Origin of the sequence: Paenibacillus sp. FSL F4-0087 (assembly GCF_038020215.1) — a bacterium.
Classification (GTDB): domain Bacteria; phylum Bacillota; class Bacilli; order Paenibacillales; family Paenibacillaceae; genus Paenibacillus; species Paenibacillus taichungensis.
The window spans coordinates 6,170,850-6,286,192 of sequence record NZ_JBBODJ010000001.1 but is presented as its reverse complement, the minus strand read 5'-3'; the positions used below and the strand labels follow the sequence as shown (position 1 = coordinate 6,286,192).

Here is a 115,343-nt window from a genome sequence, read left to right as displayed (position 1 = left end):
CATGGCGGGCGAAAGAAGAGGCATTATTCGTCTCGCAAAAGGGGAAACGATTGTCGATACGCAGTATTCAGCTTATATCAACCGAAACTTTTGAACGCTTTCAGCAGGAATCAGCATCCAATCAGCGTGTGAACTACTCCAGTCATAAACTGCGTCACTCATTTGCGACCATGATGCTTAGACGCGGAGCAGATCTGCGAACGGTTCAGGAGCTGCTGGGTCACTCCTCCATTCAAACCACCACAGTGTACACCCACGTAACCAGCCGCGAGAAGGAAGAAGCGATGGCCTTGCTGGATGTCAAACTTCCTGCGTTTGCGGCTGATATGTAAGAGAGAAGCTTCGTTTATATAATAGAAGAAAGTAATGATAGAGAAGCCTGTCTACGTGACAGGTTTTTTTGTGATTTTATGGTAGAGGAGTATTAATACATTTAATGGAAATATGAGAGGTGATCAAAAACAATAAAATAATTAAGCAGTATATGTATACAGAATAATTATTATGTTAACTTAAATTTGAAATCAATGTACACTTTTCTTTTCCATATGAAATAGGGTGATATACTAGCCAGAGATTGACCTTCAATTGAAACTTAACGATATACAATAGTGTAAGCTATGCTAGCTCATTTTGCAGGCAACTATTAATACTTATTTATATTAAGACCAAAGGACCACTCGCATCCTCATAACGAAGATACAGGTGATCCTTTAGTTATACAATCTTAACGATATTGCTCATGATAAAATAACGTGATTAGTCAAACGTCTGATTTGGATTTACTCCAGTCCGGCAATCTGTTCCTTCAATTTGTTGGCAGAGGCTTGGAAAGCGACTTTCTCTGTCTCATTCAAAGGAAGTGGAAGAATCTCGCGCACACCGTTGCGATCAACTACACATGGAACACCCAGATATACATCGGATACGCCATTGTAATCTTCCAGCAATGTGGAAACGTTCAGTACGGAGCCTTCATTGCCCAGAATGGCAGCCACAATACGGTCTAAAGCGAGCGCAATTGCATAGGAAGTGGCTCCTTTGGCATTAATAATCTCATAAGCCGCATTTTTGGTCCGATCAAAGATATCCTGTTGTGTTTCTTCATCCAGATCCAGATTCGTTCCAGCAACGTTGGCGAGGCTCCACACCGGTACTTCGGAATCGCCATGCTCCCCGATAATATGAGCGTGAATACTGCGTGGATCAATTCCTTTGTTTTTACCAATAAGGTAACGGAAACGTGCGCTGTCCAGCAACGTACCAGAACCAATCACGCGCGAAGCGGGCCAACCGCTTTGTTTCCAAGAAGTATAGGACAAAATATCTACAGGATTCGTTGCAATCAAAAGAATACCATGGGAATTAACTTCAGTAATACGTTCAATGATCTCTTTGAAAATGCTTGCATTTTTCTTCAGCAAATCAATGCGAGTCTCTCCTGGTTTTTGGGAAGCACCCGCAGTAATAATAATGATGTCTGCGTCTTTGCAGTCGGAATAATCGCCTGCCCATACTTTAACGCCCCCAGTAAATGGGAGACCGTGATTCATATCCAGCATTTCGCCGGTAGCCTTATCATGATTCACATCCACAAATACCAACTCGGACGAACGCTGTCTTAACATCAGCGTGTATCCCGTTGTTGTTCCCACCGCACCCATGCCTACAATAACGACACGACTTGGTTTGAGCGCTGCACTGTTTACCATTTTCATATCCTCTCCTTTTTGGGGTATACTTCCATCCATATTAAGGGATAAGCGTTCGAAAAGCGAGCCATGTCTATAAACTTTTTCACATTTCATGTCTTTTTGCAGAAGATTTCGTCGATAACCTGGTTTATGTTTTAAAGAAGAAACAGATGCAGCAAAAAGATCGCTGTCTGCTTCCAGAGAGTGGAGATGAACCTTTTCGACATCGTTTGTGGTAGAATAGGAGCAGTGGATTCAGATGAATCGTAAAAACAACATGAATGGACAGGCATGCGCGCCTGCTTATTGGATGAGAGAGGTGGAAACCACTTGCGTTCGCAATGGATCAAAATCGCGCAGACAGCATTGCTGTCTATCAGTATAGCTGCTCTGCTGGCGGCTTGCACCGATTCGGGAGAGACCCCGGTGGCAGAACCGCCGCAGGAGCAAGAAGATAACGGGAATATGGGCCAGACTTTAACCGTTGTCCCCCCCGCAAACAGTACACAAGCCGCGGATACAGCCAAATATCAAATTCAGACCCGTTTAACCGATTTTCAGCTGCTTAACGGTAACGGTGGATTAGCATGGGGAGTGACGCGGAACGCCCTGCGTTTGTATTATACTCAGGATCAGGGAAGTACCTGGACCAACATCTCACCTTCGGAAAATGTTCAGTTTCCGGCTAATCCGCAATATGGACAAAGCATTTATTTTGTAGATAGTACACATGGATGGATTGTTCGTGAAGGAATGGGCGGAACAGATACGATGGTGCTGCGCACGAACAACGGAGGAGCTAGCTGGAGCCTGTCCTCTTTGTCCAAAACGGATAAGGTGACGGCCATCACATTTGTTTCTCCTGAAAAAGGCTGGATACTGACAACAGTGGATACTTCCATTGGCAAGCAAGACAAGAAACTGTATCTTACCGAAGATGGCGGTATTACCTGGAATCAGATGACCTCCAGTGATGAGGACAGCAAACCAGCATCTGCAGAGATCCCCACACGGGGTTATTCAACTGGGATGACGTTCTCGGACTCGAATCACGGGTTCTTGACCGCTCTAGAATTCGGTACGCCGAAATTGTACGTTACAACGGACGGGGGCCAGCATTGGAAGGCGGGTCCGTCATTCTTTGACCGAAACAAGTTTAACGGGTGTGGTAATTTTAACATCAGCTCGCCACAATTTTTTGGACGGGAAGCTAAAACAGCTTGGATGTCATTATCCTGTTCTCAGGGGGAGAGCACCAAATTCAACGGATTTTTCACAACCAATGGTGGAGAGAGTTGGCAGTTATCAACGTTTAGTCTGAATAAACAAACCGGAATCAATCGCGGTCTGACTCCCACATTTCTGAATTCTTTGGAAGGCTGGGTCATGCAGAAAGGCAAGACTTATTACACCAAAGATGCCGGCAAGACTTGGAAAGCACTTCCTACAAGTGAAGTATTGGAAAACATTCTTAAAGAGTACCCTGAGATCGTCAAGCTCCAAATGGTTTCTTCAAAACTAGGCTGGATTTTGGTCGAAAATACAGATGCCAAAAGATCACTGTTGCTGCAAACCGTAGACGGTGGTGTGCGTTGGAAAGTACTATAATTGTGGTTGAATAGAACGTGTTTAGAAGAGGAACCTCCGGGTTTCTTTTCATTTTAATTACTTTGTGAATTAAATCACAATAAATCCCTTCAAATGATGTTATATTGAATTCAAGAAGAGATGGGAGTGATGAACATGAGAACGAATGAACAAGCTCAATTCACGCAGGCGGACGAGTTAACCAGATATATGCTCCAATTATGCTACACATGTGATGATGCCAACCGTTGCACTACTGAAGAAGAAGTCAAAGCTTGCATGGCGAAGTACGCAAAGGCAGATGAGCCTGAGCAGACGGATGGTGAAGAAGTAACACGCGGATATATGGATCTGATGTACGCTTAAAGTGTAGAAAACAAAAAAGGCGCTGACAGCTTAACGCTATCAGCGTTTTTTGATTGTGTTTTAGTACCCCTAATGAGCTAACCTACCATGTCAGTAGCCTTTCTTTGTTGGAAATAGATTAATAATAGTTGTTTTGTCCATACCTCCATCTAAATACACACGTACATTAAACTATGTTTATAGGGAGATGTCTTGATTGAGTTGTCCAGATGAGAAAATGGTCCCCAAGGCCTTACAGGGGATCCAAGGAATACTAGGTGTAGAGGGCATTCCAGGACCACTAGGTCCAGCGGGAGCAGTAGGCCCTCAAGGCGAAGCAGGACCATTCGGGCCGATAGGCGTCTGGAGTAACGGGAGTAGAGCTGGCGTAGCAGGTCCAACGGATCCGACTGGTGTTACTGGCGCTACAAGCGCAGTCGGAGGTTTTTCCCTTCGACATATTGGATTTGGATCCGAATAACAAGTTCCGTGTTAACGTGCATATATATTACAGGAGACGGGTCAAGACTCCGGCTGTCCTAGGTTTGATGAACGGAGGGGAGAGACATGGGCATTGAATCATCCTGGATGTTTGATTTTTTTGGAACCGTCTTTCCGGTAGTATTTGTCCTGATTATAGGTATTGTTCTTCTGTCGGTAGGGAAAGAAGTGTGGAGATGGGGGCGTAATAACTCAGAGCCTCTGCTTACTGTACCTTCACGTATTACCAGCAGGAGAATGCAGATGAGTCAGTCGCACTCCGAACCAGGAAGTACAGCCCGTACGCTTTATTACATCACTTTTGAAGTGGAGAGCGGGGATCGTCTCGAATTCAAAGTGAATGGTGATGAGTACGGTTTGTGCGCCGAGGGAGATGAAGGTCGACTCTCTTTCAAGGGAACGCGTTATGTAGGCTTTGAACGCTACAATCGTTTGTATTCAGAGCGTGTACGCGGATAAACCGGCTGGCTTGCGCCATAGTGGCGTAAGCTTTTTTTAATTTCTTTTATGGACAAGCGTTTCTTAATGGGGCTAACGGGTTTCTATATAAGAAGAGACTTTATTCAATTTATGGTCCATATTCGGTGAGTTGATGTAGACTTATATGATGAATGGACCATCCCAATAGAGGAGGAAATGATGATGTCATTTACAGATCAAGTCGTGGTTGTGACGGGAGCAGCCAAAGGAATCGGTCGAAGTGTAGCTGAGGCCTATGCGGTTGCAGGGGCTAAAGTCGTACTTGCAGACTATGAGGAAGCGGAAGGGGCTGCTGCGGCTGCTTCGATTCGCAATGAAGGCGGAGAAGCCATCTTTGTCCAATGCGATGTACGTCAAGAGAAGGATATAACGAACCTCATTCAAACGACAATGGAAGAATTCAAACAAATTGATGTGCTCATAAACAATGCAGGTGTCTCCAGATGGAAATCTCCCTATGAGCTAACGCTGGAAGAGTGGGACGATATACTCAATACCAATGTGCGAAGTTGCTTTCTCGCAAGCCGGGAAGCGGCCAAACATATGAAGCACAACGAAAATGGTGGAGCGATTGTAAACATGGCCTCAACACGTGCGTTTATGTCAGAGCCAGAAACAGAGGCCTATGCTGCATCCAAGGGAGCTATCGTGGCGTTGACACATGCGATGGCGGTCTCCTTGGGTAAGGACAAAATTCGGGTCAATTGTATCAGTCCGGGATGGATTGAGACAGGCAATGTTGAAAAATTGAAGCCAGAGGACCATGAACAGCACCCAGCAGGACGTGTAGGTGTTCCTTCGGATATCTCCCGTGCTTGTTTGTATTTGTCCGATCCGAGCAATACCTTTGTCACAGGGACCAACCTGATTATTGATGGGGGCATGACCCGAAAAATGATATATGAGGACTAGTACCGGGATTTCTCCGGTCAATTGTAAACTTTTGAAAACATAGCAGAAATAAGCCCAAGTTAAGCACTTGGGCTTATTTGTTTTTGGTAACTCGGTTGCTATAATAAATGTGATTTTACCACAGTACAGGAATGGAGGGAGAATATGTTCGGGAACTCATCCCGGAAAGTGTTTTGGCTATTACTGCTGATTGGAGGGATTATAATGACAGGCTTTGAATCTACTGCTGAAGCTGACGCAGATATACGAGCAGCCTGGGTATGGCAGGCCAAGTCTGTCAGTGATGGAGGAAATGAGCTGCTGGACAATGCGGCTAAACATAAGATTAACAGACTTTATGTGAATGTGGATATGAATCTGTCAGAAGAGGTCTATCATACGTTTATATCCAAAGCCAGCAAGGCAGGAATCGCAGTTGAAGCACTTGGCGGAGATCCTTCATGGGCAGTGAGTGGTCGTGAAGGTCCAATGCTCAAACTGGCGTCCTGGGTGAGCAATTATAACCTGGCTGCAAAGCCGGAAGAGCGTTTTGACGCCATTCATCTGGATATCAAACCGTATGTATTGCCACAGTGGAATGAAGATGCGAAGCCGCTCGTCCAGTCCTGGGTTGTCAATATGAAGCTCTTGCTGGAACAGGTGAAACAGAATGGGGCGGTTGAAGTGAATGTCGACTTGCCTTTTTGGCTGGATTCATACACGGTGACAGGTAGCAGAACTACTGACGATGCGGATAACGAGTCGTTGTCACACTGGTTTATCGGACAATTTGATCATATTACACTGCTCGCTTACCGTGACAGCGCGCAAGGAAACAATGGAATTATACGTTTGGTAGAACAAGAAATGATATGGGCTGACGCCAGAAGTGGTTCGATTACCGTTGGCGTAAATACCAAGCCGATGCCTGGGGAAGAGTTCACGACTTTTGCTGGCAAAGGTACGGCGCAATTGGAGAGTGTCTTAAGTGAAGTGGCATCTGCATTCACAGATCATGCTTCCTATGCAGGTTCGGCTGTGCATGACATCGTGTACTGGGGGCAGCTGGAGCCAGGGGAAGTACCATTACCAGAGAATCCATCCAATCAACCTGAAATCCGAGGAACCTATATCTGGCAGGCTTCTCAGGTTACGAATGACGGTGGAGATCACATTCTGGAGTTCGCCAAAGCGCAAAACATTAATTGGTTATACGTCCGGCTTGATTTGGATCAACCGTACTCCAGTTATCGCAGTTTTGTGAAACGTGCTCAGGCTCAAGGTATTGAGGTTCATGCGATGGGCGGTCATCCAATTTGGGGTAAAAAGGAAAATCGGCCACGGATACAGCGCTTGATCGATTACGTGAAAAATTATAATGCCGAATCCGAACCGGATGAACGTTTTAAGGGAATCCATCTGGATATTGAACCGTACACCTTACCTGAATGGGAAAATGATCGGGATACGCTGCTGACCGAATGGGCTGCCAATATTGCTTATTTCCATGAAGAGACGAAAAAGGACAGTGATCTGGAAACGAGTGCCGATCTGGCTGTTTGGCTCGATACGTTCCCGTTACCGGGAAGAGACATGACTGTCAGTGAATACATGATCTCAACACTGGACCACATATCTCTAATGGCATTCCGCAACATTGCTGAAGGCTCCAATGGAATTGCCGACGTCGTCAGTCAGGAAATGAAAATCGCGGATCGTTTGGGTAAACCACTCCTGATCTCGGTGGAGATGAAAGAGAATTTTGAAGGTAAACATATTTCATTTTATGATAAGGGAGCAGCGGAGATGGAACGCCAGCTGGCACTGCTTCCAGATCTGTTAAGTGAGTATAAAGCCTACAAAGGCAATATCGTCCATGCTTACGATTACTGGATTCAAGCCAAGCCCTGAATAGGCAGGTTATATAGGAAATGTTATGTCTCGGGACTTCACTTAGGGTGAGGTTCCGGTTTTTTTTTATGGTAAAAAAATAAAATCGTGTCACCGAATGGGCATCTGCACAATACGATATACGGTGATGAAGAGGTTCAACAAGGGAGGAAACAGGATATGGCTGTTATTAAAGCCAACTCGGAAGACGTCAAGCTGCTCGCTAGACTGATGAGAGCGGAGGCTGAAGGTGACGGCGAACAAGGCATGCTGCTTGTAGGTAATGTGGGTGTAAACCGGGTGCTCGGCGATTGCTTGGATTTCGGTGATATTCGGGACATTAATCGAATGGTGTTTCAGAATCCGGGTGGCTTCGAGTCTACGCAAAAAGGGTACTTCTACCAACGGGCAAGATCATCGGAAATACGCTTGGCACAGCGTGTCATTAACGGCGAACGCTTCTGGCCAGCCAGCAACTCCCTGTGGTTTTTCCGTCCGGTGGGGGAATGTCCGCCAACCTGGTATAACCAGCAAAATACAGGCCGTTTCAAGGCGCATTGTTTCTTCAGTCCGACAGGCGAAGACTGTCCAACCGTATATTAAATTTTGGGAGGAATCATTATGATTAACCAGCCGTATCAACCGACACAAGTTATGGGCCAACAGGCCAATTCGCAAGTCCAAGGAACATCATATAAAATTGGTAACGGTATGCCAATGATGTCCCCAACACCAGGCATGGTTTCACCTAGTTCCACAAGCGTACCTCCGCTCGTATCAAGTGGTGCTCCAATGACACCTACGGGTGGAGTGGTAACCACTACTGCGCCACAGTTTGAACAATCCTACATCGAAAATATTTTACGGCTTAATCTGGGCAAATGTGGAACATTCTACATGACATACGAAGGTAACAAAGAATGGAATGCCCGCATTTTCCAAGGTATTCTGGAAGCCGCTGGTCGTGACCATATCATCATCAGTGACCCGAACACTGGAAAACGGATCATTCTTCTGATGGTCAATTTCGACTATGCTACATTCGATGAGCCGTTGTTGTATCAATATCCAGGTGTGATCGGGAACTATCCGCAACAACCAAGCAGACGCTAATCCTTACAGAAAAAAGAACATAATATAATACGGCCATACAGAGCTGTCTCGATTGCGGATGTTATTCCGCAAACGGGGCAGCTTTTCCTATATGATGATATAGAGCATAATCAAATAAAAACTTAACATAAACAGAAGTAACTTTTTTCTCAAATAAGGGCACTTAAAGATAAATACATCAAGCAGCAAGCGCACAGGAAGGAGCGAAACATATTGAAGACATGGATCGATGGAGCACTCCAGGGGCAAGCCGAGGCTTATGAGCAGTTGGTGACGCAATTTAGCGGGATGGCACTGGCTGTCGCTTATCAAAAATTAGGGGATACGTTCCTGGCCGAAGATGTGGTACAAGAGGCATTCACGGAGGCCTTTGCGAATTTGTCCAAACTGGACAACCCTGATGCTTTTCCCGGGTGGTTCAAAGTCATCGTGGAGAGACAGTGTTACCGTCTAATGAGGCGTAAGCAGCATGGCACCGTCCCGGTCCTGGAGATTGAGGATGTAATTCAGGAAGAGAATCAGGCTCATAATCCTGAAGAACAGGCTTTGAAAGGAGAGGTGCATCGCCTCCTGCGAGATTCGATTTCCAATTTGCCAACTTCCATGCAGCTTGCTGTTGAACTGTTTTATTTTCAGGGCTACTCGCTCAAGGAAATGTCGGAATTTCTCGGGGTTAATGTTCCGGCTCTGAAGAAACGGTTGTATGATGCCAGATCGAGGCTCAGACGTTCATTGCCTGTGGCGGATGTGATTTCAGTATTTAGTGATCTATACGAAGGAGGAAAAGGAATGCTTCACATTATGAATGGTGACCATGCGGCAGATCGATTAAGACAAAGCGGGATTCAAGGTGAAATTTTGGTCTGGCGAGAGCTTTATACATTTGGACCGATAACAAAAAATATGAGGAATGAGAAGGAGCGAAGTGAACGTGCACAATATTTGGAGCATCACTTGGGTATTCCACAGACAGAATATTTAAAAATCAAGCAACTTGAGCAGACACTTAAGTCATTCCATCAGCACGAAGAGATCGTCCTGTGGTTTGAGTATGACCTCTATGATCAGGCAATGCTATCGTATTTGCTGCACTATTTCAGGGAACAGGACCTGAAGAATACAAAGCTGAATCTGTTATGCATCGATAACTATCCAGACATAGAACATTTTCGGGGACTTGGGCAACTCACACCCTCACAGATTGGACATTTATCAGGTACCTGGCACGTGATGGGGGCGGAGGAAATCCAGGCTGGCAGCGAGTTTTGGGCAGCGTATGCATCATCTGACATTCAGGATCACAAGGACTACTTGCTAAAAAATACATCGGTGCTCCCTTTTGCACATGCTGCATTCAAGGCCCACCTGTCCCGTCTGCCTTCTGTATCGAACGGACTGGGCATAATTGAGCAATCGACACTGGAGGCTATAAGAGAGGGCGTGAATAGTCCTTATCCATTGTTCAAGCATGTTGGAGACCAATTGCATATCTTGGGAATGGGTGATCTGGAGTACTGGGCTCATCTGAAGAGAATGACAGAGGAACCACATGCTTTACTTCAATTAAGCGGTGTACAAGCTTTTCCTAACTTCCAGCAGCATCATGATGAATTTCGTCACGCTGTCTTGTCTTTGACCGAACTCGGTATTCAGGTGCTGAATGGAGAAGTAGACTGGGCACTATTAAGACATGATACTTCTTATACTTCCTGGATTGGTGGTCTTCAGATAGGTGAAGAGGAAGACAAACTGTGGCGCTGGGATACCGTTAATGGGAACGTAGTGATCCTATAGAGAATGCGATGGCATCAGAAATAAAATAAAAGCAGTAGAAGCAGTAGAGGGGTAATTGCTTAGCTAACGTGCCAGCTAATCCTCATCATCCATAAAATCATGAAAAAAGAGTATCCCGCCATGCCTGAGCATGAGCTAGGATACTCTTTTGTTAGTTCAACCTTTATTCTACTTGGCCGCATCCAACTTCAATGCAGTTACCATCTTACGGAACACATCCGTATTATCGAGATAGCCGGAGAACAGGTGGGACCCTGGTCCTGAGGCGTTGATTGGTACATCGTCGAATGTGTGGACTTCCTGGCCTTCATCATGAGGCAGGTTACCCGTGTAGTGAACACCGTCCGGGTCTTTGTCCGGGTTAGCGATATACCATGCCTTGTCTTTGACGTTAGGGTCCAGGATGGTAGGACTGATTGGCACCGGATTAGCGAGATAATCCTCATTGTTATCCGGCATATTGCCCCAGCCAACAGCGATCTTCCACTCGGAATCCGGATTGTCCGGGAATCCATCTCCGTTTGCATCCACATACGTCGGGAACTTGGAATCAGCATATGTGCCGATCAATTCACGGAGTTCGTCACCCGATTTACCTTTGGCGGCTTCCGTGTTATACGTTCCGTTTAGAGTAAGGGAATGACCGTGGTCGGATGTGACGATAACGAGCGTATCAGGGTGTTTCTTCGCATATTCCTTAACCTGACCAACCGTTTGATCGAATTCAATTGCATCCCATACGGAGCGTTCAAAATCCATCGTGTGAGCCTGTTTATCAATCGATGCACCTTCGACCATCAGGAAAAATCCGTTTTTGTTCTGTTCCAGCACTTGAAGGGCTGTGTCAGTCATTTCCATCAACGTTGGCTGATCAGTATCCTTGCCCACAATTTCTGCATTGTTAGGCTGAGTATACTCCCGGTCATAATATACGTTCATGTTGCCTTTGCGGAATAATCCAAGCAATGATTTGGTAGAGGCAGACTTGTCCAGATTTGTTGCATCTGTCACGTAGGTATATCCTTCTTTTTTGAACTCCTCCACAATATTACGTCCATCTTTGCGTTTTCCGCCGTCAGCTGCTGGAAGGAACCACTCCAGACCACCGCCAAGAATAACATCCGGTCGATTGGCTTCATTCAGATACATGCTCGCAATCGCTTCTTGCTCCCCGCGCTTACGTGTATGTACAGCCATTGCAGCAGGTGTCGCATCTGTCACATCCGCAGTCGTTACAAGGCCGGTAGCCATGCCACGTGTCCGCTTCACCAGCTCAACGATGTTTTCCACCTTCGGATCGTCAAAAGGGTCTGGTGTATTGTCCGGGTAGACACCCTCGGCATTGACGGCCGTTTTGTGACCAGTTGCATAAGCGGAAGCACTATTGGCTGAATCGGTGACGATCGAATCCATGCCAGAGGTGGTGACCATGCCCATGGCATCCATTTGTTCCATCTCCAGCCAACCCTTGAATTTGCCTTCGTTAATACCCTTGGATACAACACGAGCGGCGGTGCGAATATTGGCACTCATGCCATCGCCAATCATTAGAACGACATTTTTGGCTTGCTCACCGTTTGTCAGTGTCGCCGTGTCTTTGGAAGGATCGAACACTTGGTATACGACTCGTGAATATGTACGCTTGCCTGTAGCCGTCGTCTCGGCGGTTACCACAATGGAATCACTCTCTTTGAAGGCAACATCCCGTATGGTGTATTCTGTGCTCAGTTCGGAGCTGCTTGTCCACGTTCCGGACTTGCCGAAGTATTTGTCCGGTGACAAGCCATTAACCTGGATTTTAATGTCTTGCGATTTTAACTTGGCACCGTTCAATTCAACTCGGAAATCGAGCTTCTGGCCTGCCAGAATCTGAGCGCGGTCAATAGGTAAAATGGTAAATGCGGCCGGGGCCGTCTGTTGCTGGGCAGATACGGGTTCAGCATTGACCTGCCAAGGCACTGCTGTAATTGCAACAGCCGCGCTAAGTAGTAGAGCATTCCATTTCATAGCATGATGGCTTTTCATGAACATACCTCCGAGATCAATTTGTTGTTCTATTTGGAAGTATATAGCTGAATGATTAACTGAGCGTAAGAGAAAAGTTAAACCGTAAGCAAGAAGATGCATATATTTGTTAGTAAAACGTAAAAAAAACTGCGCATTCGGTACATTTGTTAACGAAATAGCCCGTATGCATCATTTCGTTGTCATAGGACACGGATTGACTGTGTAGTGTAGAATTATATAATAAAAGAAGCATATCCTTGTTATTCGACAGAAGAAGGTGGAGGTGAATGCATTGGGAAGTTGAAACTGCATATGAGCGGCAGAATGGCAAATATCCTACATTTTCGAAGGAGGTGGACCTATTTGCCGAGGAATGACGGCGAATAGGAAGATAATTTGAGTGACCCCTTACCGAGTATATTAAATTTATTTTTAATTGCTTTGCTTGTATTGATGAATGGTTTCTTTGTCTCGGCAGAATTCGCGATGGTCAAAGTTCGTGGCAGCCGGATTGAAGCTTTAGTGGAAACAGGTAATAAAAATGCGATTTATGCTTCCAATATTGTACGCAACCTGGATGCTTATCTGTCTGCGTGCCAATTGGGCATAACGCTTGCTTCACTTGGACTCGGTTGGCTAGGAGAGCCAGCGATTGCTCACCTGTTAGAGCCCATGTTTACTGCATTTGGAATGGGCCCGGTATACGTACACGGTATTTCCATTGCCATTGCTTTTGTTATTATTACGATTTTGCATATTGTACTCGGGGAACTTGCTCCCAAGACGATGGCTATCCGCAAATCAGAGACGATTACGTTATGGTCTGCGGCGCTGCTTACGTTCTTTTACAAATTAATGTATCCCTTTATATGGGCATTGAATGGTATGGCGAACAGCCTGCTGAGAGTGTTTCGCATGGCACCGGCCTCGGAGCATGACTCAGCGCATAGTGAAGATGAAATACGCATTCTGATGAAAGAAAGCAATAAGAGCGGTTTAATTGATAATACTGAATTGGCGCTTGTTGATAATATATTTGATTTTACGGCAACAACCGCCCGTGAAATTATGATTCCGCGGACGGAAATGATCTGCCTGAATGCCAATCAGTCCATGCTGGAAAATCTGGAAATTGCCAGTGAGAGCATGCGTACCCGTTATCCGGTTTATAACGGTGACAAAGACCATATTATCGGTTTTATTCACATTAAAGACCTGATGCGATCTCAGCTTACAGATACCATCTCGGTAATTCGGCCGATTCTCGCAGTACCCGATTCCACTCCGATCAGTGACCTGCTCAAGCGGATGCAGCGTAGCAAGACACAGATTGCCATCCTGATTGATGAGTACGGAGGAACCTCCGGCCTTGTAACGCTTGAAGACATCATGGAAGAGATCGTGGGCGAGATTCAAGATGAATTTGACCAGGAGCGTCCGGTGATTGAGAAAGTGGATGAGATGGAATACTCTATTGACGGGCTCATGCTGATTGAAGAGGTTAGTGAGCGCTTTGGCCTGGATATGGACCGGGCAGATTATGATACGATTGGCGGCTGGTTATACTCCAGAGTAGAGACCATCCCACCCGAAGTAGGGCAGTCGGTAGAGTATGATGGATATGTCTTTGTCATTCAAGAGACCGAACATAAGCGGATTTCGCGTGTGAATGTGATTAAGCTGGATCTGATGGTTGAAGGCGAAGGCGCTTAATCCAAAGTATTATTTTGGAGACAGGAGATTCCAGTCTATAGAGAGGCCGTACGGTGGATTATTCCATTGTGCGGCTTTTTGTTTACCCTATAATCGTAGCATGCACGGCTGCAAACAGGGTATAATGGAACGACTTTGCAAGATAGGAGAGGTTGAGATTGAGCTATCGCATTGAGGTTGGATTTACGCCTGTATCTGAATTCATGGCCAGTCTGCATACATATATTTGCCGGAAATCGCATAAAAAGATTGATTTATCCATAGCCTGGGCGCAAGAAACAGAAGGGCAGCTAACACCTGAGCTTGCTGCTGTCTTACAAAATATGAACGTGGATGATGATTGGAAATGGATGTATCTGCTTGTCTGTTTGCAAGTGGAAGCTGAGGAGCCAGAGGATTTTATTGAATGGTTTAGCCAACGAACAGTGCCTGATCTTCATGACATTTTTAGTCGGTACAGTTTCCCTTATACGGATGATATCGCTGCTTTCCAGACCAAGATGACCTATGTCTTAACCGGCTGGAATGAGCAATATTTTCGTTTGCTTGATCCCGCCATCTTGCAGCATCTGCGCCAGGAGGTTCTGAACCGCAAGGAACAGTTAAATCAATCTCCCCAGAAAGAGGTACTCGACGATGCGACCAACGGGTTGATGTTCCGGGACATGAAGGGGATGGATAGACTACTGCTTGTGCCACAATTTCATTTTCAACCGCTAAATGTCATCCTGCATTTTGGGGATACTCTGCTGTGCCATTATTCCTCCAGATTGTATATGGGAGATCACGAATATATTCCGACCCATCATTTGCGTGTGATTCGCAGTTTGGGAGAGAAGAACCGACTGAAAATCATGCGTTTTCTGCATCAGGGACCACGTTCGTTCATAGAAATTGTTCGTCACTTGAAGCTCTCCAAAGGAATTACTCATGACCATCTTTCCAAGCTTCGTGGAGCAGGGTTGGTCTATGCGCATTTTGAAGGAGAGAGCCTGGTTGAGTATTCACTTCGTCTTCATGCACTGGAGCAAATTTTACCGAATGTCATGAATTATTTGGAGCAATAACGTTTATCAAAATGTGGTTTTTAGAAAAAAAGTATTCCTCTGATACAGCCGTATGTTTGTTGTGGCCGAACTGAAATTTATTCAGTAAATCCGCGCAAAACATACGGCTATTTTATCGCTTTAAAGTGGATATTAATGGGTTTAATATAAATATTTTTTTGTGGTTCTCTATTTACAGAACCAAATGCGGTTCTTATAATAGGGCTTATCGAACTTATACCTTACTAATTTCATAGGAATTATATATATTCTGGATTATTTCGGGAATTAGGAATGGCTGAGCGAGAAAAATATGGATCATTTATGAATTGGGGAGGATTTTATGAGAGTGAAAGGTTTATCCGTGGCATCGTTAATCATCAGTAGTGCGATTGTGTTATCGGCATGTGCTGGAGGTGGGGGAGCAGAGACCACTACTGCTGGAAGCGGGACAACAAATTCGGGCACACAAGCGACTCCGGTTTCAGCAGCACTGGATGCACCCTTTCAGGCAACGGACCTGAATCAATTACCTGAGACGGCAAAAAAACGAACGGATACGGTGATTGTGGGACTTACGGATCCCAGTGGGGCTTTCACACCGTACTTCCATCAGAGTGGATATGATGGCAACGTTGCTTCATTGCTATTTGCTTCACTTGTGACCGTAGATGAGAAAGGATTGCCTGTTCCTGATCTCGCTGAAAGCTGGGATGTGTCAGACGATCAGCGTACATACACGTTTCATCTGAGAAAAGATTCCAAGTTCAGTGACGGCTCCGCGCTCACCGCAGATGATATTGCTTTTACATGGACCATTCTGCATGACAAGTCGTATGACGGTGGATTCGATATTTTCTCCACCAAGGTGAAAGGCGGTAAAGCGTATACCGAAGGAAAGGCAGATCACATCGAGGGTATTAAGGTCATTGATCCGTTAACGATCTCGGTCACGCTGGAACAGCCCAACGCAACTGCTCTGCTTACATTGGGCTCAGAGGTGTTATCCAAAGCCTACTACGGCAAAGACTATCAATTCGGCAAGCTTGAATACATTAAAAATCTTCATGCAACACCTGTAGGCAATGGTCCTTATAAACTCGAAAAGTTCATTCCGGGTCAGGAAGTTCGATTCGTTGCCAACGAATTCTACTACAAGGGCAAACCGAAAACCGAGCACTTCATATATAAAACATCGGAAGGAGACACCTGGCAGTTTATTGAGACCGGAGAGATCGACTTCACTTCGTTCACGGCTACCCAGGAGAATATCGATAAGCTGAAAAATATCCCATACCTTAACCTTCTACCTTACACACCAAGTACATACGGATATTTACAGCTTAATCTGGAGCATGAACAGCTTCAGGAAAAAGAAGTACGGCAAGCCATCACCTATGGCCTGGATCGTCAGTCCATCTATGTGGACGCCAACCAAGGGGCAGGGGCTGTTGCCAACATCCCGACTTCACCTATTTCCTGGTCATATACGGAAGAAGGTATTAATCCATATGCCTATGATCCGGACAAAGCCAATCAATTGCTGGACGACGCAGGTTGGGTGCCTGGAGCGGATGGCATCCGTGAGAAAAACGGGAAGAAGTTGTCCCTGCATTTCCTCGGAACGAAGAGTCCAGCCACGGATATCTTCATTGCGGTGGCCAAAGAAAACTTTGAAGCGATTGGCGTGCAGTTCCAGCCGGAAGTCTTCGCTGATTTCAACTCGCTTGTTTCCAAAGTGGAGGGCGGCGATTACGATGTAGCTTCCTTCTCTACACCGATGTTAACGGATCCTTCGGACGGTGTACTGCAATTTGTGGATGGTGAGCTGAAGGGCTACGACAATCCCAAAGTGAAAGAGCTGTACAACAAAGGTCTGGCTACGACAGACATTGAGGAACGCAAGGCAGTATACAAAGAGTTGTATCAGTTGCTCAACGATGAGCTGCCTGTCATTTTCACCAGTTACAAAAAAACAGTCTACGCCTATAACGGTCGGATCGATGGACTCTCTGTCAGTCCATACCGCGGGATTGCAACCAGCTTGCCGGAATGGTCTCTGAAATAAGCGGTGGTATGAATCAAGAAACATCAATACCGAAATAAACAAAACGTCCCTTGTGTTTGCGATGTCGCAGATGCAGGGGACGCATTGATAAGGAGCCTGATATGAGCACTTACATTGTGAAACGGATGACATATATGGTTCTTATTTTGCTGGCCGCTTCCGTTCTGATCTTCAGTTTGTATGCACTTACCCCTGGCGACTACATCTCCAGCAACATTAAGCTGAGTCCTGAGCGCAAGGCCGAACTGCGAGAATTATATGGACTGGACAAGCCCGTTATCGAACGGTATCTCATCTGGATGAAAAATGCTGTACACGGGGACTTCGGATATTCATTGGCACAACAAAAGCCAGTGCTCTCGCTGTTCAACGAATATATCTGGAATTCATTCCTGTTAGCTGCAGTGACTACATTCCTGACCTGGTTTATCGCGGTTATTATCGGTGTGATCGCTGCCTATAAGCAGTACTCGTGGTTCGATACCTTCGTGATGATAGGCATATTTGCAGCCATGTCCGTGCCATCTTTCTTTATCGGATTGTTTTTGATCAAACTGCTGGCGGTTGACCTAAAATGGTTGCCTCCAGGCGGCATGATGACTACAGGAAGTAATGCTACCGGTCTGGCCTATGTCAAAGAGGTGATTCAACACATGACCTTGCCTGTAATTGTTATGACCCTTCTCGGGGTAGGCTCACTTACCCGTTACTTCCGAAGCAACATGATTGATGTGATCAAGCAGGATTATATTCGCACAGCACGAGCCAAAGGTTTAAAAGAAAGCAAAGTGTTATACACCCATGCCTTGCGCAATGCTCTGTTGCCTGCGATAACACTAATTGGATTCGAGCTGCCGTCCTTATTCGGTGGTTCACTTATTATTGAGAAAATATTCAGCTGGCCTGGTATCGGCCAGTTATATATGCAGTCATTTTCGCTACGGGATTATCCGCTGCTGATGGGCTTTACCATGTTTATCGCCATTCTGACCGTCATTGGAACGCTGCTGTCTGATGTGCTCTATCACATCGCAGATCCGCGTGTCCGTTTGCAATAAGGGGGCTTTGAACATGACAATCTCTTCATCGTCTGTAACGAGAAATGCCGCAGAAGCTGCCTTACCTTCAAAGGTTCCGGCCAAGTCTTCTTTATGGAAATTGTCGATCCGAAGACTGCTCAAGAACAAACTTGCTGTTGGCGGATTCATCGTGGTTTTGTTGATGTTTGTTGCTTGTTTCATTGGACCGCTGTTCTCACCATATACCGATAACAAGATCAATATGACAGCGATGAAACAAGGTCCCGGCATTCATCACTGGCTTGGTACGGATGCGCTTGGTAGGGATGTGCTTACCCGTGTGCTGATGGCTGGTCGTATCTCGCTCACTGTTGGTTTGGCTTCCATGGTTCTATCCGTATTTATCGGCTCCTTGCTTGGAGCCATCGCCGGATATTATCGTGGCATTGTTGATCAGGTCATTATGCGGATTGCCGACTTGCTGCTTACGATCCCGGGATTGCCGCTGCTGTTCATTTTCGGCGCGTTGTTATCGGATTGGAAGGTTCCTCCGGATTCCAGAATGTATATCGTCATGTTGATGCTCAGCTTTGTCAACTGGCCCGGTATGGCCCGAATGGTACGGGGACAGATGTTAAGCTTGCGAGAACGTGAGTTCATGCAGGCTGCTATTGTTCTTGGCTTGCGTGACCGTCGCAAACTGTTTCACCATCTTCTGCCCAATATCGTTCCGCTTCTCATCGTCATGGCGACTCTGAATATCGGAGGGTCCATTCTCAGCGAATCGGTACTTAGCTTTTTTGGACTGGGTGTCATGCCCCCAACGCCTACATGGGGCAATATGATCGATGCAGCCAACAACATGATTGATTTTCAACAGCATCCGTGGTTATGGATTCCGCCAGGGCTGTCCATTTTCGTGACCGTTATTGCGATTAACATTTTTGGTGATGGTCTTCGAGACGTATTAGATCCCAAACAGAAGAGAAGGTGAGCACGCCTCATGCAAAATATGATTGAAATTGAACAACTTGAAACTCATTTTTACTCAGAAGAAGGAAATGTCAAAGCCGTGGACGGCGTAAGCCTGAATGTACGTGAAGGGGAGACGGTGTGCATCGTTGGTGAATCAGGCTGTGGAAAAAGTGTAACCGCCATGTCGATTATGGGTTTGATCGAGGAACCGGCAGGTAAGGTGGTTGGCGGTGCAATCCGGTTTGGTGGACGGGATCTGCTCCGTGAAAGTAAATCCTCACTGCGCGCCATCCGGGGCAATGACATCTCCATGATTTTTCAGGAACCGATGTCCTCTCTGAATCCCGTGCTGAAGATCGGTGAGCAATTAATGGAGCCATTGATTGTACACTTGAAAATGAGTAAAAAGCAGGCTCATGCCAGAGCGGTTGAGCTGATAGCCGAAGTTGGCATTTCACGTCCCGAACAGATTGCAAACAGCTATCCGCATGAGCTGAGTGGAGGTATGCTGCAGCGTATTATGATTGCCATTGCCATCTCATGTAACCCGAAACTGTTAATCGCGGATGAACCAACCACTGCACTGGATGTGACCATTCAAGCGCAGATATTGGATATGTTACAACACATCAAGTCCCAATCAGGAACCTCCATTCTGATGATTACGCATGACCTTGGCGTTGTAGCCGAAATGGCGGATTATGTCGTTGTAATGTATGCAGGCAAAGTGGTGGAAGAGGGGGAAGTGGTGCAATTATTTGAAACTCCCAAACATCCATATACCCAAGGATTACTACGCTCCAAGCCAATTATCAATCAACGGCAGGATGAATTGTATTCGATACCCGGACATGTACCTGATCCACTGTCCTTAAAAGATTCCTGTCATTTTGCTGATCGTTGTGAGCACTGTATGTCGATATGCACCAAGCAAATGCCGACGCTGAAGCAGCTTGGACCCGGACAGAAGGCTGCATGCTTTCTGTATGAGGAGGCATTGAGTCATGTCTGAACCTCTATTGGAAATTGAACATCTCAAAACCTATTTTCCAGTTCGCAAAGGCTTATTGAATCGTACAGTAGCCCATGTGAAAGCGGTCGATGATATCAGCATCACGATCCATGAAGGCGAGACGTTTGGATTAGTGGGTGAATCCGGAAGTGGCAAGAGCACCGTTGGAAGAACGATCGTGCGCTTAACGGAAAAAACGGAAGGACAGATTCGTTTTCAAGGTGTTGACTTGCATCAGTTATCAATGCAGGAAGTGCGGAAGATCCGTCCGCAGCTTCAACTTATTTTCCAGGACCCCTACAGTTCACTGAACCCGCGCATTCGCATTGGTGATGCGATCGGGGAGGCTGTATTGGATCACGGGTTGGCTACCGCAAGCGAGGTTCGTGATCTCGTCAAGGAGGTACTCGGAGCCTGCGGATTGTCATCTTATCATATTGATCGTTTTCCCCATGAGTTCTCTGGTGGACAGCGACAACGGATTGGGATTGCGCGAGCTTTGATCTTAAATCCGAAACTGATTATCGCAGATGAACCGGTATCAGCACTGGACGTGTCTATTCAGGCTCAAATTATCAACCTGTTCAGACGGCTTCAGCAAGAGCGTGGCCTTGCTTACTTGTTTATTTCGCATGATCTGAGTGTGGTGGAACATCTGTGTGACCGTATTGGAGTGATGTATCTGGGCTCCATGGTCGAGACGGCCTCCAGAGATGAGTTATTCGGCAATCCACTGCATCCGTATACGAAAGCCCTGCTATCAGCTGTACCTGTGCCGATTCCCAAATTGAAACGGGAACGAATTGTGCTTAAAGGGGATATCCCCAGTCCGGTGAATCCGCCAACTGGATGCAAGTTTCATACGCGTTGTCCATGGGCAGAAGATATCTGCAAGCAGCAAATTCCAGCGTATCGGAACGTTGGAGCGGATCATTTTGTAGCCTGTCATTTGGTCTGAAGCATGTGAGAGTAATTTCATATCAACGGTATCTTATGGATACGTAATGGAATTATTTAGGTTTCATCCATTCTGTATGTGTTCATTCGAAGAAGTATCAAAGTACCAAAAGACGCTGCCGACATGTAAGTCGGAGCGTCTTTTATTTTTTTGAAACCTTCTAACCACTACATCCGTTTAATATTTACACAAAATCAAATTTGGAAAATGAAGGGTGGATACATATGCGGAAATTAAGAATAACGTCCATGCTGAAAGTCATGATTGTTGCAGCACTAACGGCACCCATAATTCTTGCGCTACCAACCGAAGAGGTTGCTGTTGCCAGTCCAAGTATCCAGCCTCACGCGCTTACTCCACCGCCACCGCCTTTGGAACCAAGTATTCATGCACTGACTTCCCCAAAATATATTTATCAGGCAGAGGGGACGGTTATACCTGGAGGGGGGCTGACTGCGGTTGTAAATACAACAACAACGACCTTCTCGGAAATGAAATCGCTGCAAGTCGATTATCGACTTGAACGCTGGACGGGATCGGCCTGGATTCTCTATCAATCCGGTTCCAAGAAGAAAACCCAAACGCAGACCCTGAATGCCCAATCGAGCTGGACCGTGATAACCGGCTATTACTATCGAGTCGTCAGTCTTCACACGGCCGATGATGGGGTCAAGCCTGAGACGACAACACATATTTCAAGCAATGTATTATTTTAATTTACTTGCGAGTACTACCTGGAAATTTTTGTCCCTGCAGGTCGTTGGCAATGGCAGTCATCTCTTCTTCCGAGACGGTTCCGAATAAGCTCATATTGACAGAACCCATCATCCATTGAAAGGTATTATAGGGGGGACCGAGGTACATAAATGCATCGCTGCCATCAGCCAATTTGACGATACTTGTTTCGCGAAGCATGGGCCCCTCAATGACCTGACCAGGCGAAACATAGGCATAATCAAACTGAATGACTTCTTCTTCACCATTTTTGCCTTCGCCGCTATAACGAACCCTCATTCGTTGAGATTCGTAATAATCTTCCGGATTGACGGGATTGAGGGTATCCAGCATGAGCTCAAATTTGATCTTTGTAAACCGCTCGGGAATCGCTTTTGATAACAAAAAATCACCCATAAATCCCGAGCGTGCTATTTCCTTGGTTACAACAATAGGTTCAAGTAAATGTGATGTCTCATAGAAGGGGAGAATAATATCTTCATCCTCTTCTGGTTCGTCTCCAGAATAGAATTTGGGAGCTTCATTAACTCCTCGTTCAGGAGGTGGAGGGGTCTTAGCTGTCGACGGATCAGCGCCAAAATGAGTAGTGCGATCCTCAATAACAATGGATTTCATCCCATTGCCCCATTCCTTGATCGATTGTACAAAAGGGGAGACGGCTTGCGTCCCGGTAGGCATACTGAAGATGACGGCGCCGATGGTCACGGACGCAGCCACAATAACAGATAAACGTATGGTGCGCATTCTTTTCTTGCGTGCGCCAACCCGGGAAATTTCCTTTTGAACTCGGAGCCAGGATTGACGCATAGGTTCGGTGTTGGAAGCAGGGGTGGCAGATGCAGCCTGATGGAAGGCTTCGTCAAAAGCCATATCAAACGCGGCATCGAAAAAATCGTCTTCCAGCTCTGAATCGAATGAATCAATATGCTTATCGGATTTGCCTTTGCTCAATACTTCCACCCCATTCCTTATGTAATTTCTTTTTGATACTTCCGCGGGCTCTGAACAAACGTTGCTTCACAATTTCTTCGGATGTATCAAGCAGATCGGCCATTTCCCGATAGGAAAGACCCTCTTTCCAGCGTAGCTCCACAAGTACACGGTATTCCGGCTTAAGCTGTTCCAGATAGAATTCGATGGATTCCTGCATCATTTGAGTCTCCACCGTGCTCTCCACGGAAGCGGCCGTCTGATTAATTGTCTCCATATCTATAAAAACACTATCCGTATCAAGTTGGTTACGGTTATTTTTATTTTTTCTCAGATAATTAATGGCGGTATTCCGTGTGACAACCTTCAGCCATGCTTTCAGTTTGACTTCGTTGTCGAAGAGAGGTTTGTTTTTAATGATTTTAATAAAAGCTTCCTGAATGATATCTTCTGCTGCTGCACGTTCTTTGATGATGTAAACGATGAGACCATGTACCATATTATAGTATTCGTAGTACACTTCTTCTTGAAGCTGCGGGCCCAAATTATGGAAATCTGAGGCTAAGAGTAATTGGAGCCGATTGGCCATGATGTTCTCCTTTCTGGTGAACAATCCACAAACATTGGTATCATTTCATTTTACAACATTATATGGAAGCGATACAATGGGAGGTTAGTCTGACAGAAGCAGAAAAAGTATAGCCGAAATAGAAAGAGGCCGCCTCACTAACCACTAAATCATGGTCAGTAGGGCAGCCTCTATGAGTTACTTAATAATCGCAGAATAACAGGTACAAATGGCTTAGAAAGCCCAGTCACCGTTCAGGAAGATGGCTTCACGCTCACCATTCGCTGTCACGCCATAAATATTCGTTTCCGGCGATCCCATCATGAAGTCTACGTGAGTAATGCTGGAGTTCATGCCGCGAGCTGCAAGCTCCTCGGTTGACAAGGTTTTGCCACCATCGATATTGAAGGCATAGGAACTACCGATAGCGAGGTGACATGAAGCATTCTCATCATATAGCGTTGTGTAATAGAGAATACCACTTTCCGAGATTGGAGAATGGAAGGGCACCAAAGCGACTTCACCGAGATAATGGGAACCTTCATCCATATTGATGAGTCTTTCTAGTGTATCTTGACCTTCTTCGGCGTGGAAATCAATGATGCGTCCTTTTTCAAACGTAAGAGAGAAGCGATCAATGATACTTCCGCCATAACTGAGTGGTTTGGTGCTGGACACTTTACCGTTCACCCCAAATTTGGCTGGTGCTGTGAATACTTCCTCTGTCGGGATGTTGGCCACAAAACGAGTGCCTTGTTCATTAATGCTGCCCGCTTGCGCCCAAATGTGCCCTTCAGGAAGATCAACGGTAAGGTCGGTTCCCGGTGAGACAAAATGCAGAGTTTTATATTTTTTGCTGTTCAGGGCAACTGCTTTGTGCTCCAAACGCTCAATATGCTGCTCCCAAGCCGCTACAGGATCTTCCAGATCAGCTCTTACAGCAGCAAAAATGGCTTCCCAGAGCTGTTTCATCTGCTCAGCAGGGGGAAGGTCAGGGAATACTTTGGCGGCCCAATCCGGCGAAGGACAGGCTACTCCTGTCCAGCTCATTTTGTCTGCCTGCTGATACTGACGATATTTGGACATCGCCTGACCGTATGTACGCTGATGAGTGGAGATGCGTTCTGGATCGATGCCTTTTAGCAGGTCCGGGCTGGATGACAATACGGTTAAGAACGCAGCATTGTTCGCTGCCAGCTCCTCAAGCTCAGCGGCATGCCATTTCGGTGCATCTTGGAAGGAGTCCTCAGGGGCCATTTCAAACCGCAGTCGATTGACAGTTTCGTCTCCATATTTGATGATAACTTTCTTTGCCCCGGCCTCGTAGCCTTTGCGCACCAACAAACGCACGAATTCAGCTGTATCAATCATCGCGCTGATAACGAAGATTTGTCCGGGCTGAACGTTGGCTCCAACTTTTACAGCCAGTTCAGCATAACGATCCAGTTTTTGTTCAAAACTCAACATATCAAGTTCCTCCATATCATAAATGCCCCGCATACGCAGGAAAAGAGAGGAGTGACCCTCTCTCTTATTTACACTATTTTAAATTAGAAAGCCCAGTTGCCTTGAAGGAAGATTGGCTCTTCACTACCTTCAGAAGTAACACCGTGAATGTTCATTTCTCCTGATCCAATCATGAAATCCACATGAGTGAGACTGGAGTTCATGCCATGGCTGATCAATTCCTCTTTGGACATCGTTTTGCCGCCTTCCAGACAGAAGGCATAGGCGTTCCCGATAGCCAAATGGTTGGATGCATTTTCATCAAAGAGGGTGTTGTAGAACAAAATATTCGTGTCTGAAATCGGCGATTGATGTGGAACGAGAGCTACTTCACCCAGATAATGTGCGCCTTCATCCATTTCAATCAAGCTTTTCAATGAATCGAGTCCTTGTTCGGCAGTATAATCGACAATTCGGCCATTTTCGAAAGTGATGGAGAAGCCGTCGATCAGGTTGCCGCCATAACTCAGTGGCTTGGTGCTGTGAACTGTTCCGTTAACTCCAGTTTTCAGTGGAGCAGTGAACACTTCCTCTGTAGGCATATTAGCTACGAAGACATGTCCCTGCTCATTGATGCTGCCACCGGATACCCACAGATGTCCTTCAGGAAGCTCAATTGTCAGGTCTGTGCCAGGTGCAGTATAGTGAAGCTTTTTGTATTTTTTCTCGTTAAGCAGATCTGCACGGGAGTCGAGATTCAGCAAATGTGTTTTCCATTCTGCGACAGCATCCTGCTCACCGATACGAACGGTTTTGAAGATGACATCCCATAATTTATCAATTTGCTGCTGTGCCGGAAGATCAGGGAATACTTTGGCTGCCCATTCAGGGGAAGGAACGGCCACAATGGACCAGCTGAATTTGTCTGCCATCTGATAGGAACGATATTTCTCCATCGCTTTACCACGAACTTTCTGACTAGTCACGATGCGTTCTTGAGGAACGCCTGCAAGCAGATCCGGATTTTCTGCAATAACATGCAGAATGGCGGCACCTTCTTCTACGAGTTCAGTCATTTCTCCTGCAAACCATTTTGGTTCAATAGAGAAGGATTCTTCTGGTGCGAGATCATAATGAAGACGTGTAATAACCTCATCGCTCCAGTTTACTTTGACCAGCTTGGCACCTGTGCCATAAGCAGCTTTGACGATTAGGCGTACAAAATGTGCTGCCGAGATTGGTGCGTTCACGACGAGAGTCTGCCCAGGATGGACATTAACACCGACTTTGACAGCCAGTTCGGCATATTGTTGTAAATTCGTTTCAAAATTGTTCATGCTATTTTTTCCTCCTGTTTGGTATAATGTCGTAGCTGTTTGTTATTATAGTCCTCATTACAGGTATGTAAGGAGTCAGTATGGTTCCCTCATTGAATAAGGTATACGTTGCTACGATATATATTGTACAATTAACCAATAATAATTACCAAACTAGGTTTACCATAAATTGTGGAGACCTGCAACTGAAGAGAGATTAAAGGAGAGAACGATTGTGAATATTGAGATTATTCGTGCAGAGATGCGTCGTGAAGATGAGAAGAATTATGTAGGTAATACGGTTTTTCGTGCAGAAGGCGAAAAGTCAGTTTATGAGATTACGTTTATGAGCAAGAACGGCAAGGATTGGGACTATAGTCTGCATTTCACTGAACAATCCGGTGATGAAGATGAATTGTTGCGTATGGACGAGCTGCTGGAAAACGATGACGATATGTACAATCAGCTGCTTGATGCGGCACTGGACGCTTTCCCGGCATAATAGGACCGAGAGGTTCTTGTTCTAATATGGAATGTAGCTGATTATACTAGACGGTGTATGCCTGAAACAGGGCGTCCACCGTCTATTTTATTGGGAATAAGGAATAGTTACTCCAGAAAAGGGAAGTCTATGACAGATGAATGGAACCAGAGAGACAATCCGCCTGAATGGGAGGTAACCGTGAATGGCATCTGACAATCTGATTACAGCAGGAATGACGGGACTTGAAGAAGTCGCGCACGATATCCTCAGTCTGCGTACACTGTTCGTTAATGTTGTGTTCATCGGGGAGCCAGGAAGCAGGAACTGGGTGCTCGTGGACACTGGAATGGCGAGTTTCACTGATCAGATTCTTCATGTTGCAACTGAACGCTTTCCTGGTCCACCGTCCGCGATTATTTTGACACATGGTCATTTTGATCACGTCGGGACCGTCATCGAACTGGAACAATTCTGGGGCGTCCCGGTGTACGCACACCCGCTGGAACTGCCTTATTTGACAGGTGTGAAGGATTATCCTCCGGCCGACCCTACTGTTGGTGGCGGTTTGATGGCACGGCTGTCATTTGCTTACCCTAATGAAGCTATTAATCTGGATGATCGGATATTCAGTCTGCCGGATGATCATTCCATCCCAGGTGTTTCTGGCTGGGAATGGTTGCATACACCAGGTCATACACCGGGCCATGTGTCGCTATTTCGAAAAGAAGACCGTACACTGATTGCGGGAGACGCGATCGTCACCGTGAAACAGGAATCGCTCTGGAGTGTGCTGCTTCAGGACAAACAGTTGCACGGTCCACCCGCGTATTTCACGACGGATTGGCAAGCAGCTCATCGATCAGTTCAGCATATTCGTCGACTGGAGCCCATAGTTGCTGTTACCGGGCACGGACATTCCTTAACCGGAGAAATGCTGAGAGATTCGCTGGAGCGACTCGATCTTGATTTTGAACAGACCACCGTTCCGGATCACGGCAAATATGTGGATTAATAGATCAGATGCCAAACATGGGTATTCCATTGAAATCTGGAATGATTCCATTACGGCAGCATAAGGGGATGGAGACAGCCACGGAGCATCGTAGCTGTCTTTTTTGTCGTTCCATCATGAATTTGTTCTCTATCATAGATTGGTATTTTGTGCCCGGTCATGATATAGTCGAGCCGTATAATATAACCTTAGTATGCAGGAGGTACATATAACGATGACACAGCAAAATGCAGCTTTCGAAGAACAATTTGGAGGTATACCAGCCGTCTGGCTTCGTTTTAATCAATTCGAAGCGGCAGTTATTCCAAGTGTGGGTGCCAACCTGGTCGCTTTCCGTGATACAGAGCAGGGATTCCGTTATTTGCGGGAGCCAGACCAGGAACAGATGGATGAATTTATGGCTGCACCTGCCGTATACGGTATTCCTATTCTTTCCCCACCAAATCGCTATGAGGATGGTCGCTTCCCCTGGAATGGTGAAGTTTATCAACTACCTATAAACGAACCAGCTACAGGCAACCACCTGCATGGATTCCTGCATGATGCCGAGTGGAAGGTTGATGGGTACGGTTCTGACGAGTTGGAGAGTTATGTTGTGCTCAGTCAGGAAGTGAAGGAAGGTCATGAGTTCTACAAATACCTGCCGTTCACCTTCACAGTGACGCTCCGTTACTCGCTAAGTAGTCTGGGACTTCAGCAGCAATTGAATGTTCGGAATAACGGGAAGGAACGTATGCCGAACCTGTTCGCATTCCATACAGCCATTAGCGTACCTTTTGCACCGGAAAGCCAGGCATCCGATTACACCGCCAAAATAACGATTGGTCAGCGTCGTGAATTGAATGAACGTTCTTTACCTACAGGACAATTTCAACCGCTTACACCAGAGGAAGAGCAATTAAAGGAAGAGGGCGTTAGTCCGTTTTTTGCAGCCATGGACAACCACTACACGGCTGAACCACAGAACGGTCGCAACTATATGGAGCTTACTGATCATCGTACCGGTGACAAGCTGGTATATGATGTAGGGACTTCGTACAAGCACTGGATGATCTGGAATAACAATATGGCTGGCGGATTCTTCTGTCCTGAGCCACAGATGAACCTCGTTAACGCCCCGAATGTACAAGGCATTCCTGCTGAAGAGATCGGTCTGATTGGTCTTGAGCCGGGCGAATTATTCGAGCAAACCAGCCGTCTATATCCGATCAAAGCGCAAAAATAAATACTCAAGCACTTTGCTTCACGCTTACATTTTTGTCGAAAAGGTGAAAATTGCACAGGCAATCATGTATAATATGACAAGATACACAAGCTTTGCTCATAAAAAGCATTTTGCATAAATCCCAAAAATGACTTTGGAATCAACAGATGTAAGATGCTGTGAAGAAAAGAATGTATACGTATTTTTTTAGAGACCCAAACCATCTTTTTGGAGGAGGAAAAGCAAGTGGAATACCGCATTGAGAAAGATACGTTAGGTGAAATGAAAGTACCAGCCGACAGGCTGTGGGGAGCTCAAACGCAACGCAGTAAGGAAAACTTTCCGATTGGTCGCGAGCATATGCCGATGGAAGTCGTGCGTGCTCTTGCCATTTTGAAAAAAAGCGCTGCAGCTAGTAACCATAAATTAGGTAAATTGTCCGCTGCCAAATCGGATGCGATCGCTTATGCCGCTGATGAAATTATTGCAGGTCGGATTGATGATCATTTTCCTCTCGTGGTATGGCAGACGGGTAGCGGAACACAGTCCAACATGAACGTAAACGAAGTCATTGCCAATCTGGGTAACCAGTTGCTTGAACAAAAGGGCAAGGAGGAACGTCTGCATCCGAATGATGATGTAAACATGTCCCAAAGCTCTAATGATACATTCCCAACGGCTCTGCATGTTGCAGGGGTACTTGCTGTTGAAGATCAACTCTTGCCGGCAATCGCGGTGCTGAAATCCACTTTTGCAGACAAATCGGAACAATTCAAAGATATTATCAAAATTGGACGTACTCATCTTCAGGATGCAACGCCAATTACACTCGGTCAGGAGATCAGCGGCTGGGAAGCGATGCTCGATAAGAGTGAACGTATGATCCGCGATAGTGTGAATTATATGAAAGAACTCGCAATTGGTGGTACAGCTGTGGGAACCGGAATTAATGCACATCCTGACTTTGGTGATTATACAGCCAAGGAAATTGGCAAGCATACCGGCAAGGATTTTGTATCCGCACCTAACAAATTCCACGCACTTACAAGTCATGATGAAGTGGTCTATGCTCACGGTGCAGTTAAAGCGCTTGCAGCTGACTTGATGAAAATTGCCAATGATGTTCGCTGGCTGGCTAGTGGCCCACGCAGCGGTCTGGGAGAGATTCGTATTCCGGAGAACGAACCGGGCAGTTCCATTATGCCAGGTAAAGTGAATCCAACTCAGAGCGAGGCGATGACCATGGTGGTTACGCAAGTCATGGGGAACGATGCTGCGATTGGCTTCGCGGCAAGTCAGGGTAACTTCGAGTTGAATGTGTTCAAACCGGTTATTATCTATAACTTCCTGCAATCTGTCCAGCTCCTTGCTGATTCCATTGTTGCATTCAATGATAAATGTGCGGTGGGTATTGAGCCTAACCTCGGCCAGATTGAACACAATTTGAATAACTCGCTTATGTTGGTTACCGCTCTTAATCCGCATATCGGATATGAGAATGCAGCCAAAATTGCCAAGCTTGCGCATAAGGAAGGACTGTCTCTGAAAGAAGCAACATTGCAGACAGGTCTGCTTACGGAAGAGCAATTCGATCAGTATGTTGATCCAGCGAAAATGATTGCCCCGAAAGCTTAATCAGTCATTATCATGCGAACTTCATTCCAATAAACAAGCGACCTGCATACGCAGGTCGTTTTTTAACTCGTGCGGTTCTTGAACTAATGCTTGTCAGTATATACGTATACATATAAACTACATATGCGACTGTTTTTTTAATTGATCGGAATTGTTTATTTCATTGGAGGTTTCTGCGTTGTCGAAAAAGAGAAGATTTACGATACGCTCCAAAATTCTATTGGGCTATCTAGTGGTTGTGTTGTTATTTGGTGCCGTTTTGCTGGTGTTATCTGCCCAAATTGATGCATCGCAGAAGGAAATCGATTTTATCAGCCACCACGACCTGGAAGTGCATAACCTGACCAATGCAATTGAGAAAAATGTTCTGAATATGGAAACAGGACAGCGGGGATTCATGATCACCGGGGAAGAAAGTTATTTGGAGCCATACAACCAAGCGCTAACCCAGTGGAACTCCAATTATGCCGAACTGTATGAGCTGGTTAGTGATAACCCATCCCAGCAGATGACTCTGGAAACCATCAAAACACATATTGTCCGCTGGATTGATGTTGCCGGATCAGCCTCGGTGGCCCTAAAGAGACAAGGAGATCAGGATAAAGTCATTGAATTTTTCCATTCCGATCCAGGGAAAGGCGAAATTGATCTGTTAAGATCCGAGTTCGAGAACTTCCGCAATACAGAGTTGCGACTGACGGAAAGCCGGGTGACCGAGCTCGCAGCACGAAGCTCCACATTGCTTACCATTATGTATACCTTATGGGCTGCCGTTGCCGGACTATCTGTTGCTGCAGCGCTCGTCATTTCGGGCAATATCGTCAAGACCCTGCGTGAAGTCAAACATACCATCAGCGACATATCTCAAGGCGGCAATCTCACACAGCGTATTATTGTCCGTACACAAGATGAGGTCGGTGATTTAGGTAAAGAGACGAACTTATTGCTGGATACGGTACAGGAACAGAATCGACTTAAAGATCAGGTTGCCAGCATAGCTACACTCTTGCAGAACCCTGCAAGTTTGGAGGGACTGTCACGGTTGTTCCTAAACCAAGTCGCGATCCTGCTAGAAGCCCCTTATGGCGTGTTATATGCGATGAAAGAGAACCGTCTCATTCGTGTAGCTGCGTATGCGGCAGATGGAGAGAAAGAGCGTTCCCTCGGTAAAGTATCCGTTGCACCGGGTGAGGGATTAGTCGGTCAGAGTGCGATTGAGAAGCGAGTTTTGCAGATGAACGACTTGCCTCAAAATTATATTCGCATCTCATCGGGACTTGGTGATGCGTCAGCTGCATCACTCACGGTAGCCCCGGTGGTATTTGAAGGTAAAACGATAGCTGTAATCGAACTGGCCTCTATGAAGCAGATCGAACCAAAGGAAACAAAGTTGCTAACCGAACTGATCGAAATCTTCGGCGTCTCGCTTCATTCCACCGTAACACGCATGGAATTACAGCATTTGTATGATGAATCACAGGTGTTGAATGAAGAATTGCAGACACAATCGGAGAAACTGCAGGCACAGACCGAAGAGATGGTGTCCCAGACGGAAGAATTACATATGCAGACAGAGGAACTGCACATGTTGAACGAGCGTCTGGAAATGCAGAAAAATGCGGCTGAGACCTCTGCTAGCGAACTTGCAGAAGTAGCCGATCAGTTAAGGACAAGCTCTGGTTATAAGTCTGAGTTCCTGGCGAATATGTCCCATGAACTGCGTACCCCGCTGAACAGTATGCTAATTCTGTCCGAGATTTTGGCTGAGAACAAACATCAGCACTTAAATAGTGAAGAACAGAAATATGCTTCGGTGATCCATGCATCAGGTAAGGACCTGTTGAATCTGATTAACGACATTCTCGACCTTTCCAAAGTGGAGGCTGGGGAGATGGAAGTGGATTTGGATGATGTCTATCTTGGAACCCTGCCGGAAGCGATGAATCAATATTTCCTGAAAACGGCTGAGCAAAAAGGAATAGATTTCCGGATTCAGCTTCAAAGCCCTCTGCCGGAAACGATTGTTTCCGACGAGATGCGGTTACACCAGATTTTACGGAATTTGCTATCCAATGCATTTAAGTTCACCAATGAAGGGGAAGTAGCCTTAACCATCTCCAGAGTGAGTCTGTCCAATCCTGAAACGAACGGAGCAGAGACGGATGTCATAGCCTTCTCGGTTAGTGATACCGGGATTGGCATTGCGGACAACAAACTGCTGCAGATCTTTGATGCCTTCAAACAGGCAGATGGAGCCACCGCCCGAAAATACGGTGGGACTGGACTGGGACTGTCGATCTCTCAATCTCTTGCCAATCTGTTGGGAGGATCAATCTCGGCAACTAGTCGCGAAGGACAAGGAAGTGTCTTTACTTTATTCCTCCCACTTAGAAGGGAAGAGCCTGAGGTTATGCAAAACTCCAGATTGTTCTTGAACGAGGTAGCCGTGACTGCTCCTGAAACAAACAAATCTTCAGGCGAGAATTCAACAAACGTCGAGATGTTATTGACGCCACTTGAAGAATCATTATTGAATGGCCGCCAGGTTCTTGTTGTCGATGATGATATTCGAAATGTGTATGCCTTGGCAAATGCCCTTGAGCAGTATGACATGAAGGTGATTACAGCTCAGAATGGCTACGAGTGTCTGGAGATGTTAGAGAGCGGAGAAGCGAACCCGGATATTATCTTGATGGATATCATGATGCCAGAGTTGGATGGATATGAAACCACTCGCCAAATCCGTGAGAGATTGAATCTCAAGAAGCTCCCTATTGTTGCTTTGACTGCCAAAGCCATGAAAGAAGATCGTGATAAATGTATTGCGGCAGGAGCCTCAGATTATATTAGCAAACCGCTCAATATGAAAGAGGTACTGTCCCGGATGAAATTGTGGCTGAGTCACGAAACATTGGGAATCTGATCCTTTCCGTTTGTAATTCAACATGTATCAACTCGAAAATAAAACCTATGCCAGTTGCGGAACGATTGCTGCAATTGTGTCATGGGTTTTATTTTTTTCTCATGTAAGCTATTTAAAAGAAAATGATGTTATAATACTTAACAACATTCAAGGGTTATTTCAATAAAATGGTTAAAATTAAGTATTACACCTTTATTCAGGTCCGGATGAAGGACATAGACCGCTTTATGCGTTATATATATGGGAGGTAATGTCCATGCAGCTTACGGTTAAAGAGGCTTTACAGGTGTACCCGTTGTCTGAGGCCAGATTGGTTGCAGGTGGGGAAGGGACTTCACGGATAATGAAATCCGTTAACGTCATGGACGCTCCAGATATAGCGGATTGGATCAAATCCGGAGAATTGCTTTTCACAACCGCATTTATTATGAAAGACAGCGAGACCGATGCACTTCGTTTGATGCGCCGCCTGAACGAACGTGGTTGTGCCGGATTAGGCATTAAATTGGGCCGTTTCTGGCAGGCCATTCCGCAAGGAATTATCGAGGAAGCAGATCGACTGCGATTACCGCTGCTGGAACTGCCGTTCCAGTTTACATTTTCCGACCAAATGAATGCGTTATTCAGGGCTGAACATGAACGCAGCAATCGTTTACTGCACGAGGTGGTGCAGAAACAGAAAAAATTGATGCACTTTGCATTGCAACAGCAACAGCATCGTAATGTATTTGCCGAACTGGCTACCGTGTTGAATTATCCGCTTGCGGTTATTGGTTCCCGTGGCCATGTACTGTATGGCAGCGAAGGCATTGCGGCAGATGCAGTAGTGCAGGGTTGGCCTTGGAAGTCCGTCATGCACCGAGTGAAATGGAATCAGGCAAGCTGCCACCGGGTACCAATCAAGCAGAATGATGAAGAATACGGATTTTTGCTCGTCTTTACAGACTCGGCGCTGTCACTTAGAGCGGAGGAAGAATTGTTTCAGCAGGCTGCGGATGTCCTGGCATTCTATATGGATATGACCTATCGTGAACACATTAACCCCACCGTTCAGGATGAGATGCGTACGCTGTTAACTCAATATCTAGATAACAAAATGACGGTAGATGAACTCACCAAGCTCAGCGAAAATAAAGGGGTTCATTTGTTCCAGGGGACCTATCAATGTGTGTTGATCACACTGGAACCGTCTGTTTTTGCAGAAGGAAAACTGCTGAAACAGATCCACCGCGAGTTGCAGTACAACCCACTTATGCAATTCACAGCCTCACAGCATTTTCAGATTGAAGATGGCATACTATCCATCTATACCTGTCCAACAGGGCGGGATTATGGAGAGGAATTATCAGCATTCCTGCTGAATCGGTTCAGTGATGTTCTTGCAGCACAGGAAGCCAAGGGAGCATCTGCACCGCGGTTTTGGATCAGCAAAATGAAGCATGAACCGAAGTCGCTGCGCGAGGCCTATCAGGAATGTCTGGATACCCGTCAACTGGCTCGCCGATTCGGTATGAAAGATCGGGCTCTCCAGTTCGAGATGCTGGAATTCGCCTATGTATTCCAACATGTTCCGGATAACATCATGGAGAATTATTGCAATAAAGTACTTGAGCCTTTACTGGCGAGGGACGGCGATCCCAATCAGGTACTAATGAATACGTTGGAATCTTTTATCGAGAATGATGGACTTATTAACGAAGCTGCGAAGCAGCTGTTTGTGCATCGGAACACCGTTACCTATCGAATGGAGAAAGTCGGAAGTTTGCTGCAAATGGACTTTAAGAAGACTAATGATCTGCTAAAACTAAAGCTGGTGTTCACCTTCCGCAAGTTTGTGCGGGATAAAACCTCGGCAAGACCTCATTCGCATAATCATTAATCCGACGGCAGGTCCATTTAATAAGTAGGTAATGATCTTAACCCTTATTCCGAACAAGTGTTGTGCAGCATGACAATGAAGCAGCTATGTCAGGTAAAACCGTATTTCCTTTGAGGAAGTGCGGTTTTTTTGCGCTTTTCATTACATTTGAACAATCAATTCCCGTGCACTACTAACAAATCACATAACTGATGTTATGTTATATTACAAAATTGCGTAAATATTGTTGTCGCAGTACGATGAGGCACTTAAAATGAAGAACAACATTCCACAGAAGACCGGAGGTTCTAACATGGGCGATTTCATTAAACTCGTTAACAGCTGGTCTATCACACAGTTCGTGCATACGTTTGGCGGACTATTCGAAGAATCACCTTGGGTGGCGGAGCGTTCTTGGCCTTCACGACCATTCGACTCTTTTGAACACATGATGAATGTGATGAAAAACGTAGTTCAGACATCCGATGAAAGGGTCAAGTTGCAGTTGCTTTGCAATCACCCGGATCTCGGTGCACGAATCAGCATGAGCAGCAATTCCGTTCAGGAACAGGCTGGTGCAGGGCTTAATTCACTTTCGGCGGAGCAATATAACGAGCTTAGTAAATTAAATAAAGAATATACAATCCAATTCGGCTTTCCTTTTATATTGGCCGTGAAAGGTCATACAGCTCAGTCCATCTTGGAGTCCATGCGGAACCGCAATAGGAGAGGAAGAGAGGAAGAATTCCAGACCGCCCTGAAGGAAGTGTTCAAGATCGCTTCTATTCGATTGGAGCAGTGGCTGGTACAGGTTGGTCATGAAGATGAATTTGGATGTAAGCCATCCGAAGTAAAGCAGCGGACCATGTATTATGGCAAAGGTGATGTATGGATGTACCGCTCATACGCCAAACCGTTGACGGGTATTCAGGCCATACCGGAATCTCCATTTACCGGACGCAATAATATCCTGTTCGGATTAAATATTAAAGTAGCCGTGCAAGGCGACGAATTTCTGCCTTCTTTTATCGAAGGAGATAATTCTCTCGTCGTTGCAACGGATTCAATGAAGAATTTCATCCTGAAACATGCTGCGGATTACTACGGAGCTACGGTGGAAGGTTTTCTCGCTTACGTCAGTCGACGTTTTCTGGAGACATATCCGCAGATGACCAAAGTGCAAATGACGGCAGATCAGATTCCTTTTGAAGATGTGCTTGTTCGCAGAGAAGGAAGCCTTCGTGCAAGTGAGCTGGTATTCCGTTATTCCCAGAATGATCGGGCGACAGCTGCACTTGAAGCGCAGCGAAAAGGAAATCAGGTTGAACTGAGCAATCATTTCAGTGGTGTCGCAGATATCAGGCTGATTAAGGTCAAAGGCAGTGAATTTGCCGGTTTCGTCAAGGATGAGTACACGACCTTACCTGAGACATGGGATCGTCCACTGTTCATTTTCCTGAATATCAATTGGCGTTACGAAGACCCGAGAGATGGCATGGATGATCAGCGCGGACGTTATGTAGCGGCGGAGCAGGTAAGAGATGTAGCTGCTGCCGTATTCCATGCGTGTCGTTCGGCATCCATTCAGCATCTGATTTATCAGATTGGACTTAGGCTCTTGCGTCGATTTGGACAGCTTAGTGAGGTTTCATTCGAATCCAACAATCGGACATGGGAAACGGTGCTGGAGGAAGTAAAAGAAGGAGAAGGTAAAGTATTTACCGAGGCCAGACCTGCTTATGGGTTTCAGGGCTTCTCAATGACAAGGGATGATCTAGAGGATGACCATTGGGGCTCAAAGAAAGAAAGGGAGGCATGATGTCGGTGGCTGGTGGACGGATTACTACGCATGTGCTGGATACTTCCAAGGGCGTTCCGGCCGCAGGTGTGCGGATTGAACTTTTTGTATTGCATAGGGATGGCGAGAAGGAAAACAAAATGAAAGTTGCTGAATCGGTGACTAATAGCGATGGGCGTTTGGTTACACCGTTGCTTGAAGGAGGGAAGCTTGAGCAAGCGGTCTACGAGCTTCAGTTCAACGTTGAGGGTTATTACGCACAGCGATCTCTTGAAGAATTGGGGCAGGCATTATGGACGGTTGTACCGATTCGGTTTGCCGTTTCCGATGCTGCAAGTCACTACCACATTCCTTTGTTGATTGCGCCAGGAGGTTACAGTACATACCGGGGAAGCTGAAATATACGAATCCGGTTCTGATCAGGGGAGGGTCATCCATATGACAAGATTAGACACGATCATCCGGGGGGCCTGGGTTGTATTGAGAGATAGCGTGGAAGAGCTGGATATTGGGATTACTGGTGAAAAAATATCAGCTTTGTCCTCACACCTGGTGGGTGATGAAGATACTGAAATAATAGAAGCAATTGGCCTCACAGTGATGCCGGGGGCTGTGGACATTCATGTTCACTTTAATGAACCTGGACTCGCGAGCTGGGAGGGTTTCAAATCGGGATCCGCATCACTGGCTGCTGGTGGAATTACGACGTACGTTGATATGCCGCTTAATGGTGTCCCCCCAACGATAAGACCGGAGGCTTGGGAGTCGAAAATGAAAGCAGCCGACGGTCAATCCTATGTTGATTATGCGTTCTGGGGAGGACTTGTTCCCGGCAATCGGGGTGAGCTTGCACCTTTGGCTGATATGGGGGCGGCGGGATTCAAGGCATTTATGTCCGAACCTGGCGGAGAAGGGGAAGACATCTTCGCCAGAGCGGATGACGATTCACTTTTGAATGGCATGTACGAGATCGCAAAACTAAACCGCGTGCTGGCGCTTCATGCCGAAGACGAGACGATGGTTGCTGAACTGGGGGCCAGAAGTATTGCAGATGGACGAATTGGCCCGATGGATTACGTGCAATCTCGCCCAGCAGAAGCAGAGGTTCAGGCGGTGTCACGAGCACTGCAATATGGGGAGCAAACCGGATGTGCACTGCATTTTGTTCATATCAGTACACGGGAAGCGCTTGATCTGATTGCAGAGGCAAAACAGCGCGGGTTGGATGTAACTTCTGAAACATGTCCCCATTACCTGACTCTGACAGAGGAGGATGTTGTCCGGTTGGGAGCTGTAGCGAAGTGTGCGCCACCTTTGCGAAGTATGGCTGAGCAAAATCGGTTATGGGATGCGCTGGGAGCAGGTCTGATTGATGTTATCGCATCCGACCACTCACCCTGTCCGCCATCGATGAAACAATCTGATAATTTCTTTGAAATCTGGGGTGGCATCTCGGGTGCGCAAAGCACGCTGCTGCTCATGTTGGAGGAAGGACATCTTCAGCGAAATGTAGCCCTTCCGCTGCTCGGAAAAGTTCTGGCTCTGCAACCTGCGAGAAGACTTGGGTTGGAGAGTAAAGGTGAGATAGCCATCGGTAAGGATGCGGATCTGGTACTAATTGATTGGGAGAAGAGTGCAACCTTAAATACGGATGATCTGCACTACACACATAAACAGAGTCCTTATGTGGGACGCACGTTTTCCTCCAGCATTGTAGATGTGTTCTGCCGGGGCACACGAGTATACAGTTCAAAAACAGGATTATCGGATGAACCTTTAGGACGGTTTATCCGTGCTAACTCATCTGTTCCGGTTGGTGTTGAAGGAACGGAGGAGGTGTCATGAACGACTTTGAAGGACACACATCGTCTGGAATGAAACGTCCCACCCAGACTTTGCCGCAATTGGAGCAGGTGGAGATGAAAGGCATGCTTGAATGGTTATCCGCCTATGGCGCTGATGCCCAGGGTGGTGTGACACGTCTATTGTACGACCAAGCATGGTGTGAGGCACAGCATGCGCTTGCGGCAAAAATGCAGGAGAAAGGGTTGGCTCCTGAATTCGATCAATCGGGCAACCTGTATGGAACTCTGCACGGTAGAGGTATGGGTTCGGAAGTGAGAAAAGGAATGGAAGAGGCACCGATTGTTACGGGGTCCCATATCGATACTGTGGTGCATGGTGGAAAGTATGACGGCGCATATGGCGTAGTTGCGGGAGTGCTCGCGCTAGAGTATCTGCAAAAAAATTTTGGGGTACCCAAACGAACGCTTCAAGTCGTGTCCTTATGTGAGGAAGAAGGTAGTCGATTCCCCTTCGCTTATTGGGGATCACGGAGTATAACGGGGGTAAGCGGGCTGGAAGAAGTTCAACATTTGAAGGATCAGGAAGGCATTACCTTTGCACAGGCAATACATGATGCAGGCTTTGGACCAGATAGTAGCTATAGAACGGCTTCACTCACATACGGTGCGTTTATAGAACTTCATATCGAGCAAGGCCAGGTCCTTGAACGATTGGGCCATTCGATCGGTATTGTATCGGATATTGTAGGCCAGAAACGCTTTAGCATTACAGTAAGTGGCGTAGCTAATCATGCCGGAACTACACCGATGGCCTGGCGCAAGGATGCACTTGCAGGTGCAGCCGAAATGATTACAGCCGTAAGAAACATTGCGCTTGAAGCGGGAGAACCACTTGTAGCCACAGTGGGACGAATAACAGCCGATCCGGGTGTGGGTAACGTCGTTGCATCCCGGGCCGTATTCTCGCTCGATATCCGGCATATCAGGCAAGAGAGCATTGATCGATGCTGGCACAATATGCTACAGGAATTTAGCAGAATCGCAGCCGAGCAACAGCTCGGACTGAACTGGGAGGAGCACTTGTCTGTCACACCTATTCCGATGAACGAACAGATTACGTCAGACATTCGTGATATTTGTGAAGTGGAGCAATTATCCTATATGCACTTGCCAAGCGGCGCAGGACATGATTCGCAGATCTTTCAGCCGGCTTGTCCTACAGCGATGATCTTTGTACCAAGCCAAGATGGCATTAGCCATAATCCCCTTGAATATACAGCTGAAGAGGACCTGATGAAAGGTTTCCGGGTTCTGGTTCAGTTACTCTATAAATACGGTTACGGGAGTTGAGTGAAGATGTCCAACTATAAAGAATTGTCCCCGTCCTTGCGGACGATCATGACACCGGGGCCAGTTGAAGTCGACCCAAGAGTTCTGAGGGCATTATCCTTCCCGATCCTGGGGCAGTTTGATCCGGAGTTCACTTCCCTGATGAATGAGACGATGGCCATGCTGCGTGAACTATACATGACAGACAATGAGTGGTGTTATCCGGTAGATGGTACATCCCGCTCAGGGATTGAAGCCGTGCTGGTCAGTCTGATTCAGCCAGGGGACAAGGTGCTCATCCCCATCTATGGACGTTTCGGACATCTATTGGTTGAAATTTCGGAGCGATGTGGTGCCGAGGTTATCTTTTTTGAAACAGAGTGGGGAACGGTATTTGATCCCGAAGAGGTAATCAAGGCGATCCATGCACATAAGCCGAGTTTGGTTGCGATGGTTCACGGTGAGACATCAACCGGGCAAATGCAGCCTCTCGCCGAGATTGGCAAAGCCTGTCGTGAACTGGATATTTTACTTGTGGTTGATGCGGTTGCCACAATTGGCGGAACACCTGTCGAGACAGATGCCTGGCATCTGGATGCAGTCATGGGAGGAACGCAGAAGTGTTTGTCCGTTCCATCCGGGATGGCGCCATTAACGTATAACAGCCGTGTGGAGAAGAAACTGATGAGCCGCAAAACCGTCGAACGAGGGCTCCGGGATGCAACAAGTGCTCGGGCTGAAGGGCGCACGATTGCCAGTAATTATTTTGACCTGAGCCAACTGCAGGACTACTGGAGCTCGGCACGGTTGAACCATCATACGGAGGCCACTTCGATGCTCTACGGTCTTCACGAAGGACTGCGAATTTTGCTTCAGGAAGGTCTGGATGCCCGTTTTCAGAGACATCGGATTAATGAACGAGCGTTGGTTGCGGGGATTCAGGGCATGGGGCTGAAACTGTATGGAGAGATGTCCAGTAAACTTCCAGTGGTCACCTGTATCGAAATACCCGATGGTATGGATGGTGAGTCGGTACGCAACATGCTTCTGAACGATTTCAGTATTGAGATTGCCAGCTCATTTGGACCACTGAAAGGCAAGATTTGGCGTATTGGTACGATGGGATTCAGCTGCCAGCGCAAAAATGTACTCCATGTGCTGGGCGCACTGGAAGCTGTACTGTTGCGTCATCGTCACGCCTTGCCAGCAGGCGAGGCCGTACAGGCAGCGCTGGATGTGTATGCCGGGAAGGAGGGCGTCTTATGTTGAACCAGATGCCGATATCCAGGGAGGTGATGGTTACCTCCCCCCATTATTTGGCGAGTGCGGTTGGCAGCTCAATGCTCCAGCAAGGTGGTAACGCTTATGATGCTGCTGTCGCTGTAAGTGCCGCGCTGGGCGTAGTCTACCCGCATATGACAGGACTTGGCGGAGATGCTTTCTTTCTGATTCACGACGGAGCAAGTGGTGACATAACGGCCTACAACGGTAGCGGTCGTTCAGCAGTAGGCATTCATGCCGACACGTTCAAAGCGATGGGGATGAGCGCCATTCCTCAGCGAGGTGTGCTTAGTGCAATTACCGTTCCTGGAATGGTAGATACATGGTGGGAAGTCTGGTCCCGCTATGGGAAGTTAAAGTGGGAACAGTTGCTTGAACCAGCTGCGCTATATGCGGAAAAGGGATGTCCTGTATCTCGAAATCTGCGCCTGTGGCTGGAACGTGATGAGGATTTCATTATGGGGCATTCACCGCTGCGAGCGGTATTTGCCCCTTTTGGTACACTTTTGCAGGAAGGGGATCTGCTCTTGCAGCCTGATCTTGCCTCTTCCATTCGCCTGATTCAGGCAGGTGGACGCGATGTTTTTTATACCGGGGAACTGGCGGAGCAGCTAACTTCGGCTATTCGTGAGGATGGCGGCATGCTTGCCCCAGCAGATTTCGCGGCTCACAGGGGAGAGTGGGTGAAGCCGATCACTACCGATTACCGTGGATATCAAGTTCACCAGATGCCGCCGAATTCACAGGGCTTCTCGATGTTGATGATGTTGAATATGCTGGAACATATTGATCTATCTTCCGTGGCGCGTACGTCCCCCGAGTTTTATCATCTGATGGCTGAAGTGGTCAAAAAGGCATTTCGTGACCGTGATCGTTATCTCACAGACCCGGATTTCAGGGATATTCCCCTGGAAAATTTGTTGTCCAAGGTTTATGGAAATGAATTATGGAACGAGATTCAGTCCGCTCCACCTGCTGTGGCACAGCCTTTTCTGTCCAAAATGATGGGTCAGGATACGGCTTATGCGGCGGTTGTGGACAATGAAGGCAATGCCGTCTCGTTTATCCAGAGCCTGTACTTTGATTTTGGCGCTGCTTATGTGCCCGGGGATACGGGTGTGATCATGCAGAACCGAGGTTCCTTTTTCTCACTTGATCCGAAGGACGCTAACGTATTAGAACCAAATAAACGCTCATTCCACACCCTAATGCCGGGTCTTGTCACTCGTAACGGGAAACCTTATATGCTCGTAGGCACGCAGGGTGGTGAAGGCCAACCTCAGACACAGTTATCAGTTCTTACGGGTGTACTGGACTACGGTCTGAACATTCAGGAAGCCATTGGGCTACCGCGTTGGGTGTATGGGCGTACCTGGGGCGAGGAAGGCGACACGATGAGAGTGGAGAACCGCTATCATGACGACGTATGTGACACGCTTACCCGATGGGGACATAACGTCGAAGCCAGAGCGCCGTGGGACGGGATTATGGGGCAGTCACAAGGGATTGTCATCCGTGAAGATGGCATGATTAGTGGGGCAGCAGATCCCAGGGGAGATGGCATGGCTATCGGGTGGTAGCGTGATTTATGTAAAGCATCATGCATAGATCCAAAGAAGATCATCTTTAAAATGCAGGATCAGAATAAGTAAATTTACGCAGATAGATACGGATAGGGGAGATTATCATGGGAACGATCCTGCTAAAAGGTGCACAGCTCGTCACAATGAATGCAGAAGAGGATGTATTTACGGGAGATTTGCTGATCGAGGACAATAAAATCAAAGAAATTGCGGAGCATATCGATGTTCAGGCAGATCAGGTCATTGATGCTCGAGGCAAAGTACTGCTTCCAGGTTTTATCCAGACGCATATTCATCTGTGTCAGACCTTGTTCCGTGGACGTGCGGACGACCTGGAACTGATGGATTGGCTTCGTCAACGCATTTGGCCGCTTGAGGCGGCGCATGATGAAGAGTCTGTCTATTACTCGGCGATGCTCGGCTTGGGCGAATTGATTTCCAGCGGTACAACGACGATTTTGGATATGGAGACCGTGCATCATACCGATTCGGCTTTTCAGGCGATGGCTCAGAGCGGCATTCGGGTGATTTCCGGCAAAGTAATGATGGATCACGGGGATGAAGTTCCTGAACCGCTGCGTGAAAATACGGCTACCTCGCTGCAACAAAGTGTCGATTTGTTGGAGAAATGGAATGGATTCGGCGGTGGGCGCATTCAGTATGCGTTTTGTCCACGCTTCGTCGTCTCGTGCACCGAGGAACTATTGGTTGAGGTACGTGACCTATCGAATAAGTACCATGTGAAAGTGCACACCCACGCCTCTGAGAATCGTGGCGAGATCGAACTGGTAGAACACGAACGTGGCATGCGCAACATTGTCTATCTGGATCATATCGGTCTGGCTACCCCAAGACTGGTGCTTGCCCACTGTGTGTGGCTGAGTGAGGAAGAGAAGGAGATTATTCGCAAACGCGGTGTAAAAGTCACCCACTGCCCTGGATCGAATATGAAACTCTCCTCGGGTATAGCGGATATTCCTGATCTGCTGAATCGCCAGATTGCGGTGGGGATTGGTGCCGATGGTGCGCCGTGCAACAACAATCTGGATATGTTTCAGGAAATGCGCCTGACCGCGCTCATTCAAAAGGTGCCTCACGGTCCAACAGTGATGGACGCCCGGACGGTGCTGCGCATGGCGACGATGGGTGGAGCAGAAGTGCTCGGAATGTCCAAGGAAATCGGCAGTCTGGAAGTGGGTAAAAAAGCAGATATGTTGCTGCTGGATCTGGAAGATTTTCATACGTACCCTTCCTATGAGACTGATGTGTACTCCCGTGTAGTCTATTCTGCAACTCGCAGCTGTGTAGACACCGTTATTATTGATGGAAGCATCGTGCTCCAAAACCGGAAGATTCAAACGATTGATCGTGGTATCGTACTTCGTGAATCGGATAAAAGTATTGCAAGATTGATGAAACGCATCTAATCAAATGCAAACGGATGAAACTCATCCAATGGACTGTCTGAGCAGGAGTTAGACTTTCAATCTTCGCTAAAAAGGCTCAGAATCACTTCTACGGATTCGGATTCAAATCCCTGAAAGGATGGAGACGCCATGGAAATGCATGATATGTGTGCAATTGCAGCGCGGGAACCGCGCTGTGTTCTCGCAACAGCAGTTAAGGTAGAAGGTCATGCTTACCGTAAGCAAGGAGTCTCTATGCTTTTGACCGAAGAAGGTGCGATGTATGGCAGTATCAGTCCAGGTTGTCTGGAGAGTGATCTGCAAGCTAGGGTGGACCGTGTGCTGGATACACAGCAGTTGGAATTCGTGGAGTATGATATGCGTCCCGAAGATGATCTGTCCTGGGGAGAAACCATTGGCTGCGGCGGATTAATTATAGTGCTGCTAGAGCCGGTATGTGGTGAACTCAGGTCGGTCATGTCCCATATGCATGCGTATTTTCAATGTGGCTCAGCTGTGGTACTAACCCGTTCATTCTACGATAATTACACCCAAATTCATTATGTTATTCAGCTCGCTGAGGATGAGAAAAGCCAGACATCATTATCTCATTCTCCAGTTGCCAAGGGAGCTTCTCTAGGGCCAATAAATACATTGATTACAGAGGTTACACCGCGACTATCGTTAGTCATTATTCATTCGTCTGAAGCTGACGCTATCGCATTTAATTCTGGAGAGAGTGATCTTCAGAGGCATGGATTGAATGATGCAGAGCGGTGGGATGTTCCCCTCCAGATCTCTGCAAGATATGAGCCCAAATCCCGTCTAATTATCATTGGAGCCGGAAATGATGTGATTCCGGTCGCCCGTCTGGGCAAATCAGCAGGATTTCGTGTGGTCATAGCAGATTGGCGAGAAACCTTATGCACCGCGGAACGCTTTCCGGGGGTTGAACTTATCCATGGTTTCCCAAGTGAGATCATGCCTGTATTGGATATCCAAAGCGGGGATTATATCGTATTGATGAGTCATCAGTTTCCGAGAGAACGGGAATTTCTTGAATTACTTGAGGATCGAGATTATGCATATATCGGTATTATGGGCTCCAGAACACGGACAGCACGTTTGCTGAACGATCTCCCCCCACTAAAACATCTGCATTCACCCGTTGGCTTGAGCATTGGTGCTGACGGACCGGAAGAGATCGCAATCAGTATCGCAGCAGAACTTATTGCCTGTAAACGAGCTGCTGTTGCCGCAGAGCGTCGCAACGTACAGAGGGGGATTGCACATGCGACTGACAGGCATCGTGCTAGCGGCAGGTAAGAGCAGCCGAATGGGGCGGGATAAACTGTCTATCGTCATGCCTGATGGAAGATGTTTGGCTGCATGGACATTGGAAGCTGCATTGAATTCCGATTTGGAGAAAGTTATCTGTGTGGTCAAACCTGAGGATTCACTGGCATGGATTCCCTCCATCTGGCTCAATGCAGCATCATATGGCGGTAATCTTGATATGAGGATGAAGCTACAGGTTGCAATCTGTACCGACTATGCATACGGTATGGCCATGTCCCTTCATTGTGGCATTCTGTCTGCAATGGCATACAGGCCAGAAGGTGTGATGATGATTTTGGCAGATCAACCGTTGTTGCAGGCACGAGATATTAACAGGGTTGCTGAATCGTTAGCCGCCAACAAACTGTGTGATTATGCAGCAGCTACGGATGGCAGTGGAGGTAAGCCTCCGGTCGCCTTTCGTGAACATATGCTGGGGCCTCTTTTGTCGCTCAGCGGAGATGAGGGGGCGCGAAAAATCATACGCAATGCCAAATATACAGGCACACATGTATCGTTGTCTGATTTTAGCTTTTGGGATGCGGATACCGAACCAGAGCTGGAGCGAATTTTGGATTATGTGAATGGGATAAGATGAATGAAAATCAAGGCAGAAGGAGCGATTCCTTGTGTATTATTTCTCGAAGTAATGAGGTCAGCCAGACCATCTGGTTGGTCTCTTTATTGTTTTCACCTAATTGGTAATGAAGTGGCTTTTGTTAGCTTTTGAGAATTAATAATGCATCAGGCACAAATTAAACCATCTATTTATACGTTTATCCAAAATGATGTGAAGATAATTGACCTTATTGTTGCAGTCCCATATGATTTGAAGAATTATTTGGATCATTCGTTCATATCCAACACCCCGCAGACAGATTCCAGGTAGAGAAGGGAGATGGAAGGATGGTCATGCCGGCATATGGGTCTGGAGCGCAGCCAACCGTTTGGCAGCCCGTTAATCTGGATGAACTTCAAGCTTTAAAGAATGAGCTGTCCGGGAAGTATTATTTTGCAGCAGGGACCACATTATTACGTACTCAGTGGGAGGGCGGCCTTGTACCTGTACCTGAGCATATGATCAGCCTTGCTCGTATTCCAGATGCAAGCGGCGTATATGTGGATGGAGATGATCTGGTCATTGGAGCACTGACGCCATTAAGTCATTGTGCCACAGACGTTCTTCTGCAACAGCTGCCCATTTTACAATCTGCAATGAACGCTATCGCCGCTCCTTCTATTCGGAATATGGCGACAATTGGCGGAAACATTGTATCGGGAGTAGGAGACTCCATTCCCGCACTCCTTGTCTACGATGCACAGCTGTACTGGTTGACGGACAACGGCATGGAGATGCGCAGTCTTTCGTCCTGGCTGAACGGTGGTCGTGACGGCAGTCGCAACCCGAATGATGTATTAATGAGAATTCATATTCCAATGGAAAATACGCCTTTGCCTGATGCCAATAGCGAGCAGACAGCTGTGGCGCGTGAAATTTCATTTTACCGTAAACTGGGTCGGCGGGAGACCTTTACAGCATCGCTGGTGACGATTGCATTTCACGGAGAAGTGGATATAGATGGCCACTGGATTAAGATAGCGATCGCTGCAGGTGGAGGTTCAGGTATGGCCATGCGACTTACGGAGTCGGAAAAGCTGCTTCTTGGCGGGGAGACTTCGGTTATGCAAGCTTCATCTTTAGCTGCCTCGGTTATGGCGGAATTCGTGACTTATAGCGATGCATTCGCTACAGAAGAGTACCGCAAACAAACGGCAGGTAATATGCTCGGTGCCGGACTCTGGGAAGCACTTCGCTCATAAAAGAAAACCATTTTGGAGAAGCAAAGTGTGAGACCAACAGCTTCTGAAGGGAGAAAGGAGAGAGAACATGCTGTTAAATCGGGATAGTAGTGGGAAACGCTGGCATCTGCGGCCAGATGGTATAGGCAAAGTAACAGGACAGCTTCAATATCTGACAGACATGACGCTGCCCAATATGATCCACGGGAGGGTCCTTCGAAGCTCTTATCCTTATGCCCGCATATTGTCTATCGATACTACCAAAGCGGAAGCTATGAAAGGTGTATTTGCTGTACTCACCGCCAAAGATGTACCCGGTTTGAACCTGTTTGGCATCGCAACTCCGGATCAGCCTCTATTTTGCGAGCATGTCGTTCGTTATGTCGGTGATGCCATTGCCGCAGTTGCTGCGGACTCCCCGGAACGTGCAGCGCTCGCTCTGGATGCCATCCATGTTGAGTATGAAGAATGGAGTCCGCTAGACAGCCCAGAAGCTGCACTGGCACCCGGTGCACCAGAGCTCCATGAACATGGCCCCGGCAATGTGCTGCACCGTACCGAAATCAAGCGAGGCAATATAGATGAGGGCTTTGCTGCATGCGAACATATTGTGAGTGAGACGTACTATACCCCTCGGCAGATGCATGCCTATATGGAGACAGAAGGCGGGTTATTTGTTCCTGATGAAAATGGGAGACTCCATGTCTACGCGGCTACACAGCATGGTTACAAGGACAGGATGCAGCTTGCCCGAATCATTGGATGTTCCGAAGAGGAAATCCGGGTGGTCTCATCTCCGATAGGTGGTTCTTTTGGCGGAAAAGATGAGCTGAATGTACAGCCTTATGGGGCACTGCTTGCTTTAAGGTCCGGACGTCCTGTGAAAATGCACAATTCACGCAAAGAATCCGTACGTGCAGGCCTGAAGCGCCATCCGATGAAAATTGAGATGCAGACTGGAATCAGCCGTGAAGGCATGATCCAGGCTCACCGAGTCCGCATTACCGCAGACACCGGAGCATATGCCACGCTGGGGGCACCCGTCCTGAATTTTTGCACGGAACACTGTCTCGGACCTTATTCTATTCCCATTGTAGATGTGGAGGGTGTCTCGGTATATACGAATAATGGGGTGTCGGGAGAGTTTCGCGGATTTGGCGGAAATCAGGCGATCTTTGCAATGGAGGGTCAGATGGATCGACTCGCCGAGATTATGGATATAGACCCCTGGGAGTTTCGGAGACGCAACATGAGGGAAAAGACCGATCCAGGGCCACTAAATCAACGGATTCTGGTCACGGATGGTCTGTCGCAAGTATGGGAGGCGCTGGATCGTTCGGAGTTATGGCAAAAGCATCAGCATCCCCCAACAGATATTGCTCTGCCTCCCTGGATTAAACGTGGAGTGGGTGCAGCCATCGCGATGCACGGAGCAGGGTTGGGTTATGGCATACCCGATCCGGCGGGCGGCCGTCTATCTCTGAATGCCGAAGGTAAGATTGAAGTGGCATTCAGCTACGAAGAATTCGGTCAGGGACTCATTGCCACGCTCGAAATGATGCTCTGCGATCTGTTCTACTGCTCAACATCCGATCTGAGTATTATTATTGGGGATACGGATCGAGTGCCACACAGTGGTTCAAGCACCGCTTCGCGTTCAACAACGATGGCCTGGATGGCTCTTCAGCGATTACAGACACCATTTCGGTCCAAAATTTTGTCAGTAGCCTCTGCTTTGTCAGGAATTCCTGCTGACGAACTGATTACTGGAATAGAGGGAGTATGGCGTAAGGGACAGCTTTCTCCAGAAATTACAGCAGATGAACCGGCGATGAATTACAGAGTTGTTGTTTCTTACGTTGATCTGGCGAAGCATGGAGAAGCAGAAGATTGGATTTTTGATACTCAATTTGAATATCCGACCACGCCGGACAATGTTGTGGGTGGGCATTATCTATATACGTATGCGGCTGTAGCAGCAGAGGTCGAGGTAAACACGCTAACCGGAGAAGCCAAATTGCTGGATACGAGGCATGTGGTGGCTGCTGGCCCTGTCATCAATCCAATGGGATTCATCGGACAGATCGAAGGCGGAAGTGTAATGGCTCTGGGTTTTACATTGACTGAGGATGCCGTGATGCAAGACAGTCGCTATATGACAACCAATTTGGACACCTACCTGATTCCGACGATTCGCGACATTCACACCAATCTGGACGTGGAGGCCATTGAAGATCTGCCAGAGGGCGATCCGTTTGGACCACGGGGTATTGGCGAGATTGGTTCGGTGGCCCTTGCTCCGGCCATAACAGCTGCGATTCATCAGGCTACAGGTGTGTGGGTTAATCGTTTGCCAGTTCCGCGCGATCAACTGATCAAACCAATTGGCGTCTTGCTTCAGGAAGGAGTGAGCTCATCATGACTGAACCTTTGGACGATTTCTGGACAGCCGTTGTGAATGGTGAGGAGAAACAATTGCAGATCACCCAGACAACCCGTCTTGTGGACGTACTGCGCTCGCATTTAAATCTAACCGGAACAAAAGTTTCCTGCGAAGTCGGCCGATGTGGCGCTTGTATGATACTGATGGATGGAGAGCCGGTCAATTCCTGTCTCGTTATGGCTTATCAATGTATTGGAAGCGAGATAACAACAATAGAAGGGTTGCACGGTGAAAAGGAAGGTGAGTTACATCCAATTCAACAGGCTTTTGTGGAAGAGGGTGGCTTCCAATGCGGGTATTGTACTCCCGGAATGGTCATTTCCACTAAGGCTCTATTGGACCTTAATCCGCAGCCTAGTCAGGAACAGATCGAAATGGGGTTATGCGGCAACCTGTGCCGCTGCACCGGATATGGAGGGATTCTTCGTGCAGTTCGTACTGCAGGAGAAACCTGTTTATTATCATCCATTTTAACAACGGAAGAGAAGAAAGTAATTGACCTGTGATTGAACTACGGAATTAAAGAAGACCGGGCGCTGGAGGGCATATCTCCGCTTCGCTCGGTCTTTATTTCTAACGATTAATATTTGATAATGTACCATCCGCCCCAAGTCGAATAATTCAGACCATTTCCATAATTACGATCAGCTGTTTGTGGATTACGAATCCAATTACCACTGGCATCTCTAAAATCAATAGCAGTTAGCCCACGCTTATGTGACCAGCCACCATCAGCATCCTGTCTGTACCAATGATAATCATAATTTGGTGCAATAACAAGTGCTACCTTGTACTCTCTGTATCCAGGAACTTCACTATATGTAGAAGTTCGTAGGGATTTATTTAAATATGGCATGTCAAGCTTAGAGGCACTAATGATGCTCGAAGAAGTTAAACTTGTAAAAACTTTCCCGGCCAGTTCACCTGGTTGTAATTTATGTCCAGAATATGTGGATGTATTCAACATGTATGCATAGCAATTAGCTTTATCCGTCAAATTTTCCCATGCACTTGAAGAATACGGGTGTTCATATCCACAGGCATTGTTTTAAGAGCTTGAAGAGTTAATTGATCATTTGAGTTTGTTTTAGAATCAATAGTCTGGTTGTTGTATTGGGTTTCATGAACAGTGACTTCTGTTTTATTCAATAAGGCGAATTCAGCAGGTCGATAATTCACTTGTAATTGTTCTTCTTCTGTTAAACTGTTAAACCAGTTCAACCATTCTTTAGTATCTGGAGCGAAAGAAGCTAATGGGTCTATATTAGGTAACGATAGGAGGGCATTCTCGTTAAAAGATATTAATTCAGCTGGTTTGTAACTTACTTTTAATTGATCTTCTTTAGTGAGTTTGTCAAACCAATTCAACCATGTTTGAGTTTCAGCTGCGGGAGAAGTATCCTTTTTGGAACTGTTTGATTCAGCTAATACAGGTAACGCTAGTGTGAATAACAAGATCATTGCAAATAAAGATGAAACTAATTTTTTCATTGTTACGTCCCCTCCTGAAATTTATTAAATATTTTGATTCCAAATGCGATGTGAAATGTGTTTAACTCAGCTGTGCTTATGAATAGAGAACCCCCTCTCGAATAAATTCTAAAAAATGTAATATAAGGTAATTATGTTATGGTACAATAGTGATAAAAGTAAGATATTTATTACAAATTATTCCACATAAAGATTTAAGGAGGAAGAATAATGACAAAACTTATTCCTAGAAAACTCAGTTTAGTATTGTTGCTTTTGGTTGCATTTTGTTCAGGATGTCAGGCAAATAATGATCAGGGGGGGGCGAGTACATCCATTCCCTTAAAAAAACTAAATACTCTCGCAGAGAAAGGAGACAGCCTGACATGGAATGATTTTGCAGCGTACCCTTATGAAGATGAAGGATCGGGATTATATATTCGAAAATACAACATAGAAGGCGGGCACCAATTGGTGATTAGCGGTAAAAGTTTGGAAAAAAAACCAGACCATATTTATGTGGTGAATAAAGATGGGGAGAAAATCGACCTTTTAAAAGAAAACATCAAAAAAATGAACTTAAAATAACGTAACAATTATTATGTAATCTTATTATTTTGGATTAACTCATAAGCTGTATCTATATTGCTTGCTAACTATCTCTAACGGACGATAGATAAGGATGATTATTACGAAGGTTTCCTGTCTCGTTATGCCTTATCAATGTGTTGGCAGTGAAATAACAACAATTGAAGGGTTACATGGTGAAGAGGAAGGGAAGTTGCATCCAATTCAGCAGGCTTTTGTGGAAGAAGGCGGCTTCCAATACGGATATTGTGGAGGAATACTACGAGCGGTAAACAAGGTGATTGATGAGCACGATAGGAGGGGTTCTACCCAATGATCCTGGAAGTAGTGAGGTCCGAGCTTTCTCTGAATTTCAATATCATAAGAGTTTTTATAGACCAACCTATGTTCTGGGGGTTGGTCTTTGTTGTTGTTTAATGAAACAACATACGAAAATGGTTCGATTCGGGCATTGCGAAAACTAGTTCGTCTGTATACTTTTCATTTGTCCATATGTTACTTATAATAAATGTCCTATGAAGATGGTGTAATTGATATTACACACAAGGAGGGGTGATTCGTGAACAAATCGGATCGTATGCTGGCCATTGTACTTGAGCTGCAACGGGGGAAGGTTCAACGTGCGGAAGATTTAGCCCTCTTGTTTGAAACAAGTGTTCGAACCATATATAGAGACATTCAGGCGTTATGTGAGGCAGGAGTTCCTGTGGTAGGAGAACCCGGAGTAGGATATTCACTTATGGAAGGATACTTTTTGCCTCCGATCAGCTTCACAGCTGAAGAAGCGGTAACACTTCTCATCGGACTTGATTTTGTGGAACAGCGCTTCGATAACTACTACAAAAGTACATCCCTTACGTCCCGTTCCAAAATTGAAGCAATCCTGCCCGTGCCTCTTCGGGAAGAGGTGGAACAGATACAACAGGGTATCCGTTTACTTCGTTCACCGGACAGTGATGCACGCGAGCGAGAGATCGAACATATGGGAATCATCCGAAAGGCAATGCAGCATAAGCTCAAAATCCGTTTTTATTATCATAAACCTGGAACTACTAATGAAACCGTGCAAAAGACCATCCGTATGGCCTCCCCTTACGGGATGCTTTGGATGCAAGGCTCATGGATGCTGATTGCCCGATGTGATTTGCGACAGGAGATTCGTCATTTTCGTATATCCCGCATGAGCGACCTGGAGATTAGTACAGATCCATTCGATCTTCCTCCAGGTTTTAATATTCATAGTTACTCACCAGCTGACAACCGTGATGTTCATGTCCGTGTATGGTTTCATGGTCGAATTGCAGATAGAGTGATTGAAGCGAATAATTACTATATGGAGAAAGCAGAACTGCAAACAGATGGATTATACGCAGATTTTCGTGTAAGGCATCCAGAAGATGTACTGCGTTGGATACTTGGCTGGGGAGCTTCGGCTCTGGTTTTGGAGCCTGAATCGTTGAGAATCCGTATTCGAGAAGAAGCAAGCAATCTCCTTAAACACTACTGACATAACGTTGTCAGTAGTGTTTGTGTATGATCGGTTTATAACCGATTGAAGGAGTTGTGTATTTGTATGGAAACGACAATAACAAGGAACAACGAAGAGATTCGACGTGATTTTGAACTGACGTTGGAACGTTATTTGCAGGAACTGGAGCTGATGAGCGATGCTCAGTTAAGCTACAAACCCAGTGAGACTGAGTGGTCAGTGGGCCAAATGTACCAGCATTTAATTCAGTCTGCAATGAAAATGCATTTAGCCAATGTTCAACTTTGTATAAGCGCAGAGGAGGACATGGATAAGAAGCAAAACCAGGGCAAAACAGAAACAGGTGAAGCTGTTTTTGCGCAAGCAAGTTTTCCTCCAATACGTATCCACGTTCCTGCTTCTCCTGAGTATACTCCACTACAACCGGATGGAAGAGAATCAATAATTCAAGGATTTAATGAGGTAAGGCATGAAATGCGGAGATTGGAAGTGCTGCTGGAAGAAACAATACAGGAATGTACGTTGACACATCCAAGCTTTGGCGGTTTGAATGCAGAGGAATGGTTTGCATTGGTCGAAATGCATTATCGTCATCATTTCTTGCAGCTTGAGCGTCTGAAGAAGGCATGGAAAGAACAGGTGCAGAGATGAATGAACAGGCAAAGCATGATTTGATGGCTACCAGCGAAGGAATTATGCAGATTCATACGAGTGAACTCCTGGCTTCTCAGTTAGAAGTTGAGGCTAAATCTGAAAAAGGAAACTGCTACTGGATCGGCGTTGTGTCTGCATCACATGTGGAAAAAGGGGTGGAGGGGGGCTTCGCCCAGCTCTGTCACGGCAAGGTAGCTTCGCTGCGCAGAATGAATGCAGGAGACTGGCTGATCTATTATTCGCCGCGAACAAGCATGCAAGGAGGCAAGGTACTTCAAGCATTCACGGCCATAGGGCGTATAATAGACGATCAGGTGTACACGCACCATGTGTCGGATTCCTTTGTACCGAATCGGAGGAATGTTCAGTATTATCCTTGTCAGCAGGTGAAGATCGCTGATTTACTGGATCAACTGATTCTTACGCGGGGACAGGCACGGTGGGGATATCATTTTAGATATGGTCATTTGCAGATTCAAAGAGAGGATTTTCTGAAAATTGCAGTTGCCATGTTGGGGGCTGAGGTAGAAACCTGCTAACCTACAAAGTTTGATCAAAGAGCCAGATCATATTTATGTGGCACACGAAGCTAAAGCAAAATAGACCTTTTGAAGAGAAATAAAAAGAATTGAGTTTTTAACTACGTAATAAATATTATGTAAACTTATTATTTTCGATGACATCCATAAACTGTATCTATATTGCTAGGGACGGATAGAGCTGGATTTAGGTGAATTTTCAGTTCGAATCTTTGAATGAAAAACTTCTGTTATAAGGTCTTCAATATTGTTTCTTTGAAAGTGCAGGATGGCTGTATCGGGTCTGATATAAACCGTTTTCGACGAACGTGAGAGTGCAGGATAGTTCTCCTTGTGAATGTAAGTTTAATTACATAAATAACGTTGTTATACGAATTATTTGTGCACTCATCTGTTTCTGGGACAATCTCAACGTGATAAATATGGAGTTTCGAAAAAAAAGATAAATTATACTGCTTCCACTTGAAATAATTCAGTGTGGTAAGACTCGTAAAAAGGCATGTTCAAACGTGTGTAAATGTGTTCATTTATCGATGAGGGACAGTATGGAGTAATTTCTCAAAATCGGGCTATTGCTCCCTTTTAAGATCAATTTCATATGGATTTGCGATGGATTTAGTACCGCTTTCAATGTATGCTTTTGGAAACTGGAAAGGAAGTGGGAAAAATGGAACGCGAACTGGCGTTGGAAATTGTCCGAGTAACAGAATTGGCTGCGTTAGCTTCAGCACCCTGGATGGGGCGGGGCGACAAGAATAGTGCAGATGAGGCGGCTACTTTGGCTATGCGCGCCATGTTCGATTCCGTGTCTATTCGCGGCACGGTGGTAATCGGTGAAGGAGAAATGGATGAAGCACCTATGTTGTATATCGGGGAAGAAGTCGGCAACGCTGAGGGCCCCGAGGTTGATGTGGCTGTGGATCCTTTGGAAGGAACAGAGATCGTAGCCAAGGGCCTGAACAACGCTTTATCGGTTATTGCAGTCGCGGGAAAAGGCAACCTGCTCCACGCACCGGATATGTACATGGAAAAGCTGGCTGTAGGTCCGGCTCTGGTGGGCAAGGTCAGTATCGAAGACCCGGTTGAGGTGACATTGGAGAAAGCAGCTGAAGCATTGAACAAAAACATCTCAGATCTAACTGTCATGATTCTGGATCGTGTTCGGCATGAGAGCATAATCAAAACATTGCGCAAGGTTGGTGTGCGAATCAAGTTCCTCAGTGATGGTGACGTTGCTGGCGCAATGGCACCTGCGTTCCCAGAGGCAGGTATTGATCTGTATGTCGGATCAGGAGGAGTACCGGAAGGAGTGCTTGCTGCAGCCGCCTTGTCCTGCCTTGGAGGCGAGATTCAAGGTCGCCTAATGCCTGCGAACGCAGACGAATTCCAGCGCTGCTTGCAAATGGGAATCGATAATCCCTACAAAGTATTAACGATGCAGGATATGATCGGCACGGAAGATGTTATTTTTGCCGCAACAGGTGTTACTCCGGGTGAAATTCTTGGTGGTGTGCGTTACCTCGCAGATGACCGGGCAGAGACCGATTCCATTGTCATGCGTGCCAAAACCAAAACCATTCGTTTCATTCGTTCTCAGCATTTCCTTCCGAATAAGGAAGTGCTACACAAAGTACGGCAGCTTCAATCGACACCTGAGCCTTCGGATCGCATTCCAGCTAATATCACCATTTTAGAACAGGCTGAGTTCAGTCAATCATCCGTTGGTAACGGTGTGACGACCTGATGTAGGTCTGTACTATAGTTAGCTGGGCCAATAAAGAACTATTTGTAGTCATGTGAATCATAAGGGAACATGGGACAAGTTACAAGAAAATATAGTAAGCAAGAGGTGGGGAATTTGTTTACACAAATCCTCATCTTTTTTTGTGTTAAAAGCATTGACAACGTTTACAACACATGAGAAGATGTACGCGCGTACATAATTATTTGATACATGGCATCGGTTTTGCATGTGTTCAGGAAACATGAAGGAGGTGAGATCCATGGCATCCCGTAAAGAAGTGGCTGATCTTGCCGGTGTTTCAGAAGCTACAGTATCCCGAGTTCTTAATGGCGTTGGTCCTATTAAAGAGGAAACCCGCCGTAAGGTTATTGAAGCTTCTGAGCAGTTGGGTTATGTGCCCAGCGCGCTGGCCCGCAGCTTTGCGAGAAGTAAGAGTGGTAACCTTGGCGTGGTGTTGCCCTACGTTCCGAAGGCGCACTTGTTCTCGGCATATTTCTTCTCGGAAATGCTGAGTGGCATTGGGAGCAAAGCCAGGGACAACGGCATGGACCTGCTGGTCATGTTCAGGACACCGGGTGAAGTGATGAATTATACGGATCTGTTCCGCCGTCAGAAAGTGGATGCTTGCATCATTCTCGGCGCGCGGGATGATTATGGAGAACTTGATGCCTTACAACAGCTTCAGCAGGAGGGACATCCATTTTGCATCATGAACCAGCACTTTGATAGTGAATCATTCATGGAAGTGGATGCTGATCATGTGGAGGGCAGTAGGCAGGCAATCCGTCATCTTACCGATCAGGGCTACCGGAATATCGCCTTTCTCAATGGTCCGGATAGTTACTCCAACAGTCAGGAGCGGCTTCAGGGCGTTCAAATCGGACTGAATGAAGCCGGAATGCAGGTGGATTCCAGTCTATTGCTGGAGGGAAATTACAGCAGACGAAGCGGTGTGGAGGCAGCTGCCACCATTGCAGCTCGGCTTGACGAGATTGACGCTGTATTTGCTGCGAATGACCGGATGGCAATCGGTGTTATGCATGGTTTGCGTGAGCGTGGGATCAAGGTTCAGGATTTCCCCGCGTTTGTGGGTTACGATGACTCCGACGCGGCCGAGATGGCAGTTCCACCGCTGAGTAGCGTCAGGGTTCCCTTTTATGAAATGGGAGAACTGGCTGCATCCAAGCTTATTCATGGATCATTGGGAGTAACAGCTTCATCAGTGAATACCGAACTCCCCGCAGAAACTGCAAGGCAGTTGTTACCTACAGAGCTGATTATCCGTGCCTCTTCAATTCGTAATTAATACATGGCTATGATAACAGCGATCGAAAGGGCGTTCTGTCATCGGAGTGGCAAGTGTAAATATTCTTTAGTTCAACCTGTATAGCTATATCCCAAAGGAGGAAATGACCATGTCAAATCGTCTTCGTGTCGGAATGGTTGGATACAAATTTATGGGAAAAGCCCATAGCAATGCTTATCGCAGTCTGCCGATGTTTTTCCCGTCTGCCCCACTGCAGCCGGAGATGTCTGTAATCTGCGGACGGAACGAACAGGGAGTTCAGGAGGCTGCCAGTCAGTTCGGCTGGTCTGAAAGTATAACGGACTGGCGCGAGCTGGTGCGGCGTGATGACATCGATCTGATCGATATTAACGCTCCAAGTGATGCCCATAAGGAAATCGCACTGGAAGCCGCTCGTCAGGGTAAACATCTGTTCTGTGAAAAACCGCTGGCTTTGTCGTTAGCTGATTCGCGTGAAATGCTCCAGGCTGCTGAAGAAGCAGGGGTTGCACACATGGTCGGATTCAACTACCGTTTCTCTCCAGCAGTGCAGCTGGCTAAAGAGTTGGTGCAAAGCGGACGCCTTGGCAAAATCTATCATTTCCGAGCGTTTTTCCTTCAGGATTGGATCATGGACCCTTCGTTCCCTTTGGTATGGCGTCTGCAAAAAGAAGTGGCCGGTTCCGGTTCACATGGCGATCTTGGCGCACACCTAATTGATCTGGCACGTTTCCTGGTGGGTGAATTCAAGGAAGTAATTGGGATGAGCGAAACCTTCATCAAAGAGCGGCCGCTGGCTTCGGAAATGACCGGACTTAGCGCCAAAGGCAGTTCGAACGCAGATGCTCCGAAGGGTGAAGTGACGGTAGATGATGCCACGTTGTTCCTCGCACGGTTTGCAGATGGTGCGTTGGGGAGCTTTGAGGCTACACGCTTTGCAGCAGGTCATCGCAGTACCAACTCGTTTGAAATCAACGGTAGTCTGGGCAGTGTCCGGTTTGATTTTGAACGGATGAATGAACTGGAAGTGTATTTTACGAAGGACGATGAAGATGTGCAGGGCTTCCGCCGTGTTCTGGCGACCGATCCGGCACACAAATATGCTGAGGCGTGGTGGCCTGCGGGACATACGATTGGATTCGAGCATACGTTCACACATGAAATGCTGGAGCTGGTGACTGCGATTTCCGAAGGACGGCAGCCTGAGCCAAGTTTCCATGATGGGGTTGCCTGTCAAGCGGTATTGGAAGCCGTTGAACGTTCCGTTACAGAGCGCCGCTGGGTGTCGCTAGAAGAAATGTAATCATTAAAGCACTGAATTGTGAACTGGACATCATGGTGGCACTCATTTGAAATAAATAAGCTGCATTTAAGCTAGGATGTTGACCTCGGAGAGGTCTTGAGTTTGAGCAAGGTTCGATAGTACGACAATAACTTAACTTCCGGAAAGCGAGTGATGGGTGATGAGCAAAGCACTAATCGTATGGGGCGGCTGGGATGGACATGAACCAGAGCAGGTAGCAGCGATTTTTGAACGCATTTTGAAGGAAGAACAATTCGAGGTTGAAGTCTCAGATACATTGGAAGCTTATGCCGATGCAGAGAAACTGCTGGGTCTGGACCTAATCGTTCCGCTGTGGACAATGGGACAGATTGAACAGGAACTGGTCAATAACGTATCTGCGGCTGTTCAGAGCGGCGTAGGTCTCGCGGGTCTTCATGGCGGGATGTGTGATGCGTTCCGCAACAACGTCGACTGGCAGTTCATGACGGGTGGACAGTGGGTTGCGCATCCAGGGAACGACGGCGTGGAGTACACGGTAAACATGAAGCGTGGTTCCAGTCCTTTGCTGGATCATATTGAAGATTTCCAGGTGAAAAGCGAACAGTACTACCTGCACGTGGACCCTGCAGTAGAAGTGCTGGCAACAACACGTTTCCCAATTGTCAACGGTCCTCACGCAGCGAATGGCCCAGTAGATATGCCAGTCGTTTGGACCAAACGCTGGGGTGCAGGCCGTGTGTTCTACAACTCGCTTGGACACCATGCAGATATTGTGGAGATGAAACAGGTTACTGAGATGATGCGTAGTGCTTTCAAATGGACTGCAGCAGGCAAAGCTCTTGCGCAAAGCCGCAAGGACGCAGTGACTGAAGTTTACACAGGAATGGCTGATAACCAAAGTCACTAATTAAATTTAAATCTAATTCATATCCGTTGAGATAAATATATTGACCCACATAAAGCGGTCTTGAGTTGTTTTGGAAGCGCTATATCAATTGGAAACACGAAGGGAGTCCACGTATGAAAACAATGAAAGTAGGCATTATTGGCTGTGGTAAAATCAGCGGTATTTATATGGAGAACTGTCACCGATTTGAGGTGCTCGATCTTGTTGCGGTTGCGGATCTTGACCGGAACAGAGCAGAGGAGCAGGCAGCTGCTTATCATGTTCCTAACGTATACACGGTAGATGAAATTTTGGCAGACCCTGTGATCGACCTGATTATCAATCTGACAATCCCTGCCGTTCATGCAGATGTATGCTTGAGAGCGCTCGAAGCAGGCAAACATGTATATGTGGAAAAACCACTCGCCGTCACACGAGAAGAGGGTCAGGCGGTTCTCGAAACAGCTAAGCGTAAAGGGCTGCTGGTAGGCTGTGCGCCAGAGACGTTCTTCGGTTCAGGAATTCAGACGGCACTCAAAGTAGTAGAGGATGGTGTCATTGGCAAACCTGTGGCCGCTACCGCATTCATGATGAGCCGTGGGCATGAGCATTGGCATCCAGATCCGGAGTTCTACTATGCAGCCGGTGGCGGGCCGATGTTTGATATGGGGCCTTATTACCTGACTGCGCTCGTACAATTGCTGGGACCAATCAAGTCAATTGCTGGCATGACGGGCAAAGCGATGGAACAGCGGACGATCACGAGTGAGAAAAAGCGGGGTCAGAGCATTCCTGTTGAAATTCCGACGCATGTAGCGGGATTGCTGCAATTTGAACAGGGAGCTATCGGCACGCTGATTACGAGTTTTGACGTATTTGGCGGAAGTGTATTGCCACCGATTGAAGTATACGGCACTCATGGAACCCTACAGGTTCCTGATCCAAACACATTCGGCGGTCCAGTTCGTTACCGTTTGCTAGGTGATGAGGAATGGACTGAGGTACCCCTTCTGCCAGGATATCAGGAGAATACACGTGGCATTGGTGTTGCAGATATGGCTTATGCTGTGGGTAGCGGACGTGCTCACCGGGCAAGTGGAGAGCTTGCCTACCATGTACTCGAAGCGATGTGGGCGTTCCATGATTCTTCGGATGAGCAGACTTTTTATAAAATGGACAGCACATGTCAGCGCCCAGCGGCACTGCCTGCAGATCTTCCATTGTACACACTTGATCAATAATCGATTAAGTTAGAAGAATAGCCCTGACTCCCGATGCGAGGGAAGCAGGGCTATTTTCATTTTATATAAAGGTATGATCAGGGTTTTAGGGTTCAAATCCAGCTTGGCTAATCCAAATTTCATGTTCCTCAAAATGCGCCTTCATTCGCTCGACTACCATTTTGTATGCCTCAGGACTGTACCAATCTTCCTTGCCCACTTGTTCATAAAGTGGCTTCATGCCAAGTCTCCGGGTTCGCTTGCCCTCACTGCCATCTCCCATGAAGTAATCATCAACGCATATACGATCAACAAGCGGCCTTAGGATGGCTGCAAAATTTTCGCTGCTGGGTAATACTGGCGCAATAGCAGCCTGTGTGGGGATACCGGCATCTCGCAGTTGTTTCAGGGCACGCAATCTGCCAGCGATTGGCGGAGCAGAAGGACTGAACTGCTTGCGGATATCATCCAGGTCCGTTTCCACGGTCATGCTAACCCGGACCTGGTCACCCAACTTTTGCAGCAGATCGATATCTCGGGTCACCAACGGGCTTCGGGTCTGAACCAATATAAAATCGGGTGGATCCTCGGCCATAACTTCAAGTAAAGAACGCGTGATTTGCTCCTTATATTCAATGGGCTGATACGGATCTGTACTGGATGACATAAAGAGAGTGACTTTACCTTTCGATTTCGCACGCTTCAGCTCTTTGGCAAGCACCTTGGCGGCTTCCTGTTTCACATCAACCCAGCTGCCCCATGGTTCATTGCGAAATAAAGAGACGGGCATTTGCCTTACATAACAGTAGGAACAGCCAAAAGCGCAGCCTGTGTAGGGATTCAGCGTATGCGTATAACCATTAAGGAACCCGGTTCCTTTGTTCAGCAATGTTTTGGGTACTTTGTATACCAAGCTGGTCTTCATGATTGATCACGCCTTTGTTCACGATAATTGGCAGGTGTGCTGCCTGTATGTTTTCGAAATACAGTAATAAAATACGCCGGATTGGCTATGCCAACCTGGCGACCGATATCTGTAACGGTGAGCCGGGTGCTTTCAAGCAATTTCCGGGCTTGGGTGACTCTTTTTTCCTGAATATACTCCACCGGAGTTAGGCCGGTAATCCGTTTGAACACCCGATGCAGATGATATGGACTCCCGTGACTCACATTTGCAAGAATATCTAGTGTTAGAGACTCGGCAAAATGATGTTCAATATAGTCTGTTACAACAGAAATCCATTCCTGATCGGGGATTCGCTCGCCCGTTGGTTTGCACCGTTTGCATGGACGGAAATGTTGAGCCAATGCTTCTTCTGGGTTGTTAAATATAGTGACATTCTCATATTTGGGTGTTTTAGATTTGCAGGAAGGTCGACAAAAGATGCCTGTTGTCTTGACACCGTAATAGAATTTACCATCATAGCTGCTATCGTTGTGGATAATGGCATTCCACTGTTTTTCATCTATAGGAACTGAATTTGTTTGATAGGGGTTGGGACTTTCCAAAAGAATCACCTCAAGTCTCATTATACCCCTGATTTATGGAGATCGACGAAGTTTCAAACAAGAAAGCAAGATATCAATATGTTGGAAATGGACATCCCTTCAATCTGGTTGAAATATAGGCTACAATGTACAGGATGGCAAGCTGTTTAATTGTGAAATTTATTTACGAAAGAGGTAGATTGAATGGTTCGTTTTGGAGTGGTAGGTACCAACTGGATTACAGAGAGGCTTCTTGAGGCCGCTGCACAAGTCGAAGGATTCGAATTGACTGCCGTGTACTCAAGAACTGAAGATAAAGCTAATGCATTTGCAGATCAATATCAGGCTGCACTTCGATTCACCAACATCGAAGAGATGGCGACGAGTGATGGTCTTGATGCCGTGTATATTGCAACACCGAATACCTTTCATGCCGAGCAGGCAGAATTGTTTCTGAGAAATGGTAAACATGTACTGTGTGAGAAACCTTTGGCCGCCAATGGAGTAGAGGTCCGTCGAATGATTGATACAGCGAAAGAACATGGAGTTCTGCTCATGGAGGCCATGAAATCGACCCTTGTTCCCTCGTTCAAAATGGTACAATCTCACCTACATAAAATTGGCCCGGTACGTAAATATGTGGCGAGTTACTGCCAGTACTCTTCCCGGTACGACAAGTATAAGGAAGGAATCATCCTGAATGCGTTCAAACCCGATCTTGCTAACGGAGCGTTAATGGATCTTGGGGTGTATTGTCTCTATCCATTGATTACGCTATTCGGCGAGCCTAAACAAGTTCAGTCCCAGGCAATGATGCTGGAATCAGGGGTAGATGGACAAGGCAGTGTCATTCTGAATTATGATGAGATGGAAGCGGTAGTGACGTACTCTAAAATCTCTAATTCTCATGTTCCAAGCGAAATTATGGGCGAACGCGGCAGCATCCTCATTGACAAAATTGGTTCACCCGAACATGCGGAGATACGCTACAATGATGGTACGGTGGAAAAACTCACTGCCGAGCAAATTCATCCGTCGATGTATTATGAGGTGGAGGAGTTTGTCAATCTGATTCAGCAGGGCAAAAAGGAATCGGACATGAACACGTATGAACGTTCCTATGTTACCATGCAGGTGATGGATCAGATCCGGCAGCAGATTGGTCTTGTTTTTCCTAATGATTAATTCTGGAAAGTGAGCTGAGACGAGATGAGCAGAGATAAGCAGAAGAGCAGAGTAGCCGGCCTGGAGCTGGCACAGATTATTTTTATCGGGCGAACCTTCGAGGAATATATGAAGATGTTCAACCTGACCGTGGAAGAAATTAAAGGTAAGTCCATTCTCGATTGTCCGGGTGGGGCTTGTTCATTCAGTAGCCATGCGCGAGAGTGGGGTGCAGATCCCATGGCAGCGGATATTGCCTATGAACATGAGGTCGGCCAACTGGAAGTGAAGGGACTTCAGGATATTGAACATACGATGAAACAAATGGAACAAGTACAAGACAAATATAGATGGGATGATTTCGGTTCGATCCATGGCTTGGAAGAAGAACGTAGACGTGCAATCACCGACTGTGTAGCGGATATGAGACGTTTCCCTGACCGTTATGTGGCTTCTGTACTGCCGGAGTTACCATTTGCCGATGAACAATTCGATCTGACATTGTCTGCGCATTTCCTGTTTACGTATGCAGATCGACTGGATGCCGAATTCCATCTACGGACGATCCTTGAGCTGTTGCGAGTGACCAAGTGGGAGCTGCGTATTTTTCCTACGGTAGACTTGTCTGGCAAGCGTTATGAGCATATGGATCAATTAAAGGATATACTGGAAGAACGCGGATATATTACTTCTGAAGAGAAGACTTCATACGAATTCCAGCGAGGAGCACACACGATGCTCCATATTGTGAAATCCCGGTAAAAATATCTGGATTGCAACAACACAGACAGCACTTCATTCATGAAGTTTTAGTAATATACGCATGATCAGAAGAGGTTAGGAGGTTTTATCGGATGAAAAAAGTACTTATACTTGGTGGGACACGGTTCTTCGGCAAACGTCTGGTTGATCATTTACTATGGGAAGGAAAGTCTCAAATCACAGTCGCAACTCGCGGCAAAACGAATGTAGACTTTGGACCCGAGGTCAATCGGATTAAAATGGATCGTGAGGACCCGAAATCTCTTGCCGAGGTTGCGCAGACCGACACGTGGGATATTGTCTATGACAACATCTGTTACTCGCCGGATGCGGCGAAGTCGGCTTGTGAAGCTTTTGCCGGACGCACCCAAAGATACATTTTGACATCAACGCTCTCGGTATATGGAGATCCCAAACCTGGATTTACCGAAGCCGATTTCGATCCGTACACCTACCCGGTGCAATACGGAAGCCACGAAGATTTCTCCTACGGCGAGGGTAAACGTCTAGCGGAAGCTGTGTTTTTCCAGGAAGCGGATTTCCCAGTGGCGGCGATGCGCATTCCAATTGTACTCGGGATTGATGATTACACGCGAAGACTTCATTTTCATATTGAACATGTGCAAAAAGGAAAACCTATCGGCATGCCAAATCCGAACGCCGAAATTGGATTTATCAATTCCACCGAAGCCGCGAGATTTCTCGCTTGGCTTGGACATTCATCCATTACAGGACCTGTGAATGCAGCGTCCAAAGGGACGATAACACTTTCCGCCATGATGCATCTGATCGAAACGGTAACAGGCATGCAATCTCAGGTACTGACCGAAACGATCAAAGAGGACATGTCACCCTTTGGAATTTCGGAATCCTGGACAATGGATACATCCAAAGCAGAGCAGGATGGATATACGTTCGAAGCATTAATGGATTGGTTCCCTGGTCTGGTTCGGGAAGTCGCTCTGGCTCTTCAATCCGAGGGATAAATTAACTAAGAATATTTACGCTTGCCACTCCGATGCCAGAACAACCTTCCGATCGCTGTTATCCCCAGATTTTTTTGGATTCCTTTTTCAAAGGGGAAAATCCGAGGATAAAGGCGAACGCTCCGCTTCTTCAGGTTATTTCTGTCCTCTACGTTCTTGTGTAAATGCTTAGTTCAATTTATATAAATTCCATATATATAAGAGGTACATTTCATAAAAAAGGACGCAATCAGAGAAATATTCTCCGATGCGTCCTGTTTGTATTTGCTTCAACAAAACAGTTTCTCTCAAGTCAGGGTTGGTCTACGACTGATTTTCCTCTTTATTCGCAAGGTACAGAGGCCGAAGCGCGAATACGCAGCTCCGATGGCATAATGACGGTCTGTGGTTCCTCAGGAGCCTTACCTTCAATTCGGTCGATCAGCATCTGCATGCCGATGGCACCAAAATCATAGGCAGGCTGTGCAGCAACCGTGAGAAAGGGATCAAAGGCAGAAGCCAGATCGAGGTCATCAAAACAGACGACCGAGATATCTTCAGGCACACGCAGCCCCCGTTTACGTAAAAGTCGAATGACGCCAATGGCGAGCATGTTGTTTGCTGCAAATATGGCTGTAGGTTTATACTGATGTGCAAGTAAACTGTCGATACCCACTTCATCGCTGAAATCCCGGTAGCCTGTTCGAAGGATTAAGCCTTCGTCAAAGGGCAACTCGGCTTCCCGGAGTCCCTCCATATATCCTTCTTCTCGCAGCCGCGCAGTCGAAACCTCGGAAGAACCATTAACCAGAGCAATGCAGCGATGACCCAGATTCGTCAGATATCGAATCAATTGAAGCGCCCCATCTCGGCTGTCCCCAGCGATAACGTCAGATGTGATTCCCGGGACAGTGCGGTCCAAAATAACAAACGGAATGTTACGTTCCTGCAGCTGCTTCAAGTGATTCAGCGAGCGGTCCCCTGCAGGTGCAAACAGTACACCATCGACGCGAGTAGACAGAATGGTTTCCACATAATTTTTCTCCTTGTCGTAATCCTCGTCGCTATTGCTGAACAAGAGGCGGTAACCACGCAGATTGGCAGCATCCTCAGCCCCCCGGGCCAGCGTTGTATAGAAGGGGTTGGTAATATCCGTAATCAATAATGACAGCATCTGAGTCCGTTGCAGCACAAGACTGCGCGCATTCGAATTGGGTATGTAACCAAGTTCTTCGATGACCTGTTGTACACGCTCGCGTGTAGCCGGGCTAATACGACCTGTTTGATTAATGACTTTGGAGACGGTCATGGCGGAGACGTTGGCTTTTTTGGCAATATCATAAATGGTAATCAATAGGATCTAACCTTTCCGCAACATAGTCTTTCCATTCTATAGGATAATGCCGATTGACAGCAAGATAGGCTCATGCTATCTTAGGGTTACCGATAACCCTAATCATAAAAAAGTTGATTTATTTCAGTCTAACCGCTTTTCATTTTTGCTCACATCGCTTCCTTCACACTCCATAACAGGACAGCATAACGGAGTCAATAATATAGAGCGGTTTATTTAATCAAGCATTTGTAAACGCATTCATAGTAAGAAAAAGAACTGTCCGTTGGCATGCAATGGTAGTGTATTACCTCGGGTATCGGTGAACAGAAGGAATCAAAATTCCTAAATAGCCCCATCAAATTGCATACGGACAAGTCACAAGTCATTCGTACCTATTCTATGAAACCATTGAAGGAGGACGTTTTAGTATGACACATCAGGATTATCGTTATAAACAGGCATTTCCCAAGATTGGTATTCGTCCCACAATTGACGGCAGACGCAAGGGTGTTCGTGAATCCCTGGAAGAGCAGACGATGAGCATGGCAACTTCCGTTGCCGAGCTGCTCGCAGCAGAACTTCGGTATCCCGATGGATCGCCGGTAGAATGCGTCGTTGCCGAATCCTGTATTGGTGGCGTGAACGAGGCAGCGGCAGCAGCGGAACTATTCAGTCGCTCCAACGTGGGCGTGACCATTACCGTTACACCTTGCTGGTGTTATGGAACAGAAACGATGGATATGTCTCCTTCCATTCCTACTGCGATCTGGGGTTTTAACGGAACCGAACGTCCGGGCGCAGTATATCTGGCAGCAGTACTCTCAGCCCATGCACAGAAGGGGATTCCGGCTTTTGGTATCTATGGCGAGGATGTACAGGATGGAGGAGATACGACGATTCCTGATGACGTTCGCGAGAAATTGCTGCGTTTCAGCCGTGCGGGTCTTGCCGCTGCCACCATGAAGGGACGTGCTTATCTGTCTATCGGCTCGGTATCCATGGGCATTGCCGGCTCCATCGTGAACGATTCCTTTTTCCAGGAGTATCTGGGCATGCGGAACGAATATGTGGATATGAGTGAACTGACTCGTCGTATAGAAGAAGAAATCTATGATCCTGAGGAGTATAAGCTGGCGCTAGCTTGGGTGAAGGAGAACTGTAGTGAAGGAGCGGACAATAATCCTGCCCATCTGCAGACAGATCGCAAACGCAAAGAGTATGAATGGGAAACGGTAGTGAAAATGACGCAGATCGTACGTGACCTGATGGCTGGCAATCCGAAGCTGGCGGAGCTGGGATTTACTGAGGAATCCATGGGCCACCACGCGATTGTCTCCGGGTTTCAGGGACAACGACAGTGGACAGATCATTCACCCAACGGAGATTTTTTGGAATCCATCCTGAATTCTTCCTTTGACTGGAATGGCAAACGTTCTCCTTATCTGGTGGCAACAGAGAACGACAGCCTGAATGGTGTGTCGATGTTATTTGGTTCCCTGCTTACCCATACCGCGCAGATCTTCGCAGATGTCCGCACTTATTGGAGCCCGGATTCGGTAAAACGCGTGACAGGGCATCAGCTGGAAGGAAACGCAAAGGACGGTATTCTGCATCTGATCAACTCCGGTTCAGCAGCATTGGACGGTACAGGGCAACAATCAAGAGCAGGTGAGCCTGTGCTCAAGCCTTTCTGGGGAATTACAGACGAAGAGGTTCAGGACTGCCTGAAAGCGACCTCGTGGCGCCCGGCATCTGTCGAATATTTCCGGGGCGGCGGCTATTCGGCTGATTTCCTGACCAAGGGCGGTATGCCTGTTACGATGACGCGTCTCAATTTGGTTAAAGGACTAGGGCCAGTACTGCAGGTGGCTCAAGGTTACACCGTCGATCTGCCTGAGGATGTGCATGATACGCTGGATCAACGGACAGATCCGACTTGGCCATCCACCTGGTTTGCACCTGTTCTGACGGGATCAGGAGCTTTTACTTCGGTCTACGAAGTGATGAATCAATGGGGCGCGAACCATGGCTCCATCTCTTATGGACATATCGGAGCGGATTTGCTGACACTGGCCTCCATGCTTCGTATCCCGGTGAGTATGCATAATGTACCGGAATCCGAGATTTTCCGTCCACGTGCCTGGGGGCTGTTCGGCACAAGTGAACCAGAAAGTGCCGATTACCGGGCATGCAGCGTCTTTGGACCGTTGTATCGTTAACATCCAAACGGCTAGTCGCGGAAGCAAAGGAGGCATGAGAGATGGGAACTCAAGCAACGCATGTGCTTGCTGCCGATTACGGCGCCGGAAGCGGCCGAGTAGTCCGTGGGACTTTTGACGGGAGTAAGCTCTCGTTAGAGGAAGTGCATCGATTCAGTAACGATCCTGTACACCTGGGAGACGGATTGTACTGGGATTTCCTGCGACTTTTCCACGAACTGAAACAAGGGATTGTAAAGGGCATGCAAGGCATCTCCCAACCGGTCCGTTCCATTGCTGTGGATACGTGGGGAGTCGACTATGGATTAGTGGACGGGGAGGGAAGATTATGCTTCAACCCCCGCCATTATCGGGAATCGCGTAATGCGAAGTGGATGGAAGAAGCCCTGCGCATGGTAAATGAAGAAGAGCTATATTCCATGTCCGGTGTCCTGCCACAACAAATAAATACCGTATTTCAACTGCTTGGAAGTGTGCGCGAGCACTCGGAAGGTCTGCGGCCAGATGTGCGCATGTTATTGATGCCGGATTTATTTAACTATTATCTATCTGGTCAACAGGCCAGCGAGTACACAATTGCCAGTACAAGCGGACTATTGCATGCCGGAGAGGTTCGTTGGAATGAAAAATTGATTGGCCGACTGGGTATCCCGGAGACGTTATTCCCACCTCTAGTACAGCCAGGCACGGTGCTGGGGCAGTTAACGGATGACTTGTGTGCAGAGTTGAACATTGAACCAATGCAAGTGATATCTGTAGGTTCACATGATACAGCATCTGCATTGGCAGCTATTCCTGCGACAGATTCGGAATTTGCCTTTATTAGCTGTGGCACCTGGTCTCTCATGGGCGTGGAACGCGACAGTCCTGTATTGGATAATCGTAGTCGTCAACTAGGGTTCACCAATGAGGGCACGGTAAGTGGCAAAGTGCGAACCTTGAAGAATCGCTCAGGACTGTGGTTATTGCAGGAGTGCAAACGGCAGTGGGAACGGGAGAATCAACGTTTTACCCATGAGGAACTGGTCCAGCTCGCTGATTCGGCAACTGCTCATCAATGTTATGTATCGCCCGGTGATGGGGTGTATTTGGCGCCAGGCGACATGCCAGAGCGAATCCGGCAACAGTGCAGTGCCAGCAGGCAAGCAATACCTGAAACGACCGGAGCCATTGTGCGTTGTATTCTCGAAAGTTTGGCGCTGGAGTTCAGACAGACTCTGGACGAACTGGAGCTAATTACAGGCACTCGGCCACGGGTGATTCATATGGTCGGTGGCGGTGTGCATAATCGCTTATTGTGTCAATTTACGGCGAATGCAGCAGGGATTCCCGTGATAGCGGGTCCTGCCGAGGCAACCTCAGCCGGAAATTGCATGCTGCAATTCCTGGCACATGGCGAAGTGAGCAGCTTGTCCGAGGTGAGAGAAGTTATGGCTTCTTCCTTTTCTCCCGAAACCTATGAGCCAGAAGACACCGCAAGGTGGCAGGAAGCCTACGTAAGATACCAAAACCTTAATCAAAGGTTGGCGAGTGAATCCAATTAGATGAGCATTTTATAAAATGCTAAAAAGAAAAGTCAAAGGAGTGGAGCAGAACATGTCTGAACAACAGGTAAGGGAAGAACTGACCAAATATGCCCGTAGAGCGGTTGCTCAGGGGCTGGTGGTTGGACCTGGGGGGAATCTGAGCGCACGTTTCGAAGGAACGATGCTGCTTTCGCCGAGTGGTTATGCACTAGAGGATCTGGAGCCTGAGGAATGGATCGCGATTGATATTGCGACAGGAGAGACACGTGCCGGATCAACACGTCCTTCCTCCGAGGTGTTGATGCATCTGTATAGCTATCGGGTCAATCCTGACATTCAAGCCATTGTGCATACACATCCGGCATACACCATCGCTCTGAGTCTCGTTTTCGATGAATTGCCTCATTTGTTCCCTGATCAGTCGGCACTGGTGGGAGATATTGGCTTTGTCCCTTATGTTCTGCCCACAACCAAACTTCTTGCTGATGCGGTGGCTGCCAAGGTTGAAGAACACACAGCGCTCATTCTGGTTAACCACGGATTGGTCACGACAGGTAAAAACCTGCGCGAAGCCTACTACCGCACCCAGGTGGTGGAGGAAAGCGCCAAGGTGTACATGATCGCCAAGGCAGCAGGGGAGCCTAAAGTGCTTACTCCGGAAGAATACAAGGAGATCCAATCTCTTGAAAGTGAAGCCTACCGCGTACAGCTACTCCAACAGCTCAAGTCGTAAATGAATATTTATAATTAAACGTAGTTTAAAGGTTATCTCAACAAAGAGCAGATTACGTCCTCCAGAACAAAATCTGGAATACAGGATGTGAGTTGCTCTTTGTTATTTTGGAACAAACGGTGAGTACATGGTCAGAAAAAATAATACATAGTAATTAGGTAAGAATTATTGAAATTATTGTCGATTGAAGGTATACTGTCGTTAATCATCAGTGAGTAACAACAAAAAGAACTACAATTATTTATATATGAGGAGTGAATTTAGTGGGTCCTGAGCTAAACGAATTGGAGTTGGAATACGAACTGCTGAAGCAGCTTCGGGACGCGAGCGCTCCCATCGGGGCCAGCACGTTGGTTCATACCCTGGGCAAAACGTACGGTCTAAGTCAGGCTACAATCGGAAGAAGACTTATGGAGTTGGACGTTGAAGGTTTCACGATACTGGAGGGACGAAAGGGAAGGGTTCTGACCGAACAAGGGCTGGAGCGAATCAAGATTCTGGAGAAGGATTTACAGCAAAAAAGTGTGAATTCCCAGCTCATTCAGATGCTGAACCATTCCGGTGAAAAGGCTCTGCTCGATGTCCTTGTAGCCAGAAGGGCTCTGGAACGGGAAATTGCTTCTCTGGCAGCACAACGAGCCTCAAAAGAATACATATTGTTACTGGAAGCCTCTATTGCTACCCAGCATCAATTGCTTTCCCAGAATATTATTCCTTACGAGGAGGACCGGGAATTTCACAGGTTGCTGGCTTATGCGGCTCAAAACCAGATTCTGCTGCATGCGGTTGAACTGGTCTGGGAGACAAGCCGTGATTTCCTGGAAACAGCTTATATTAGGCAAAGAGTAGGAAGTGAACTGGTTGTGGACCATCAGCGGATTTTGGAGGCAGTAGCGGCGGGCTCCCCGGAACAGGCTGAAGCGGCAATGGTGAATCATATTAACCAGATGATTGAGGATGTTAAACGATATTTCGCCATGCAGAACCTTAATATAACTTCGGATAATAACCGGTGATAAAGGAGTTGAGCTTGTGAAAACAATTTATCGATTAGGTATAGATATCGGAGGCACATTCACGGATGCCCTGGTTATGGACAATCATGGCAGGGTGATTGCGGCACTGAAGACGCCATCGATTGCAGCAACTCCTGAACAGGCGATTTTTAATGCACTTGATCAGCTCAAAGCGGGTGGAGTGGATCTTCAGGAGATTGATCTGTTTGTGCACGGAACAACGCTTGGTGTTAACACCCTAATTGAGCGTAACGGTGCAGTTTCAGGTCTGTTGGTCACCAAAGGGTTTCGAGATATTCTCGAGATTCGGAGGCTACGACTCGAGGATACTACCAATCTGTATGGTGACAAGACCGATGCGCTTGTTCCGAGACATCTCGTTAAGGAAGTGGATGAGCGAGCGCTTGCGAGCGGTAGCATACTTCAACCACTGGATCAGGAGCAATTGCTTCAAGCGGTAGACGAGCTGGTGGAAGAGGGGGTTACAGCCTTGGCGATCAGTTTCTTGCACGCTTATGTCAATCCTGCTCATGAGCAGCTCGCGGAAGAGTTAATCAGGGAACGTCATCCGCACCTGTTTCTCTGCAGAAGTAGTGCCATTTGGCCGCAGCAACGTGAATTCGAACGTACACTCGCCACAGCCATGAATGCATATGTTGGGGAACGCATGGGATCATACTTTCTGCGTCTGCAAGAAGGAATTGGCGCTTACGGTTTGAAAGCAAATTTGCTGTCCACGATGTCCAATGGTGGAATCATGACGGCGGCCAGAGCGGCCAAAGAGCCTGTACGTACTCTTCTGTCCGGACCTGCGTCCGGCGTAATCGCTGCAACGCATATTGCTGAACAGGCCGGCATTCATCAAGTCATCACGTTCGACATGGGCGGGACAAGCGTTGATGTTGCTCTCATTGATAAAGAGCCTACCTATTCTACCGAGAATAAGGTTGGGGATTTTCCAGTTATCATTCCCGCTGTCGATGTAACCGCGATTGGAGCGGGTGGGGGCTCGATTGCCTGGCTCGATTCCGTAGGTGTACTCAAGGTGGGACCACGAAGCGCAGGAGCCAATCCGGGTCCAGTCTCCTATCATCGTGGGGGAGAAGAGCCAACAACGACGGATGCCTATCTGCAACTGGGCATTTTGCAGGCTGATCGATTCCTTGGTGGACAGATGCGTCTCTATCCCGAGCTTGCAGGACGTGCTCTGGGCAACCTTGGCGAACGTCTGGGACTAAGTCCCACGCAAACTGCACAGGCCATTATTGATGTGGCCACCGCCAATATGTATGCCCAGTTCTCTCCGCTCATGGCACGTAAGGGTGTTGATCCCCGTGACTTTACGTTGCTCGCCTATGGTGGAGCTGGGCCGATGCATGCTTTTCTCATGGCGCGTGAAGTAGGCATCCGCCGAGTGCTGATCCCGCCATCTCCAGGAACACTTTGTGCTATGGGCTGCACGGTTGCCAACCTTCGCAATGATTTCGTTCATACCTTGCATAAGAGCAGTCAGACACTTGAGCCTGGTGAGTTATCGACTCTTTACACCAGACTGGAGGATCAAGGGCGTAGTTGGGTTGAGGAGGAAGCACGCGGAGGAGTGAAACTGGAACATATCTATTGCTTGTATAGTGCCGACATGCGTTACGAAGGTCAGGCCTTTGATTTGGAGGTTACGCTCACATCCGATGAAATCGCCGATCCTGAGAAAGCAAGGAACAAATTCCATATGTACTACCAAAATGTGTTTGGCATCAGCCAGCCGGAAGCTGATGTGATGTTCGTTAGTCTGAGAGCGACCATTGTTGGCATCCTGCCTACCCAAAGCACCGCGTCTCCGGCAGAGTTGCCATTCGATGAGAGTGAAGCAGAAGAACGAATCATCACTTTCGACCACGCACAGCGAATAGCAAAAGTTCTGAAGAGGGGACAGATACCATTGAATATGCCCATCCACGGGCCCATTATTGTGGAGGAATATGATACAACCATTTTCATCCCGCCTGGCTTTACGGTATACCGGGATGGTTACGGAAATGTGATTGGGGAGGTGGAGCAATGATTGGCGACAAGGTTTTTCTTGAAATTTTCAACAACCGGATTCAGGCTGCGGTAGAGGAAATGGCCAATGTCGTGCTGCGCACAGGATTCACCGCTTTTGTTAAAGAAACGGGCGATTTTGGAACCTACCTCTTGTCACCCTCCGGGGAAACGTTTGGGTCGCCATTGGAGACGGGTTACAATCTGTCCCTCGGCATCCCCGCAGCGGCGACCATAAACAGCATTACAGATTGGAAGGAAGGCGATCTGGTTATCTGTAATGATCCTTATTCCACCAAAGGCATGGTGACACATCTACCGGATGTCCATCTGATCAAGCCCTACTTTCACAAAGGAGAAATCATCGCATACGGCATGTGCTTCGTTCATTCATCCGATGTAGGTGGTAAGGTACCGGGGAGCGTATCTCCAAGCGCCTACGATATTCATATGGAAGGCATTCGTATTGCTCCAGTCAAGCTGTATGAAGCAGGCGTTCTTAATGAGCAAATACTTCGTATGTTTCTGGACAATAGCCGCATTCCGGAGCAAAATCTCGGTGATCTCAAGGCACTGATGGCAGCCTTGAATCGGGGGGAGCAGCGACTAGAAGAGCTTATCGGCCGCTACGGTGTAGAGCGAATTCAGCAGGGCATTGAGCATTTGCTGGAATACGCTGAGTTGAAGGCACGCGCCATCGTACAGGAGATCCCGGATGGTTCGTATGAGTTCTGGGACTATCTGGAGAAAGGCCCTGGCGGTTATCCCATCCGATTGCGCTGCAAAATGACAATCGCGGGCAGTGATATTCATCTGGACTTTAGCGGGACCGACCCTCAGGTCAGAGCTTCGTTCAATATTCCTACCCACAATCAGCAGGGGCATTACATGCTGGTTCCCGCACTCATTCGTTATTTCCGTACGCTCGATCCAACGATTCCATGGAATTCGGGCATGATTCGCATGGTTCGAAATTACGCACCACCGGCTTCAGTTCTTAACCCGGAGCCGATGGCAGCGGTTGGCGCAAGAGCAGCTACCTTTATTCGGCTAATGGATGTCATCACAGGCGCTCTTGGAAAAGCTCAGGCAAGTAAGGTTCCCGCCGCAGGAGCCGGACAGGCATGCATCGTTATGATGGCGATGACAGATGCGTCAGATGGCAAGAAAAAGGTTGGCGTGATCCAGCCGATATGCGGCGGTTCAGGAGCAAGACCGATGAAAGACGGAATTGATGGCATGGATTTTGCCGTGGGTCATCTTCGAAACATTCCTGCGGAAACAGTAGAATCCGAAATGCCTGTGCTCATAGAGCATTATGGCCTTCGTGCTGATTCTGCTGGTGCTGGAACCTTCCGTGGTGGAAGCGGAATCGACCTGTGTGTCAAAATTCTTACACCAGATACCGTAATGACCGCCAGAAATATGGAGCGTATGGAGTTTCATCCGTGGGGCAGGCTTGGCGGAGGTGTTGGTACCCATGGGGAAGCTATTCTCAATGCTGGACGTGCAAGTGAACACCATCTGGGAAGAATTGATGAGTTGCTGCTCCAACCCGGAGAGACGGTGACGTTCCTGTCACAGGGCGGAGGTGGATATGGCGATCCATTTGATCGGGATCCACTGCTGGTTCTGGAGGATGTTAGAAGAGGACTGGTATCCACGGAAAAAGCTCTTGAACTGTATGGTGTAGTCATAGAAGGCCGGAACCTGAATGTGAGTGAGACCAGACAGTTGCGGGCCAATCGGGAACGGCAGCAGGAAGAATTCGATTATGGCTGGACAAGGAAACAGTTCGAGGTCATATGGACTGACGAGATGCAAGTATCGCTGAATCAGGCACTGCTCAATGTTCCGCTGGCACTCAGAGACTACCTGAAGCGTCAGACCATGGGAGTCGTGGAGGAGAATTCCCTATCCGTATCTCCACATGAAATATCAGGCATTATGGAAGGATTGCGTCAGAAAATAGGATTGCATTGATAAGGTACATGAAGGAAAAACGAATTAATTTTTGTCAAATTCAAAAAACCAACTAAATCGATGGGGGAAATTCTCATGTTTAAATCAAACAAGAAACGCTTTCTCAGTCTAGCCTCACTGACACTGGCCGGTACACTGGTTCTCTCTGCATGCGGTGGTTCAAGCAGCTCCAGCAATACAGCAGGAGGATCCGATTCTACTGGAGGAAGCGGAGACAAGGTTAAACTGACCATGTTTATCTGGGCTGGCTCCAATCAGGATGTCGTTCCAAAAGAAGTGGTAGCAGATTACGTCAAAGAGCATCCAAATGTCGAAGTTACTTTTGAAGAATCATCCAATGCAGTCATGTATCCGAAAATGGTCGCTGGCAAGCAGGCTGATCCCAACAATCCAGTTGTCAACTTTGGTTACTTCAACGCAGATGCGACAGCAAAAGGCTTGAACGATGATATGTGGGAGTCACTGGACACAAGCATCGTGACCAACATCAAGGATATCCCGGAGCAGTTTCACAAGCCTGACAATAAGGGTGTCGTGTGGGGAGTTTCGAGCTTCGCACTCGTCTATAACAAAGACCTTGTAAAAACACCGCCAACAAGCTGGAATGATCTGTGGGATAACGAGGAATTCAAAGGGAAAACGGCACTTTGGGACTACATGTTCTATTCCTATATCTCTCCACTTCTTGCAGTCAAAGCACAGGAGCTTGGCGCATCGTATGAGAATCCGGAGCCAGCATTCCAGTTCTGGGCAGATCACAGTGACCAGATCGGCACATTGGTTACATCCAATGACCAGTTGAAGGCTCTTCTGGAGTCGGGAGATGCTCTGATTGCTCCTTTCAGTGCACAGGTTGCACAGACATGGATTGACGGCGGTTCTCCACTCGCTGTAGCGTATCCGAGCGAAGGAGCCATTTCCTTCCCGTACACACTTCAGGTTGTGAAGGGGTCAACACCTGAGCAGACACGTGTAGCCAACGAAATTATCAACGAGCTGCTGAGCGCAGAGGCGCTGTCACAATATGCAGAAGCAACAGGTACACCGGTAACCAGCACGACTGCTGCCGTTCCGGACAAATACAAGGACGATCCTTCCTTCTCCGTGGAAACACAGAGCAACGGGATTAGTCCTGACTGGGATGTTCTTGCTCAAAACAGCTCTTCCTGGAAGGATCTATGGGACCGACTCGTCAAAACCAAACTTCAATAAATGATGGTTTTCAGACAAACCACGATAACGGGTTCTATTTTGAGCCCGTTATGGACGGGAGGGAAACAGAGATGAGCAGTGAACAAGAACCCATTTCCATCGAAACAAGAGAAGTTACGAAGACCTACGGAGAGCGAGCCGCGGTTAACCATGTGTCATTGCAGGTGAAGAAGGGAGAATTCGTTTCCCTGTTAGGCCCGAGTGGCTGCGGCAAAACAACACTTCTACGGATGCTTGGCGGACTTGAGCAGCCGGATCAGGGTAGCATTTTGCTGGGAGGTCGGGATGTAACCGGCATCCCGGCCTATGGTCGTAACAGCAACATGATTTTTCAACAGCTTGCGCTATTCCCGCATATGGACGTATTCAACAACATCGCCTATGGGCTAAAGGTGAAGAAGTTACCGAAAGCCGATATCAGGAGGCAAGTACATGAGATGTTAGAGTTGGTCCAGCTTGGAGATTATGGTAGACGAGCTGTTTCCCAGTTGTCTGGGGGGCAGGCTCAACGCGTAGCGATTGCTCGCGCTTTAATCAACAGACCCGAAGTTTTGCTGCTCGATGAGCCACTTTCCGCACTGGACATGCAGCTGCGTCTGGATATGCAGCGCGAACTAAAACGCATACAACGAGAGTTCGGTGGTACGTTCATCTTTGTAACGCATGATCAGAATGAAGCCATGAATATGTCAGACCGGATCGGTGTCATGCGCGCTGGCAAGCTGCTGCAATATGCTACGCCGGATGAAATCTATGAAAGACCGGCAGACAGCTTCGTAGCCAAGTTTATTGGCGATACCAATCTTCTGGCAACAAGGGTGCTTGGACAGGATACGAATGGAATCCGGGTTGAATGCTTCGGGTATTCGCTGCTGGTGAAGACAGGTGAGGACACCCCGGTTGCCATAGTAGGTGCCCGGCACTCGTTGTCCATTCGGAACGAATATATTCGACTTGGAGAGGATGCGATTCCTTGCCTGAATAAGCTGGATGGACGTGTCATAGAAGCAGTGTATGGCGGGGCAAATATTCGTTACACGATCCAGATTGCTGAGGAGTTTCTGGTTCAGGCCAGTGTACTGCATCAGCGGGGAGCCTCTCGTTTTAGCCCAGGAGAGCCGATTCGGATTGGCTTTGATCCGGAGGACGCGCTCTTGTTATCCGAACCAATGCTGCAAGATCCGGCACAGGAGGAAGGGATATGAATCGGATTGCGGATCGGATCGTGAATCTGTATTCATCCAAAAACCGCCGATGGATTACCCAGTTGCTGCTTCTGCTGCCTGCATTGGTCCTGATGGGCATCGTGTATCTGGCTGGTCTGCTTATCTTTGGCAGGTACAGCTTTGATATCTATGAAAATGGCAAGCTCATCCGGGGCTGGGAGTGGGACGCCTATCGCGCTTTTCTGTCCGATCCTTACTATTGGAAACTGATAGGTACCACGTTTCGCGTTGCTTTCAAGGTTACGCTATGGAGCCTGCTGCTTGCATACCCGCTAGCTTATTGTGTAGCAGGCCTAAAGAAAACGGGCATAAAGCAATTGTTGCTGCTGCTTACGTTTCTTCCGCTACTGGTCAGCGCAGTTGTGCGATCCTATGGCTGGCAGCTGTTGCTATCCAAACAGGGCTTTATGAACTGGCTGTTCATACGGCTTGGAATTACGGATGAAGGCTTCAGTATGATATATAACGAGACTGGTGTGGTCGTCGCACTTGTTCATATTTTTCTGCCGTTCATGGTCTTTCCGATCCTGAATGTATTGTCGCAAAGTGACGCTTCTCTAAAAGCGGCTGCTCAGGATCTGGGAGCAGGAAGCTGGCGGACATTCCTGACGATTACCCTACCTTTATCAGCGAGAGGTATTGCTAGCGGGGTACAGATTGTATTCACGCTATGCCTTACGGCCTTTACAACGCCTCAACTGATTGGTGGAGGCAGAGTCATGACACTGCCAGTATTTATTTACCAGCGAACACTGGATACCAACTGGCCGATGGCTGCGGTAGCAAGTATATTCTTGCTCATTTCTTCCATCATCGTTTCACTTTTGGTCAATAAAGGAGCGGAAATGCTGATGTTCCGTCGTTCCCGGAAGGGAGGTCAGGCTTATGGTTAAGTCCAACAGGCTCACCAAACTGCTGCTCTATATATTTGCAGGGGCCGTGGCGGTTTATCTACTATTGCCGTTGCTAATGATCGTATTGACATCTGTAGGTTCCGGATCGGCCAGTAAATTCCCTCCAGAAGGTCTTACCCTGAAGTGGTATGCAAATCTGGGAGAGCAGACTCAATTTCTCGTTGCATTCAAGAACAGTCTGATCGCTTCCACTGGTGCGGTATTGCTGGCGCTGATTACCGGAACACTTGCAGCGCTGGCTATCGTGCATTACCCTTTCCCGGGTGCTGGCATCTTAAGAGCCTTTTTTGTATCCCCAATGGTTATGCCGAAAATTACGCTTGGTATTGCGTATCTAATTTTGTTCTCCAAAATGCATATTTCAGGCGGATTGTTCGCTCTTATTTTGGGTGAAGCGGTCATCGTGCTTCCATTCGTGCTAACGCTTGTAGGCAGTGCATTGGCCAATCTGCAGCCCGCACATCGAGAGGCGGCAGCAGACCTTGGAGCAGGTCCACTGCGTATCTTTTTTACAATCACCTTGCCACAGCTTAGACTATCTCTGCTCCTTTCAGGATCAATCGCATTTGTCTTCACTTTTGATCAGGTAGAGGCTGCATTGCTGTTGCTTCGTCAGGACAGCTACACACTACCGATACAACTGTTCCTGTATATGGAGAAGTGGCAGGACCCGACGATCGCGGTTGTATCTGTCGTACTTATCGCTTTTGCACTAGCCTTGTTCATGATCATCAAGCTGGTACTGCGCTCAGTACCCGGACTTGAGAGTTTGTTTGGGGGCAGGAAAAACAAAAGGAGGACTGAATCATGAACAATTCACTTCATATATCCCATAGCTCGGGTCTAAACCGGGACCGAGCGGAAGATGTAATGAAAACTCAGGGACTTAGTGCCCTGATCGCAACCACACCGGAAAATATTCACTATGTCATCGGCTCCCAGCTACGCGCGAGCAACTGGACCATGCAGATTTACGCCATTCTACCTGCCGACCGATCCGCTCGGCCATGTATCGTCATCCCGACGAATCGTTTGGGCGTTGTGGCTCAATTCGGTATCACGGGAGTAGATATATTTGCCTACAGTGACTTCTTCGTGGAAGGTTCGATCGAAGGCAAACCTTCTACGGATGATATTGATCTGTTCTACTCTCTGCTACAAACGACAGTCATTCATCCGGGGCCGATAGAAGCGCTTAAAGCTGCACTGAAACAGCTCGACATCGAGAATCAACCGATTGGGATCGATGAGATGCGAATTGCTCCTGAACTTTTGGCACGGGTCAAGGAGGATGCTCCTCAAGGAGCGGTTGTTCACGCGTACAAGCTATTTCGTCAAATCCGCTTGGTTAAGACACCTTTCGAGATTGAGCAGCTCCGACAGGCTGCCCAAGTAAATGAGAGAATTGAGCAAGAGCTGATTGATCTGATCGCAGCCGGTGTTCATGAGAAGCAGCTTGCCGACCATTATCGGCTGTCTGTGATGAGAGCAGGCGGGACACCTGCAATGACTGCGGTAGGGGCGGGTCCGCGCAGTGCGCTGCCGCTCATCGAAAATTATTTTCATACCATCGAGTCAGGAGATCAGATCCGCTTTGATCTGTGCTTGCAGTTGGAAGGGTACTGGGGAGATACAGGACGTACCGTTGTAGCAGGAGAGCCAACTCCCTGGATGACAAAGCATTTTAATGCTGTAAAAAGCGGATGGGAGACTGCACTTGAAACCGTACGTCCTGGCGTCAAGGCTTCCGACGTATTTCATGCGGCTGTGTCTCGCGTGCAACGTGAGGGAATTCCTCATTACCGACGCCAGCATGTTGGTCATGCCATTGGCTTGGAACTGTACGACGACATGACTCTCTCTCCTGGTGACCAGCGCATACTGGAGCCTGGCATGGTACTGTGTGTGGAGGTGCCATATTATGAGCTCGGCGCTGGTGGCTTCCAAATCGAGGATACGGTTGTTGTAACTCCAGATGGATATGAGTTTTTGACTCATATGGAGCGTAAACTGTTCATTAAATAACGATTAATGGAAGGCTTCAGCCAAGCGATCAGTCAGCAGCCGATCATGGAGCTTTTCTGCCGAGAAAGTTGGAATATCATGATTCAGCAGGGAACTAAGACGTTTCGTAACATTAGCCTTGCGCTGTTTGCCGGAGGTTTTGTGACTTTTGCGTTACTATACAGCCTCCAGCCCCTGATGCCCGAGATTAGCGAGGCATTTGCGATCTCGCCTGCACATTCCAGTCTGACCCTCTCAGTTACAACGATTGCCATGGCACTGACCATGTTGTTCATCGGTTCCTTATCCGATTCATTGGGAAGACGCTTTATTATGACAGCAGCTTTAGTTGTTTCATCTATTATTGCAATGATTAGTGCGTTTAGCCCTGGATTTACTGAGCTGCTTCTGCTTCGTATTCTCCAGGGAGTTGCACTTGCCGGGTTGCCCGCGACAGCCATGACATATCTGTCTGAAGAGATTGAGCCTTCCAGTCTAGGGTATGCTATGGGCCTTTATATCAGCGGTAATTCGATTGGAGGTATGGCTGGTCGTTTTATCAGCGGCGTGATCACAGACTGGCTCAGTTGGCGTGCCGCAATTGGTTTTATCGGTATTCTTGGCCTATGTGCGGCCGTTATCTTCTGGCTGGTCATCCCGCCATCCCGCCATTTTGTCAAAGCGACTCCTGGATTCAAAAAGATCATTCCTCTTTTGTGGTCACAGTGTCGGAATACACGTTTACTTTGCCTGTATGGACTGGGCTTTCTTCTGATGGGGGGCTTCGTAACGTTGTTCAACTACATCGGATTTGAATTGACTGGAAAACCTTATCATCTTAGCCAATCTGTCGTTGGTAGCCTTTTTGTCGTGTACCTTATGGGTACATTGAGCAGCACCTGGATGGGCAGGCTTGCAGATCGGTATGGAAGATCGAATGTCCTTGGAATCGCGCTGGGTATTATACTGGCTGGTGCAGTTTGTACCATTCACCCAGATCTTTGGGTCAAAATAATTGGACTTGCGCTGTTTGCCTTTGGTTTCTTTGGCGGACATTCCATCGCAAGTAGCTGGGTTGGACTCGTGGCGGATCAGCATAAATCCCAGGCTAATGCCTTGTATTTGTTTTTCTACTACGTGGGATCAAGTGTCAGCGGAACTGGAGGGGGCCTACTTTACAGCCATCTGGGTTGGATTGGCATTGTGGGCATGATTGGTGTGTATGTGGTAATCGGCTTTATATTGTGTCGGTTTCTGATAGAAAAGGTACAAGAACATACCAGGCTTACTTTTTAACTAAACATAGATCGAATGTTTGTTCGTTCATTAAAGCACTCATTTTGACCCATAATCATCCAATAGTCCCTAATACAATAACTAACTTTTTTCGACAAGTATTGCATATCCCGAAATACCGAGTATAATACTGGGTAAATAGATGCAAAGGGGATGCAATAAACGATGAAAACACATGCTGAACTGAACTCACTTCTTGTTGACGATTATCTGGATCTCCTAAACATAGCGAAACAGCTAGGTGATGAGGAGTGGAAAGAGGCCATTCTGCAAGCATTGAAAGAAGAAGTGGATGCTAACCATCATCTGGATTCAACCGAGGTTAGACAGGATCTTTGGAGTCAATTTGAAGGTATTAACGAACAGATGCATGATCTGTTAATGCAATTGAAAAATGCCGAGGGTCCCGAAGAGAAAGAACAGATTATTGAAGCCATTTGGGGACTGAAAGTGGACCGACATGCCATTACTCGCAAACTTGAAACCATGAGCCGTGCTAGCGCTGGACATCAATAAAGCTCTAACGTTTATTATAAAAAAATAAAAACCCGCGTGCCGTCCTATGGAATTAATATTCCATGGGTTGGCATGCGGGTTTTGTGTTTGTTGCTGTACTTGTTTATTTAAGGGTTAGAACTGTTTAGCGAGTGTACGTGACTCTTCTATAGCTTGTTGTTTGATCTCATCTGCGCGTTCCTTATATTGGTTATGTCCTTCCACAAAAATGCCTTCAAGCTTCGGCACACCAAGGAAAGACATAATAATGCTCAGGTAACGATGACCGGATTCCATCTGAGCCGCAGGCCCTTCGGAATAAATGCCGCCACGAGCCTGAATATGCAGTGCCTTTTTGTTGGAGAGCAATCCAACCGGGCCTTGTTCCGTATAACGGAACGTTTTACCAGCCACGCAGATGGAGTCGATATAAGCCTTCATAATTGGAGGGAAAGAGAAGTTCCACATCGGTGTCACAAAAACATATTTGTCAGCAGATGCGAATTGATCCGATAATTCATTCAAACGTTGAACCTTGGTCTGTTCTTCAGAAGTCAATTCGCTGCCGGATTGAAGTTTCCCCCAACCACTGAATACATCTGCATCAATATGAGGAATGTCCGAGCGATACAAATCCAGATGAATAACCTCATCCGAAGGATGGCTTTCACGATATGCATCCACAAACGCTTTACCTGCAGCCATGCTGAAGGAAGTTTCATGATCATGAGGATGGGCAGTAATATACAATAATGTAGACATACGGTTCTTCCTCTCTATGATGTTTTTGCCAAAAAGGGCTGACATTAATAAGCGACCGATGTAGTATGCATCGTTTGTAACGTTTTATACCTGGATAGTGACCTGGTACTCAATCATGTATAATACATTGGTGTAAGGTGAATCGAACGATACTAGGAATGAGTGAGATGAGCGCATATGGGAATGGATCTGGAGAAGCAACGATTAAGCATTGAAGCAGCGAAATTGTATTATCAATCGGATTACAGCCAGCAGGATATTGCGGTCAGGCTGGGCGTGTCACGTCCAACGGTATCAAGATTACTTCAGTACGCGAAAGATCGTGGTTACGTTCGCATTGAAATTATGGACCCGCTGGAGGATATCGACATTATCGCCGGGGAACTCAAAGCCAAGTATAATCTGGATACTGCGCTTGTATGCTTTGCCCCGTTAAAGAGTGATGAAGAAATTTTGAAACATATTAGTAAAAGAGCAGCAGATTACTTACAAGATACGGTTCAGGATGCGGACATTATTGGGGTAACTTGGGGGACAACGATGAACGCCGTCGCCCGTCAGCTTCGTCCCAAGCAGGTCAAAGGCGTCGAAGTGGTTCAACTTAAGGGAGGCGTAAGCCATTCCCATGTGAATACGTATGCGGCAGAAATTGTTCATTTATTTGCGGAAGCTTTCCATACGGTTCCCCGATATTTGCCTTTGCCCGTGATCTTCGACAACATTGAAGTCAAGAAAATGGTAGAAGCAGACCGACATATTGGCAGAATTGTGGAACTTGGCCGACAGGCGAATATTGCCATGTTTACCGTAGGTACAGTGAAGGAAGATGCACTTTTGTTCAGACTGGGGTACTTTAATGATGAAGAACAGCAATTGCTGATGCATTCAGGTGCAGGTGACATTTGTTCACGTTTTTTTGATGCCGAGGGCCGGTTGATCAGTGAAGAAATTAACAACAGAACCGTCGGAATTGATCTGGCTGAGCTGCGAAATAAGGAAAAATCGATTCTCGTGGCCGGGGGAAAACGTAAAATAGAAGCCATTCATGCTGCGCTCAAAGGTCATTACGCCAACATTTTGGTAACAGATCAATACACAGCTCAGGCTTTGCTTCGATTATAATGCAATGGATGACAACATCTGCCACGCGACATGGGCGGATGTTTTGCTTTCTTAGGCAGAAGCTATATTATACGGTTCCTCCCAGTGAGCGAAGTCATTTGTTTAGTGAAGTTTCCATGGAATGTGTTTAAATTTCAAGGTTGAACAAAAGTTCATATTGATTTTTACATATGTTCATGTTAGGGTAGGGATATAGAAAATAACTAGTTCAGATAAGGGGAGATTGAATTGACTACACCACAATTAGCCAAAATGATAGATCATACCTTGCTTCGTGCAGATGCAACACAAAGTGAAATGGCCAAATTGACCAAAGAAGCGAAACAATATCAATTTGCTTCTGTATGTGTTAACCCGGGCTGGGTTGCTTATGCTGCTGAACAGCTTCAAGGTACTGGCGTCGATATTTGTACTGTTATCGGTTTCCCTCTGGGAGCTTCCACTTCCGAGACCAAAGCATTTGAAACTAAAGATGCCATCGCCAAAGGTGCTACTGAGGTGGATATGGTCATCAACATTAGTGCTTTGAAAGATGGCAAAGATGATGTTGTTGAACAGGATATCCGTGCAGTTGTTGAAGCAGCAGCGGGTAAAGCTTTGGTGAAAGTCATTATTGAAACTTGTCTGTTGACGGATGAAGAGAAAGTACGTGCATGTCAGGCAGCGGTAAAAGCTGGGGCTGATTTTGTCAAAACCTCCACAGGTTTCTCTACGGGTGGAGCAACACCAGAAGATATCGCTTTGATGCGTCGTACCGTAGGTCCGGATGTAGGCGTTAAAGCTTCCGGCGGCGTGCGTAGTCTGGAAGACATGCAAAAAATGATCGATGCAGGAGCAACTCGGATTGGCGCCAGTTCCGGTGTGAAAATCATGCAAGGCGAACAATCTACATCTAATTATTAATTCGTGAGTAATTGGCTCGATAAATTTCACTAGATGGAATGCTTGGATGCTTTAAAATGATTTAACTTGTTCTTCATATCTCTCGATGGATGTGAAGAACAAGTTTTAAAGCTGATCCAAATTTATATTTTAAATAAAACCCAATCATAAAAAACCGAATTTATTGTAAGCGCTTCAACCGTTTTCTGAAAGGTTAATTCATCACATATATGGGAAACCTTTGAGCTGAATAAACATCCGGCTTAACTACCTTCAAAGGAGAGATAGAATGAAATTCCTAATTGCCCTTCTTGGTATACTTGTTGTCTTTGGACTGGCTTATCTGGTCAGCAACGGTAAGAAGAAGATCAGATATCGTCCGCTAATCATCATGATTGTTTTGCAAGTAATATTGGGATACGCATTATTGAACACAGAAGTGGGTACATTTTTGATTGGCGGTTTCGCGACCGTATTTGAAAGTTTGCTTGGCTATGCGAATGACGGTATTTCATTTGTATTCGGTGGCTTGACTACCGTTGGTGCAGACAGTGGGGGCGCGCCGTTCTTCCTCAGTGTATTGATGCCGATCGTCGTTATCTCAGCGCTCATTGGGATATTGCAGTATATCCGAATCTTGCCTTTTGTTATAAAATATATTGGTCTGGTATTAAGCAAAGTCAACGGAATGGGCAAACTGGAATCATATAACGCGGTTGCTTCGGCTGTATTGGGGCAATCTGAAGTGTTCATTTCTGTGAAAAAACAAATTGGGTTGCTGCCTAAACATCGACTGTACACTTTATGTGCCTCGGCGATGTCCACGGTATCGATGTCCATTGTCGGTGCCTATATGTCCATGATTGATCCGAAGTATGTGGTTACGGCACTTGTGCTGAACCTGTTTGGCGGTTTTATCATCGCTTCCATCGTGAATCCTTATGAGGTTTCTCCGGAAGAAGATATATTGGAAGTACAGGAAGAGGAAAAACAATCCTTCTTCGAAATGTTGGGCGAGTACATTCTGGATGGTTTCAAAGTTGCGATCGTCGTAGCTGCAATGTTAATCGGTTTTGTTGCTCTGATCGCACTGGTTAACGGGATCTTCAGTGCAGTGCTCGGCATTTCGTTCCAGGAACTGCTTGGTTATGTGTTTGCACCATTTGCCTTCATTATGGGTGTTCCTTGGAAAGAAGCGATTCAGGCGGGAAGTATTATGGCTACCAAAATGGTATCCAACGAATTCGTTGCCATGCTTGATCTGACCAAACAGACTGCATTGTCTGCCAGAACAACAGGGATCGTATCCGTCTTCCTCGTATCGTTCGCGAACTTCTCCTCAATCGGTATTATTGCCGGTGCGGTGAAGGGACTTCATGAAAAACAAGGTAATGTGGTGGCCCGCTTCGGTCTGAAACTGCTTTACGGTGCATCGCTCGTCAGCGTACTGTCTGCGATCATCGCCGGACTGTTCTTGTAAAGCCGGATTATTGGAAGGAGTGCTTAAGTTATGTCAACATTCAAAAGAGTACATTTAATCGTTATGGATTCAGTGGGAATTGGTGAAGCGCCGGATGCAGCGGAATTCGATGATTTCGACGTCGATACCTTTGGTCACATTGCACGTGAACGCGGAGGATTGAAGATGCCGCATATGGCCAGTCTTGGACTGTCCAATATTAAGGAAATTGAAGGTGTGCCTGTAGCGGACGCACCAAAAGCTTTCTACACCAAAATGCAGGAAGCATCCAGAGGCAAAGACACCATGACGGGTCACTGGGAACTGATGGGCCTGTACATTGATACGCCATTCCGTGTGTTCGCAGACGGGTTCCCGGATGAGTTAATTCAGCGCATTGAAGAAAAAACAGGCCGTAAAGTGATTGGGAACAAACCGGCCAGCGGCACGGAAATTCTGGATGAGCTGGGTGCGGAGCATGTTGAAACTGGCGCGCTTATTGTGTACACATCCGCGGATTCGGTTCTGCAAATTGCAGCACATGAGGACGTTGTTCCATTGAAGGAACTGTATGAGATCTGTGAGTTCTGCCGTGAAATTACACTTGAAGATCCGTATATGCTGGGTCGTATTATTGCACGTCCATTCGTAGGTGAAGCTGGTGACTGGAAGCGTACAGCGAATCGTCATGATTATGCGCTCAAACCTTTTGGACGTACCGTGATGAATGAACTCAAAGATGGTGGTTTTGATGTCATCGCTCTGGGTAAAATCGCAGATATCTACGATGGAGAAGGTGTAACCAAGACTGTACGTACTGTCTCCAATATGGATGGCATGGACAAACTGTCCGAAACGATGGATGAAGAGTTCACCGGACTCAGCTTCCTGAACCTGGTTGACTTCGACGCCCTGTTCGGTCACCGTCGTGATCCACAAGGCTACGCTCAGGCGCTTGAAGAGTATGATGCTCGACTACCAGAGATCTTCAGCAAAATGACAGACGATGATCTGCTGCTCATCACAGCTGACCATGGTAATGACCCAACCTACCGCGGCACGGACCATACACGTGAGTATGTGCCACTGCTTGTTTACTCTCCACGCTTCAACGAAGGTAAAAAGCTTGAACTGCGCAGCACGTTTGCTGATGTTGGAGCAACAGTAGCTGAGAACTTCGGAGTGAAACTGCCGGAATATGGTACAAGCTTCCTGAAAGATTTGAAATAGTCAACATTCTTATCTTTAACTGAACATGGGGAAATCTGATATTTTCTTGAAACACAAAGTCGGACAGGATGACCACGGGGGCAGCTTCGGCTGCTCCGGTTCCTGACTTTCATTCAATCATATGGATAACTGGAGGAGATTTAATCATGAGTACACATATTGGAGCTAAACCCGGAGATATTGCAGAAACAATCCTTTTGCCAGGAGATCCATTGCGTGCAAAATTTATTGCAGATACGTATCTTGAAGATGTTGTTTGTTACAACGAAGTTCGCGGAATGCTCGGATTCACGGGTACATATCAAGGACACCGTATCTCAGTACAAGGCTCGGGCATGGGGATTCCATCGTTCAGCATCTATGCCAACGAACTGATCAGCGAATACGGTGTGAAAAACCTAATTCGTGTTGGAACTTGCGGAGGTATGCAAGAACATGTACGTGTTCGTGATGTTATCCTTGCTCAAGCTTCATGTACCGATTCCAGCATGAACAAGCTCGTATTCGGCGGATATGATTTCTCCCCGATCGCGTCGTTCTCCCTGCTGAAAGAAGCCTATGACCGCGCAACTGCCAAAGGCATGAAAATCCATGTCGGAAACGTGTTCAGTTCCGATTCCTTCTATCGTGACGACCGTTCCGTGACTGAGAAATTGATGCAGCACGGCGTACTGGGCGTTGAGATGGAAACAACTGCACTGTACACACTCGCAGCCAAATTTGGCGTAAACGCACTCACGATCCTGACAGTAAGTGACCACTTGCTGACAGGTGAAGAGACTTCCGCCGAGGAGCGCCAAAAAACGTTCAACGACATGATGGTAGTAGCACTGGAAACAGCAATTACGCTGTAATAGTTGCTAAGCATCATTTGATTTTGATCGAAACTTTTGTTTTAAGCACGTAGTGAAGGAACCGGAATCGATTCTAAAGAAGCGAAGCGTTCGCCTTTGTCTCCAAATTTCAACCTTATGAAAGGTTATTCAAAGAAATTTGGAGACAACAGCGATCGAAAGAACGATCCGGAGCCGTAACGGGTTAACAACAAAGTGTTCCATAAGATGACAACATGATATTGTTGCATATTATATTCAATAATCAATTGATTTTGATCGAAACTTTTGTTTGACGCACGTAGTGAAGGACCCGGAATCGATTCTGAAGAAGCGAAGCGTTCGCCTTTGTCTCTGTCTCTGAATTTCAACCTTATCGAAGGTTATTCAAAGAAATTTGGAGACAACAGCGATCAAAAGTACGATCCGGGGCCGGAACGGACTCTGCACAAAGTGTTCTATACAAATCACCCACAACGAAGGAGAGATCATCATGAGAATGGTAGACATTATTGCTAAGAAACGCGACGGAAAAGAACTGACAACAGCTGAGATTGACTTTGTTGTTCAAGGATATACACAGGGCGATATCCCTGATTATCAAGTCAGCGCTTGGGCGATGGCTGTATTCTTCAAGGATATGTCTGACAAGGAACGCGCAGATTTGACGATGTCCATGGTAAACTCGGGCGAGACCATTGATCTGTCTGCCATCGAAGGTATCAAGGTAGACAAGCACTCCACGGGAGGCGTTGGTGATACTACAACGCTGGTACTGGCACCGCTTGTTGCTGCTCTGGATGTTCCAGTTGCCAAAATGTCCGGACGTGGATTGGGTCACACTGGTGGTACAACGGACAAATTGGAATCTGTTGCAGGTTTCCACGTGGAGCTTGAGAAAGAAGAGTTCATCCGCCTCGTTAACGAACATAAAGTTGCCGTTATCGGTCAAAGTGGAAACCTTACGCCGGCAGACAAAAAGCTCTATGCATTGCGTGACGTTACAGCTACCGTTAACTCCATCCCACTGATTGCCAGCTCCATCATGAGTAAGAAAATTGCAGCAGGTGCCGATGCGATCGTATTGGATGTTAAAACGGGTGCTGGTGCATTCATGAAGACAACTGAAGATGCAAAAGAACTGGCACATGCCATGGTAAGCATCGGTAACAATGTAGGACGTAAAACGATGGCTGTCATTTCCGATATGTCCCAACCACTAGGTCTCGCTATCGGTAACGCGCTTGAAGTGAAAGAAGCCATCCTTACGTTGCAAGGTAAAGGACCGAAGGATCTGGAAGAACTCTGTCTGGCGCTTGGACGTCAAATGGTATTCCTTGCTGGTAAAGCAGACTCCCTGGAGCATGCTGAGGAGAAATTGAAAGAAGTGATCCAGAACGGTAAAGCGCTGGATAAATTCAAGGACTTCCTGGCAAATCAAGGCGGAGACGCTTCAGTTGTAGATCACCCGGATCGCTTGCCCCAAGCGAAATATCTGGTTGAAGTACCAGCGGATAAAGACGGATATGTAGCTGGTATCGTCGCTGACGAAATCGGTACTGCTGCAATGCTGCTCGGCGCAGGCCGTGCAACAAAAGAATCCGAGATCGATCTTGCTGTAGGCTTGATGCTCAACAAAAAAGTCGGTGACCAAGTGAAAGCTGGCGAATCACTCGTAACAATCCATGCCAATCGTGAAGACGTAGCAGACGTAATCGCGAAGATCATAGAAAACATTACGATTGCAGATCATGCCGATGCTCCGGTATTGGTGCATGATATCGTAACTGAATAATATATCAGGCAAACAAGGTTAACCTTATGCCTGAATTGAATTTAAAGCCCCGAAGCTGTGCATTCCATAGCTTCGGGGCTTTTTCTTATTTATTATGCAAATTCTCATACGTCACAACTGAATCTGCACTGGTGTAAATGTAAGGGGTGGATGGCTGATCAACCGGAGTTACTTTCGTCACCCGAATCTCAATGGTGTCCTCGCCATTCACTTGAGCAGAACCAATGGTGCCATCGATTTGTACCCAACTGTCTGTAGGAAAGCTGTCTGCATTCGGGACATGAATCATCACGCCAAAGGGTGCCGCGTCTGCCGGGCAGCACATCACAAGAAATCGTCCTAATGCAAAATGAGATTCATGCTCCATGCTTTTGTCTCGATATACAAACCCGGTAAGGCTGATGGCCTTGCCTGCGAATTGTCGTTGAAACATGTCGATGGACCCCAATGTCTCGGAGAAGATTTCGGGATATACCTTAATGACAGATTCCGCATATAACTTCTCTGCAAGTTCAGCAAATTCACGACTATACTCATCCGGGGGAACAAATTGTACTTTCGTGGCAGGCACAGATGATTCAACATTTGCAGTTTTTTTGGATAGATCTTTAATGTCCAGTTCTGCTGTATCAGGTAAGGGTTCTTTTCGACGAATCTCCGGAGGTCCATACGTTAGGGACATGCCTTTCTTACTGGCCATAGAACTGCCTAGTGCCTGATCCGGCAAAAGAAAACCAAGTATTAATGGAATGGCAATCAATCCATATATCAGCGAGCTGCGTACCCATCCTGAAGGAGGTGGATGCTCACAGTGGCAATGGAGCTGGCTAGTACCAAACAGTCCGTGCCAGGCCATGATGGCGGCAATAAACAAAAAGGGAACAGGGCAGCATAGAAGCAATCGCTGCATCGTTGGAGCCAAGTAATAATGAAGAGAATCCGTTGAATTCAAACGAATGATGTATACAGCGAGCCCGCCGATCCACAGAGCACGAATCAGGTTATGCCATTGGATAGGATGAGATTTGGTAACCGGAGCTTTGGTCGCTGTATAACCAGGATGGTTCATTTAATCACCTCTTTTGATCAGATAATACATTCATAAATGCTCATACCAAAAGGTTAATCAACCATGATCCTGCGAAAACCAAAGCAATAATGGCCAGGCTCAGGCCAATAACAAACCGGGTGCGGAAGGTAGAAAGCAGCATCAATGTGCTTTTGAAATCAAGCATTGGACCAAGAACGAGAAAGGATAGTAGTGGCCCTAACGCAAACGTGTGAGAGAAGGCTGAGGCTACGAATGCGTCGGATGTCGAACAGAGAGACAATACATACGCAAAACCCATCATGAAGACATAGGAGGCAACAGGCCCATTACCCAGAGAAATGAGATCACTGCGGCTGATAAAGGTTTGAATGCAGGCTGTTATTAGAGCACCAATCACCAAATATTTGCTCATATCTACAAATTCGTCACCCGCATGGATGAAAAAGCTGCGCCAGTTTTTATCGTGAACGTGATCATGATCGGCAGAATGGGAATGAGGCTGTGCCATTTTAAATCCGGGATGTGTCTTGACCTCCGTCACTGTAGCCTTCGGTTTGCGCAAAGGATTCTGACGGACGAACATATACACCAGACCGCCGATGGCAGCTGCAACTGCAAAGGCCAGTCCCATACGGGCGATCGTAATTTCGGGATGGGAAGGAAAAGCAAGCAGGGTCGCGGTAAAGACAATTGGATTTACAACAGGGCCACTAAGAATAAAGGTCACCGCGATATAGGGCGGCATGCCTTTATGCATCAACCGTCGAACGACCGGAATCATACCACATTCGCAGATCGGGAAAATGATTCCCAGCAGACCCGCTACCAGCACACCTCCGACGGGGTTCTTGGGCGTTAGTTTGCGAATCATTTCCTCAGAAACAAACCATTGCATTAGCGAAGACAACAGCACCCCTATGAGCAGAAATGGAGCAGCTTCGAGAAAAATGCTGATGAATATCGTTTTCATATTTTGAAAGGCTTCACTGTTCCAAGCTTCTTTCAGATTGGGAGCCATCGTGATCAACACGGGAACAAGAAATGCGCAGGGAATCAGGAATGACAGGAGCTTAAGATTGGCTGCCATTTTCATGGATAGACCTCCAGAACCGGGACTTTGCTAAAATATATGCTTGTACCGTCCGCATCATACTCGTTCTAAGTAATTAATCAACACTTTTACGATTTACATATCTTGAGCAAAACTTGTTATGTTGACAAAAGAAACGAGGTTCAGGTATAGTTTATTTTGTTAATCGTAATAATTACTATTAATTAATCATTATTTTTCAGCCCATCGGTCGAGTGGAAGCTACATAGCATTCCGATTTTTTAGTTTTAAGAGGATAAATGGAAGGGAGTAATTGAAATGACAGAACAACAGGTACAACCCCGAGTTCCGGTGACTGTATTAAGTGGATATCTGGGCGCAGGCAAAACGACATTGCTTAACCATGTGCTTCACAATAGGGAGGGTATGCGAGTCGCTGTCATTGTGAATGATCTGAGTGAAGTTAATATTGACGCTGGCTTGATCCGGGATGGTGGTGGATTGTCACGTATTGATGAGAAGCTGGTGGAGATGTCCAATGGCTGCATCTGCTGCACGCTGCGTGAGGATTTACTGAAAGAGGTGGAGCGGCTTGCGCTGGATGGTTCTTTTGACTATATTTTGATTGAATCGACAGGTATTGGAGAGCCAGTCCCCGTTGCCCAGACATTTACGTATATTGATGAAGAGCTGGGGATTGATTTGACGAAATTTACGCGGCTCGACACGATGGTAACGGTAGTAGATGCTGCCCAGTTCTGGCGTGACTTCTATTCCAAAGAAACATTGAAGGATCGGGGGCAGGAAGCCGGAGAGGATGATGTACGGGGGATCGTTCATCTGCTGACGGATCAGGTTGAATTCTGTGATGTGCTGATTCTGAACAAGTGTGATCTGGTAACGGAAGACGAGCTGCTCAAACTTGAGAAAGCACTACACGCGATGCAGCCGGAAGCTCGACTTATTCGCACCACACATGGACAGATTGACCCGAGGGAGATATTGAATACCGGACGGTTTGATTTTGAAAAAGCAAGCCAGTCTGCGGGCTGGATCCGCGAATTAATGAAGGAAGAACACACACCCGAGACAGAGGAGTATGGCATTCACTCGTTTGTGTACCATCGGAAACGTCCGTTTCATTCGGAGCGTTTGCTGCGCTGGATTGCCAAATGGCCTGAGAGTATTGTTCGTTCCAAGGGCTTAATGTGGCTGGCTACACGTAACCATATGGCGGTGTCGTTTAGTCATGCGGGAACATCCAAGCAGTTGGGACCAGCCGGGTTGTGGGTAGGCGCGATGAGTGACGAAGAGCGACAAATGCATTTTGGTGATACACTTCCCCCTATTCCGGATTGGGATGAGCAGTGGGGCGATCGGATTACGAAGCTGGTGTTCATCGGGATAGACATGGACCGACTGGAGATCGAACGGACGTTAGATGAGACACTGCTAACCGACGAAGAGATGATAATGAACTGGCGAGAACTGAAAGATCCATTTCCTGCGTGGAGTTGACAAACGTAAAAGCATGGGCTAAACTCATTAAATAGTAATAATTACGATTAGATAAATCAAAGGAGGCCATTTCCATGAGAGTCATTGTAACCTTAGCTTGCACCGAGTGCGGAGATCGCAACTATACAACAACCAAGAACAAGCGTAATCATCCGGAACGGATCGAATTGAAGAAGTATTCACCACGATTGAAGAAGATGACCATTCACCGGGAAACAAGATAATTTTTTTTGTCATTTTTACATCGTAATAATTACGAAAAGAGGAAAAACCATGATTCTATCTTCCATGCGTGATGTGGTATTCGGATACGGCAAAGAGCCAGTCATTGACCAGCTGTCACTGGATATCCATGTGGGGGAGTTTGTCGGCATTACAGGACCAAATGGTTCTGCGAAGACAACCATGCTGAAATTGCTGCTGGGGCTGTTACAGCCCTGGAGCGGCACGGTACATATGAATGCACAGTCCGTACGTGGCAGTAAGCTGAACATCGGATATGTACCTCAACAGGTAGCATCGTTCAACAGTGGATTTCCCAGTACGGTGATCGAACTGGTGCGATCCGGATGTTACAGCAAACTCGGCTTGTTCCGCAGATTTACATCCGAGCAGGAAGCCATTGTGGAACGAAGCTTGCGGGAAGTCGGCATGTGGGAATACCGCAACGCCAGGGTTGGCGAACTGTCTGGTGGACAAAAGCAGCGAATCTGCATTGCCAGAGCATTGGCAGGCCAGCCGCAGGTGCTTGTACTGGATGAGCCGACTACAGGCATGGACCGGCGCAGCCGTGAAGGATTCTATGATCTGATGCGCCATTATGCAGACGTCCATGGACTGACGATTGTTATGGTCACCCACGGATTAGAAGAGATGGGCAACCGGTTGGACCGGACGATTACCCTGGAGCGGCAAGAAAGTGAGGAATGGCAGTGTTTGAGTACGAATTCATGCAGCGTGCTTTCTGGGCAGGCGGACTGATCGGAGTCATTGCTCCAATTTTAGGAGTTTATCTGATGCTGCGGCGTCAGGTGCTGATGGCGGATACGTTATCCCATGTTTCATTGGCAGGCGTTGCCCTGGGTTCAGTGATGAACCTAGATCCGGTGATCTGTGGATTTGCGATTTCGATTATCGGCGCATTGTTGGTGGAACAACTCCGGCGAAATTACCTGACATATAGCGAGGTACCTGTAGCGATCATTATGACGTCGGGGCTGGCCCTTGCTGTAGTGCTCATGAGTCTGAAAACCAATCTGTCCAAGACATTTAGCTCTTACCTGTTCGGTTCCATCGTTGCCGTTAGTGATATGCAGTTGTGGATTATGGCGGCTGTGTGCGTCATCGGACTGATTTTTTTCATCGTACTCAGAAGGCCACTGTACAATTTGACGTTTGATGAAGAGACAGCTTCCATTGGAGGCATTCAGGTTAAAGGTTTATCCTTTGCCTTTGCTGTCCTGACAGGAATGACTGTTGCTTCAGCCATGCCGATTGTTGGCGTATTGCTTGTGTCTGCTTTAATCGTACTGCCCGCTGCCCTGGCACTGAGATTGTCACGCAGCTTTACAGCAGCGATCCTTATTGCAGTCGTCACTGGATTAATCGGTATCTTTAGCGGACTGACAACCTCTTACCATCTAAACACACCACCGGGAGGAACGATTGCTCTTATCCTGTTGGTCTTTCTATTGATTGGAATATCAGCGCAAAAGCTGATTGGACGATATAACCGTAAACGTCATCGTAAAGAGAGAAAACAACAACGTGCAACTCTATTCATACATTCAAGGGAGAATACGCCACATGAAATTCAATAAAAAATCAGCTCTTGCTCTATTGTTCAGTCTTACACTTATCGTAGCCGGTTGTGGACAAAATCAGTCCGCTTCCGATTCCGGTACCAGCTCGGCCAACACGCCGGTACCAGCCGAGACTGAAGAAGCCAAACTGAACGTTGAAGTCAGCTTTTATCCAATGTACGAATTCACCAAAAATGTAGCTGGCGATCTGGCTAATGTTCATACACTCGTTCCTGCGGGCATGGAGCCGCATGATTGGGAGCCGACACCACAGGATATGGCGAGCATCGAAAAAGCGGATGTGCTTGTCTATAATGGGGCGGGAATGGAATCCTGGATCGATCAAGTTACGGATAGTCTGAGCAACTCCAAACTCATTCAAGTAGAGGCAAGCCATGGGATTGATCTGCTGGAAGGATCGGAAGAAGATGAGCATGATCACGAACATGGCGATACAACGGACACGCATGATCATGCGGATGAAGCCACAACAGAGGAGCATGATCACGATCATGACGCTGAAGCAGAAGAAGGACATACACATGATCATGATCACGGTGGACTTGATCCCCACGTTTGGCTGTCACCTGCACTTGCCGTGAAGGAAGTACGGAATATTGAGGCTGGACTTGCACAGGCTGCACCTGAACATGCGGATCAATTCAAGCAAAATGCCGATGCCTACATTGCCAAACTGGAGGCACTGGATCAGGACTTCAAAGCAGCTGTAGCAGACAGCAAACGTAAAGATTTCATCACACAGCATGCTGCATTCGGCTATCTTGCACAGGAATACGGTCTGCAGCAAGTACCGATTGCCGGTCTGTCTCCTGAACAAGAGCCTTCCGCAGCGCAAATGGCATCCGTTATTGATTTTGCCAAGGAGCATCAGGTGAAGACGATTTTCTTCGAAACGTTGGTTTCATCCAAAGTGTCAGAGACTATCGCCAACGAAGTAGGAGCCAAAACAGCTGTGTTGAACCCAATTGAAGGATTGACGGAAGAGGAAATCGCAGCTGGAATGGATTACATCGGTGTAATGCGGCAGAATTTGGAGGCACTGAAACTGGCGTTGAATGAATAGCGTTTGTGCTTATTAACAAGTAGAGTTTACGAAAAAAGAAAACCCATTTGATGCCTGTCATCGAAAAAGGTACAATAATACAACATGCTGAGGAATGGCACAGCCATTCCTTTGCCTTTGGCCACGCAGAGAGCACAGGGATGTGCTCTTTTCGTTGTTCAAGGTGACGGAGATCATGCGGGGAACGGGAGGAAACGCCTTATGGATTTACATGAAGAACAGGAAGTGCTGTTAAGCCAGCAACCTGCCCATCTATGGAGAAGACGCAAGCTGGAGTTAATGCAGTGGACGGAACGCGAGAAGCAGACCGTGGCAGCGAAGAGGACGGAGATTTGGAACGATGTCGAAGTGGATGCTGAACTTGTCGCTGCCTTGACTTTCCTTCACAGAGCGGGCGTACGTACCGAGTTTTCTTGCGCTGGTGTAAGCCCACTCGATGAACCGATAGATCATTCTCTTTATGCCTATGTTACACTTGTACAAAACGAGGCAGCCGATCGATTTGTGAACTTTGCGCTGTCGAAGATGCGGAGCAGATTGCTTGCTACACTGGAGACAGGAACGGGTCGGTATGATCTGTCTTCTTTTTTCATCGGTCATAACCGGAGTTTCTGCTGGTGGATGCAATATTGCGCCGCACATTTCACGGATCGAAACGATTATAGTGTAGCGACGTAGTACAGTGATAGGCATTTTTACTTGGAGGCAAGGGAGGTAGGACCTGATTGAATAAATGGCTCAAAACCATACTGTTTCTGGTGGGTTCGGCGCTACTGACTCGCTTTATACCTTTTTCTTCATTGTTCCGTAACCTGGATACGATGATTCACGAATTTGGCCATGCGCTGGTAACACTGTTGTTATCGGGCAAAGTATTGCGCATTGAATTGTACGCAGATCACAGCGGCGTTACATATTCATCCATGCTAACACCAGGCAGATCTATATTGGTTTCCTTAGCGGGGTATGTCACGGCGTCCCTTTTTGCCTGGCTGCTATTCTATCTTTACCGGAAAGGGCGGCACATGTGGGGGCTCGGCATTATGACGGGTGTAGCTCTTGTATCGCTTCTCTTCTATGTAAGGGGAGAATTCGGCATGCTCTGGCTTACAGGCTTTAGTGCGCTGAATGTTGTGATTATGATCTTTGGTGCCAAAATCGCGAAATTCTATTATTTATTATTGGCTTTCCTCACGCTGGAAGAGTCCGTAGTTAGCGCCATGTACGTTGGGCTAATGTCCTGGACACAGCCGTCCCGGGCAGGGGATGCAGCCAATCTCGCTCAGCAGACATTTCTACCAGCGCTGTTCTGGGGAACGTTGTTTGCACTGTTTGCACTGTGGTGTGCGAAGGGGGCACTTACGCTCTTTTTCCGAAAAGAAAGCTCCGCCCGCACTTCAAAATCCCGTGGATTGCGCGGGCGTAATGTTTAAAAAAACAGAGAAGGCACTTCCTTTTATTAAAGGAGAGTGCCTTCTTGTGTGTCTTCGTGTCAATCTCCAAGATTGTCCCATAACACATAAAAGTAATAAATTTCTTCCATGATCGCCTTATCGTCCTCTGCGGCAATACCGCCCTTCATCCGCGCAAGGGTACCCAGAATATCGTAAATCGTCTCACGCTCCACACTGAACTGTATGCGATTGACGATCTTGTCCCAGGCTTTCATTGCGTAATCGATTTGGGACTTGGCTTCAGTCCATTTTTTGCCCTCAACCTGTTTCTGCAATGTTTGTACAGATTCAAGCAAGCGATCATCAGCACCAAAGGGCTTTTTGAGAAGGGCTCCGCTTGCCATTATCGCAACGAACACAAGAATGAGGCAGATCGGAAGCACATACAGCAACCAGAAACGCGATTTCATTCAATCGCCTCCTTCATGTAAATTTAGAAAGGCCCCTCATAATCGCCCATATCGATTTTTTCGGTGATCTTATCCTTAAATAGATCAATATACAGTTTATCGTTAGGCAATATGGCGGCAAAAGCAATATCCTGTATCGTCACTTTTTGCTTCTTAAGCTGCTCGCTGAGCCAATTTGTATCTTTGTTTCGTTCCTCCAGATTTTGCTTAATTAGCAAACCATCAATGATAATCTCGGTCATCAGCTTATTTTTAGGAGGATGCATATGCATGTCTTTGGCCGTTACAGGTTGATTCTCGGGTTTCAACACAACAGAGAGACTGCCGTCCGGTTCAAGAATGGCATAATCCAGCGTAGTGATGTCAAATACATCCTTTTGCCGCAGCATCATGGTCAATTCGTCGAATTTCACACGCATTTTACTCAGGTTTTGTTCGAGAATTTTACCATTCTGGATAATCAGTGTGGGGTCAGAGTCCATCAGTTTGGAGATGGTACGATTTTTCAGTGTAATATACTGAAAGATAATCGTGATAATGGTGAAAATGGTCAAGGCCACAAAATGAATCCATGCCTTGGAGGAGAGATCGGTCGCAAATGTACCTGCGATGGAACCGATCGTAATACCGTTAATGTAATCAAAATACGTCAAGTTGCCCATTTGTTGTTTGCCTAGCACACGGGTATAGATGATCAGGGTCAGAAAGGCGATAATCGATCGCACAGCAACAACCCAAGTTTCTTCCATCATGTATGTATCACCTTCCTTCGCTTCGTCTTACAGATTGAAAATGAAATGCTTGATGTCATTTTTAATTCCACCCAGCATATTTTGTGGTCTATAACAAGCTTTTCCTAGGCTGGATAATCTTATTCTTGAACGCAAAAAACCGAAACCTGGCTAAGTGCTCCAGGCTTCGGTTAATCATTCAATACATATCTTTAAATCGGTCAGGCCAATTAAAAGTAAATAATATTGCGGTTATACACCCGAGTACGCCATAAATCCACCATCCACAGGAATAACCGTACCTGTAACAAAACCGGACTGACGTTCATCTGCCAGCCACATCAGCGTGCCTAGAAGATCTTCCGGTTTGCCGAAGCGACGCATTGGCGTGTGCGCAATGATTTTGCTTGAACGTTCGGTCGGCGAGCCATCCGGCTTAAGTAGCAGATTACGATTTTGTTCAGTCAGGAAGAATCCTGGTGCAATGGCGTTTACCCGGATTCCCGATTCGGCCAGATGTACCGCAAGCCATTGCGTGAAATTGTTAATCGCCGCTTTGGCTGCACTATACGCAGGAACTTTGGTCATGGGCGAAGGGGCACTCATGGACGAAATATTAATGACAGTAGCTGGAACATCACGTTCAATCATTTGTCTTGCGAAGATTTGGGTAGGGATGAGGGACCCGACAAAATTCAGATCCATCACCTGACGGAATCCCTCGACACTTACATCAAAAAAAGTAGTGATATCCGGCTGTTGCAAATCTTCCTGTCTGAAAATTTCATTGGTGGTATTGGCACTGGCATTGTTGCCACCCGCTCCGTTAATAAGGATATCGCAAGGTCCAAGCTTCTCTTGAACAACAGCTGCTGCCGCTGTTACACTATCGGCCTGGGTCACATCACAAGCTACAGCGATCGCTTTTCCACCCGCAGCCTCGATTGCCGCAACAACTTCTTCCCCTTTGGATACGGTACGGTTCAGAATGGCTACACTTGCACCATGGCGTGCGAGCTCTTCAGCCATGGAACGACATAGAACACCTGCTCCACCAGTAATTACAGCTACTCTGCCTTCCAGACGGCTTGAGCTTTCTTTGGCAAAGTCACTCATGCTTTTGACCTCCTTTGCAGGGAGTCCCAGACGCCCCAAAGATACATAATTCCCAGAGCCCGATCATAGAGTCCATACCCAGGTCTACATTGCTCTCCCCAGAGATGACGTCCATGGTCCGGCCGTGCATAACCTTCAAATCCAATATCGTGATAGGCTTCCACAACACCGGCAATATCGACATTTCCATCCTGACTGCGGTGGGATGTCTCGATAAAGTCTCCATTATCGTAGATTTTGACATTACGGATATGGGCAAAAGGAATACGGTCCTTGAACTCGTGGATCATACCGATAATATCATTGTTCGCATTAGCCCCAAGAGAGCCGCTGCACAACGTTACACTATTGTATGGGCTATCATACAAGTTCAGATATCTGCGAACATTGTCTTGGCTCGTAATAATCTTTGGCAGTCCAAAGATTGGCCAAGGCGGATCATCCGGATGAATGGCCATTCGAATACCTAACCGTTCAGCAGTAGGAATGATCTCCTGCAGGAAATAAAGGGCGTGTTCCCACATATCTTCCTCTGTTACATCCTTATAGGCTTCGAACAGACCTGTTAAATACTGCAATCGTTCCGGTTCCCAGCCAGGCATCGTCAATGCGGAATTTTCAGTGATGCGTCGAACCAATTCCAGCGGTTCAATATCGGCGATTTTGCTATTCTCGTAGAAGAGGGCGGTAGAGCCATCTTCCATCTCCTTATGCAAATCGGTACGCAGCCAATCAAAGATCGGCATGAAGTTGTAACAGATCACTTTAACGCCTACCTGGGCGAGTTTTTCCATCGTTTTTTTGTAATTCTCAATATATTGATCACGTGTAGGCAGACCGAGCTTGATGTCTTCATGAATGTTAACACTCTCAACGACATCCAGATGTAACCCAGCCTGATCTGCAGCAGCTTTGACTGCCAGAATTTTGTCCATGGGCCATTCCTCACCTGCCGGAACATCATGCAGCGCCCATACAATGCCTTCGACTCCGGGAATCTGCCGGATGTGGTCAAGTGTTACGGTATCATTGCCTTCTCCAAACCAGCGAAAAACCATTCTCATCACATTCACCTCATCAAGATTAGTTTAAAGAACAGGTAGATCCATCATCATTGAAAATAGGAAGGGTATGTATCCCGCAGGACAGCCAGATCCGTAACGGTCAAATGCAGATGTTCCTGCATAATGTGCTCCGCCGTTTGGGCATCGTGCTGTTGTATCGCCTGAACCATGGATCGATGCTGTTCGAGCAAATGATCCCAATGATGATCCGAAGACAGACGGAGCATTCGACTCCGGTTCAGATGCACGTTCATATGCTGGATCACGGACCAGGTGTTTTTTTTGTTACAGCCTGCAAAGAGAGTACTATGGAATTCCTCATCCAATCCGAACATTCGTTCATCATCCGGTTCAAGTATACATTCCTGCTGCTGCGCAAGGTTCTGCTCCAGTATTTTCATGTGTTCATCTGGAAATTGCACACACGCGAGCCGTATGACGGCACGCTCAAGCTGCTCACGCATGAAACGTGCTTCCTCCACAAGATCAACCTGAATCAGAGATACATAGGTACCTCGCTGTGGATAGACTTCCAGCAGACCTTCCTGCGCTAATCGGACGAAGCTTTCTCGAACAGGGGTCCGACTTACATTGAACTCAAGCGAGATCTCTTTCTCCGAGATGGCGGTACCGGGAGGCAGCTTTAAACTCAGAATTAACTGCTTCAACGTCGTATAGACCGCCTCACGAGAAGAGAATGTTTGTTTGTTCAGAGAAGACGGGTTTATTAAGGATGATAATAATTCGGCTTTGGACGAAGACCTAGGGGGAAATTCCATAATCTCAACTCCTTCAAGGATATACTACCATACTTGTATGGTAGTGTGGAAGCGCTTTATATAAGTTGTTCTAAAATCTATCGCATATGGCTTGCTGTTAGCGAGATGCTGGAGTAAACTATAGTCATTAGGTTCAAACGTTTAAACTAACAGTCATGACAACTGTGATATCTGTAGAACTTATAGAGGTGAAACTATGGGACAAAAAGCGATATCTATTTTTCAAACCTGCATCCCCTTATTCCAGGTACTTAGCGACAATCATCGTCAGGCGATTTTACTTGCTCTTAGTGAGAAGGGCAGCATGACAGTGAATGAAATTACAGAACAGTTCAACCTGTCACGACCTGCTATATCTCATCATCTCAAGTTATTGCTTGAAAAAGGGCTCATCTCTGTAGAACAGAAGGGCACACAACGATATTATTCCGCTTCATTAAGGTCTTCAGTGGAATTATTGAAGGAACTGGTTGGGGCGTTGGAAGAAGAGTGCTTATAAGCAAGAGTTGTTAACATGCCTAGGCATGTGGACTATATGTTCGTATGTTTAAACGAATAATCATTAACTCGGAAAAGGAGTTGTATTATATGAGTGTCATGCAGGAATTAAGCGAACATGAAGTCGAAGAAATTTTAAAGCAGCAACGGCAGTTTTTTCGCTCAGGGGTTACTCGTTCGGCTGAGTCTCGCATTACACATTTAACCCGGTTGAAACAGGCGATTCAGAAGTATGAGTCCCGTCTTACTGAGGCGCTCTACCAGGATTTGGGCAAGAGTGAGTTCGAATCGTATACTACAGAGATTGGATTCATGCTGGATAGTATCACGCACACCATTCGGCAAGTGAAGAAATGGGTCAAGCCGGTCAAAGTCAAAACCCAACTCGCGCTGATCGGGTCTAAAAGTTATATCATTCCTGAGCCATATGGTGCGGTATTGATTATTGGACCTTTTAATTATCCATTCCAGCTGTTAATTGAACCCTTGGTTGGCGCGTTGGCAGCTGGCAATACGGCAGTACTCAAAGCATCAGAGAACACACCAGCCGTATCAGCTGTTATTCGCGAGATGATTAGCTCGGTATTCGAACCATCATACGTTCACGTGGTCGAAGGAGCCAAAGATACAACCACGGCGCTTATTCATGCGCCTTTTGACTATATCTTTTTTACAGGAAGTGTACCCGTTGGCAAAATCGTCATGCAGGCCGCTGCCAAAAATCTCGTTCCAGTGACGCTGGAGCTTGGCGGTAAAAGTCCGGTCATCGTGGATAAGCATGCAGATATTAAAGTGGCTGCACAGCGTATTATATGGGGAAAGCTGCTCAATACGGGTCAGACCTGCATCGCTCCAGATTATCTGCTTGTGCATGAACAGGTGAAAGATTCGTTGATCTCCGAAATGAAAGCAGTAGTGGAAGCGTTCTTTGGGACAGATATCCAGCATAATCATGACTATGGGAGAATCGTCAATAAGGCGCATTTCAAACGTCTCACGACTCTTATTGAACGTGATCAGGCTCATGTCATCTATGGTGGTCAATCCGATGAGGAAGACCGCTTTATTGAACCGACGTTTATTGATGCTGAATCGTGGGAAGCAGCTACGATGGAAGACGAAATTTTCGGTCCGATTCTGCCGATTATCAGTTATTCCCATATTGATGAGGCGATTGCAGGTATTGTGAAGCGGCCGAAACCGCTGGCGCTCTATCTCTTTACATCGGATACACAATTACAAGATAAAGTGATGCAAGAGGTTTCTTTTGGGGGAGGATGCATTAACGATACGATTACCCATGTAGCCAACCCACGTCTGCCGTTTGGAGGGATAGGGCATTCAGGCCTTGGCTCGTATCACGGGCGGTATAGCCTGGAGACCTTCTCTCATATGAAAAGTGTGCTCAAAAAGAGCACTAGATTGAACTTATCTATTTTATATCCGCCATACGATAACAAGCTGAAGACGATTAAACGTCTATTAAAATAAAATAACTGACGTTTAATCGTAAGCAAATTAAATATCATACTGGAATGATGTTCAAAGGATGAAGCTTATTCGGGAGCAGGCTGTTCCAGTCTATAGCGTGTGGGTGATATCCCTGACCAGCGCTTGAATTGACGACTGAAATGGGCAATATCCTTGTAACCTAGCATGGCAGCGATGTTCTGAACCGACAACTTAGGGTTGCCCAGCAGAACTTTGGCTTCATGCAGAACCATTTCAGATAAATATACACGCGGAGACTGACCATATACCTGCCGAAATACACGGTTACAATGTGAGGAACTGATGCCCAGCTCTGCTGCAATATCATCAATGCCATAATGGCTGGTAGACTCACGTCCCTGCTTAAATTGCTGACTCACCAGTCCTTGCAGCCGATTACGAATTTGATGGGCCAGTTCGATCTTCTCATATCCATCCGTGAACAATTGTGCGGCTTCCTGAGAGACAGCCTCCCATAAATGGCCGAACAACTCAAATACCGCCGATTGCAGCTGCATGCGCTGTACCATCGTACTCGCCGCCCGGTTATCCGCTGAAGACATTAATTTGCGAAGGACAGGCTCGATCTGGCGGGTAACCGGACTATCTGCATCGAACAAAACCTGCTTGATTCGTGCAAGCAAAGAGAGAAATAACTGATCATCGATATCAAAATGCATGCAAAAATACGTAAAACCCTTGCCTTTATGGCTCAGGCTGGAATGAATGCTCCCTGGAGGAATCAGGAGTAATTCTCCAGCCTTTTGAATATACAGCTTGCCGTCCACGGTCATGTATTGTTCGCCTTCCGTTACATAATTCAGCTCATATTGTGGATGTTCATGGGTTGGATAATCCCAATCGGCCCCGACACTTCGCAAATGTATAGCGAACAAATTCACCGTTGTTTGTACATCCGGGTAAAATACTTCATGTACACTCTCTCCCAAAGCGGGAGGCAAATAGGTGGAAGACATGGGAGACCCCCTTGATAAAAAATATGGAAACAGATGTAACCGCTTTATTTATATTATAGTCTATTAGCTTGATTTGGGTAAATATCCGATTGATTTGACCATGGTCTACGGTGGAATGCCCATGGTAGGATGGGGCTAATGAAAACGTATGCAAACCATTTTGAGAGGGGTCATCGTTCATGAGCACATCCAAATCCATCTTTTATAATGCCCATCACTCACCGATCGGGGCTTTTGCCAGCTTTACGCTTGGATACAAAGGAGCCAAAGGCGGACTAGGCCTGGAGCTTGGCAAGCCAGCAGATCAGAACGTATATATCGGTTTACAATCTCGCGATAGTGAGCACTACGAAGCTTTACCATTTTTCGAAGCCGTTGAAGATGCAAGCGTTCGATATGATGTAGAGAAAGTGGACAACTCGGATTCAGATCAGGTGTCTTCGGCCTCGACAGAAAATGGATTGAGCACACCAGCGGCATCACAGGGAACACGCCCGCTAATTTCAGCATTCCGCGATGAAGAGATTACGCGCGAGTTTACTTCTGGAACAGATACGTGGACGGCAGGTGATCTGACTTTCCGTATCTACTCACCTGTGCGTCCTGTACCCGAACCGCTGAGTGGTGATCGTGAAGCATTAATGGATGCACTTGTGCCTGCGGTGCTGGTGGAAATGACAATTGATAACACGCAAGGACAGCAGCCGCGTAAAGCATATTTTGGCTACCAAGGTAATGATCCTTACTCAGCCATGCGCATCGTCGGAGGGCCTGAGGGTGGGTCATTAACCGGAGTTGGACAAGGTCGCCTAACCGCCATTTTATCTGCGGATGAGGGTCTATGGCCTGCTCGAGGATTTACATTGGAGAAGATATTGCAGGAGAAACATCGTGAGAATCTCGCGTTCGGACTGGGCGAAACAGCTGCACTGCTGATGGACGTTCCCGCAGGAGAGAAGCGTACATACCAATTTGCCGTCTGTTTTTATCGCGGCGGGATCGTTACTACGGGTATGGACACGACCTATTGGTATACCCGTTATTTTGCAGATATCCTGGATGCCGGAAAATACGCGCTTGGCCGTTTCAACGAGCTGACTGCTTCCTGTAAGGAAGTTGAGCAACGTCTCGGTGTAGCTGCTTTGAGTGAAGATCAGTCATTTATGCTTGCCCATTCCATTCACAGCTATTATGCAAGTACACAACTGCTGGATGCGGATGGAGAGCCGTTCTGGATCGTAAATGAAGGCGAATACCGGATGATGAACACACTTGATCTGACCGCAGATCAGTTGTATTTTGAACTTGCACTAAACCCTTGGACCGTGCGTAACGAGTTGGAGTGGTTTGTGAAACGTTACAGTTATACGGATCAAGTGCGGTTCCCGGGCGAAGAGAAGGAATATCCGGGCGGCATTACGTTCACGCATGATATCGGCGTAGCCAATGTATTCTCACGTCCGGGGCACTCGGCATATGAACTGGTAGGTATCGATGACTGCTTCTCGCAAATGAGCCACGAGGAACTGGTCAACTGGCTCTGCTGTGCAACTGTATATATTGAACAGACGCAGGACCGGGAATTTGTTAAAGAGATGCTGCCCGTCATTCGGGATTGCTTTGAAAGCATGTTAAACCGGGATCATCCGGATGAAAACCAACGCAACGGCCTGATGGGGCTGGATAGCAGTCGTACCAAAGGCGGAGCCGAGATTACCACTTACGACAGCTTGGATGTGTCACTTGGACAATCCCGCAACAACATCTATCTGGCTGGAAAATGCTGGGCCGTCTATGTAGCCCTGGAGAAGCTGTTCGCTGCAGAGAAGCTGGCTGATTTGTCTCATCACGCAGGACGTCAGGCGGATCAGTGTGCAGCCAGTATCGCAGCCCAGTTAACCGATGGTGGTTACATTCCAGCAGTTATCGCCGAAAATAATGATTCCCGTATCATTCCGGCCATTGAAGGCTTGGTGTTCCCATACTTTACCGGCTGTGAAGGTGCGCTGGATGTAAATGGCCGTTTCGGTCCTTACCTGCAAGCGCTCCGAACCCACTTTAAAACGGTTCTTGTCCCTGATACATGCCTGTTTGAAGATGGAGGCTGGAAACTGTCTTCTACGAGCAATAACTCATGGCTCAGCAAAATATATCTATCCCAGTTCATCGCACGAGAACTGCTGGGCGTGGAATGGGATAAAACAGGCAAGGCTTCTGACGCAGCTCATGTAAACTGGCTGCTGCATCCAGAGGAATCTTACTGGTGCTGGAGTGACCAGATCCTGGCAGGTGTGGCGGTCGGAAGCAAGTATTACCCGCGCGGAGTAACATCAATTCTATGGCTGCTCGAAGGCAAAGGTAATCGTCTGGAGCAGATCTATGCCAGCAAGGAGGCTGTACAATGAGCAACACAACCCTTCAATCGAATTTTTCCGGCCCTCAATACGATGCGTGGCTTGGATATCTTCAAAGTCAAACCGCAGTAAAAGGCGCCGTCAAAAAATCAGCCCCTGTCTGGAGTCATATCGTGACTGTAGCGGAAGATCAGGAAATTATATCAACAGCATCAGCCGAGCTGACTCAGGGACTGGATAAGCTGTTTGGCATCAAACCGAAAGTTAAACAGGAAACTGTCAGTCAAGTGAGCAAGTCGGATTCAGCCCACCAGGAGGCACAAGGGATCTGGCTTGGCACATGGACGGGTTCAGAAGCAGTGGCTCAGGCCTTTAGCGACACGGAACGCTCTACCGTGCAAGGAGAAGGTTATATTATCCGCGAAGATAAAGAGCAGGGTAGGCTATTTATTGGTTCTGAAACCCCTCAAGGTGTTCTATATGGTACTTTTCATCTATTAAGGGAGCTTGTTCTGGAGCAAGAAAACTCAAACGAAGTGCACCCTGCTGGGGGAAGATTAAGCTATATCTCTGAGCAGCCTGCTAATGCATTACGCATGATCAATCAGTGGGATAATGTGGACGGCAGTATCGAGCGTGGTTATGCTGGAAAATCCATTTTCTATGACAATGGAGAATTCACTCGTGATCTTGGACGTATTCGAGATTATGCCAGATTGCTTGCTTCTACAGGCATTAACGCTATTTCAATCAATAACGTAAACGTGCATCAGCGTGAGAGCTTGTTCCTGACGGAACGTTTCCTGGGTGATGTTGCGAAGGTTGCTGCCCAATTCAGAGCGTACGGCATCCGATTGTTCCTTAGCGCCAACTATGCTAGTCCAATAGAGATTGGTGGATTGCTTACGGCAGATCCGCTGGATGAACAGGTCCGTGAATGGTGGAACATTCAGACAGCCAAGGTGTATGCGGCAATCCCGGATTTTGGCGGCTATCTGATCAAAGCGGATTCGGAAAATCGGCCTGGACCCTTCACATATAACCGTGATCATGCTGATGGAGCGAACATGCTGGCCGAAGCACTTCGCCCGTTTGGTGGACTAGTAATATGGCGCTGCTTCGTCTATAACTGCAAACAAGACTGGCGTGACCGCTCAACGGATCGCGCACGGGCAGCATATGACCACTTCAAACCACTGGATGGCCGATTTGCGGATAACGTCATTTTGCAGATCAAGAATGGGCCGATGGACTTTCAGGTTCGCGAGGCCGTATCTCCGCTGTTCGGTGCAATGGAGAACACAAATCAGGTATTGGAATTCCAGATTACGCAGGAGTATACGGGCCAGCAGAGGCATCTCTGTTATCTGATTCCACAGTGGAAAGAAGTATTGGATTTTGATACGTTTGCCAAGGGACCGGGTTCTGAAATCAAACGTATTGCTGACGGTTCTCTGTACAATAGACCCTACAGCGGCTTTGCTGCAGTATCCAATATCGGTGCAGATGCTTGCTGGACAGGACATCCGCTCGCTCAGGCGAATCTATATGGATATGGAAGACTTGCCTGGAATCCGGAACTGTCATCGGAAGAGATAGCGGAGGAGTGGGTCAGACTTACATTCGGACATGACGAAGAGGTCGTTCGTCTAATCTCTGGCATGCTTTTGAATTCATTGGATATCTATGAAAGTTATACAGCACCACTCGGTGTAGGCTGGATGGTTAATCCGGAGCACCATTATGGGCCTAATGTGGATGGCTATGAATATTCCAAGTGGGGTACGTATCATTTTGCCGATTGTGATGGCATTGGTGTGGACCGGACTGTGAGAAGTGGAACCGGATATACATCGCAATACCACCGCGAAAATGCCGAAAGATATGAATCCGTAGACTCCTGTCCGGATGAGCTGTTGTTATTTTTCCACCATGTCCCGTATACGCATGTTCTGCATTCTGGCAAAACGGTCATTCAGCACATTTATGATACACATTTTGATGGAGCAGAGCAGGCGGAAGCCTTAGCACAGACCTGGAGACAGTTGGAAGGCAAGATTGATTCGACTGTATTTGATAAGGTGTCTACTTTACAGGCAGGGCAAGCGGAGCACGCCAAGGAATGGCGTGACATGATCAATACGTACTTCTATCGCAAAAGTGGTATTGCAGATGAACAAGGAAGAACGATATATTAATCTGGATACGAGAGTGATATAAGTTGAACTAAACATTTACAGGGTAACAGAGAGGCCAGAGCAATTCTGACGAAGCCGAGCGTTCACCTTTATCACCTTTGGAGGAAAGAACAACGTTGGCATACACGAGAAGGAGGGAACATATGGGACATCATCAATTACCAGAGACCATGAAGGCTGCTGTCATGACAGAGCCGGGGCACATCATCATTGAAGAACAGGCTGTACCACAGCCGGCTGAAGACGAGGTGCTCATTCAGGTGATGGCCGTTGGCGTTTGCGGATCGGATGTGCATTATTTTGAACATGGTAGAATTGGCCGATTTGTTGTTGAGAAACCGATTATACTTGGACATGAATGTGCAGGTATCGTAGCGGCTGTAGGTTCAAGAGTATCACGGCTGAAAGAAGGAGATCGGGTAGCCATTGAGCCCGGGGTAACCTGCGGACGATGCACGGCATGCAAAGAAGGTCGTTATAATCTATGTCCCGATGTGCAATTTCTAGCGACGCCTCCGGTAGATGGGGCATTTGTACAGTACATGACCATTCGGGAGGATATGGTTTTCCCGATCCCGGATCATCTGTCTTTTGAAGAGGCAGCCATGAACGAACCTTTCTCGGTTGGCATTCATGCTGCACGACGTAGTAAACTGGCTCCTGGCACCACACTTGCCATTATGGGCATGGGACCTGTTGGATTGATGGCTGTTGCAGCGGCTAAATCGTTTGGCGTAGAACACATCATCGTCACAGATTTGGAGGAAGTAAGGTTGGAGGCTGCTCGTCGTATGGGCGCCACGCATACCATTAATGTACGGAACGAGGATGCACAGGCGGTGATCCGTGAGTTAACGAACGGCGTCGGTGTAGATACAGCTTGGGAAACTGCGGGGAATCCGAAGGCACTTCAGTCTGCATTATATTCGCTCCGTCGAGGAGGCAAGCTTGCTATTGTAGGACTGCCCGCACAGGACGAAATTGCACTGAATGTTCCTTTTATCGCGGACAACGAGGTAGATATATACGGAATCTTCCGTTACGCCAATACGTATCCGGCGGGAATTGAATTTCTGAGTTCAGGCCAGCATGATGTAATGTCCCTGATTACTGACCGTTATTCGCTTGAGGAGACGCAGCAGGCCATGGAACGGGCATTGCACAACAAAAGTGGCAGTCTCAAAGTAATGGTGTATCCGAACGGAAATTGATTCTATTTCAAAGGAGCCCTGGTATTTAGGGTTTCTTTTTTTGTATTTTTCGCCATAAAAGGATTAAACAAGCTTCCATAACGTGGTATAATGCTTGAAGATTTTAATATATAAAATTATACACACCACATTGGTTAAATAGCATCTAGCGAAAGGAACTGAAGGTAGTGAGAACACATGAATTTATGATTCACTCTGATTTCCACCGGGATGATCTGATGTCTGTTTCTTCTCAAGCTTCGCGTTTTGCCTCGGATATTTCATTGTCATTTATGGATGCGAATCATGAACATCGTGTAGATGTCAAAAGCCTGCTCGGAATGGCGCTTCTTCCAATTCGACATGGCAGTGTGGTGAGATTGCAGACACGGGGAAGAGATGAACTTGAAGCGTTGGAATATATGCTAAATGTATTGGAAAAGGGCTTAACTTGAACTCTGAAACCTGTGCAAATCACAGTGAATTGTAAAATATTTATCGTTTCTTCAATTCTGACTGGTACTTCGTCCAAAAAAAGAGTATAATAAAATTTAGTTCTATTCTAAGAAGTACCCATATTAAAGGAGTGTAAATAGATTATGCCAAAAGCTGATATCCATCCAAAGACACAAACAGTAATTTTCTTCGATGCAAGTGCTGATTACAAATTCCTGAGTTCTTCGACTAAATTCTCGAACGAAACAATGGAATGGGAAGATGGTAACACTTACCCAGTAATCCGTGTGGACACTAGCTCCGCATCCCACCCATTCTTCACTGGTAAACAAAGAAACGTGGACATCGGTGGTCGTGTTGATAAATTTAACCGTAAATACAACATCAAATAGGTTGTCCAACCATTACAAGAAAACCTCGGGATTAATCCTGAGGTTTTTTTGTTTGCATACCGATTAGTAAACCCATGTAATTCAGAGTAAAAGTAATTCTAATCCCCCTACTTATTCATTTCCTCTAAAATTAATTCAACCAATTATTGCGCTTACAACACATTCGGATGTACACTAGGAAACAGAATCAGACATATTGGAGGAGGAAATAGAGATGAGCAGCATCAATCATATGGTAACGTTTACACTTTACGCAGGTAAAGATACACCCGAAGCAGAGGCATTTTTGAAAGAGAGTGCGGATGCACTGGCGAATATTCCCGGTGTAGAGCAATTTCAGGTCTTGCGTCAGGTGAGCGAAAAAAATGAATTTGACTATAGCTTTTCAATGGTCTTCGCCAACCAGGCTGCATATGATACATATAATGATCATCCGGTTCACCGCAAATATGTAGAAGAACGGTGGGAAAAAGAGGTTAGTCGCTTCCAGGAAATTGATCTCATTCAGCATGGGAAGTAATGAAATGATGAATCTCATTGAACCAAACAGAAGATAACATGAACTTCGAAAGCGTTTTCCAGTTTGATTAATGAGGTTAAATCATTATTAAATCCTTTTTTTTTCATCACTAAATTTCGTGACTACACATGTGGCTCAAAGGAGGGGACTGTCCTTATGAAATTGGATCTTACAGGTAAAACGGCACTGGTGACAGGCGCAACCGGTCAATTGGGAAGGGTCATCGCTCGTACGTTGGCAGACTGTGGTGCTGATCTCGCGCTGCATTACATAAATAATGATACGAAGGCTAGAGAACTTCAGGCTGAGATTGAAGCCATCGGTCGGAAAACGGTCATTGTTCAGGGCGATATCACGAAGCAGGATACGGCATTTCGGATGCGGGATGAAATTCAGTCCAGCCTTGGCGATGTGGATATCGTGGTTGCCAATGCAGTCATCCAATATGCCTGGACAACGGTGCTGGAACAATCACCGGATGATTATATAAGTCAGTTCGAATCATGTGTGATGCAGAGTGTGTATCTTGCCAAAGCATTCATCCCATATATGAAAGAAGCCAGAGCTGGTCGATTCATTGGTATCAATACGGAATGTGCGATGCAAAATTTTGCTACCCAGTCTGCATATACGGCTGGAAAACGCGGCATGGATGGTTTGTACCGTGTGCTGGCGAAAGAGGTAGGCGAATATCAGATTACGGTCAACCAGGTTGCGCCTGGATGGACGATCAGTGAGCGCGACCGCAACAGTGAGTCGGGGCATGATGAGGGTTATATTCAAACTGTACCGTTGAAACGCAGGGGAGAAGATCAGGAAATTGCCAATGCGGTAGCATTTCTGGCTTCCGACCTGTCCTCGTTTATTACAGGAGCTTATATCCCGGTCAGTGGTGGCAATGTGATGCCTGCCATTTAATATTGATTTATGGATGTGAATGAATTACTAAACATGCAATGAACCGCTTTTTAAACCATAACAACCCAAGATCCGTTTGTCAGTCCATGACAAGCGGATTTTTGTATATACCCATAAATACATATGATTTTGTTTCTAATTTCAAAAGATTGGGGTAAAAGAATAGGTAGTTTAACGCGGTGGAAACATAACTCAAAATAAGCGAATAAAGGAGACCGACCTGTCATGAAAAAAACAATTGCAGACGTTCTGGTCGAAGCACTATTGAACGCAGGCGTCAAACGCATCTATGGTATCGTTGGAGACTCCTTGAATGCGGTACTCGATTCCATCCGTCGTTCGGGTAAAATTGAATGGATTCATGTCCGCCATGAGGAAGTTGCAGCTTTTGCGGCCGGGGCAGATGCCCAAGTGAGCGGAAGTATCGCCGTATGTGCGGGCAGCAGCGGACCGGGAAACATGCACTTGATTAACGGTCTGTATGACTGTCATCGGAACCGTGTACCGGTACTTGCCATCGCTGCTCATATTCCAAGTGATGAGATTGGGAGTGAGTATTTTCAGGCGACTCATCCAGAGTATTTGTTTCAGGAATGCAGTCATTATTGTGAAGTCATCACAACAGCCAAGCAGATGCCGCGTTCCTTTACGATGGCAATGCAGACCGCAGTAGCGCGTTC

General features: G+C 46.9%; 106 protein-coding genes (2 of these 106 cut by a window edge). 86 read left to right on the top strand and 20 right to left on the bottom strand.

What is annotated here, in order from left to right; genetic code table 11:
• Positions 1 to 332 carry the final stretch of a tyrosine-type recombinase/integrase gene (locus tag MHB84_RS28570; protein ID WP_076288609.1) on the top strand. Its footprint begins 601 nt before the window's first position, so only the last 332 of its 933 coding nucleotides appear in the window; its start codon lies off the left edge, out of view; it ends in the stop codon at positions 330 to 332.
• Positions 333 to 782: 450 nt separating this feature from the next.
• Here the strand turns inward: MHB84_RS28570 and MHB84_RS28565 are convergent, their stop codons facing one another.
• Positions 783 to 1,712: an L-lactate dehydrogenase gene (locus MHB84_RS28565; RefSeq protein ID WP_063564963.1), complete on the bottom strand. Its 930-nt coding sequence runs from the start codon at positions 1,710 to 1,712 to the stop codon at positions 783 to 785.
• 312 nt (positions 1,713 to 2,024) lie between these two features.
• On the opposite strand from MHB84_RS28565, the gene MHB84_RS28560 reads away from it, so the two are divergent.
• From MHB84_RS28560 to MHB84_RS28520, 9 genes are all read left to right on the top strand, one after another.
• Entirely contained in the window at positions 2,025 to 3,302 is a 1,278-nt protein-coding gene (locus tag MHB84_RS28560) for a WD40/YVTN/BNR-like repeat-containing protein (protein ID WP_076288610.1), read from the top strand.
• Between the two features lie 135 nt (positions 3,303 to 3,437).
• On the top strand, positions 3,438 to 3,647 hold the full coding sequence (locus MHB84_RS28555; protein WP_076288611.1) for a hypothetical protein: 210 nt from the start codon (positions 3,438 to 3,440) through the stop codon (positions 3,645 to 3,647).
• 196 nt (positions 3,648 to 3,843) lie between these two features.
• Positions 3,844 to 4,107, top strand: a complete 264-nt coding sequence (locus MHB84_RS28550; protein WP_076288612.1) for a hypothetical protein — start codon at positions 3,844 to 3,846, stop codon at positions 4,105 to 4,107.
• A gap of 86 nt (positions 4,108 to 4,193) precedes the next feature.
• Positions 4,194 to 4,586, top strand: coding sequence for a DUF2500 domain-containing protein (locus MHB84_RS28545; protein ID WP_062319566.1), 393 nt, complete (start codon positions 4,194 to 4,196; stop codon positions 4,584 to 4,586).
• A 183-nt stretch (positions 4,587 to 4,769) separates the two neighbouring features.
• Positions 4,770 to 5,519 (top strand): SDR family NAD(P)-dependent oxidoreductase, encoded by a 750-nt coding sequence (locus MHB84_RS28540; RefSeq protein WP_076288613.1) that lies wholly within the window; start codon positions 4,770 to 4,772, stop codon positions 5,517 to 5,519.
• Between the two features lie 204 nt (positions 5,520 to 5,723).
• On the top strand, positions 5,724 to 7,409 hold the full coding sequence (locus tag MHB84_RS28535; RefSeq protein ID WP_256716780.1) for a hypothetical protein: 1,686 nt from the start codon (positions 5,724 to 5,726) through the stop codon (positions 7,407 to 7,409).
• 159 nt (positions 7,410 to 7,568) lie between these two features.
• Positions 7,569 to 7,991: a cell wall hydrolase gene (locus tag MHB84_RS28530; RefSeq protein WP_076288615.1), complete on the top strand. Its 423-nt coding sequence runs from the start codon at positions 7,569 to 7,571 to the stop codon at positions 7,989 to 7,991.
• Positions 7,992 to 8,009: 18 nt separating this feature from the next.
• Positions 8,010 to 8,501, top strand: coding sequence for a spore coat protein GerQ (gene gerQ / locus MHB84_RS28525; protein ID WP_076288616.1), 492 nt, complete (start codon positions 8,010 to 8,012; stop codon positions 8,499 to 8,501).
• 213 nt (positions 8,502 to 8,714) lie between these two features.
• Positions 8,715 to 10,295: a sigma-70 family RNA polymerase sigma factor gene (locus MHB84_RS28520; protein WP_076288617.1), complete on the top strand. Its 1,581-nt coding sequence runs from the start codon at positions 8,715 to 8,717 to the stop codon at positions 10,293 to 10,295.
• Positions 10,296 to 10,463: 168 nt separating this feature from the next.
• Here the strand turns inward: MHB84_RS28520 and MHB84_RS28515 are convergent, their stop codons facing one another.
• Complete coding sequence (locus tag MHB84_RS28515) at positions 10,464 to 12,320, bottom strand: alkaline phosphatase (RefSeq protein WP_218642253.1); 1,857 nt, start codon at positions 12,318 to 12,320, stop codon at positions 10,464 to 10,466.
• A 378-nt stretch (positions 12,321 to 12,698) separates the two neighbouring features.
• Here MHB84_RS28515 and MHB84_RS28510 point away from each other — a divergent pair, with 378 nt between their 5' ends.
• From MHB84_RS28510 to MHB84_RS28475, 8 genes are all read left to right on the top strand, one after another.
• Positions 12,699 to 14,015: a hemolysin family protein gene (locus tag MHB84_RS28510; protein WP_076288619.1), complete on the top strand. Its 1,317-nt coding sequence runs from the start codon at positions 12,699 to 12,701 to the stop codon at positions 14,013 to 14,015.
• 158 nt (positions 14,016 to 14,173) lie between these two features.
• Positions 14,174 to 15,082: an ArsR/SmtB family transcription factor gene (locus tag MHB84_RS28505; protein ID WP_256716781.1), complete on the top strand. Its 909-nt coding sequence runs from the start codon at positions 14,174 to 14,176 to the stop codon at positions 15,080 to 15,082.
• Positions 15,083 to 15,404: 322 nt separating this feature from the next.
• On the top strand, positions 15,405 to 17,129 hold the full coding sequence (locus MHB84_RS28500; RefSeq protein WP_076288621.1) for an ABC transporter substrate-binding protein: 1,725 nt from the start codon (positions 15,405 to 15,407) through the stop codon (positions 17,127 to 17,129).
• A gap of 101 nt (positions 17,130 to 17,230) precedes the next feature.
• Entirely contained in the window at positions 17,231 to 18,187 is a 957-nt protein-coding gene (locus MHB84_RS28495; protein ID WP_063563946.1) for an ABC transporter permease, read from the top strand.
• A 13-nt stretch (positions 18,188 to 18,200) separates the two neighbouring features.
• Positions 18,201 to 19,142, top strand: coding sequence for an oligopeptide ABC transporter permease (gene opp4C / locus MHB84_RS28490; RefSeq protein WP_076288622.1), 942 nt, complete (start codon positions 18,201 to 18,203; stop codon positions 19,140 to 19,142).
• Between the two features lie 9 nt (positions 19,143 to 19,151).
• Positions 19,152 to 20,135 carry an ABC transporter ATP-binding protein gene (locus tag MHB84_RS28485; RefSeq protein WP_076288623.1) on the top strand — a complete coding sequence of 328 codons (984 nt, stop codon included), beginning with the start codon at positions 19,152 to 19,154 and terminating at the stop codon, positions 20,133 to 20,135.
• On the top strand, positions 20,128 to 21,093 hold the full coding sequence (locus tag MHB84_RS28480) for an ABC transporter ATP-binding protein (protein ID WP_076288624.1): 966 nt from the start codon (positions 20,128 to 20,130) through the stop codon (positions 21,091 to 21,093). The genes MHB84_RS28485 and MHB84_RS28480 overlap by 8 nt, the downstream gene beginning before the upstream one ends.
• 224 nt (positions 21,094 to 21,317) lie before the next feature.
• The gene (locus tag MHB84_RS28475; protein WP_076288625.1) at positions 21,318 to 21,809 is read left to right on the top strand and encodes a hypothetical protein; all 492 of its coding nucleotides are present in this window, start codon (positions 21,318 to 21,320) and stop codon (positions 21,807 to 21,809) included.
• A gap of 1 nt (position 21,810) precedes the next feature.
• On the opposite strand, the gene MHB84_RS28470 is transcribed toward MHB84_RS28475, so the two are convergent.
• From MHB84_RS28470 to MHB84_RS28455, 4 genes are all read right to left on the bottom strand, one after another.
• Positions 21,811 to 22,779 (bottom strand): hypothetical protein, encoded by a 969-nt coding sequence (locus MHB84_RS28470; RefSeq protein ID WP_076288626.1) that lies wholly within the window; start codon positions 22,777 to 22,779, stop codon positions 21,811 to 21,813.
• The gene (locus MHB84_RS28465) at positions 22,757 to 23,347 is read right to left on the bottom strand and encodes an RNA polymerase sigma factor (protein ID WP_076288627.1); all 591 of its coding nucleotides are present in this window, start codon (positions 23,345 to 23,347) and stop codon (positions 22,757 to 22,759) included. The genes MHB84_RS28470 and MHB84_RS28465 overlap by 23 nt, the downstream gene beginning before the upstream one ends.
• A gap of 213 nt (positions 23,348 to 23,560) precedes the next feature.
• On the bottom strand, positions 23,561 to 24,793 hold the full coding sequence (locus MHB84_RS28460; RefSeq protein ID WP_076288628.1) for an aminopeptidase: 1,233 nt from the start codon (positions 24,791 to 24,793) through the stop codon (positions 23,561 to 23,563).
• An 83-nt stretch (positions 24,794 to 24,876) separates the two neighbouring features.
• Positions 24,877 to 26,109, bottom strand: a complete 1,233-nt coding sequence (locus tag MHB84_RS28455) for an aminopeptidase (protein ID WP_076288629.1) — start codon at positions 26,107 to 26,109, stop codon at positions 24,877 to 24,879.
• A gap of 214 nt (positions 26,110 to 26,323) precedes the next feature.
• On the opposite strand from MHB84_RS28455, the gene MHB84_RS28450 reads away from it, so the two are divergent.
• From MHB84_RS28450 to MHB84_RS28360, 19 genes are all read left to right on the top strand, one after another.
• Entirely contained in the window at positions 26,324 to 26,590 is a 267-nt protein-coding gene (locus MHB84_RS28450) for a hypothetical protein (protein ID WP_083678844.1), read from the top strand.
• A 184-nt stretch (positions 26,591 to 26,774) separates the two neighbouring features.
• Positions 26,775 to 27,584 carry an MBL fold metallo-hydrolase gene (locus tag MHB84_RS28445; RefSeq protein ID WP_076288630.1) on the top strand — a complete coding sequence of 270 codons (810 nt, stop codon included), beginning with the start codon at positions 26,775 to 26,777 and terminating at the stop codon, positions 27,582 to 27,584.
• A 214-nt stretch (positions 27,585 to 27,798) separates the two neighbouring features.
• Complete coding sequence (locus tag MHB84_RS28440) at positions 27,799 to 28,809, top strand: aldose 1-epimerase (protein ID WP_076288631.1); 1,011 nt, start codon at positions 27,799 to 27,801, stop codon at positions 28,807 to 28,809.
• Between the two features lie 225 nt (positions 28,810 to 29,034).
• The gene (gene fumC, locus MHB84_RS28435) at positions 29,035 to 30,423 is read left to right on the top strand and encodes a class II fumarate hydratase (RefSeq protein WP_076288632.1); all 1,389 of its coding nucleotides are present in this window, start codon (positions 29,035 to 29,037) and stop codon (positions 30,421 to 30,423) included.
• A gap of 178 nt (positions 30,424 to 30,601) precedes the next feature.
• Complete coding sequence (locus tag MHB84_RS28430; RefSeq protein WP_076288633.1) at positions 30,602 to 33,346, top strand: CHASE3 domain-containing protein; 2,745 nt, start codon at positions 30,602 to 30,604, stop codon at positions 33,344 to 33,346.
• Between the two features lie 22 nt (positions 33,347 to 33,368).
• Entirely contained in the window at positions 33,369 to 33,512 is a 144-nt protein-coding gene (locus tag MHB84_RS28425; RefSeq protein ID WP_341143090.1) for a hypothetical protein, read from the top strand.
• A 90-nt stretch (positions 33,513 to 33,602) separates the two neighbouring features.
• Positions 33,603 to 35,225 (top strand): PucR family transcriptional regulator, encoded by a 1,623-nt coding sequence (locus MHB84_RS28420; protein ID WP_076288634.1) that lies wholly within the window; start codon positions 33,603 to 33,605, stop codon positions 35,223 to 35,225.
• Between the two features lie 253 nt (positions 35,226 to 35,478).
• A complete protein-coding gene (gene pucL / locus MHB84_RS28415; RefSeq protein WP_256716782.1) occupies positions 35,479 to 37,023 on the top strand; it encodes a factor-independent urate hydroxylase in 1,545 nt (514 codons plus the stop codon).
• Positions 37,023 to 37,400 carry a hydroxyisourate hydrolase gene (gene uraH, locus MHB84_RS28410; protein ID WP_076288635.1) on the top strand — a complete coding sequence of 126 codons (378 nt, stop codon included), beginning with the start codon at positions 37,023 to 37,025 and terminating at the stop codon, positions 37,398 to 37,400. The genes pucL and uraH overlap by 1 nt, the downstream gene beginning before the upstream one ends.
• Positions 37,401 to 37,440: 40 nt before the next feature.
• Positions 37,441 to 38,847, top strand: a complete 1,407-nt coding sequence (allB, locus tag MHB84_RS28405; protein WP_143764622.1) for an allantoinase AllB — start codon at positions 37,441 to 37,443, stop codon at positions 38,845 to 38,847.
• Entirely contained in the window at positions 38,844 to 40,157 is a 1,314-nt protein-coding gene (locus MHB84_RS28400; RefSeq protein WP_083678845.1) for a Zn-dependent hydrolase, read from the top strand. The genes allB and MHB84_RS28400 overlap by 4 nt, the downstream gene beginning before the upstream one ends.
• 6 nt (positions 40,158 to 40,163) lie before the next feature.
• The gene (locus MHB84_RS28395; protein WP_076288636.1) at positions 40,164 to 41,405 is read left to right on the top strand and encodes a pyridoxal-phosphate-dependent aminotransferase family protein; all 1,242 of its coding nucleotides are present in this window, start codon (positions 40,164 to 40,166) and stop codon (positions 41,403 to 41,405) included.
• Positions 41,399 to 42,997 carry a gamma-glutamyltransferase gene (gene ggt / locus MHB84_RS28390; protein ID WP_076288637.1) on the top strand — a complete coding sequence of 533 codons (1,599 nt, stop codon included), beginning with the start codon at positions 41,399 to 41,401 and terminating at the stop codon, positions 42,995 to 42,997. The genes MHB84_RS28395 and ggt overlap by 7 nt, the downstream gene beginning before the upstream one ends.
• Before the next feature lie 107 nt (positions 42,998 to 43,104).
• Positions 43,105 to 44,427 carry a 5'-deoxyadenosine deaminase gene (locus tag MHB84_RS28385; protein WP_076288638.1) on the top strand — a complete coding sequence of 441 codons (1,323 nt, stop codon included), beginning with the start codon at positions 43,105 to 43,107 and terminating at the stop codon, positions 44,425 to 44,427.
• Positions 44,428 to 44,556: 129 nt separating this feature from the next.
• A complete protein-coding gene (locus MHB84_RS28380) occupies positions 44,557 to 45,732 on the top strand; it encodes an XdhC family protein (protein ID WP_076288639.1) in 1,176 nt (391 codons plus the stop codon).
• The gene (locus tag MHB84_RS28375; protein ID WP_076288640.1) at positions 45,698 to 46,342 is read left to right on the top strand and encodes a nucleotidyltransferase family protein; all 645 of its coding nucleotides are present in this window, start codon (positions 45,698 to 45,700) and stop codon (positions 46,340 to 46,342) included. Before MHB84_RS28380 ends, MHB84_RS28375 begins: the two co-directional genes overlap by 35 nt.
• A 308-nt stretch (positions 46,343 to 46,650) precedes the next feature.
• On the top strand, positions 46,651 to 47,565 hold the full coding sequence (locus tag MHB84_RS28370; protein WP_076288641.1) for an FAD binding domain-containing protein: 915 nt from the start codon (positions 46,651 to 46,653) through the stop codon (positions 47,563 to 47,565).
• Between the two features lie 67 nt (positions 47,566 to 47,632).
• Positions 47,633 to 49,966 (top strand): xanthine dehydrogenase subunit D, encoded by a 2,334-nt coding sequence (gene pucD, locus MHB84_RS28365; RefSeq protein WP_076288642.1) that lies wholly within the window; start codon positions 47,633 to 47,635, stop codon positions 49,964 to 49,966.
• Positions 49,963 to 50,493 (top strand): (2Fe-2S)-binding protein, encoded by a 531-nt coding sequence (locus MHB84_RS28360; protein ID WP_076288643.1) that lies wholly within the window; start codon positions 49,963 to 49,965, stop codon positions 50,491 to 50,493. The genes pucD and MHB84_RS28360 overlap by 4 nt, the downstream gene beginning before the upstream one ends.
• Positions 50,494 to 50,567: 74 nt before the next feature.
• On the opposite strand, the gene MHB84_RS28355 is transcribed toward MHB84_RS28360, so the two are convergent.
• Positions 50,568 to 50,951: a hypothetical protein gene (locus tag MHB84_RS28355; protein WP_341143088.1), complete on the bottom strand. Its 384-nt coding sequence runs from the start codon at positions 50,949 to 50,951 to the stop codon at positions 50,568 to 50,570.
• A 29-nt stretch (positions 50,952 to 50,980) separates the two neighbouring features.
• The gene (locus tag MHB84_RS28350; protein ID WP_076288645.1) at positions 50,981 to 51,478 is read right to left on the bottom strand and encodes a hypothetical protein; all 498 of its coding nucleotides are present in this window, start codon (positions 51,476 to 51,478) and stop codon (positions 50,981 to 50,983) included.
• A 210-nt stretch (positions 51,479 to 51,688) separates the two neighbouring features.
• Between MHB84_RS28350 and MHB84_RS28345 the strand changes: the two genes are divergently transcribed.
• The 10 genes from MHB84_RS28345 (at position 51,689) to MHB84_RS28300 (ending at position 61,168) form a co-directional block, all read left to right on the top strand.
• A complete protein-coding gene (locus MHB84_RS28345; RefSeq protein WP_076288646.1) occupies positions 51,689 to 52,045 on the top strand; it encodes a hypothetical protein in 357 nt (118 codons plus the stop codon).
• A 94-nt stretch (positions 52,046 to 52,139) separates the two neighbouring features.
• Complete coding sequence (locus MHB84_RS28340; RefSeq protein ID WP_076288647.1) at positions 52,140 to 52,361, top strand: 2Fe-2S iron-sulfur cluster-binding protein; 222 nt, start codon at positions 52,140 to 52,142, stop codon at positions 52,359 to 52,361.
• Between the two features lie 243 nt (positions 52,362 to 52,604).
• Entirely contained in the window at positions 52,605 to 53,552 is a 948-nt protein-coding gene (locus MHB84_RS28335) for a helix-turn-helix transcriptional regulator (RefSeq protein ID WP_076288648.1), read from the top strand.
• Between the two features lie 66 nt (positions 53,553 to 53,618).
• Positions 53,619 to 54,185, top strand: coding sequence for a DinB family protein (locus MHB84_RS28330; RefSeq protein ID WP_076288649.1), 567 nt, complete (start codon positions 53,619 to 53,621; stop codon positions 54,183 to 54,185).
• Positions 54,161 to 54,727: an EVE domain-containing protein gene (locus MHB84_RS28325; protein WP_445322116.1), complete on the top strand. Its 567-nt coding sequence runs from the start codon at positions 54,161 to 54,163 to the stop codon at positions 54,725 to 54,727. The genes MHB84_RS28330 and MHB84_RS28325 overlap by 25 nt, the downstream gene beginning before the upstream one ends.
• A gap of 667 nt (positions 54,728 to 55,394) precedes the next feature.
• The gene (gene glpX, locus MHB84_RS28320; protein WP_076288650.1) at positions 55,395 to 56,471 is read left to right on the top strand and encodes a class II fructose-bisphosphatase; all 1,077 of its coding nucleotides are present in this window, start codon (positions 55,395 to 55,397) and stop codon (positions 56,469 to 56,471) included.
• A 259-nt stretch (positions 56,472 to 56,730) separates the two neighbouring features.
• Entirely contained in the window at positions 56,731 to 57,777 is a 1,047-nt protein-coding gene (locus tag MHB84_RS28315) for a LacI family DNA-binding transcriptional regulator (RefSeq protein ID WP_076288651.1), read from the top strand.
• A 109-nt stretch (positions 57,778 to 57,886) separates the two neighbouring features.
• On the top strand, positions 57,887 to 59,059 hold the full coding sequence (locus MHB84_RS28310; protein ID WP_053780576.1) for a Gfo/Idh/MocA family protein: 1,173 nt from the start codon (positions 57,887 to 57,889) through the stop codon (positions 59,057 to 59,059).
• 160 nt (positions 59,060 to 59,219) lie between these two features.
• Positions 59,220 to 59,948: a ThuA domain-containing protein gene (locus MHB84_RS28305; RefSeq protein WP_076288652.1), complete on the top strand. Its 729-nt coding sequence runs from the start codon at positions 59,220 to 59,222 to the stop codon at positions 59,946 to 59,948.
• A gap of 113 nt (positions 59,949 to 60,061) precedes the next feature.
• Entirely contained in the window at positions 60,062 to 61,168 is a 1,107-nt protein-coding gene (locus tag MHB84_RS28300) for a Gfo/Idh/MocA family protein (protein ID WP_076288653.1), read from the top strand.
• A gap of 85 nt (positions 61,169 to 61,253) precedes the next feature.
• Here the strand turns inward: MHB84_RS28300 and MHB84_RS28295 are convergent, their stop codons facing one another.
• Complete coding sequence (locus MHB84_RS28295; protein WP_076288654.1) at positions 61,254 to 62,072, bottom strand: SPL family radical SAM protein; 819 nt, start codon at positions 62,070 to 62,072, stop codon at positions 61,254 to 61,256.
• Positions 62,069 to 62,677 (bottom strand): bifunctional transcriptional activator/DNA repair enzyme AdaA, encoded by a 609-nt coding sequence (locus MHB84_RS28290; RefSeq protein WP_083678846.1) that lies wholly within the window; start codon positions 62,675 to 62,677, stop codon positions 62,069 to 62,071. Before MHB84_RS28290 ends, MHB84_RS28295 begins: the two co-directional genes overlap by 4 nt.
• Before the next feature lie 162 nt (positions 62,678 to 62,839).
• Here MHB84_RS28290 and MHB84_RS28285 point away from each other — a divergent pair, with 162 nt between their 5' ends.
• The 3 genes from MHB84_RS28285 (at position 62,840) to MHB84_RS28275 (ending at position 65,547) form a co-directional block, all read left to right on the top strand.
• Positions 62,840 to 63,820 carry a Gfo/Idh/MocA family protein gene (locus tag MHB84_RS28285; protein WP_076288655.1) on the top strand — a complete coding sequence of 327 codons (981 nt, stop codon included), beginning with the start codon at positions 62,840 to 62,842 and terminating at the stop codon, positions 63,818 to 63,820.
• Positions 63,821 to 63,844: 24 nt separating this feature from the next.
• Complete coding sequence (locus MHB84_RS28280) at positions 63,845 to 64,561, top strand: SAM-dependent methyltransferase (RefSeq protein WP_076288656.1); 717 nt, start codon at positions 63,845 to 63,847, stop codon at positions 64,559 to 64,561.
• Positions 64,562 to 64,653: 92 nt separating this feature from the next.
• On the top strand, positions 64,654 to 65,547 hold the full coding sequence (locus tag MHB84_RS28275; protein ID WP_076288657.1) for an NAD-dependent epimerase/dehydratase family protein: 894 nt from the start codon (positions 64,654 to 64,656) through the stop codon (positions 65,545 to 65,547).
• 322 nt (positions 65,548 to 65,869) lie between these two features.
• Here the strand turns inward: MHB84_RS28275 and MHB84_RS28270 are convergent, their stop codons facing one another.
• Positions 65,870 to 66,880: a LacI family DNA-binding transcriptional regulator gene (locus tag MHB84_RS28270; RefSeq protein ID WP_076288658.1), complete on the bottom strand. Its 1,011-nt coding sequence runs from the start codon at positions 66,878 to 66,880 to the stop codon at positions 65,870 to 65,872.
• A 410-nt stretch (positions 66,881 to 67,290) separates the two neighbouring features.
• Here MHB84_RS28270 and MHB84_RS28265 point away from each other — a divergent pair, with 410 nt between their 5' ends.
• The 13 genes from MHB84_RS28265 (at position 67,291) to MHB84_RS28205 (ending at position 83,547) form a co-directional block, all read left to right on the top strand.
• Entirely contained in the window at positions 67,291 to 69,081 is a 1,791-nt protein-coding gene (locus tag MHB84_RS28265) for an L-fucose isomerase (protein WP_076288659.1), read from the top strand.
• A gap of 41 nt (positions 69,082 to 69,122) precedes the next feature.
• Positions 69,123 to 70,625, top strand: coding sequence for a rhamnulokinase (locus tag MHB84_RS28260; protein ID WP_076288660.1), 1,503 nt, complete (start codon positions 69,123 to 69,125; stop codon positions 70,623 to 70,625).
• A 52-nt stretch (positions 70,626 to 70,677) separates the two neighbouring features.
• A complete protein-coding gene (locus MHB84_RS28255) occupies positions 70,678 to 71,340 on the top strand; it encodes a class II aldolase/adducin family protein (protein WP_076288661.1) in 663 nt (220 codons plus the stop codon).
• 263 nt (positions 71,341 to 71,603) lie between these two features.
• Positions 71,604 to 72,356 (top strand): FCD domain-containing protein, encoded by a 753-nt coding sequence (locus MHB84_RS28250; protein WP_143764626.1) that lies wholly within the window; start codon positions 71,604 to 71,606, stop codon positions 72,354 to 72,356.
• A 16-nt stretch (positions 72,357 to 72,372) separates the two neighbouring features.
• Positions 72,373 to 74,418 carry a hydantoinase/oxoprolinase family protein gene (locus MHB84_RS28245; protein ID WP_076288663.1) on the top strand — a complete coding sequence of 682 codons (2,046 nt, stop codon included), beginning with the start codon at positions 72,373 to 72,375 and terminating at the stop codon, positions 74,416 to 74,418.
• On the top strand, positions 74,415 to 76,379 hold the full coding sequence (locus tag MHB84_RS28240) for a hydantoinase B/oxoprolinase family protein (RefSeq protein ID WP_076288664.1): 1,965 nt from the start codon (positions 74,415 to 74,417) through the stop codon (positions 76,377 to 76,379). The genes MHB84_RS28245 and MHB84_RS28240 overlap by 4 nt, the downstream gene beginning before the upstream one ends.
• Positions 76,380 to 76,454: 75 nt before the next feature.
• Positions 76,455 to 77,591 carry an ABC transporter substrate-binding protein gene (locus MHB84_RS28235; protein ID WP_076288665.1) on the top strand — a complete coding sequence of 379 codons (1,137 nt, stop codon included), beginning with the start codon at positions 76,455 to 76,457 and terminating at the stop codon, positions 77,589 to 77,591.
• A 71-nt stretch (positions 77,592 to 77,662) separates the two neighbouring features.
• The gene (locus MHB84_RS28230) at positions 77,663 to 78,796 is read left to right on the top strand and encodes an ABC transporter ATP-binding protein (RefSeq protein ID WP_076288666.1); all 1,134 of its coding nucleotides are present in this window, start codon (positions 77,663 to 77,665) and stop codon (positions 78,794 to 78,796) included.
• Positions 78,793 to 79,710 (top strand): ABC transporter permease, encoded by a 918-nt coding sequence (locus tag MHB84_RS28225; RefSeq protein WP_076288667.1) that lies wholly within the window; start codon positions 78,793 to 78,795, stop codon positions 79,708 to 79,710. The genes MHB84_RS28230 and MHB84_RS28225 overlap by 4 nt, the downstream gene beginning before the upstream one ends.
• Positions 79,703 to 80,542, top strand: a complete 840-nt coding sequence (locus MHB84_RS28220) for an ABC transporter permease (protein ID WP_076288668.1) — start codon at positions 79,703 to 79,705, stop codon at positions 80,540 to 80,542. The genes MHB84_RS28225 and MHB84_RS28220 overlap by 8 nt, the downstream gene beginning before the upstream one ends.
• Positions 80,539 to 81,756, top strand: a complete 1,218-nt coding sequence (locus MHB84_RS28215) for a M24 family metallopeptidase (RefSeq protein WP_076288669.1) — start codon at positions 80,539 to 80,541, stop codon at positions 81,754 to 81,756. Before MHB84_RS28220 ends, MHB84_RS28215 begins: the two co-directional genes overlap by 4 nt.
• 6 nt (positions 81,757 to 81,762) lie before the next feature.
• Positions 81,763 to 83,031, top strand: coding sequence for an MFS transporter (locus MHB84_RS28210; RefSeq protein ID WP_326101740.1), 1,269 nt, complete (start codon positions 81,763 to 81,765; stop codon positions 83,029 to 83,031).
• A 165-nt stretch (positions 83,032 to 83,196) separates the two neighbouring features.
• Complete coding sequence (locus tag MHB84_RS28205; RefSeq protein ID WP_063563897.1) at positions 83,197 to 83,547, top strand: hypothetical protein; 351 nt, start codon at positions 83,197 to 83,199, stop codon at positions 83,545 to 83,547.
• Positions 83,548 to 83,661: 114 nt separating this feature from the next.
• On the opposite strand, the gene MHB84_RS28200 is transcribed toward MHB84_RS28205, so the two are convergent.
• Positions 83,662 to 84,288 carry an FMN-dependent NADH-azoreductase gene (locus tag MHB84_RS28200; RefSeq protein WP_076288670.1) on the bottom strand — a complete coding sequence of 209 codons (627 nt, stop codon included), beginning with the start codon at positions 84,286 to 84,288 and terminating at the stop codon, positions 83,662 to 83,664.
• Between the two features lie 183 nt (positions 84,289 to 84,471).
• On the opposite strand from MHB84_RS28200, the gene MHB84_RS28195 reads away from it, so the two are divergent.
• The 6 genes from MHB84_RS28195 (at position 84,472) to MHB84_RS28170 (ending at position 91,609) form a co-directional block, all read left to right on the top strand.
• The gene (locus tag MHB84_RS28195; protein WP_053780650.1) at positions 84,472 to 85,410 is read left to right on the top strand and encodes a sugar-binding transcriptional regulator; all 939 of its coding nucleotides are present in this window, start codon (positions 84,472 to 84,474) and stop codon (positions 85,408 to 85,410) included.
• Between the two features lie 252 nt (positions 85,411 to 85,662).
• Positions 85,663 to 86,313 carry a deoxyribose-phosphate aldolase gene (gene deoC, locus MHB84_RS28190; protein ID WP_076288898.1) on the top strand — a complete coding sequence of 217 codons (651 nt, stop codon included), beginning with the start codon at positions 85,663 to 85,665 and terminating at the stop codon, positions 86,311 to 86,313.
• 268 nt (positions 86,314 to 86,581) lie between these two features.
• Positions 86,582 to 87,772: a NupC/NupG family nucleoside CNT transporter gene (locus tag MHB84_RS28185; RefSeq protein WP_076288671.1), complete on the top strand. Its 1,191-nt coding sequence runs from the start codon at positions 86,582 to 86,584 to the stop codon at positions 87,770 to 87,772.
• Between the two features lie 30 nt (positions 87,773 to 87,802).
• Positions 87,803 to 88,981, top strand: a complete 1,179-nt coding sequence (gene deoB, locus MHB84_RS28180; protein ID WP_076288672.1) for a phosphopentomutase — start codon at positions 87,803 to 87,805, stop codon at positions 88,979 to 88,981.
• Between the two features lie 146 nt (positions 88,982 to 89,127).
• Positions 89,128 to 89,835 (top strand): purine-nucleoside phosphorylase, encoded by a 708-nt coding sequence (gene deoD, locus MHB84_RS28175; protein WP_076288673.1) that lies wholly within the window; start codon positions 89,128 to 89,130, stop codon positions 89,833 to 89,835.
• Positions 89,836 to 90,307: 472 nt separating this feature from the next.
• Positions 90,308 to 91,609 (top strand): pyrimidine-nucleoside phosphorylase, encoded by a 1,302-nt coding sequence (locus MHB84_RS28170; RefSeq protein ID WP_076288674.1) that lies wholly within the window; start codon positions 90,308 to 90,310, stop codon positions 91,607 to 91,609.
• An 85-nt stretch (positions 91,610 to 91,694) separates the two neighbouring features.
• On the opposite strand, the gene MHB84_RS28165 is transcribed toward MHB84_RS28170, so the two are convergent.
• Together MHB84_RS28165 and MHB84_RS28160 are read right to left on the bottom strand one after the other, a co-directional pair.
• A complete protein-coding gene (locus MHB84_RS28165) occupies positions 91,695 to 92,678 on the bottom strand; it encodes a TIGR03943 family putative permease subunit (protein ID WP_083678847.1) in 984 nt (327 codons plus the stop codon).
• 40 nt (positions 92,679 to 92,718) lie between these two features.
• Positions 92,719 to 93,753, bottom strand: coding sequence for a permease (locus tag MHB84_RS28160; RefSeq protein WP_076288675.1), 1,035 nt, complete (start codon positions 93,751 to 93,753; stop codon positions 92,719 to 92,721).
• 276 nt (positions 93,754 to 94,029) lie between these two features.
• Here MHB84_RS28160 and MHB84_RS28155 point away from each other — a divergent pair, with 276 nt between their 5' ends.
• From MHB84_RS28155 to MHB84_RS28125, 7 genes are all read left to right on the top strand, one after another.
• On the top strand, positions 94,030 to 95,229 hold the full coding sequence (locus MHB84_RS28155) for a GTP-binding protein (RefSeq protein WP_076288676.1): 1,200 nt from the start codon (positions 94,030 to 94,032) through the stop codon (positions 95,227 to 95,229).
• 74 nt (positions 95,230 to 95,303) lie between these two features.
• Positions 95,304 to 95,453 carry a 50S ribosomal protein L33 gene (rpmG, locus tag MHB84_RS28150; protein WP_024631975.1) on the top strand — a complete coding sequence of 50 codons (150 nt, stop codon included), beginning with the start codon at positions 95,304 to 95,306 and terminating at the stop codon, positions 95,451 to 95,453.
• A gap of 49 nt (positions 95,454 to 95,502) precedes the next feature.
• Positions 95,503 to 96,210, top strand: a complete 708-nt coding sequence (locus MHB84_RS28145) for a metal ABC transporter ATP-binding protein (RefSeq protein ID WP_076288677.1) — start codon at positions 95,503 to 95,505, stop codon at positions 96,208 to 96,210.
• Positions 96,156 to 97,049 (top strand): metal ABC transporter permease, encoded by an 894-nt coding sequence (locus MHB84_RS28140; RefSeq protein ID WP_076288678.1) that lies wholly within the window; start codon positions 96,156 to 96,158, stop codon positions 97,047 to 97,049. The genes MHB84_RS28145 and MHB84_RS28140 overlap by 55 nt, the downstream gene beginning before the upstream one ends.
• Positions 97,036 to 98,115 carry a metal ABC transporter substrate-binding protein gene (locus MHB84_RS28135; protein ID WP_076288679.1) on the top strand — a complete coding sequence of 360 codons (1,080 nt, stop codon included), beginning with the start codon at positions 97,036 to 97,038 and terminating at the stop codon, positions 98,113 to 98,115. The genes MHB84_RS28140 and MHB84_RS28135 overlap by 14 nt, the downstream gene beginning before the upstream one ends.
• Positions 98,116 to 98,316: 201 nt before the next feature.
• On the top strand, positions 98,317 to 98,793 hold the full coding sequence (locus tag MHB84_RS28130; RefSeq protein WP_076288680.1) for a hypothetical protein: 477 nt from the start codon (positions 98,317 to 98,319) through the stop codon (positions 98,791 to 98,793).
• Between the two features lie 47 nt (positions 98,794 to 98,840).
• Complete coding sequence (locus MHB84_RS28125) at positions 98,841 to 99,548, top strand: M50 family metallopeptidase (RefSeq protein ID WP_076288681.1); 708 nt, start codon at positions 98,841 to 98,843, stop codon at positions 99,546 to 99,548.
• Positions 99,549 to 99,607: 59 nt separating this feature from the next.
• On the opposite strand, the gene MHB84_RS28120 is transcribed toward MHB84_RS28125, so the two are convergent.
• The 5 genes from MHB84_RS28120 to MHB84_RS28100 all read right to left on the bottom strand — a co-directional run bounded on the left by MHB84_RS28120 (position 99,608) and on the right by MHB84_RS28100 (position 103,669).
• Positions 99,608 to 99,979 (bottom strand): DUF4363 family protein, encoded by a 372-nt coding sequence (locus MHB84_RS28120; protein WP_063563885.1) that lies wholly within the window; start codon positions 99,977 to 99,979, stop codon positions 99,608 to 99,610.
• Positions 99,980 to 100,002: 23 nt separating this feature from the next.
• Positions 100,003 to 100,731: a DUF421 domain-containing protein gene (locus MHB84_RS28115; RefSeq protein WP_083678848.1), complete on the bottom strand. Its 729-nt coding sequence runs from the start codon at positions 100,729 to 100,731 to the stop codon at positions 100,003 to 100,005.
• A gap of 231 nt (positions 100,732 to 100,962) precedes the next feature.
• Complete coding sequence (locus MHB84_RS28110; protein WP_076288682.1) at positions 100,963 to 101,826, bottom strand: SDR family oxidoreductase; 864 nt, start codon at positions 101,824 to 101,826, stop codon at positions 100,963 to 100,965.
• Positions 101,823 to 102,890, bottom strand: coding sequence for a mannonate dehydratase (gene uxuA, locus MHB84_RS28105; protein WP_076288683.1), 1,068 nt, complete (start codon positions 102,888 to 102,890; stop codon positions 101,823 to 101,825). The genes MHB84_RS28110 and uxuA overlap by 4 nt, the downstream gene beginning before the upstream one ends.
• A 47-nt stretch (positions 102,891 to 102,937) precedes the next feature.
• Positions 102,938 to 103,669, bottom strand: a complete 732-nt coding sequence (locus MHB84_RS28100) for a GntR family transcriptional regulator (protein WP_083678849.1) — start codon at positions 103,667 to 103,669, stop codon at positions 102,938 to 102,940.
• 196 nt (positions 103,670 to 103,865) lie between these two features.
• Between MHB84_RS28100 and MHB84_RS28095 the strand changes: the two genes are divergently transcribed.
• Both MHB84_RS28095 and MHB84_RS28090 read left to right on the top strand, forming a co-directional pair.
• A complete protein-coding gene (locus MHB84_RS28095) occupies positions 103,866 to 104,168 on the top strand; it encodes an ArsR/SmtB family transcription factor (RefSeq protein ID WP_076288684.1) in 303 nt (100 codons plus the stop codon).
• A 98-nt stretch (positions 104,169 to 104,266) separates the two neighbouring features.
• On the top strand, positions 104,267 to 105,658 hold the full coding sequence (locus tag MHB84_RS28090; RefSeq protein ID WP_076288902.1) for an aldehyde dehydrogenase: 1,392 nt from the start codon (positions 104,267 to 104,269) through the stop codon (positions 105,656 to 105,658).
• A 65-nt stretch (positions 105,659 to 105,723) separates the two neighbouring features.
• On the opposite strand, the gene MHB84_RS28085 is transcribed toward MHB84_RS28090, so the two are convergent.
• Positions 105,724 to 106,635 (bottom strand): helix-turn-helix domain-containing protein, encoded by a 912-nt coding sequence (locus MHB84_RS28085; protein ID WP_076288685.1) that lies wholly within the window; start codon positions 106,633 to 106,635, stop codon positions 105,724 to 105,726.
• Between the two features lie 179 nt (positions 106,636 to 106,814).
• Between MHB84_RS28085 and MHB84_RS28080 the strand changes: the two genes are divergently transcribed.
• From MHB84_RS28080 to poxB, 8 genes are all read left to right on the top strand, one after another.
• A complete protein-coding gene (locus tag MHB84_RS28080) occupies positions 106,815 to 109,040 on the top strand; it encodes a glycoside hydrolase family 52 protein (RefSeq protein WP_076288686.1) in 2,226 nt (741 codons plus the stop codon).
• A complete protein-coding gene (locus tag MHB84_RS28075; protein WP_076288687.1) occupies positions 109,037 to 111,187 on the top strand; it encodes an alpha-glucuronidase family glycosyl hydrolase in 2,151 nt (716 codons plus the stop codon). Before MHB84_RS28080 ends, MHB84_RS28075 begins: the two co-directional genes overlap by 4 nt.
• A 143-nt stretch (positions 111,188 to 111,330) precedes the next feature.
• The gene (locus MHB84_RS28070; RefSeq protein WP_076288688.1) at positions 111,331 to 112,398 is read left to right on the top strand and encodes an NAD(P)-dependent alcohol dehydrogenase; all 1,068 of its coding nucleotides are present in this window, start codon (positions 111,331 to 111,333) and stop codon (positions 112,396 to 112,398) included.
• Between the two features lie 167 nt (positions 112,399 to 112,565).
• A complete protein-coding gene (locus MHB84_RS28065; RefSeq protein WP_063563877.1) occupies positions 112,566 to 112,832 on the top strand; it encodes an HPr family phosphocarrier protein in 267 nt (88 codons plus the stop codon).
• A gap of 144 nt (positions 112,833 to 112,976) precedes the next feature.
• Positions 112,977 to 113,225, top strand: a complete 249-nt coding sequence (locus MHB84_RS28060) for a type B 50S ribosomal protein L31 (protein ID WP_062319704.1) — start codon at positions 112,977 to 112,979, stop codon at positions 113,223 to 113,225.
• A 214-nt stretch (positions 113,226 to 113,439) separates the two neighbouring features.
• Positions 113,440 to 113,745 carry a Dabb family protein gene (locus MHB84_RS28055; protein WP_076288689.1) on the top strand — a complete coding sequence of 102 codons (306 nt, stop codon included), beginning with the start codon at positions 113,440 to 113,442 and terminating at the stop codon, positions 113,743 to 113,745.
• Positions 113,746 to 113,901: 156 nt separating this feature from the next.
• Positions 113,902 to 114,663 carry an SDR family NAD(P)-dependent oxidoreductase gene (locus tag MHB84_RS28050; RefSeq protein ID WP_076288690.1) on the top strand — a complete coding sequence of 254 codons (762 nt, stop codon included), beginning with the start codon at positions 113,902 to 113,904 and terminating at the stop codon, positions 114,661 to 114,663.
• Positions 114,664 to 114,888: 225 nt separating this feature from the next.
• On the top strand, positions 114,889 to 115,343 hold the start of the coding sequence (gene poxB / locus MHB84_RS28045) for a ubiquinone-dependent pyruvate dehydrogenase (protein WP_076288691.1). It continues 1,273 nt past the right edge of the window; 455 of the gene's 1,728 nt are visible here — the first part of the coding sequence; its start codon is at positions 114,889 to 114,891; its stop codon lies beyond the right edge, outside the window.

Coding starts and splice junctions, on each gene's coding strand:
- MHB84_RS28395 (WP_076288636.1), top strand. CDS start 40,164: ATGTCCAACTATAAAGAATTGTCCCCGTCCTTGCGGACGATCATGACA.
- MHB84_RS28545 (WP_062319566.1), top strand. CDS start 4,194: ATGGGCATTGAATCATCCTGGATGTTTGATTTTTTTGGAACCGTCTTT.
- MHB84_RS28050 (WP_076288690.1), top strand. CDS start 113,902: ATGAAATTGGATCTTACAGGTAAAACGGCACTGGTGACAGGCGCAACC.
- MHB84_RS28295 (WP_076288654.1), bottom strand. CDS start 62,072: ATGAAGACCAGCTTGGTATACAAAGTACCCAAAACATTGCTGAACAAA.
- MHB84_RS28275 (WP_076288657.1), top strand. CDS start 64,654: ATGAAAAAAGTACTTATACTTGGTGGGACACGGTTCTTCGGCAAACGT.
- MHB84_RS28070 (WP_076288688.1), top strand. CDS start 111,331: ATGGGACATCATCAATTACCAGAGACCATGAAGGCTGCTGTCATGACA.
- MHB84_RS28055 (WP_076288689.1), top strand. CDS start 113,440: ATGAGCAGCATCAATCATATGGTAACGTTTACACTTTACGCAGGTAAA.
- uraH (WP_076288635.1), top strand. CDS start 37,023: ATGTCGGTGGCTGGTGGACGGATTACTACGCATGTGCTGGATACTTCC.
- MHB84_RS28170 (WP_076288674.1), top strand. CDS start 90,308: ATGAGAATGGTAGACATTATTGCTAAGAAACGCGACGGAAAAGAACTG.
- MHB84_RS28285 (WP_076288655.1), top strand. CDS start 62,840: ATGGTTCGTTTTGGAGTGGTAGGTACCAACTGGATTACAGAGAGGCTT.
- MHB84_RS28155 (WP_076288676.1), top strand. CDS start 94,030: ATGACAGAACAACAGGTACAACCCCGAGTTCCGGTGACTGTATTAAGT.
- MHB84_RS28225 (WP_076288667.1), top strand. CDS start 78,793: ATGAATCGGATTGCGGATCGGATCGTGAATCTGTATTCATCCAAAAAC.
- deoD (WP_076288673.1), top strand. CDS start 89,128: ATGAGTACACATATTGGAGCTAAACCCGGAGATATTGCAGAAACAATC.
- MHB84_RS28530 (WP_076288615.1), top strand. CDS start 7,569: ATGGCTGTTATTAAAGCCAACTCGGAAGACGTCAAGCTGCTCGCTAGA.
- MHB84_RS28480 (WP_076288624.1), top strand. CDS start 20,128: ATGTCTGAACCTCTATTGGAAATTGAACATCTCAAAACCTATTTTCCA.
- MHB84_RS28555 (WP_076288611.1), top strand. CDS start 3,438: ATGAGAACGAATGAACAAGCTCAATTCACGCAGGCGGACGAGTTAACC.
- MHB84_RS28195 (WP_053780650.1), top strand. CDS start 84,472: ATGGATCTGGAGAAGCAACGATTAAGCATTGAAGCAGCGAAATTGTAT.
- MHB84_RS28060 (WP_062319704.1), top strand. CDS start 112,977: ATGCCAAAAGCTGATATCCATCCAAAGACACAAACAGTAATTTTCTTC.
- MHB84_RS28325 (WP_445322116.1), top strand. CDS start 54,161: ATGGAAAGAACAGGTGCAGAGATGAATGAACAGGCAAAGCATGATTTG.
- MHB84_RS28115 (WP_083678848.1), bottom strand. CDS start 100,731: ATGATGGAAGAAACTTGGGTTGTTGCTGTGCGATCGATTATCGCCTTT.
- MHB84_RS28315 (WP_076288651.1), top strand. CDS start 56,731: ATGGCATCCCGTAAAGAAGTGGCTGATCTTGCCGGTGTTTCAGAAGCT.
- MHB84_RS28165 (WP_083678847.1), bottom strand. CDS start 92,678: ATGAACCATCCTGGTTATACAGCGACCAAAGCTCCGGTTACCAAATCT.
- MHB84_RS28280 (WP_076288656.1), top strand. CDS start 63,845: ATGAGCAGAGATAAGCAGAAGAGCAGAGTAGCCGGCCTGGAGCTGGCA.
- glpX (WP_076288650.1), top strand. CDS start 55,395: ATGGAACGCGAACTGGCGTTGGAAATTGTCCGAGTAACAGAATTGGCT.
- MHB84_RS28485 (WP_076288623.1), top strand. CDS start 19,152: ATGCAAAATATGATTGAAATTGAACAACTTGAAACTCATTTTTACTCA.
- MHB84_RS28515 (WP_218642253.1), bottom strand. CDS start 12,320: ATGAAAAGCCATCATGCTATGAAATGGAATGCTCTACTACTTAGCGCG.
- MHB84_RS28100 (WP_083678849.1), bottom strand. CDS start 103,669: ATGGAATTTCCCCCTAGGTCTTCGTCCAAAGCCGAATTATTATCATCC.
- MHB84_RS28145 (WP_076288677.1), top strand. CDS start 95,503: ATGATTCTATCTTCCATGCGTGATGTGGTATTCGGATACGGCAAAGAG.
- MHB84_RS28210 (WP_326101740.1), top strand. CDS start 81,763: ATGGAAGGCTTCAGCCAAGCGATCAGTCAGCAGCCGATCATGGAGCTT.
- MHB84_RS28235 (WP_076288665.1), top strand. CDS start 76,455: ATGTTTAAATCAAACAAGAAACGCTTTCTCAGTCTAGCCTCACTGACA.
- MHB84_RS28460 (WP_076288628.1), bottom strand. CDS start 24,793: ATGTTGAGTTTTGAACAAAAACTGGATCGTTATGCTGAACTGGCTGTA.
- MHB84_RS28205 (WP_063563897.1), top strand. CDS start 83,197: ATGAAAACACATGCTGAACTGAACTCACTTCTTGTTGACGATTATCTG.
- MHB84_RS28085 (WP_076288685.1), bottom strand. CDS start 106,635: ATGTCTTCCACCTATTTGCCTCCCGCTTTGGGAGAGAGTGTACATGAA.
- MHB84_RS28255 (WP_076288661.1), top strand. CDS start 70,678: ATGTCTGAACAACAGGTAAGGGAAGAACTGACCAAATATGCCCGTAGA.
- MHB84_RS28110 (WP_076288682.1), bottom strand. CDS start 101,826: ATGAGTGACTTTGCCAAAGAAAGCTCAAGCCGTCTGGAAGGCAGAGTA.
- MHB84_RS28185 (WP_076288671.1), top strand. CDS start 86,582: ATGAAATTCCTAATTGCCCTTCTTGGTATACTTGTTGTCTTTGGACTG.
- MHB84_RS28095 (WP_076288684.1), top strand. CDS start 103,866: ATGGGACAAAAAGCGATATCTATTTTTCAAACCTGCATCCCCTTATTC.
- MHB84_RS28220 (WP_076288668.1), top strand. CDS start 79,703: ATGGTTAAGTCCAACAGGCTCACCAAACTGCTGCTCTATATATTTGCA.
- deoB (WP_076288672.1), top strand. CDS start 87,803: ATGTCAACATTCAAAAGAGTACATTTAATCGTTATGGATTCAGTGGGA.
- MHB84_RS28465 (WP_076288627.1), bottom strand. CDS start 23,347: ATGGCCAATCGGCTCCAATTACTCTTAGCCTCAGATTTCCATAATTTG.
- MHB84_RS28260 (WP_076288660.1), top strand. CDS start 69,123: ATGGGAACTCAAGCAACGCATGTGCTTGCTGCCGATTACGGCGCCGGA.
- MHB84_RS28160 (WP_076288675.1), bottom strand. CDS start 93,753: ATGAAAATGGCAGCCAATCTTAAGCTCCTGTCATTCCTGATTCCCTGC.
- MHB84_RS28540 (WP_076288613.1), top strand. CDS start 4,770: ATGTCATTTACAGATCAAGTCGTGGTTGTGACGGGAGCAGCCAAAGGA.
- MHB84_RS28230 (WP_076288666.1), top strand. CDS start 77,663: ATGAGCAGTGAACAAGAACCCATTTCCATCGAAACAAGAGAAGTTACG.
- MHB84_RS28290 (WP_083678846.1), bottom strand. CDS start 62,677: ATGAGACTTGAGGTGATTCTTTTGGAAAGTCCCAACCCCTATCAAACA.
- MHB84_RS28330 (WP_076288649.1), top strand. CDS start 53,619: ATGGAAACGACAATAACAAGGAACAACGAAGAGATTCGACGTGATTTT.
- MHB84_RS28265 (WP_076288659.1), top strand. CDS start 67,291: ATGACACATCAGGATTATCGTTATAAACAGGCATTTCCCAAGATTGGT.
- MHB84_RS28140 (WP_076288678.1), top strand. CDS start 96,156: ATGGCAGTGTTTGAGTACGAATTCATGCAGCGTGCTTTCTGGGCAGGC.
- MHB84_RS28420 (WP_076288634.1), top strand. CDS start 33,603: ATGCAGCTTACGGTTAAAGAGGCTTTACAGGTGTACCCGTTGTCTGAG.
- MHB84_RS28345 (WP_076288646.1), top strand. CDS start 51,689: ATGACAAAACTTATTCCTAGAAAACTCAGTTTAGTATTGTTGCTTTTG.
- MHB84_RS28350 (WP_076288645.1), bottom strand. CDS start 51,478: ATGAAAAAATTAGTTTCATCTTTATTTGCAATGATCTTGTTATTCACA.
- MHB84_RS28075 (WP_076288687.1), top strand. CDS start 109,037: ATGAGCAACACAACCCTTCAATCGAATTTTTCCGGCCCTCAATACGAT.
- MHB84_RS28500 (WP_076288621.1), top strand. CDS start 15,405: ATGAGAGTGAAAGGTTTATCCGTGGCATCGTTAATCATCAGTAGTGCG.
- MHB84_RS28310 (WP_053780576.1), top strand. CDS start 57,887: ATGTCAAATCGTCTTCGTGTCGGAATGGTTGGATACAAATTTATGGGA.
- MHB84_RS28090 (WP_076288902.1), top strand. CDS start 104,267: ATGCAGGAATTAAGCGAACATGAAGTCGAAGAAATTTTAAAGCAGCAA.
- opp4C (WP_076288622.1), top strand. CDS start 18,201: ATGACAATCTCTTCATCGTCTGTAACGAGAAATGCCGCAGAAGCTGCC.
- pucD (WP_076288642.1), top strand. CDS start 47,633: ATGCTGTTAAATCGGGATAGTAGTGGGAAACGCTGGCATCTGCGGCCA.
- MHB84_RS28130 (WP_076288680.1), top strand. CDS start 98,317: ATGGATTTACATGAAGAACAGGAAGTGCTGTTAAGCCAGCAACCTGCC.
- MHB84_RS28240 (WP_076288664.1), top strand. CDS start 74,415: ATGATTGGCGACAAGGTTTTTCTTGAAATTTTCAACAACCGGATTCAG.
- MHB84_RS28305 (WP_076288652.1), top strand. CDS start 59,220: ATGAGCAAAGCACTAATCGTATGGGGCGGCTGGGATGGACATGAACCA.
- uxuA (WP_076288683.1), bottom strand. CDS start 102,890: ATGAGAATGGTTTTTCGCTGGTTTGGAGAAGGCAATGATACCGTAACA.
- MHB84_RS28375 (WP_076288640.1), top strand. CDS start 45,698: ATGCGACTGACAGGCATCGTGCTAGCGGCAGGTAAGAGCAGCCGAATG.
- MHB84_RS28120 (WP_063563885.1), bottom strand. CDS start 99,979: ATGAAATCGCGTTTCTGGTTGCTGTATGTGCTTCCGATCTGCCTCATT.
- MHB84_RS28080 (WP_076288686.1), top strand. CDS start 106,815: ATGAGCACATCCAAATCCATCTTTTATAATGCCCATCACTCACCGATC.
- MHB84_RS28495 (WP_063563946.1), top strand. CDS start 17,231: ATGAGCACTTACATTGTGAAACGGATGACATATATGGTTCTTATTTTG.
- MHB84_RS28380 (WP_076288639.1), top strand. CDS start 44,557: ATGGAAATGCATGATATGTGTGCAATTGCAGCGCGGGAACCGCGCTGT.
- MHB84_RS28300 (WP_076288653.1), top strand. CDS start 60,062: ATGAAAACAATGAAAGTAGGCATTATTGGCTGTGGTAAAATCAGCGGT.
- MHB84_RS28565 (WP_063564963.1), bottom strand. CDS start 1,712: ATGGTAAACAGTGCAGCGCTCAAACCAAGTCGTGTCGTTATTGTAGGC.
- MHB84_RS28445 (WP_076288630.1), top strand. CDS start 26,775: ATGGCATCTGACAATCTGATTACAGCAGGAATGACGGGACTTGAAGAA.
- MHB84_RS28425 (WP_341143090.1), top strand. CDS start 33,369: ATGTATCAACTCGAAAATAAAACCTATGCCAGTTGCGGAACGATTGCT.
- pucL (WP_256716782.1), top strand. CDS start 35,479: ATGAAGAACAACATTCCACAGAAGACCGGAGGTTCTAACATGGGCGAT.
- MHB84_RS28400 (WP_083678845.1), top strand. CDS start 38,844: ATGAACGACTTTGAAGGACACACATCGTCTGGAATGAAACGTCCCACC.
- MHB84_RS28340 (WP_076288647.1), top strand. CDS start 52,140: ATGATTATTACGAAGGTTTCCTGTCTCGTTATGCCTTATCAATGTGTT.
- gerQ (WP_076288616.1), top strand. CDS start 8,010: ATGATTAACCAGCCGTATCAACCGACACAAGTTATGGGCCAACAGGCC.
- MHB84_RS28535 (WP_256716780.1), top strand. CDS start 5,724: ATGACAGGCTTTGAATCTACTGCTGAAGCTGACGCAGATATACGAGCA.
- MHB84_RS28385 (WP_076288638.1), top strand. CDS start 43,105: ATGGGAACGATCCTGCTAAAAGGTGCACAGCTCGTCACAATGAATGCA.
- MHB84_RS28455 (WP_076288629.1), bottom strand. CDS start 26,109: ATGAACAATTTTGAAACGAATTTACAACAATATGCCGAACTGGCTGTC.
- ggt (WP_076288637.1), top strand. CDS start 41,399: ATGTTGAACCAGATGCCGATATCCAGGGAGGTGATGGTTACCTCCCCC.
- allB (WP_143764622.1), top strand. CDS start 37,441: ATGACAAGATTAGACACGATCATCCGGGGGGCCTGGGTTGTATTGAGA.
- MHB84_RS28360 (WP_076288643.1), top strand. CDS start 49,963: ATGACTGAACCTTTGGACGATTTCTGGACAGCCGTTGTGAATGGTGAG.
- MHB84_RS28200 (WP_076288670.1), bottom strand. CDS start 84,288: ATGTCTACATTATTGTATATTACTGCCCATCCTCATGATCATGAAACT.
- MHB84_RS28370 (WP_076288641.1), top strand. CDS start 46,651: ATGGTCATGCCGGCATATGGGTCTGGAGCGCAGCCAACCGTTTGGCAG.
- rpmG (WP_024631975.1), top strand. CDS start 95,304: ATGAGAGTCATTGTAACCTTAGCTTGCACCGAGTGCGGAGATCGCAAC.
- MHB84_RS28215 (WP_076288669.1), top strand. CDS start 80,539: ATGAACAATTCACTTCATATATCCCATAGCTCGGGTCTAAACCGGGAC.
- MHB84_RS28135 (WP_076288679.1), top strand. CDS start 97,036: ATGAAATTCAATAAAAAATCAGCTCTTGCTCTATTGTTCAGTCTTACA.
- MHB84_RS28440 (WP_076288631.1), top strand. CDS start 27,799: ATGACACAGCAAAATGCAGCTTTCGAAGAACAATTTGGAGGTATACCA.
- MHB84_RS28475 (WP_076288625.1), top strand. CDS start 21,318: ATGCGGAAATTAAGAATAACGTCCATGCTGAAAGTCATGATTGTTGCA.
- deoC (WP_076288898.1), top strand. CDS start 85,663: ATGATAGATCATACCTTGCTTCGTGCAGATGCAACACAAAGTGAAATG.